This is a genomic window from Serratia sp. JSRIV004 (genome assembly GCF_019968705.1).
GTDB lineage: Bacteria > Pseudomonadota > Gammaproteobacteria > Enterobacterales > Enterobacteriaceae > Chania > Chania fonticola_B.
In genome coordinates, this window is sequence record NZ_CP074140.1 from 974,789 (window position 1) to 1,090,131 (window position 115,343).

At 55.5% G+C, this 115,343-nt stretch carries 99 protein-coding genes, 1 riboswitch and 1 other annotated feature (2 of these 101 running past the window's edge); of the genes, 66 read left to right on the plus strand and 33 right to left on the minus strand.

Annotated features, from left to right (window positions below):
- From KGP21_RS04650 to thrC, 5 genes are all read left to right on the plus strand, one after another.
- Positions 1 to 645 carry the 3' portion of a tRNA/rRNA methyltransferase gene (locus KGP21_RS04650; RefSeq protein ID WP_179249560.1) on the plus strand. It extends 42 nt beyond the left edge of the window, so only the last 645 of its 687 coding nucleotides appear in the window; the start codon falls outside the window, past its left edge; its stop codon occupies positions 643 to 645.
- 213 nt (positions 646 to 858) lie between these two features.
- Positions 859 to 927 (plus strand): thr operon leader peptide, encoded by a 69-nt coding sequence (gene thrL / locus KGP21_RS04655; protein ID WP_071998276.1) that lies wholly within the window; start codon positions 859 to 861, stop codon positions 925 to 927.
- Positions 866 to 984: a sequence feature (Thr leader region), on the plus strand. It overlaps the preceding gene by 62 nt.
- Positions 985 to 1,009: 25 nt before the next feature.
- Positions 1,010 to 3,469, plus strand: a complete 2,460-nt coding sequence (thrA, locus tag KGP21_RS04660) for a bifunctional aspartate kinase/homoserine dehydrogenase I (RefSeq protein WP_223537403.1) — start codon at positions 1,010 to 1,012, stop codon at positions 3,467 to 3,469.
- 1 nt (position 3,470) lies between these two features.
- The gene (gene thrB / locus KGP21_RS04665) at positions 3,471 to 4,400 is read left to right on the plus strand and encodes a homoserine kinase (protein ID WP_059199705.1); all 930 of its coding nucleotides are present in this window, start codon (positions 3,471 to 3,473) and stop codon (positions 4,398 to 4,400) included.
- A 3-nt stretch (positions 4,401 to 4,403) separates the two neighbouring features.
- A complete protein-coding gene (gene thrC, locus KGP21_RS04670) occupies positions 4,404 to 5,693 on the plus strand; it encodes a threonine synthase (protein WP_094982169.1) in 1,290 nt (429 codons plus the stop codon).
- Positions 5,694 to 5,736: 43 nt separating this feature from the next.
- Here thrC and yaaA read toward each other — a convergent pair whose 3' ends face one another.
- Both yaaA and KGP21_RS04680 read right to left on the minus strand, forming a co-directional pair.
- Positions 5,737 to 6,510, minus strand: coding sequence for a peroxide stress protein YaaA (gene yaaA, locus KGP21_RS04675; RefSeq protein ID WP_059199707.1), 774 nt, complete (start codon positions 6,508 to 6,510; stop codon positions 5,737 to 5,739).
- A gap of 101 nt (positions 6,511 to 6,611) precedes the next feature.
- Entirely contained in the window at positions 6,612 to 8,045 is a 1,434-nt protein-coding gene (locus KGP21_RS04680; RefSeq protein WP_223537405.1) for a sodium:alanine symporter family protein, read from the minus strand.
- Between the two features lie 377 nt (positions 8,046 to 8,422).
- Here KGP21_RS04680 and tal point away from each other — a divergent pair, with 377 nt between their 5' ends.
- The 3 genes from tal (at position 8,423) to KGP21_RS04695 (ending at position 11,522) form a co-directional block, all read left to right on the plus strand.
- A complete protein-coding gene (gene tal / locus KGP21_RS04685) occupies positions 8,423 to 9,376 on the plus strand; it encodes a transaldolase (RefSeq protein ID WP_024483582.1) in 954 nt (317 codons plus the stop codon).
- A gap of 137 nt (positions 9,377 to 9,513) precedes the next feature.
- Positions 9,514 to 10,101, plus strand: a complete 588-nt coding sequence (mog, locus tag KGP21_RS04690; RefSeq protein ID WP_223537408.1) for a molybdopterin adenylyltransferase — start codon at positions 9,514 to 9,516, stop codon at positions 10,099 to 10,101.
- A 128-nt stretch (positions 10,102 to 10,229) separates the two neighbouring features.
- The gene (locus tag KGP21_RS04695; protein ID WP_179248457.1) at positions 10,230 to 11,522 is read left to right on the plus strand and encodes an MFS transporter; all 1,293 of its coding nucleotides are present in this window, start codon (positions 10,230 to 10,232) and stop codon (positions 11,520 to 11,522) included.
- 71 nt (positions 11,523 to 11,593) lie between these two features.
- Here the strand turns inward: KGP21_RS04695 and satP are convergent, their stop codons facing one another.
- Positions 11,594 to 12,193 (minus strand): acetate uptake transporter, encoded by a 600-nt coding sequence (gene satP / locus KGP21_RS04700; RefSeq protein WP_039995478.1) that lies wholly within the window; start codon positions 12,191 to 12,193, stop codon positions 11,594 to 11,596.
- Positions 12,194 to 12,254: 61 nt separating this feature from the next.
- Between satP and KGP21_RS04705 the strand changes: the two genes are divergently transcribed.
- The 5 genes from KGP21_RS04705 to nhaR all read left to right on the plus strand — a co-directional run bounded on the left by KGP21_RS04705 (position 12,255) and on the right by nhaR (position 18,194).
- A complete protein-coding gene (locus KGP21_RS04705) occupies positions 12,255 to 12,425 on the plus strand; it encodes a hypothetical protein (protein WP_155621700.1) in 171 nt (56 codons plus the stop codon).
- A gap of 91 nt (positions 12,426 to 12,516) precedes the next feature.
- A complete protein-coding gene (gene dnaK / locus KGP21_RS04710; protein ID WP_021179252.1) occupies positions 12,517 to 14,433 on the plus strand; it encodes a molecular chaperone DnaK in 1,917 nt (638 codons plus the stop codon).
- 105 nt (positions 14,434 to 14,538) lie between these two features.
- Complete coding sequence (gene dnaJ / locus KGP21_RS04715; protein ID WP_021179253.1) at positions 14,539 to 15,669, plus strand: molecular chaperone DnaJ; 1,131 nt, start codon at positions 14,539 to 14,541, stop codon at positions 15,667 to 15,669.
- A gap of 279 nt (positions 15,670 to 15,948) precedes the next feature.
- On the plus strand, positions 15,949 to 17,115 hold the full coding sequence (nhaA, locus tag KGP21_RS04720; protein ID WP_059199710.1) for a Na+/H+ antiporter NhaA: 1,167 nt from the start codon (positions 15,949 to 15,951) through the stop codon (positions 17,113 to 17,115).
- A gap of 179 nt (positions 17,116 to 17,294) precedes the next feature.
- A complete protein-coding gene (gene nhaR, locus KGP21_RS04725; RefSeq protein WP_021179255.1) occupies positions 17,295 to 18,194 on the plus strand; it encodes a transcriptional activator NhaR in 900 nt (299 codons plus the stop codon).
- 66 nt (positions 18,195 to 18,260) lie between these two features.
- On the opposite strand, the gene rpsT is transcribed toward nhaR, so the two are convergent.
- Entirely contained in the window at positions 18,261 to 18,524 is a 264-nt protein-coding gene (rpsT, locus tag KGP21_RS04730) for a 30S ribosomal protein S20 (protein WP_024527210.1), read from the minus strand.
- Positions 18,525 to 18,959: 435 nt separating this feature from the next.
- Between rpsT and ribF the strand changes: the two genes are divergently transcribed.
- The 12 genes from ribF to kefC all read left to right on the plus strand — a co-directional run bounded on the left by ribF (position 18,960) and on the right by kefC (position 35,359).
- Positions 18,960 to 19,898, plus strand: a complete 939-nt coding sequence (gene ribF, locus KGP21_RS04735; protein ID WP_024483575.1) for a bifunctional riboflavin kinase/FAD synthetase — start codon at positions 18,960 to 18,962, stop codon at positions 19,896 to 19,898.
- A 30-nt stretch (positions 19,899 to 19,928) separates the two neighbouring features.
- Positions 19,929 to 22,745, plus strand: coding sequence for an isoleucine--tRNA ligase (gene ileS / locus KGP21_RS04740; protein ID WP_094982166.1), 2,817 nt, complete (start codon positions 19,929 to 19,931; stop codon positions 22,743 to 22,745).
- A 13-nt stretch (positions 22,746 to 22,758) separates the two neighbouring features.
- Positions 22,759 to 23,265 carry a signal peptidase II gene (lspA, locus tag KGP21_RS04745; protein WP_024527207.1) on the plus strand — a complete coding sequence of 169 codons (507 nt, stop codon included), beginning with the start codon at positions 22,759 to 22,761 and terminating at the stop codon, positions 23,263 to 23,265.
- Position 23,266: 1 nt separating this feature from the next.
- Entirely contained in the window at positions 23,267 to 23,737 is a 471-nt protein-coding gene (fkpB, locus tag KGP21_RS04750; protein WP_094982165.1) for an FKBP-type peptidyl-prolyl cis-trans isomerase, read from the plus strand.
- Positions 23,718 to 24,671 carry a 4-hydroxy-3-methylbut-2-enyl diphosphate reductase gene (gene ispH, locus KGP21_RS04755; protein WP_021179261.1) on the plus strand — a complete coding sequence of 318 codons (954 nt, stop codon included), beginning with the start codon at positions 23,718 to 23,720 and terminating at the stop codon, positions 24,669 to 24,671. The genes fkpB and ispH overlap by 20 nt, the downstream gene beginning before the upstream one ends.
- A 372-nt stretch (positions 24,672 to 25,043) precedes the next feature.
- Positions 25,044 to 25,865: a 4-hydroxy-tetrahydrodipicolinate reductase gene (gene dapB, locus KGP21_RS04760; RefSeq protein WP_094982164.1), complete on the plus strand. Its 822-nt coding sequence runs from the start codon at positions 25,044 to 25,046 to the stop codon at positions 25,863 to 25,865.
- A gap of 469 nt (positions 25,866 to 26,334) precedes the next feature.
- Positions 26,335 to 27,483 (plus strand): glutamine-hydrolyzing carbamoyl-phosphate synthase small subunit, encoded by a 1,149-nt coding sequence (carA, locus tag KGP21_RS04765; protein ID WP_209523314.1) that lies wholly within the window; start codon positions 26,335 to 26,337, stop codon positions 27,481 to 27,483.
- A gap of 18 nt (positions 27,484 to 27,501) precedes the next feature.
- Positions 27,502 to 30,723: a carbamoyl-phosphate synthase large subunit gene (gene carB, locus KGP21_RS04770; RefSeq protein WP_218519893.1), complete on the plus strand. Its 3,222-nt coding sequence runs from the start codon at positions 27,502 to 27,504 to the stop codon at positions 30,721 to 30,723.
- A gap of 216 nt (positions 30,724 to 30,939) precedes the next feature.
- Positions 30,940 to 31,578, plus strand: a complete 639-nt coding sequence (locus KGP21_RS04775) for a 2OG-Fe dioxygenase family protein (RefSeq protein ID WP_071682153.1) — start codon at positions 30,940 to 30,942, stop codon at positions 31,576 to 31,578.
- Complete coding sequence (locus KGP21_RS04780) at positions 31,575 to 32,816, plus strand: cysteine desulfurase-like protein (RefSeq protein ID WP_209523318.1); 1,242 nt, start codon at positions 31,575 to 31,577, stop codon at positions 32,814 to 32,816. Before KGP21_RS04775 ends, KGP21_RS04780 begins: the two co-directional genes overlap by 4 nt.
- Positions 32,817 to 32,952: 136 nt before the next feature.
- On the plus strand, positions 32,953 to 33,513 hold the full coding sequence (kefF, locus tag KGP21_RS04785; RefSeq protein ID WP_059201950.1) for a glutathione-regulated potassium-efflux system oxidoreductase KefF: 561 nt from the start codon (positions 32,953 to 32,955) through the stop codon (positions 33,511 to 33,513).
- Complete coding sequence (kefC, locus tag KGP21_RS04790) at positions 33,506 to 35,359, plus strand: glutathione-regulated potassium-efflux system protein KefC (protein ID WP_021179268.1); 1,854 nt, start codon at positions 33,506 to 33,508, stop codon at positions 35,357 to 35,359. The genes kefF and kefC overlap by 8 nt, the downstream gene beginning before the upstream one ends.
- 33 nt (positions 35,360 to 35,392) lie before the next feature.
- On the opposite strand, the gene KGP21_RS04795 is transcribed toward kefC, so the two are convergent.
- Complete coding sequence (locus KGP21_RS04795; protein WP_059199717.1) at positions 35,393 to 36,007, minus strand: LysE family translocator; 615 nt, start codon at positions 36,005 to 36,007, stop codon at positions 35,393 to 35,395.
- A 126-nt stretch (positions 36,008 to 36,133) separates the two neighbouring features.
- Between KGP21_RS04795 and KGP21_RS04800 the strand changes: the two genes are divergently transcribed.
- The 3 genes from KGP21_RS04800 (at position 36,134) to folA (ending at position 38,019) form a co-directional block, all read left to right on the plus strand.
- Entirely contained in the window at positions 36,134 to 36,934 is an 801-nt protein-coding gene (locus tag KGP21_RS04800; protein ID WP_039995480.1) for a threonine/serine exporter ThrE family protein, read from the plus strand.
- The gene (locus KGP21_RS04805) at positions 36,931 to 37,395 is read left to right on the plus strand and encodes a threonine/serine exporter (RefSeq protein WP_021179271.1); all 465 of its coding nucleotides are present in this window, start codon (positions 36,931 to 36,933) and stop codon (positions 37,393 to 37,395) included. Before KGP21_RS04800 ends, KGP21_RS04805 begins: the two co-directional genes overlap by 4 nt.
- A 141-nt stretch (positions 37,396 to 37,536) precedes the next feature.
- The gene (gene folA / locus KGP21_RS04810; protein WP_024483559.1) at positions 37,537 to 38,019 is read left to right on the plus strand and encodes a type 3 dihydrofolate reductase; all 483 of its coding nucleotides are present in this window, start codon (positions 37,537 to 37,539) and stop codon (positions 38,017 to 38,019) included.
- 46 nt (positions 38,020 to 38,065) lie between these two features.
- Here the strand turns inward: folA and apaH are convergent, their stop codons facing one another.
- From apaH to lptD, 6 genes are all read right to left on the minus strand, one after another.
- On the minus strand, positions 38,066 to 38,917 hold the full coding sequence (apaH, locus tag KGP21_RS04815; protein WP_223537411.1) for a bis(5'-nucleosyl)-tetraphosphatase (symmetrical) ApaH: 852 nt from the start codon (positions 38,915 to 38,917) through the stop codon (positions 38,066 to 38,068).
- Between the two features lies 1 nt (position 38,918).
- Positions 38,919 to 39,296 carry a Co2+/Mg2+ efflux protein ApaG gene (apaG, locus tag KGP21_RS04820; protein ID WP_039995481.1) on the minus strand — a complete coding sequence of 126 codons (378 nt, stop codon included), beginning with the start codon at positions 39,294 to 39,296 and terminating at the stop codon, positions 38,919 to 38,921.
- Between the two features lie 13 nt (positions 39,297 to 39,309).
- Entirely contained in the window at positions 39,310 to 40,128 is an 819-nt protein-coding gene (gene rsmA / locus KGP21_RS04825; protein WP_021179275.1) for a 16S rRNA (adenine(1518)-N(6)/adenine(1519)-N(6))-dimethyltransferase RsmA, read from the minus strand.
- On the minus strand, positions 40,121 to 41,113 hold the full coding sequence (gene pdxA, locus KGP21_RS04830; protein WP_115159102.1) for a 4-hydroxythreonine-4-phosphate dehydrogenase PdxA: 993 nt from the start codon (positions 41,111 to 41,113) through the stop codon (positions 40,121 to 40,123). The genes rsmA and pdxA overlap by 8 nt, the downstream gene beginning before the upstream one ends.
- Positions 41,100 to 42,401: a peptidylprolyl isomerase SurA gene (gene surA, locus KGP21_RS04835; RefSeq protein WP_094982160.1), complete on the minus strand. Its 1,302-nt coding sequence runs from the start codon at positions 42,399 to 42,401 to the stop codon at positions 41,100 to 41,102. The genes pdxA and surA overlap by 14 nt, the downstream gene beginning before the upstream one ends.
- A 67-nt stretch (positions 42,402 to 42,468) precedes the next feature.
- On the minus strand, positions 42,469 to 44,835 hold the full coding sequence (lptD, locus tag KGP21_RS04840) for an LPS assembly protein LptD (RefSeq protein ID WP_059199721.1): 2,367 nt from the start codon (positions 44,833 to 44,835) through the stop codon (positions 42,469 to 42,471).
- 230 nt (positions 44,836 to 45,065) lie between these two features.
- Between lptD and djlA the strand changes: the two genes are divergently transcribed.
- On the plus strand, positions 45,066 to 45,899 hold the full coding sequence (gene djlA, locus KGP21_RS04845) for a co-chaperone DjlA (protein WP_021179279.1): 834 nt from the start codon (positions 45,066 to 45,068) through the stop codon (positions 45,897 to 45,899).
- Positions 45,900 to 45,937: 38 nt separating this feature from the next.
- Here the strand turns inward: djlA and rluA are convergent, their stop codons facing one another.
- The 3 genes from rluA to KGP21_RS04860 all read right to left on the minus strand — a co-directional run bounded on the left by rluA (position 45,938) and on the right by KGP21_RS04860 (position 52,272).
- Positions 45,938 to 46,588 (minus strand): bifunctional tRNA pseudouridine(32) synthase/23S rRNA pseudouridine(746) synthase RluA, encoded by a 651-nt coding sequence (gene rluA, locus KGP21_RS04850; protein WP_059199722.1) that lies wholly within the window; start codon positions 46,586 to 46,588, stop codon positions 45,938 to 45,940.
- Positions 46,589 to 46,642: 54 nt separating this feature from the next.
- Positions 46,643 to 49,549, minus strand: coding sequence for an RNA polymerase-associated protein RapA (gene rapA, locus KGP21_RS04855; RefSeq protein WP_021179281.1), 2,907 nt, complete (start codon positions 49,547 to 49,549; stop codon positions 46,643 to 46,645).
- A 356-nt stretch (positions 49,550 to 49,905) separates the two neighbouring features.
- A complete protein-coding gene (locus tag KGP21_RS04860) occupies positions 49,906 to 52,272 on the minus strand; it encodes a DNA polymerase II (RefSeq protein ID WP_209523322.1) in 2,367 nt (788 codons plus the stop codon).
- Between the two features lie 170 nt (positions 52,273 to 52,442).
- On the opposite strand from KGP21_RS04860, the gene KGP21_RS04865 reads away from it, so the two are divergent.
- Both KGP21_RS04865 and dinQ read left to right on the plus strand, forming a co-directional pair.
- Positions 52,443 to 53,210, plus strand: coding sequence for a DedA family protein (locus tag KGP21_RS04865; RefSeq protein WP_021179284.1), 768 nt, complete (start codon positions 52,443 to 52,445; stop codon positions 53,208 to 53,210).
- 394 nt (positions 53,211 to 53,604) lie between these two features.
- Positions 53,605 to 53,685 carry a damage-inducible type I toxin DinQ gene (gene dinQ / locus KGP21_RS04870; protein WP_166735140.1) on the plus strand — a complete coding sequence of 27 codons (81 nt, stop codon included), beginning with the start codon at positions 53,605 to 53,607 and terminating at the stop codon, positions 53,683 to 53,685.
- 66 nt (positions 53,686 to 53,751) lie between these two features.
- Here dinQ and ilvN (KGP21_RS04875) read toward each other — a convergent pair whose 3' ends face one another.
- The 7 genes from ilvN (KGP21_RS04875) to sgrR all read right to left on the minus strand — a co-directional run bounded on the left by ilvN (KGP21_RS04875) (position 53,752) and on the right by sgrR (position 61,193).
- Positions 53,752 to 54,045, minus strand: a complete 294-nt coding sequence (gene ilvN, locus KGP21_RS04875) for an acetolactate synthase small subunit (protein ID WP_021179286.1) — start codon at positions 54,043 to 54,045, stop codon at positions 53,752 to 53,754.
- Positions 54,046 to 54,048: 3 nt separating this feature from the next.
- Complete coding sequence (ilvB, locus tag KGP21_RS04880) at positions 54,049 to 55,743, minus strand: acetolactate synthase large subunit (RefSeq protein WP_059199725.1); 1,695 nt, start codon at positions 55,741 to 55,743, stop codon at positions 54,049 to 54,051.
- Between the two features lie 113 nt (positions 55,744 to 55,856).
- Positions 55,857 to 55,970, minus strand: a complete 114-nt coding sequence (ivbL, locus tag KGP21_RS04885; RefSeq protein ID WP_193569011.1) for an ilvB operon leader peptide IvbL — start codon at positions 55,968 to 55,970, stop codon at positions 55,857 to 55,859.
- An 88-nt stretch (positions 55,971 to 56,058) separates the two neighbouring features.
- On the minus strand, positions 56,059 to 56,763 hold the full coding sequence (gene thiQ / locus KGP21_RS04890) for a thiamine ABC transporter ATP-binding protein ThiQ (protein ID WP_059199726.1): 705 nt from the start codon (positions 56,761 to 56,763) through the stop codon (positions 56,059 to 56,061).
- Positions 56,750 to 58,357, minus strand: coding sequence for a thiamine/thiamine pyrophosphate ABC transporter permease ThiP (gene thiP, locus KGP21_RS04895; RefSeq protein ID WP_223537415.1), 1,608 nt, complete (start codon positions 58,355 to 58,357; stop codon positions 56,750 to 56,752). The genes thiQ and thiP overlap by 14 nt, the downstream gene beginning before the upstream one ends.
- On the minus strand, positions 58,333 to 59,319 hold the full coding sequence (gene thiB / locus KGP21_RS04900; RefSeq protein ID WP_218519887.1) for a thiamine ABC transporter substrate binding subunit: 987 nt from the start codon (positions 59,317 to 59,319) through the stop codon (positions 58,333 to 58,335). Before thiB ends, thiP begins: the two co-directional genes overlap by 25 nt.
- Before the next feature lie 56 nt (positions 59,320 to 59,375).
- A riboswitch (TPP riboswitch) is annotated at positions 59,376 to 59,494 on the minus strand.
- Positions 59,495 to 59,531: 37 nt separating this feature from the next.
- A complete protein-coding gene (gene sgrR / locus KGP21_RS04905; RefSeq protein WP_223537418.1) occupies positions 59,532 to 61,193 on the minus strand; it encodes an HTH-type transcriptional regulator SgrR in 1,662 nt (553 codons plus the stop codon).
- A 92-nt stretch (positions 61,194 to 61,285) separates the two neighbouring features.
- Between sgrR and sgrT the strand changes: the two genes are divergently transcribed.
- The 3 genes from sgrT (at position 61,286) to KGP21_RS04920 (ending at position 64,410) form a co-directional block, all read left to right on the plus strand.
- Positions 61,286 to 61,459, plus strand: coding sequence for a glucose uptake inhibitor SgrT (gene sgrT / locus KGP21_RS04910; RefSeq protein ID WP_071682170.1), 174 nt, complete (start codon positions 61,286 to 61,288; stop codon positions 61,457 to 61,459).
- Between the two features lie 147 nt (positions 61,460 to 61,606).
- Complete coding sequence (locus KGP21_RS04915; RefSeq protein WP_094982154.1) at positions 61,607 to 62,794, plus strand: sugar efflux transporter; 1,188 nt, start codon at positions 61,607 to 61,609, stop codon at positions 62,792 to 62,794.
- A gap of 143 nt (positions 62,795 to 62,937) precedes the next feature.
- Positions 62,938 to 64,410 (plus strand): DASS family sodium-coupled anion symporter, encoded by a 1,473-nt coding sequence (locus KGP21_RS04920; RefSeq protein WP_223537421.1) that lies wholly within the window; start codon positions 62,938 to 62,940, stop codon positions 64,408 to 64,410.
- Between the two features lie 45 nt (positions 64,411 to 64,455).
- Here KGP21_RS04920 and leuD read toward each other — a convergent pair whose 3' ends face one another.
- The 4 genes from leuD to leuA are packed head-to-tail and all read right to left on the minus strand — an operon-like array spanning position 64,456 to position 69,142.
- A complete protein-coding gene (gene leuD, locus KGP21_RS04925) occupies positions 64,456 to 65,058 on the minus strand; it encodes a 3-isopropylmalate dehydratase small subunit (RefSeq protein ID WP_024483541.1) in 603 nt (200 codons plus the stop codon).
- An 11-nt stretch (positions 65,059 to 65,069) separates the two neighbouring features.
- Positions 65,070 to 66,470, minus strand: a complete 1,401-nt coding sequence (leuC, locus tag KGP21_RS04930) for a 3-isopropylmalate dehydratase large subunit (RefSeq protein ID WP_024527182.1) — start codon at positions 66,468 to 66,470, stop codon at positions 65,070 to 65,072.
- Positions 66,471 to 66,473: 3 nt separating this feature from the next.
- The gene (leuB, locus tag KGP21_RS04935) at positions 66,474 to 67,565 is read right to left on the minus strand and encodes a 3-isopropylmalate dehydrogenase (protein ID WP_024483539.1); all 1,092 of its coding nucleotides are present in this window, start codon (positions 67,563 to 67,565) and stop codon (positions 66,474 to 66,476) included.
- Positions 67,566 to 67,567: 2 nt separating this feature from the next.
- Entirely contained in the window at positions 67,568 to 69,142 is a 1,575-nt protein-coding gene (gene leuA / locus KGP21_RS04940; protein WP_059199732.1) for a 2-isopropylmalate synthase, read from the minus strand.
- Positions 69,143 to 70,060: 918 nt separating this feature from the next.
- On the opposite strand from leuA, the gene leuO reads away from it, so the two are divergent.
- The 5 genes from leuO (at position 70,061) to cra (ending at position 77,086) form a co-directional block, all read left to right on the plus strand.
- The gene (gene leuO / locus KGP21_RS04945; RefSeq protein ID WP_059199733.1) at positions 70,061 to 71,008 is read left to right on the plus strand and encodes a transcriptional regulator LeuO; all 948 of its coding nucleotides are present in this window, start codon (positions 70,061 to 70,063) and stop codon (positions 71,006 to 71,008) included.
- A 455-nt stretch (positions 71,009 to 71,463) separates the two neighbouring features.
- A complete protein-coding gene (locus KGP21_RS04950) occupies positions 71,464 to 73,269 on the plus strand; it encodes a long-chain fatty acid--CoA ligase (protein WP_209528862.1) in 1,806 nt (601 codons plus the stop codon).
- Positions 73,270 to 73,587: 318 nt separating this feature from the next.
- A complete protein-coding gene (gene ilvI / locus KGP21_RS04955; RefSeq protein WP_039995484.1) occupies positions 73,588 to 75,306 on the plus strand; it encodes an acetolactate synthase 3 large subunit in 1,719 nt (572 codons plus the stop codon).
- On the plus strand, positions 75,306 to 75,800 hold the full coding sequence (gene ilvN / locus KGP21_RS04960; protein WP_021179312.1) for an acetolactate synthase small subunit: 495 nt from the start codon (positions 75,306 to 75,308) through the stop codon (positions 75,798 to 75,800). Before ilvI ends, ilvN (KGP21_RS04960) begins: the two co-directional genes overlap by 1 nt.
- Positions 75,801 to 76,081: 281 nt before the next feature.
- Positions 76,082 to 77,086, plus strand: coding sequence for a catabolite repressor/activator (cra, locus tag KGP21_RS04965; protein WP_021179314.1), 1,005 nt, complete (start codon positions 76,082 to 76,084; stop codon positions 77,084 to 77,086).
- Positions 77,087 to 77,111: 25 nt separating this feature from the next.
- Here the strand turns inward: cra and KGP21_RS04970 are convergent, their stop codons facing one another.
- On the minus strand, positions 77,112 to 77,552 hold the full coding sequence (locus KGP21_RS04970; protein ID WP_021179315.1) for an L-alanine exporter AlaE: 441 nt from the start codon (positions 77,550 to 77,552) through the stop codon (positions 77,112 to 77,114).
- Between the two features lie 895 nt (positions 77,553 to 78,447).
- Between KGP21_RS04970 and mraZ the strand changes: the two genes are divergently transcribed.
- From mraZ to lpxC, 16 genes are all read left to right on the plus strand, one after another.
- Entirely contained in the window at positions 78,448 to 78,906 is a 459-nt protein-coding gene (gene mraZ, locus KGP21_RS04975; RefSeq protein ID WP_025120486.1) for a division/cell wall cluster transcriptional repressor MraZ, read from the plus strand.
- A gap of 2 nt (positions 78,907 to 78,908) precedes the next feature.
- Positions 78,909 to 79,850, plus strand: a complete 942-nt coding sequence (gene rsmH, locus KGP21_RS04980; RefSeq protein ID WP_021179317.1) for a 16S rRNA (cytosine(1402)-N(4))-methyltransferase RsmH — start codon at positions 78,909 to 78,911, stop codon at positions 79,848 to 79,850.
- Positions 79,847 to 80,167, plus strand: coding sequence for a cell division protein FtsL (ftsL, locus tag KGP21_RS04985; protein ID WP_021179318.1), 321 nt, complete (start codon positions 79,847 to 79,849; stop codon positions 80,165 to 80,167). Before rsmH ends, ftsL begins: the two co-directional genes overlap by 4 nt.
- 42 nt (positions 80,168 to 80,209) lie before the next feature.
- On the plus strand, positions 80,210 to 81,976 hold the full coding sequence (locus tag KGP21_RS04990) for a peptidoglycan glycosyltransferase FtsI (protein ID WP_059199735.1): 1,767 nt from the start codon (positions 80,210 to 80,212) through the stop codon (positions 81,974 to 81,976).
- Positions 81,963 to 83,450, plus strand: coding sequence for a UDP-N-acetylmuramoyl-L-alanyl-D-glutamate--2,6-diaminopimelate ligase (gene murE, locus KGP21_RS04995; protein ID WP_021179320.1), 1,488 nt, complete (start codon positions 81,963 to 81,965; stop codon positions 83,448 to 83,450). Before KGP21_RS04990 ends, murE begins: the two co-directional genes overlap by 14 nt.
- Positions 83,447 to 84,808: a UDP-N-acetylmuramoyl-tripeptide--D-alanyl-D-alanine ligase gene (murF, locus tag KGP21_RS05000; RefSeq protein WP_223537424.1), complete on the plus strand. Its 1,362-nt coding sequence runs from the start codon at positions 83,447 to 83,449 to the stop codon at positions 84,806 to 84,808. The genes murE and murF overlap by 4 nt, the downstream gene beginning before the upstream one ends.
- Complete coding sequence (gene mraY / locus KGP21_RS05005) at positions 84,802 to 85,884, plus strand: phospho-N-acetylmuramoyl-pentapeptide-transferase (RefSeq protein WP_021179322.1); 1,083 nt, start codon at positions 84,802 to 84,804, stop codon at positions 85,882 to 85,884. Before murF ends, mraY begins: the two co-directional genes overlap by 7 nt.
- A gap of 2 nt (positions 85,885 to 85,886) precedes the next feature.
- A complete protein-coding gene (murD, locus tag KGP21_RS05010; RefSeq protein ID WP_094982151.1) occupies positions 85,887 to 87,206 on the plus strand; it encodes a UDP-N-acetylmuramoyl-L-alanine--D-glutamate ligase in 1,320 nt (439 codons plus the stop codon).
- Positions 87,203 to 88,405 carry a cell division protein FtsW gene (gene ftsW, locus KGP21_RS05015; protein WP_021179324.1) on the plus strand — a complete coding sequence of 401 codons (1,203 nt, stop codon included), beginning with the start codon at positions 87,203 to 87,205 and terminating at the stop codon, positions 88,403 to 88,405. Before murD ends, ftsW begins: the two co-directional genes overlap by 4 nt.
- A 3-nt stretch (positions 88,406 to 88,408) precedes the next feature.
- Positions 88,409 to 89,473, plus strand: coding sequence for an undecaprenyldiphospho-muramoylpentapeptide beta-N-acetylglucosaminyltransferase (murG, locus tag KGP21_RS05020; RefSeq protein WP_059199739.1), 1,065 nt, complete (start codon positions 88,409 to 88,411; stop codon positions 89,471 to 89,473).
- 54 nt (positions 89,474 to 89,527) lie between these two features.
- Positions 89,528 to 91,003 carry a UDP-N-acetylmuramate--L-alanine ligase gene (gene murC, locus KGP21_RS05025; protein WP_024527168.1) on the plus strand — a complete coding sequence of 492 codons (1,476 nt, stop codon included), beginning with the start codon at positions 89,528 to 89,530 and terminating at the stop codon, positions 91,001 to 91,003.
- Positions 90,996 to 91,916, plus strand: a complete 921-nt coding sequence (locus tag KGP21_RS05030; RefSeq protein ID WP_094982150.1) for a D-alanine--D-alanine ligase — start codon at positions 90,996 to 90,998, stop codon at positions 91,914 to 91,916. The genes murC and KGP21_RS05030 overlap by 8 nt, the downstream gene beginning before the upstream one ends.
- A 1-nt stretch (position 91,917) precedes the next feature.
- Complete coding sequence (ftsQ, locus tag KGP21_RS05035) at positions 91,918 to 92,772, plus strand: cell division protein FtsQ (protein ID WP_059199741.1); 855 nt, start codon at positions 91,918 to 91,920, stop codon at positions 92,770 to 92,772.
- The gene (gene ftsA / locus KGP21_RS05040) at positions 92,769 to 94,025 is read left to right on the plus strand and encodes a cell division protein FtsA (protein WP_004950148.1); all 1,257 of its coding nucleotides are present in this window, start codon (positions 92,769 to 92,771) and stop codon (positions 94,023 to 94,025) included. The genes ftsQ and ftsA overlap by 4 nt, the downstream gene beginning before the upstream one ends.
- 74 nt (positions 94,026 to 94,099) lie before the next feature.
- Positions 94,100 to 95,254, plus strand: a complete 1,155-nt coding sequence (ftsZ, locus tag KGP21_RS05045) for a cell division protein FtsZ (protein ID WP_094982149.1) — start codon at positions 94,100 to 94,102, stop codon at positions 95,252 to 95,254.
- A gap of 103 nt (positions 95,255 to 95,357) precedes the next feature.
- Positions 95,358 to 96,275: a UDP-3-O-acyl-N-acetylglucosamine deacetylase gene (gene lpxC / locus KGP21_RS05050; RefSeq protein WP_021179330.1), complete on the plus strand. Its 918-nt coding sequence runs from the start codon at positions 95,358 to 95,360 to the stop codon at positions 96,273 to 96,275.
- A 16-nt stretch (positions 96,276 to 96,291) separates the two neighbouring features.
- Here lpxC and KGP21_RS05055 read toward each other — a convergent pair whose 3' ends face one another.
- Positions 96,292 to 96,819, minus strand: coding sequence for a DUF721 domain-containing protein (locus tag KGP21_RS05055; RefSeq protein WP_059199742.1), 528 nt, complete (start codon positions 96,817 to 96,819; stop codon positions 96,292 to 96,294).
- A 26-nt stretch (positions 96,820 to 96,845) separates the two neighbouring features.
- On the opposite strand from KGP21_RS05055, the gene secM reads away from it, so the two are divergent.
- From secM to mutT, 3 genes are all read left to right on the plus strand, one after another.
- Positions 96,846 to 97,379, plus strand: a complete 534-nt coding sequence (gene secM, locus KGP21_RS05060; RefSeq protein WP_059199743.1) for a secA translation cis-regulator SecM — start codon at positions 96,846 to 96,848, stop codon at positions 97,377 to 97,379.
- Between the two features lie 89 nt (positions 97,380 to 97,468).
- A complete protein-coding gene (gene secA, locus KGP21_RS05065) occupies positions 97,469 to 100,180 on the plus strand; it encodes a preprotein translocase subunit SecA (protein ID WP_021179333.1) in 2,712 nt (903 codons plus the stop codon).
- Between the two features lie 79 nt (positions 100,181 to 100,259).
- Positions 100,260 to 100,661 (plus strand): 8-oxo-dGTP diphosphatase MutT, encoded by a 402-nt coding sequence (gene mutT / locus KGP21_RS05070; protein ID WP_059199744.1) that lies wholly within the window; start codon positions 100,260 to 100,262, stop codon positions 100,659 to 100,661.
- A 40-nt stretch (positions 100,662 to 100,701) separates the two neighbouring features.
- Here the strand turns inward: mutT and yacG are convergent, their stop codons facing one another.
- Genes yacG through coaE form a run of 3 tightly spaced genes read right to left on the minus strand, consistent with a single transcriptional unit; the run spans position 100,702 to position 102,308 of the window.
- Positions 100,702 to 100,905 carry a DNA gyrase inhibitor YacG gene (gene yacG / locus KGP21_RS05075; protein WP_223498881.1) on the minus strand — a complete coding sequence of 68 codons (204 nt, stop codon included), beginning with the start codon at positions 100,903 to 100,905 and terminating at the stop codon, positions 100,702 to 100,704.
- A gap of 30 nt (positions 100,906 to 100,935) precedes the next feature.
- Positions 100,936 to 101,688, minus strand: a complete 753-nt coding sequence (zapD, locus tag KGP21_RS05080) for a cell division protein ZapD (protein ID WP_059199745.1) — start codon at positions 101,686 to 101,688, stop codon at positions 100,936 to 100,938.
- The gene (gene coaE / locus KGP21_RS05085) at positions 101,685 to 102,308 is read right to left on the minus strand and encodes a dephospho-CoA kinase (RefSeq protein ID WP_094982147.1); all 624 of its coding nucleotides are present in this window, start codon (positions 102,306 to 102,308) and stop codon (positions 101,685 to 101,687) included. Before coaE ends, zapD begins: the two co-directional genes overlap by 4 nt.
- A 318-nt stretch (positions 102,309 to 102,626) precedes the next feature.
- On the opposite strand from coaE, the gene KGP21_RS05090 reads away from it, so the two are divergent.
- Positions 102,627 to 103,670 (plus strand): GMP reductase, encoded by a 1,044-nt coding sequence (locus tag KGP21_RS05090; RefSeq protein WP_021179338.1) that lies wholly within the window; start codon positions 102,627 to 102,629, stop codon positions 103,668 to 103,670.
- Between the two features lie 65 nt (positions 103,671 to 103,735).
- On the opposite strand, the gene hofC is transcribed toward KGP21_RS05090, so the two are convergent.
- From hofC to ppdD, 3 genes are read right to left on the minus strand one after another with little or no spacing between them, the layout of a single operon-like run.
- Entirely contained in the window at positions 103,736 to 104,935 is a 1,200-nt protein-coding gene (gene hofC / locus KGP21_RS05095) for a protein transport protein HofC (RefSeq protein ID WP_059199747.1), read from the minus strand.
- Positions 104,932 to 106,368 (minus strand): type II secretion system protein GspE, encoded by a 1,437-nt coding sequence (gene gspE, locus KGP21_RS05100; protein ID WP_223537427.1) that lies wholly within the window; start codon positions 106,366 to 106,368, stop codon positions 104,932 to 104,934. The genes hofC and gspE overlap by 4 nt, the downstream gene beginning before the upstream one ends.
- Before the next feature lie 15 nt (positions 106,369 to 106,383).
- Entirely contained in the window at positions 106,384 to 106,821 is a 438-nt protein-coding gene (ppdD, locus tag KGP21_RS05105; protein ID WP_059199749.1) for a prepilin peptidase-dependent pilin, read from the minus strand.
- A gap of 610 nt (positions 106,822 to 107,431) precedes the next feature.
- Between ppdD and KGP21_RS05110 the strand changes: the two genes are divergently transcribed.
- From KGP21_RS05110 to KGP21_RS05140, 7 genes are all read left to right on the plus strand, one after another.
- Positions 107,432 to 107,620, plus strand: a complete 189-nt coding sequence (locus KGP21_RS05110) for a DUF4762 family protein (protein WP_071926037.1) — start codon at positions 107,432 to 107,434, stop codon at positions 107,618 to 107,620.
- A gap of 265 nt (positions 107,621 to 107,885) precedes the next feature.
- Positions 107,886 to 108,560, plus strand: a complete 675-nt coding sequence (locus KGP21_RS05115) for a DsbA family protein (RefSeq protein WP_059199750.1) — start codon at positions 107,886 to 107,888, stop codon at positions 108,558 to 108,560.
- Entirely contained in the window at positions 108,560 to 109,507 is a 948-nt protein-coding gene (locus tag KGP21_RS05120) for an ABC transporter (RefSeq protein WP_223537431.1), read from the plus strand. The genes KGP21_RS05115 and KGP21_RS05120 overlap by 1 nt, the downstream gene beginning before the upstream one ends.
- A gap of 24 nt (positions 109,508 to 109,531) precedes the next feature.
- The gene (locus KGP21_RS05125) at positions 109,532 to 111,667 is read left to right on the plus strand and encodes a peptidase domain-containing ABC transporter (RefSeq protein WP_115159075.1); all 2,136 of its coding nucleotides are present in this window, start codon (positions 109,532 to 109,534) and stop codon (positions 111,665 to 111,667) included.
- Positions 111,667 to 112,827 carry an efflux RND transporter periplasmic adaptor subunit gene (locus tag KGP21_RS05130; RefSeq protein WP_223537433.1) on the plus strand — a complete coding sequence of 387 codons (1,161 nt, stop codon included), beginning with the start codon at positions 111,667 to 111,669 and terminating at the stop codon, positions 112,825 to 112,827. The genes KGP21_RS05125 and KGP21_RS05130 overlap by 1 nt, the downstream gene beginning before the upstream one ends.
- Positions 112,820 to 114,775: an ABC transporter permease gene (locus KGP21_RS05135; RefSeq protein ID WP_059199754.1), complete on the plus strand. Its 1,956-nt coding sequence runs from the start codon at positions 112,820 to 112,822 to the stop codon at positions 114,773 to 114,775. The genes KGP21_RS05130 and KGP21_RS05135 overlap by 8 nt, the downstream gene beginning before the upstream one ends.
- An 86-nt stretch (positions 114,776 to 114,861) precedes the next feature.
- Positions 114,862 to 115,343, plus strand: the start of a protein-coding gene (locus KGP21_RS05140) for an efflux transporter outer membrane subunit (protein WP_371822175.1). The gene runs 814 nt beyond the window's last position; only the first 482 of its 1,296 coding nucleotides appear in the window; it begins with the start codon at positions 114,862 to 114,864; the stop codon falls past the right edge of the window.

The following is a 115,343-nucleotide window of genomic DNA, read 5'->3' on the forward strand; positions in this document are numbered from 1 at the left end:
AATGTTGGCGCAGCGGCGCGGGCGATGAAAACCATGGGCTTCACCTCGTTGCGCATCGTCGACAGCGAGGCCCATCTGCAGCCCGCTGCCCGCTGGGTCGCCCACGGTGCTGGCGATATTCTGGATGCGGTGCAGACGTTTGCTACCCTGGAGCAGGCATTGGAAGATGTAGACTTTACCGTTGCGACTACCGCTCGCAGCCGCGCACGCTTCCATTACTACTGTACCCCTCAGCAACTGACGGAGCAGTTGGCGGAACGTCAGCAATGGGTGCATCAGGCTGCACTGGTGTTTGGCCGTGAAGACTCGGGCCTGACCAATGAAGAACTGGAGTTGGCCGATCTGCTGACCGGCGTCCCGATGGTGGCTGATTATCCTTCGCTGAACCTCGGCCAGGCGGTGATGGTGTATTGCTATCAACTGGCGCAGTTAATGTCAGTCAGCACGCAGCAGGAACCCCTGGCCGATGCCGGGCAACTCAACGCGTTGCGGCAACGGGCAGATCGCCTGTTACAAGCGCTGGACGTGGCGGGCGACCAAAAATTGCGCGATTGGTTACACCAGCGGCTCGGGGTCTTGCAGCAGCGCGATACCGTCATGCTGCACAGGTTGCTGCATGATGTTGAAAAAAAATTGACGAAGTGATGTAGGCGTTTTCTGTTGCTTGGCTGGTGTTATTCACTATTTAATCGGCTTTCTTGTGATTTTTTGTTCTGCAATTCTGTTTTTTTATCGGCTTCATCGCGCAGATCCCACTGTGGCCAGTAAATAGGCAAAACAAAGAAATAATTTGACTTGGCCAGACGATTGCTTTAACCAATAGAGGGGACAGAGATTCTAATGAGACAGACAGACAAAATGCGAAACATCAGCCTGAATACGACAATTATTACCACCACCGATACCACAGGTAACGGGGCGGGCTGACGCGTACAGGAAACAGAAGAAAAAAGCCCGCACCTAACCAGTGCGGGCTTTTTTTTCGGCATAAATTCAGGAGATAACAGAAATGCGAGTGCTTAAATTTGGTGGAACCTCGGTAGCGAATGCGGAACGTTTTCTGCGCGTTGCCGATATCGTGGAGAACAATGCACGCCAAGGACAGGTAGCCACGGTATTGTCCGCACCGGCCAAGATCACCAATCATCTGGTGGCGATGATTGACAAAACGGTAGCCGGCCAGGATATTCTGCCAACCATGAGCGACGCCGAGCGCATCTTTGCCGACCTGCTCAGCGGTTTGGCCAAGGCGTTGCCAGGCTTTGAGTACGATCGCCTGAAGGCACTGGTCGAGCAGGAGTTCGCGCAGCTCAAACAGGTACTGCATGGTGTGGCGTTGTTGGGGCAGTGCCCGGATAGCGTCAATGCGGCTATCATCTGTCGGGGTGAAAAGCTTTCTATTGCCATCATGGAAGGCGTCTTCAAAGCCAAAGGTTATCCGGTTACTGTGATTAACCCGGTAGAGAAGCTGCTGGCTCAGGGCCACTATCTGGAATCGACCGTCGATATTGCCGAGTCCACCCTGCGTATCGCTGCTGCGGCCATTCCTTCAGACCATATCATCCTGATGGCGGGCTTTACTGCCGGTAACGACAAAGGCGAACTGGTCGTGCTGGGGCGTAACGGCTCCGATTATTCCGCCGCCGTGCTGGCCGCTTGCCTGCGAGCAGACTGTTGCGAGATCTGGACCGATGTGGACGGGGTTTATACCTGCGACCCGCGTACCGTGCCGGATGCCCGATTATTGAAGTCGATGTCCTACCGGGAGGCGATGGAGCTCTCTTACTTTGGCGCCAAAGTTCTCCACCCGCGTACCATCACCCCGATTGCCCAGTTCCAAATCCCTTGCCTGATTAAAAACACCGCCAACCCGCAAGCTCCCGGCACCTTGATCGGTGGCGAAAGCGTGGCCGATGATACGCCGGTAAAGGGCATCACCAATCTGAACAATATGGCGATGATCAACGTGTCCGGCCCAGGTATGAAAGGCATGGTCGGCATGGCGGCCCGTGTGTTTGCCGTGATGTCACGCGCCGGGATCTCAGTGGTGTTGATCACCCAGTCCTCTTCCGAGTACAGCATCAGCTTCTGTGTGCCGCAGAGTGAGCTGCAACGAGCTCGTCGTGCCCTGGAAGACGAATTCTACCTGGAGTTGAAAGACGGCGTGCTCGAGCCGCTGGATGTGATGGAACGCCTGGCAATCATCTCGGTCGTTGGCGACGGTATGCGCACCCTGCGTGGCATCTCTGCGCGCTTCTTCTCTGCTCTGGCGCGCGCCAACATCAATATCGTGGCGATCGCTCAAGGTTCTTCCGAGCGTTCAATTTCCGTGGTGGTCGATAATGATTCCGCCACCACCGGCGTGCGCGTCAGCCATCAGATGCTGTTCAACACCGATCAGGTGATCGAAGTGTTTGTGATTGGCGTCGGCGGCGTCGGCGGGGCGCTGATCGAGCAGGTTTATCGTCAGCAGCCTTGGCTGAAGCAAAAACACATCGATCTGCGCATCTGTGGCATTGCCAACTCAAGGGCGATGTTGACCAACGTGCACGGCATCTCGCTAGAAAGCTGGCGAGATGAGCTGGCCGAAGCCAAAGAGCCTTTCAATCTGGGCCGCCTGATCCGCCTGGTGAAAGAGTGCCACCTGCTCAATCCGGTGATTGTCGACTGTACCTCCAGCCAGGTGGTGGCCGATCAGTATGCCGATTTCCTGGCCGATGGTTTCCACGTGGTAACGCCAAACAAGAAGGCCAATACCTCGTCGATGAATTATTACCAGCAACTGCGCACCGCAGCAGCCGGTTCTCGCCGCAAATTCCTGTATGACACCAACGTGGGTGCGGGCTTGCCGGTGATCGAAAACCTGCAGAACCTGCTCAATGCGGGCGATGAGCTGATGCGCTTCACCGGTATCCTGTCGGGGTCACTGTCCTTTATCTTCGGTAAGCTGGATGAGGGGATGTCGCTGTCGGAGGCCACCTTGCAGGCCAAGGCCCTCGGTTACACCGAGCCAGATCCGCGTGACGATCTTTCGGGGATGGATGTCGCTCGCAAGCTGTTGATCCTGGCGCGTGAAGCGGGCTATGCGCTTGAGCTGAGCGATATTGAAGTCGAATCGGTGTTACCACCGTCGTTTGATGCCAGCGGCGATGTGGAGAACTTTATTGCCCGCCTGCCGGAGTTGGATGCCGAATTTAACCGCCGTGTGGCCGCTGCTGCCGCGGAAGGTAAGGTGCTGCGCTATGTGGGGGCTATCGAAGAAGGCCGCTGCCTGGTACGTATTGATGCGGTAGATGGCAACGATCCGTTGTATAAAGTGAAGAACGGTGAGAACGCTCTGGCCTTCTACAGCCGCTACTATCAACCATTGCCGCTGGTGCTGCGCGGTTATGGTGCCGGTAATGATGTGACGGCGGCCGGGGTATTTGCCGATCTGTTGCGCACACTGTCATGGAAGTTGGGAGTCTAATATGGTTAAGGTGTATGCACCGGCCTCAATTGGTAACGTCAGCGTCGGGTTCGATGTGCTGGGAGCTGCAGTTTCCCCTATCGACGGCACGCTGCTGGGGGATTGCGTCAGTGTAGAAGCGGCCAGCCGCTTCAGCCTGGAAAATGGCGGGCGTTTTGTCAGCAAGCTGCCGAGCGATCCTAAAGAGAACATTGTTTACCAGTGTTGGGAGCGTTTCTGCCAGGCGATTGGTCGTGAAGTGCCGGTAGCGATGCGGCTGGAGAAGAACATGCCGATCGGTTCCGGGCTGGGCTCCAGCGCTTGCTCGGTGGTGGCCGGTCTGATGGCGATGAACGAATTTTGCGATCGCCCGCTCAACGAGACGCAACTGCTGGCCCTGATGGGCGAACTGGAAGGGCGTATTTCCGGCAGCGTGCATTACGATAACGTTGCGCCGTGCTATCTGGGCGGCTTGCAGTTGATGCTGGAAGAAGAAGGGATCATCAGCCAGGAAGTGCCTGGCTTTAAAGACTGGCTGTGGGTGATGGCCTATCCGGGCATCAAAGTGTCCACCGCCGAGGCGCGCGCCATTTTGCCCGCGCAATACCGCCGCCAGGACTGTATCAGCCATGGTCGCTATCTGGCGGGCTTTATTCACGCTTGCCACACCCAGCAACCGCGTCTGGCGGCCAAGCTGATGCAGGATGTGATTGCCGAGCCTTATCGCACCCGCCTGTTGCCAGGCTTCGCCGAAGCGCGTAAAGCCTCACAGGAGATCGGTGCCTTGGCCTGTGGCATTTCCGGCTCCGGCCCGACGCTGTTTGCGGTCTGTGATGACGGCGCAACGGCGCAACGCATGGCCGATTGGCTGACCAACCATTACCTGCAAAACGACGAAGGTTTTGTTCATATTTGCCGCCTGGATACCGCTGGCGCTCGACTATTGGGATAACGCATGAAACTGTACAATCTGAAAGATCATAACGAACAGGTCAGCTTCGCGCAGGCTATCAAACAGGGCCTGGGTAAGCAGCAAGGGCTGTTTTTCCCGCTGGAACTGCCAGAATTCGAACTGACCGAGATTGATAAACTGCTGGAGATGGACTTTGTCGCTCGCAGCAGCAAGATCCTGTCCGCTTTTATTGGCGACGAGATCGGCGAAGAAGCGCTGTACAAGCGGGTGAAGGCCGCGTTTGAGTTCCCGGCCCCGGTGGCGCAGGTGGAGAGCGATGTCGCCTGTCTGGAGCTGTTCCACGGCCCGACGCTGGCGTTCAAAGACTTCGGCGGCCGCTTTATGGCGCAGATGCTGGCGGAAGTCGCGGGCGATCAGCCTGTAACCATCTTGACTGCAACCTCCGGTGACACCGGCGCTGCCGTTGCCCATGCCTTCTACGGCCTGAAAAACGTGCGCGTGGTGATCCTCTATCCACAGGGCAAGATCAGTTCGCTGCAGGAAAAGCTGTTCTGCACGTTGGGTGGCAACATCCACACCATTGCTATCGATGGCGACTTTGACGCTTGCCAGGCGTTGGTGAAGCAGGCGTTTGACGATCAGGAACTGAAAGAGGCCGTACACCTGAACTCGGCCAACTCGATCAATATCAGCCGCCTGCTGGCGCAAATCTGCTACTACTTTGAAGCGGTGGCGCAACTGCCGCAGGAAGCCCGCAATCAGTTGGTGATTTCCGTGCCAAGCGGCAACTTTGGCGACCTGACCGCCGGGCTGTTGGCGAAATCCCTGGGGCTGCCGGTGAAACGCTTTATCGCCGCCACCAACGCTAACGACACCGTGCCACGCTTCCTGACTACTGGCCAATGGCAGCCAAACGCCACCGTGGCGACGTTATCCAACGCGATGGACGTCAGCCAGCCTAATAACTGGCCGCGTGTGGAAGAGTTGTTCCGCCGTAAAATCTGGCAGTTGAAGGAGTTGGCTCATGGCGCGGTGAGTGATGAAACCACCAAAGAAACCATGAAAGAGTTGGCTGCCTTGGGCTACCTTTCAGAGCCTCATGCGGCGATCGCCTACCGCGTTCTACGTGATCAACTGCAAGCAGGGGAGTTTGGCCTGTTCCTGGGCACGGCACATCCGGCCAAGTTCAAGGAAAGCGTCGAAGAGATCCTTGGCCAGGAGTTACCGCTGCCACAGGCCTTGGCGGTGCGTGCACAGTTGCCGCTGTTGTCGCATAACATGGCAGCGGACTTTGCCGCGCTGCGTCAATTCATGATGACGTTGCCAGTCTGACAAAACCCGTTCCCTCTCCTTGTCGGGAGAGGGAACGGATTGCTCATTGCTCAGGGCGTTTGAATACCAGCTCATTACCCGCCGAAGCCGCTTCATCGAAGGCATACCCTTCCAGATTGAAATCAACCAGCTGTTCTCTGCGCTCCAAGCGATTTTTGATGATAAAGCGGCTCATCAGCCCACGCGCTTTCTTGGCGTAGAAACTGATGACTTTGTACTTGCCGTTTTTCTCGTCCAGGAATACCGGTTTGATCAGTGAACCGTGCAGCTTGGCCGGTTTTACCGATTTGAAGTATTCATCCGAAGCCAGGTTCACCACCACATCATCGCCTTGTTGCTCCAGGGCCTGATTCAGTTTTTCGGTGATCCGATCGCCCCAGAAGCTGTACAAGTCTTTGCCCTTCGGGTTCTCCAGCTTGATCCCCATCTCCAGCCGGTAAGGCATCATCAGGTCCAGCGGACGCAGCACCCCGTACAGGCCAGAGAGCATCCGCAGATGCTGCTGTGCGAAGTCGAAATCCTCTTCGCTGAAGTCTTGCGCCTGTAAGCCGGTATAAACGTCGCCTTTAAACGCCAGCAGCGCCTGACGAGCATTGTCCGGGGTGAAGTCAGGCTGCCATTCGCCAAAGCGTGCGGCATTCAGGCCCGCGAGTTTATCGCTGATGCTCATCAGGCCGGAAATTTGCGCCGGGGTCAGCTTACGGCAGAGTTTGATCAGCTTTTGCGACTGATCCAACAATTCGGGCTGGGTAAAGCGTTCGGTGGCTAACGGGCTTGCATAATCCAGGGTTTTGGCAGGTGAAATAATAATGAGCATGGTCACATCCTGTTTATCAACATGTGGCTACTGTAGCAAAAAGCGCGCAAGACCAGGAGGTATGGCTGTGATAGGGCGCACTTTACGCACGCCCTGGAGGATTAACGCTGCCTGGTCGGCTTCCAGATCCCCGGTTCGAGTTGAGATCCCAGCTCCGGGTAGTGGTTGATGTCAAAGGTGGGCAGCTTGCCGAGTGAACGCTGGTGGTTGTAATCCTTGGCCAATGTGAAGGCCACGTCGGACAGTAACAAGATAGCGGTCAGATTGGTGATCGCCATCAGTGCCATCGAGATGTCCGCCATTTTCCACACCGTGGATAATTCTGCCATCGAACCAAACATCACCATGCCCAAGGCAAAGCAGCGGAAAATCGTCAGCTTGGTCGGATGGTGGTGCTTGAGGAAGATCAGGTTGTTCTCGGCATAGGCATAATTGGCAATGATAGAGGTAAAGGCAAACAGGAAAACGGCGATCGCGACAAAGGGCGCGCCCCAGGAACCGACGGCGCTGGCCATGGCCCGCTGGGTCAGATCGATACCGCTGATGTCGGACGGGGGATTATCCAGTGCACCAGAGGCCAAAATAATCGCCGCCGTTGCGCTGCAAATGACGATGGTATCGACAAATGCGCCAAGCATTTGCACATAGCCCTGCGAGGCAGGGTGTGGCGGATAAGGAGTCGCGGAAGCGGCCACGTTGGGGGCAGACCCCATCCCGCCTTCGTTAGAAAACAGCCCGCGTTGTATACCTTGCGTCATGGCCTGTGAGATCCCGTAGCCCAGGGTGCCGGCAGCAACTTCCTGCAGGCCAAAAGCGCTTTTGAAGATCAACGCCAGGATGGCAGGCATATGCTCAATATTCAGGCCGATGATCCACAGCGCCAGCAGCAGGTAAGCCAAGGCCATAAACGGCACGATTTTTTCTGCGACGCGGGCGATGGAACGAATACCGCCGAAGATCACCATGGCACTCAGGACCACCAACACTATGCCGGCGTACATGGGGTCGATGTTGAAGGCTACGGCACTGGCCAGGGCGATGGAGTTGGCCTGTACCGCATTGAACACCAGACCGAAAGCGATCAGCAGGAAAATGGAGAACATCACACCCATCCAGCGCATTCCCAAGCCTTTTTCCATATAGTAGGCAGGGCCGCCACGGTAGTGGCCGTTATCGTCTTTGGTTTTGTAAAGCTGCGCCAGGGTGCTCTCAATGAAAGAGGTCGCCATGCCGATAAACGCGATCACCCACATCCAGAAGATGGCACCGGGGCCGCCAGCCGTAAGCGCTATCGCCACGCCGGTTAGGTTGTTGGTGCCGACACGAGCGGCAAGTGAAGTACATAGCGCCTGGAAGGACGAAATGCCCGCACCGTCGCTTTTGGTGCTGTTCTTCAGCACGGAAAACATATGGCTGAAATGACGAATTTGAATAAAGCGGGTACGCAAGGTGAAGTAGATGCCGGCACCCAACAGCAAATAGATCAGTACTGAACCCCACAAGATGTTATTGATAAAGTTAATCAGATCCGTCACGTGTTTCTCCTTGTTAAGATTACTGCTCCTCAGGTTCTTCGACTCCGGTGCGGAAAACTTGAGTCAGTTCTTGACAAGAACTTGGCTAAAATCATCCCATTGACGGGAATTACAGCCTTCTTTTGGGTTTTTCGGTGAATAAAACAGCTGCGGGAATTTAACATAATTTCCTGGGGGGATAGCGCGTTAATGCCGTGGCATTGCTTCGGTAATGGCGAATTATCGGTGCGTAACCGGTTGCTCGCACAAGGATAAAACAACCGCCGCCAGCGCGTGATTTTCCTGCCTTGCGCCGGGCTACGTGCATGTTATTATCAGGACAAGGCATGGTTGAACGATGCCAAAAGTTCATGCACAAACGATGAGATAATGCCAACATGACCGATAAATTAACGTCCCTACGCCAGCTGACTACGGTAGTTGCGGATACGGGTGATATCGCTGCAATGAAGCTATATCAACCTCAAGATGCCACCACCAACCCTTCGCTGATCCTCAATGCAGCGCAAATTCCTGAATACCGCAAACTGATCGATGAAGCCATTGCCTGGGCACGTGAGCAGAGCAGCGATCGCGATCAGCAGGTTGCCGATGCCGCAGACAAGCTGGCCGTCAACATTGGTCTGGAGATCCTGAAACTGGTCCCGGGCCGCATTTCCACCGAAGTGGACGCGCGTCTGTCTTATGATACCGAAGCCAGCGTTGCCAAAGCCAAGCGCCTGATCAAACTGTATAACGAAGCGGGCATCAGCAACGATCGCATCCTGATCAAACTGGCCTCCACCTGGCAGGGCATCCGTGCCGCCGAGCGCCTGGAAAAAGAAGGCATCAACTGTAACCTGACGCTGCTGTTCTCCTTCGCTCAGGCGCGTGCCTGCGCCGAAGCTGGCGTGTACCTGATCTCGCCGTTCGTTGGCCGTATTCTTGACTGGTACAAAGCCAATGGCGACAAGAAAGAGTTCGCCCCGCACGAAGATCCGGGCGTGGTTTCAGTGTCTGAAATTTATCAGTATTACAAGCAGCACGGCTATGAAACCGTGGTGATGGGTGCCAGCTTCCGTAACGTCGGTGAAATCATCGAACTGGCGGGCTGCGATCGTCTGACCATCGCACCTGCACTGCTGAAAGAGCTGGCAGAGAGCGAAGGTGCACTGGAGCGTAAACTGTCTTATACCGGCGAAGTGAAAGCGCGTCCGGCACCGCTGACCGAGCCTGAGTTCTACTGGCAGCACAACCAGGATCCAATGGCGGTTGAGAAACTGACCGACGGTATCCGCAAGTTTGCCGTAGACCAGGGCAAGCTGGAAAAAATGATCGCCGATCTGCTGTAACAGCGGCAATCAATCAGCGCAGAAGGTGGCCTCGGCCACCTTTTTTTATACCTGAATATCCACCTCATTGAGCAAACACCCTATACTCCCGTGATGAATCTCCCTTGGGTAACCGGGGCATAAAACAGAGGTAAAACATGGATACATTACGCATTGGTTTGGTTTCTATTTCGGACCGCGCTTCAGGGGGCGTTTATCAGGATAAAGGGATCCCGGCGCTGGAAGAGTGGCTGGGCAGCGCTTTGGCGACGCCGTTCACCCTGGAAACCCTGCTGATCCCCGACGAGCAGACGCTGATTGAGCATACCCTGTGTGAGCTGGTTGATGAAATGGGCTGCCATCTGGTGTTGACTACCGGCGGCACCGGCCCGTCCCGGCGTGACGTGACTCCCGATGCTACCCTGGCAATTGCCGATCGGGTCATGCCGGGTTTTGGCGAGCAAATGCGCCAAATCAGCCTACACTATGTGCCAACGGCAATTCTTTCACGTCAGGTTGGGGCGATCCGTAAACAGGCGTTGATCATCAACCTGCCGGGGCAACCCAAATCGATTAAAGAAACGCTGGAAGGGGTGAAGGACGAGGCAGGCAAGGTGGTGGTGCACGGTATTTTTGCCAGCGTGCCTTATTGCATCCAACTGCTCGAAGGCCCCTATGTAGAGACCCACGAGGCCGTGGTAGCAGCATTTCGTCCCAAGAATGCGCGGCGCGAGATAAATCTCTAAATTTCAGCAATCTGCGGGATAACCTTCAGCGCATCTGGTGTGAAAGTATTTTGCCGTTATAGTAAGAAACTTTTTACAGTTAGCCATTATGCTTTCTGTGTCTTTCCTGTTTCCTCTAACGGTATCTTATGCATCACGATAATAATCGCCGGCTCAACCGGCAAGATTATAAAACTCTGACGTTGGCTGCCCTGGGCGGTGCGTTGGAGTTTTATGACTTCATCATTTTTGTTTTCTTTGCTGCGGTAATGGGCGATCTGTTCTTCCCGGCGGATATGCCTGAGTGGCTGCGCCAGGTGCAGACCTTTGGTATCTTTGCTGCGGGCTACCTGGCTCGGCCACTGGGCGGCATTATCATGGCGCACTTCGGCGATCTGGTGGGCCGTAAAAAGATGTTCAGCCTGAGCATCCTGCTGATGGCGTTACCGACGCTGGCGATGGGGATGCTGCCCACCTACGCCAGTATCGGTATTGCCGCACCGTTGCTGCTGCTGTTGATGCGGGTTCTGCAAGGCGCGGCGATCGGGGGTGAAGTCCCTGGTGCCTGGGTATTTGTGGCGGAGCATGTGCCGCGCAAACGCGTTGGTTTTGCCTGTGGCACGCTCACCGCTGGCCTGACGGCCGGTATCCTGCTCGGCTCGCTGGTGGCCACCATCATCAATACCACGCTCAGCCAACAGGCCATTCATGACGGTGGCTGGCGTATTCCGTTCTTCCTGGGCGGTATCTTTGGTCTGTTCGCCATGTATCTGCGCCGCTGGTTGCAGGAAACCCCAATCTTTATCGAGATGCAGGCGCGTAAGGCGCTGGCAGAAGAGCTGCCGCTGAAATCGGTGGTGATGAATCATCGCAAAGAGATCGCGGTCTCGATGCTGCTGACCTGGCTGTTGTCGGCAGGCATTGTGGTGGTGATCCTGATGACGCCAACCTACCTGCAAAAACAGTTTGCCATAGCCCCGGCGCTGTCATTGCAGGCCAACAGCATCGCCATCATCATGCTGTTTGCTGGCTGTATCGTCTCTGGTTCGGCGGCGGACCGCTTTGGCGCCAGCAAAACCTTTATCGTCGGCAGTGTGCTGTTGGCAGGGTGCAGTTGGCTGTTCTATCAGTCGGTGGCAACACATCCAGAAATGCTGTTCGCCACCTACGCGCTGGTTGGCTTCAGTGTGGGGATCGTCGGTGCGGTGCCTTACGTGTTGGTGCGGGCTTTTCCGGCGGAAGTGCGATTTAGCGGGATTTCGTTCTCCTACAACGTGGCATACGCGATTTTTGGGGGTTTAACCCCGGTATTTGTCACGCTGATCATGAAGTTAACCCCGTTAGCGCCCGCTTACTATATGCTGGCGTTATCGACGCTCGGCCTATTACTCGGGATCTACCTGCGTCGCGACCTGAACAGTGAAAAAACAGTCTTGAACTAAGCGATTTTCGCCCAATAAAAAACCCTGCGATTAAACACCGCAGGGTTTTTTTATATCACGTTAGTACGGATTTATGCGGTAACAGCAGCGGGTGTTGCCTGCTGAGCTTCCACCGGGCCGATTGGCAGTACGGTGCGGCCCAACTGTTCGTTGATCACCTCTGCCATTGCCAGATAGATCGCGCTGGCACCACAGATAATGCCTTCGTAACCGGCGAACGTCAGGATCGCGTGGTTACCGGTAATGTTGCCGACGGCCAGCAGTGCGAACAGCACGGTCAGGCTGGCAAACACAAACTGCAACCCACGGTTGGTACGCAGCGTGCCGAAGAACATGAACAGGGTGAAGACGCCCCACAGTGCAAGGTAGATGCCGAGGACGTTCGCGTCGGTCGGTTCTGCCAGGCCCATGCGTGGCAGCAGCAGGATGCCTACCAGGCTCAGCCAGAAGCAGCCGTAAGAGGTGAAGGCGGTCAAGCCGAAGGTGTTGCCTTTCTTGAACTCAAGAATACCGGCAAAAATCTGAGCCATGCCACCGAAGAAAATCCCCATACTGATGATGACGGAAGTCAGTGGGAAAAAGCCCGCGTTGTGCAGGTTCAGCAAGACGGTAGTCATCCCGAAGCCCATCAGACCCAGGGGGCCGGGATTTGCCAACTTGTTGGAGTGCATATGTCCTCTGCGATAACAGAATTGTAACGAAAATGGATAGGTAATTTAATAATTGGTCTGAATGGCCGAAAAACCCATAACTTCCATCAGAGCGCGCGGCATCATAATGATCCCCACGCCAGGAAACAATGATCTGGCTGCGGATAAAAACGAAATTTTTTTTGTCCTGCCCCTTGATGCTGGTGTGGATGGCCCCATCTTATTGGCAACCGCAGTTGCTGACCGCGGGTAACACTGAGATGCCGGGCAGTTGAAAAGCAAAAAAACGCCCGCATATAGTTAGCAACCTGACCGATTATGAATTTATTAGTGGAGATGTTTAGATGGGCAAAATTATTGGTATCGACCTGGGTACAACCAACTCTTGTGTAGCAATTATGGATGGTGGCAAGGCGCGCGTGCTGGAGAATGCCGAAGGCGATCGCACCACTCCTTCAATCATCGCATATACCCAGGATGGTGAAATTCTGGTTGGCCAGCCTGCTAAGCGTCAGGCTGTTACTAACCCACAGAACACCCTGTTTGCGATCAAGCGCCTGATTGGCCGTCGCTTCCAGGATGAAGAAGCACAGCGTGACAAGGCTATCATGCCTTACAGCATCGTTGCTGCCGATAACGGTGACGCCTGGCTGGAAGTGAAGGGCCAGAGAATGGCACCACCGCAGATCTCTGCGGAAGTCCTGAAGAAAATGAAGAAAACGGCGGAAGATTACCTGGGTGAGCCGGTAACTGAAGCGGTTATCACCGTTCCTGCCTACTTCAACGATGCTCAGCGTCAGGCGACCAAAGATGCTGGCCGTATCGCAGGTCTGGAAGTGAAACGTATCATCAACGAACCTACTGCTGCGGCCCTGGCTTATGGCCTGGACAAAGAAGTGGGCAACCGTACCATCGCGGTTTATGACCTGGGTGGTGGTACTTTCGATATCTCAATCATTGAGATCGACGACGTTGACGGTGAAAAAACCTTTGAAGTTCTGGCGACCAACGGTGATACCCACCTGGGTGGTGAAGACTTCGACAGCCGCCTGATCAACTATCTGGTGGAAGAGTTCAAGAAAGAGCAGGGCATGGATCTGCGCAACGATCCGTTGGCGATGCAGCGTCTGAAAGAAGCCGCTGAAAAAGCCAAGATCGAGCTGTCCTCCGCTCAGCAGACCGACGTCAACCTGCCGTACATCACTGCAGATGGCAGCGGTCCAAAACACATGAACATCAAAGTGACCCGTGCAAAACTCGAGTCGCTGGTAGAAGATCTGGTTGCTCGCTCTATCGAGCCGCTGAAAGTGGCACTGAAAGATGCAGGCCTGTCGGTTTCTGACATTCAGGACGTGATCCTGGTCGGTGGCCAGACCCGTATGCCTATGGTTCAGAAGAAAGTTGCTGATTTCTTCGGTAAAGAACCACGTAAAGACGTTAACCCGGACGAAGCGGTAGCCGTTGGTGCTGCGGTTCAGGGCGGTGTGTTGGCCGGTGATGTGAAAGACGTATTGCTGCTGGACGTTACCCCACTGTCACTGGGTATCGAAACCATGGGCAGCGTGATGACGCCGCTGATCACCAAAAATACCACTATCCCGACCAAGCACAGCCAGGTGTTCTCTACTGCCGAAGACAACCAGGCAGCGGTGACCATCCATGTGCTGCAGGGTGAGCGTAAACGTGCCAATGACAACAAGTCACTGGGCCAGTTCAACCTGGACGGCATCCAGCCGGCACCACGCGGTATGGCACAGATCGAAGTCACCTTCGATATCGATGCCGACGGTATTCTGCACGTGTCTGCGAAAGACAAGAACACCGGCCGTGAGCAGAAGATCACCATCAAGGCGTCTTCTGGTCTGAACGAAGAAGAAATCCAGAAAATGGTACGCGATGCCGAAGTGAACGCTGAAGCTGACCGTAAGTTCGAAGAACTGGTGCAAACTCGTAACCAGGCAGATCACCTGATCCACGGTACCCGTAAGCAGTTGGAAGAAGCGGGTGAGCAATTGCCAGCTGAAGACAAAACCGCTATCGAGAGCGCGCTGAAAGATCTGGAAGCGGCGGTGAAAGGCGAAGATAAAGCCGAAATCGAAGCGAAAACCCAGGCTCTGGTGCAGGTTTCCGGCAAGCTGATGGAAATGGCCCAGGCGCAAGCGCAGCAGGCACAGGGTGCTGATGCCGGTGCAGACAACGCGGCGCAGAAAGACGACGACGTGGTTGACGCCGAGTTTGAAGAAGTTAAAGACAAAAAATAATCGCCCTTAAGCGGGCACGGTGCGGCCACAGGCCGTAACCGGAAACCAGCACGGGCGTCGAGGCAACTCTACGCCCGTGCACGCATGTTAAGGGTAAGAGAAATAATGGCGAAGAGAGATTATTACGAGGTGCTCGGCGTAGCCAAGACGGCAGACGAGCGCGAAATCAAAAAGGCGTATAAGCGCCTGGCGATGAAGTATCACCCTGATCGTAATCAGGAAAAAGACGCCGAAAGCCAGTTTAAAGAGGTCAAGGAAGCCTACGAGGTCCTGACCGACGATCAAAAACGTGCTGCCTACGATCAATACGGCCATGCGGCCTTTGAGCAAGGTGGTATGGGCGGTGGTGGTGGCTTTGGTGGCGGCGGTGCCGACTTCAGCGATATCTTTGGCGACGTGTTTGGCGATATCTTTGGCGGCGGACGCCGTCAACGTGCCAGCCGTGGATCCGATTTGCGTTACAACATGGATCTGACGCTCGAAGAAGCCGTGCGTGGCGTGACCAAAGAGATCCGTATTCCAACGCTGGAAGAGTGTGATGTCTGCCATGGCAACGGTGCCAAGCCGGGCAGTTCGCCGGCAACCTGTCCGACCTGTCATGGTCAGGGTCAGGTGCAGATGCGCCAAGGGTTCTTCACCGTGCAGCAGGCTTGTCCGCACTGCCACGGGCGTGGTCAGATCATCAAGGATCCGTGCAACAAATGTCACGGCCATGGTCGCGTAGAGAAATCCAAAACCCTGTCGGTGAAAATCCCGGCGGGCGTAGATACTGGCGACCGCATCCGCCTGGCGGGTGAAGGTGAAGCTGGCGAACACGGCGCGCCAGCAGGCGATCTGTACGTTCAGGTTCAGGTGAGTGCTCACCCGATCTTCGAACGTGAAGGCAATAATCTCTACTGCGAAGTGCCGATCAACTTTGCTATGGCTGCCTTGGGTGGCGAGATTGAAGTGCCAACGCTGGATGGCCGCGTCAAGCTGAAAGTCCCGGCGGAAACTCAGACCGGCAAACTGTTCCGCATGCGTGGCAAAGGGGTGAAATCGGTACGGGGTGGCAGCCAGGGTGACCTGCTGTGCCGCGTGGTGGTAGAAACGCCGGTGAGTCTGAACGAGAAGCAGAAGCAACTGCTCAAAGAGCTGGAAGAGAGCCTGGGTGGCCCTTCTGGGGATAAAAACAGCCCGCGTTCGAAAAGCTTCTTCGACGGCGTGAAAAAGTTTTTTGACGACCTGACTCGTTAATCAACGTTCTCCGCGCATCAATCGTCAAACCCCGGTTTAAGCAAACCGGGGTTTTTTTATCTTTGCTGTATGAAAGCCCCTATTAAAAGTGTGATATATAGCGCGAATAAGTCGGTTTTTACGAGTTGTTTTGCATTTATAAACTGATTTTTTCGAGGTGATTCCTCGACTATACTCGTTTCATTGTCTGGAAACCGGGGCGCTTTGCCCCCATTATCTATGCCCTATGGATTTCGAGTCGCAGCTTGAAAGACGACGGGCATTTTGGAGCGACTTACTGTGACTACTATTATTCGTCAATTTCTGCGTCAAGAAGCCGCTGGGGGCATTATTCTGATCGCTGCTGCCGTGGTGGCTTTGATCATGGCTAATACCCCCGTACAGGGGCTGTATCAGGCCTTCCTTAACTTACCCGTGGCGGTCAGCATCGCCTCGCTGGACATTGCCAAACCGCTGCTGCTGTGGATTAACGACGGTTTAATGGCCATCTTCTTCCTGGTGGTGGGGCTTGAAGTCAAACGTGAACTGCTGCAAGGTTCCCTGGCTGGGCGTGAGAAGGCCATCTTCCCGGCGATTGCCGCGTTAGGCGGCATGCTGGCTCCGGCGCTGATCTATCTGCTGTTCAACGGTGCCGATGAAGTAACCCGCCAGGGTTGGGCGATCCCGGCGGCAACGGATATTGCCTTTGCCTTGGGCGTGATGGCCTTACTGGGCAACCGGGTGCCGACCAGCCTGAAAGTATTCTTGCTGGCCTTGGCGATTATCGATGACCTTGGGGTCATCATCATTATCGCGTTGTTCTACACCCATCAGGTCTCGATGGTGGCGCTGGGCGTTGCGGCTGCGGCGATCGTGGTATTGGCGCTAATGAACTGGCGGGGAGTGGGTAAAACCTCGCTGTATATGATGGTCGGATTGGTGCTGTGGGTTGCGATCCTCAAGTCGGGTGTTCACGCTACGCTGGCAGGGGTGATTGTCGGCTTTATGATCCCGCTGAACGCCAAGAGTGAGCCTTCGCCCTCCGAAACCCTGGAGCATGAGCTGCACCCATGGGTCGCCTTCCTGATCCTGCCGCTGTTTGCCTTTGCCAACGCGGGTGTCTCGTTGCAAGGGGTGTCCTTGAGCGGGTTGACTTCACTGTTGCCGCTGGGGATTGCTGCCGGGCTGTTTATCGGCAAGCCGCTGGGGATTTTCGTCTTCTGCTGGCTGGCGGTGAAACTGGGGATTGCCCGTTTGCCGCAGGATATCGGCTTTAAACAAGTGTTTGCCGTGGCCGTGCTCTGTGGTATTGGTTTCACCATGTCGATTTTTATTGCCTCATTGGCCTTCGCCGAGGCGGATGTGGCTCTCAGTACCTATGCCAAATTAGGCATACTATTGGGATCGACCAGCGCTGCGGTAGTGGGTTACGGCCTGCTGCGTTTGAGTTTGCCCCGCAGCCGATGACCTTTGTGTTTACCCCTCGTTGCTGAAGGGCTATTACAATAGTAGCGGCAGCGTGGCTTCGTCAGCCACGCTGCACTTGGGATTAAAGATAACTTTGCGTTGTCCGAAATTAACGATAGGGAGTTTGTCGCTCATCACGGCAGACCGTTTGCCGATGAGAAACCTAAGGAGAGAACGTTTTGAGAATGTCTCACATCAACTTTAACCATCTGTATTACTTCTGGCAGGTCTGCAAGGAGGGGTCGGTCGTGGGAGCGGCGGAAGCCCTGTTCCTCACGCCCCAGACCATCACCGGCCAAATCAAGGCACTGGAAGAACGGCTCAACGGTAAGCTGTTCAAACGCCAGGGGCGTGGGCTGGTCCCCTCCGAGCTAGGCCAACTGGTGTTCCGCTATGCCGACAAGATGTTTATGCTCAGCCAGGAAATGCTGGATATCGTCAACTACCGCAAGGAGTCCAACCTGCTGTTTGACGTGGGCGTAGCGGATGCGCTATCCAAACGTCTGGTCAGCCAGGTGTTGGAAACTGCGGTGGTAGTGGACAATGAGCAAATCCACCTGCGCTGTTTTGAATCAACCCATGAGATGCTGCTTGAGCAACTGAGCCAGCATAAACTGGATATGATCCTGTCGGATTGCCCGGTCGACTCCAGCCAGCAGGAAGGCTTGTTTTCGCTTAAGCTGGGGGAGTGTGGGGTCAGCTTCTTCTGTCGTCAGCCGATACCCGATTTACCGTTTCCGGCCTGTCTGGAACAGCGCCGCTTGTTGATCCCGGGAAGGCGTTCAATGCTGGGGCGCAAGCTGCTTAACTGGTTCAACACGCAAGGTATCAAGGTTGAGATACTGGGGGAGTTTGACGATGCAGCCCTGATGAAGGCTTTCGGCCTGTACCACAATGCGATCTTCGTGGCGCCAACGCTGTATGCGCTGGATACCTATAGCGATGATGACGTGGTGGAGATCGGCCGTGTCGATAGCGTGCAGGAAGAGTATTACATCATTTTTGCCGAGCGAATGATCCAGCATCCGGCGGTACAGCGGGTATGCAACAAGGACTTCTCGGCGCTGTTCGCGCTGTAGGCTTGAACGCCAGGCGTAAAAAAACCGGCCGAAGCCGGTTTTTTTAACAAGCACACAACGTAATGCTTATTGCATTGCGTTGATACGCGCCGTCAGGTTTGACTTATGACGCGCTGCTTTGTTTTTGTGGATCAGGCCTTTAGCTGCCTGGCGATCCACAAGTGGTTGCATTACGAGGAATGCTTTTTGTGCTGCGTCTTTGTCGCCAGCTGCGATAGCTGCGTCAACCTTCTTAATGAAGGTACGCACCATTGAGCGACGGCTAGCGTTATGCTTGCGACGTTTCTCAGACTGTATGGCGCGTTTCTTAGCTGATTTGATATTAGCCAAGGTCCAACTCCCAAATATATATATTGAGGACAATTCAAAGGCCGAGGAATATGCCCTTTTAGCCTTCGTTTGTCAATGGATTTGTGCAAATAAGCGCCGTTTGTACGGGCGGCACTTGCTACGTTGTGATGGCGCAGGATTTTACCAGCTTCAGCCATGGGAATACAGTGTTTCACGAGAAAAATCGCCATGTGATTTGCATCACAGTCTGCAAGCTGTTGGTCCTGGTGGGTTATCCCCCGTCTTTCAAGCGTCGGCCAGAAGCCAAGCTCGCTATCAGCGCGCTAATATAGCACGCATTGGGCCAGATAAACGGTGGTTAAGGCGATTATCCTCCGGTATGGTATGACTATTACATCAAAGGAACCAATCGCGGGTTAACCTTGACCGCTGTACAAGGTATAATCCGCCGATTTCCACTGTGTTGGGCCAGCTATGCAGCTAATTCGCGGCATCCATAATATCCGGGCACGCCACCGTGGCTGTGTGCTCACCATCGGCAATTTTGACGGCGTCCATCGCGGTCATAAGGCGCTATTGGGGCAGTTGAAGCAGGAAGGACGGCGACTGGGGTTACCGGTCATCGTCATGATCTTTGAGCCGCAGCCGCTGGAACTGTTTGCCGCGGATAAGGCTCCGGCCCGCCTCACGCGCTTGCGTGACAAAGCCAAATACCTGGCGCAGGCCGGGGTTGATTACCTGTTGTGCGTCAAGTTTGATCCCCGCTTTGCCGCCCATACCGCTCAGGCATTCGTTGCTGAGCTGCTGGTCGAAAAGCTGGGGGTAAAATTCCTGATGGTGGGGGATGATTTCCGCTTTGGTGCTGGTCGCCAGGGGGATTTCCCGCTGTTAGAGCTTGCCGGGCAAGAATTCGGCTTTGAGGTGGTCAGCACGCCAAGCTTCCGTGAAGGCGATCTGCGTATCAGCAGCACCGCCATCCGCAATGCGTTGCGTGATGATGATTTGCCGCTGGCAGAAACCCTGCTGGGGCATCCTTACAGTATTTCCGGGCGCGTAGTGCATGGCGATGAACTGGGGCGAACCATTGGTTTCCCAACCGCCAACCTGCCGCTCAAACGCCTGGTTGCCCCGGTGAAAGGGGTATATGCCGTCGATGTTTATGGCCTTGGCCCCGAGCCTTTGCCGGGCGTGGCCAATATTGGCACTCGCCCAACGGTGGCAGGCGTACGTCAGCAGTTGGAAGTGCATCTGCTGGATGTAACCATGGATCTTTACGGGCGCCACCTTGATGTGGTGCTGCGCGCAAAATTGCGCAATGAACAGCGTTTTGCTTCGCTCGATGCGCTAAAGCAGCAAATCGCCAATGATGTGGTGACGGCCCGGACGTTCTTCGGGCTACAGACACCGGCTTAATCTACGAACCGAAACGAGATCGAGAATCTAATGAGTGACTACAAGAATACCCTGAACTTGCCGGAAACAGGGTTCCCGATGCGTGGCGATCTCGCCAAGCGTGAACCTGGCATGCTCGCACGTTGGTATGAACAGGATCTGTACGGGATCATTCGTGCCGCCAAAAAGGGCAAGAAATCCTTCATTCTGCATGACGGCCCTCCGTATGCGAATGGCAGTATTCACATTGGTCACTCGGTAAACAAGATCCTCAAAGACATTATTATCAAGTCAAAAGGGATGGCTGGCTTTGATTCGCCTTATGTTCCAGGCTGGGACTGCCACGGTCTGCCTATCGAACTGAAGGTTGAGCAACTGTATGGCAAACCGGGTGAGAAACTGACACCGGCAGAGTTCCGCCAGAAATGCCGTGAATATGCTGCCGAGCAGGTAGAAGGCCAGAAGAAAGACTTTATCCGTCTGGGGGTGCTGGGTGACTGGGATCATCCGTACCTGACCATGAATTTTAAAACCGAAGCCAACATCATCCGTGCATTGGGCAAGATCATCAGCAATGGTCATCTGCTCAAAGGCGCCAAGCCGGTGCACTGGTGTACGGACTGCGGTTCTTCCCTGGCGGAAGCGGAAGTTGAATATTACGACAAAACCTCGCCATCCATCGACGTCGCGTTCCATGCGGTTGATGCGGCGGCGGTGGCCAGCAAGTTTGGTGTAACCAACGTGAATGGCCCGGTGTCACTGGTGATCTGGACGACCACACCGTGGACGCTGCCTGCCAACCGTGCGATCTCGCTGAATGCAGAGTTCAGCTACCATCTGGTACAGGTTGAAGGTCAATGCCTGATCCTGGCAGCGGACCTGGTAGAAAGCGTGATGAAGCGTGCAGGCATCACCCATTGGGAAGTGCTGGGCAGCTGCAAGGGCAGCGATCTGGAACTGATGCGCTTTACCCATCCGTTTATGGGCTTTGACGTGCCGGCGATCCTGGGCGATCACGTTACGCTGGATGCCGGTACCGGTGCCGTACATACCGCTCCAGGTCACGGCCCGGATGACTTCATCATCGGCCAGAAATACGGCCTGGAAGTCGCCAACCCGGTTGGCCCGAACGGCTGCTACCTGACCGGCACCTATCCAACGCTGGACGGTAAATTCGTGTTCAAGGCCAACGATCTGATCGTTGAGCTGCTGCGTGAGAAAGGCGCTCTGCTGCACGTGGAAAAACTGCAACACAGCTACCCGTGCTGCTGGCGCCACAAAACGCCGATCATTTTCCGTGCCACGCCGCAATGGTTTATCAGCATGGATCAAAAGGGGCTGCGCAAGCAGTCACTGGAAGAGATCAAGGGCGTGCAGTGGATCCCGGATTGGGGCCAGGCGCGTATCGAAACCATGGTGGCTAACCGTCCAGACTGGTGTATCTCACGTCAGCGTACCTGGGGCGTTCCAATGTCCCTGTTCGTGCATAAAGACACCGAGCAGCTTCACCCACGCAGCGTAGAGCTGATGGAAGAAGTGGCCAAGCGTGTTGAGCAGGACGGGATCCAGGCCTGGTGGGATCTGGACGCTGCCGATATCCTCGGTGCCGAAGCGGCCGATTATGTGAAAGTGCCAGATACGCTGGACGTTTGGTTTGACTCAGGTTCAACCCATTCTTCCGTGGTTGACGTGCGTCCAGAATTCAACGGCCACTCTGCCGACATGTATCTGGAAGGTTCCGACCAACATCGTGGCTGGTTCATGTCATCGCTGATGATTTCGACCGCGATGAAGGGTAAGGCGCCTTACAAAGAAGTGCTGACCCATGGCTTTACCGTCGATGGTCAGGGCCGCAAAATGTCCAAGTCAATCGGCAACACCGTCAGCCCGCAGGACGTGATGAACAAGCTGGGTGGGGACATTCTGCGCCTGTGGGTCGCTTCTACCGACTACACCGGCGAGATTGCGGTTTCCGACGAAATCCTCAAGCGTGCTGCCGATTCTTATCGCCGCATCCGTAATACCGCGCGTTTCCTGTTGGCCAACCTGAACGGGTTTGATCCAAGCACTGACTGCGTGGCACCGGAAGAGATGGTGGTACTGGATCGCTGGGCTGTAGGCCGTGCAATGGCCGCACAGCAGGATATCGAGCAGGCCTATGCCAACTACGATTTCCACGAAGTGGTGCAGCGCCTGATGCAGTTCTGCTCGGTAGAAATGGGGTCCTTCTATCTGGATATCATTAAAGACCGCCAGTACACCGCGAAAAGCGACAGCGTTGCCCGCCGCAGCTGCCAGACCGCTCTGTTCCACATTGCAGAAGCGCTGGTACGTTGGATGGCGCCGATCATGTCGTTTACCGCCGATGAAATCTGGGCCTTCCTGCCAGGCAAACGCGCGCAGTACGTGTTTACCGAAGAGTGGTATGACGGTCTGTTCGGGCTGGCGGCAGGCGAAGGCATGAACGATGCGTTCTGGGCCGATCTGCTGAAAGTGCGTGGCGAAGTGAACAAGGTGCTGGAACAGGCACGTGCGGACAAGCACATTGGCGGTTCGTTGGAGGCGGCGGTTACGCTGTATGCCGATAGCGATCTGGCAGCACGCCTGAACAGCCTGCAGGACGAACTGCGTTTTGTGTTGCTGACCTCATCGGCCAGCGTAGCACCGTTTGCCGATGCTCCTGCCGATGCGCAGCAAAGTGAACTGTTGAAAGGGCTGAAAATTGCGTTCAGCAAAGCGGATGGTGAGAAGTGCCCGCGCTGCTGGCATTACACCACCGATGTCGGCCAGGTGGCGGAGCACGCAGAACTCTGCGGCCGCTGTGTGACTAACGTAGCCGGTGACGGCGAAAAACGTAACTTTGCCTGAGATCAAGCGCCTGATGAGTAGACCGATAAGTTCGACCGGCTTGCGCTGGCTATGGCTGGTAGTGGTGGTGCTGGCGCTGGATTTTTTCAGCAAACAGTGGATCCTGAGTAACTTTGTGCTGGGCCAGACCCAGCCGTTGTTCCCGTCAATCAACCTGTACTACGCCCGTAACTACGGTGCGGCGTTCAGTTTCCTGGCGGATCACGGTGGCTGGCAGCGCTGGTTCTTTGCCGGTATTGCGGTCGCCATCGTGGTGGTGCTGCTGGTGATGATGTATCGCAGCAGTGCCCAGCAGAAGCTGAATAATATCGCCTATGCCTTTATTATCGGCGGTGCGCTCGGCAACCTGTTTGATCGTCTGTGGCATGGCTTTGTGGTCGATTTCATCGACTTTTATATCGGCAACTGGCATTACCCGACCTTCAATCTGGCGGACAGCTTTATCTGCGTCGGTGCCGCCATGATCGTGCTGGAAGGGTTCTTGCCAGCGAAGAAAAGCGTCAACAGCGAAGGTAAGTGATATGACGGCTCAGGTTAACGGCAACAGCGCAGTGCTGGTGCATTTCACGCTGAAACTGGCAGATGGAACGACCGCGGAATCCACCCAGGGCAACGGCAAACCAGCGCTGTTCCGCCTGGGCGATGGCAGCCTGTCTGCTCCGTTGGAACAGCAGTTGATCGGTTTGCGGGTAGGGGACAAATGTGCGTTTACCCTGCAACCGGAAGCCGCGTTCGGTGCGGAGAACCCGGATCTGATCCAGTTCTTCTCACGCCGCGACTTCAACGAAACCGGCGTGCCGGATGTCGGTACCATCATGCTGTTTACCGCCATCGACGGCAGCGAAATGCCTGGCGTGGTGCGCGAAGTGGCGGAAGATTCGATCACCGTTGATTTCAACCATCCGTTGGCGGGGCATCCGGTGACCTTCGATATCGAAGTGCTGGAGATTGACCCGCAGCAGGAGGAAGCGCATGCAAATATTGCTGGCTAACCCGCGTGGCTTCTGCGCCGGGGTTGATCGTGCGATCAGCATCGTAGAACGTGCGCTGGAGATTTATGGCGCGCCGATTTACGTGCGTCACGAAGTGGTGCATAACCGCTATGTGGTCGAAAGCCTGCGCGAGCGTGGAGCGGTCTTTATCGAAGAGATTGCGGAAGTGCCGGACGGCTCGATCCTGATCTTCTCCGCCCACGGTGTGTCACAGGCAGTTCGGGCCGAGGCCAAAGCCCGCGATCTGACCATGCTGTTTGATGCTACCTGTCCGTTGGTGACCAAGGTGCATATGGAAGTGGCTCGGGCCAGCCGTAAGGGCACCGAAGCAATCCTGATTGGCCACGCCGGGCATCCGGAAGTGGAAGGCACCATGGGCCAGTACAGCAACCCTGAGGGGGGCATGTACCTGGTTGAGTCGCCGGAAGATGTCTGGCAATTGCAGGTGAAGAACGAACATAACCTGTGCTTTATGACCCAGACCACGTTATCGGTGGACGATACTTCTGACGTGATCGATGCGTTGCGTAAGCGCTTCCCGGATATTATCGGGCCGCGTAAGGACGATATCTGCTATGCCACCACCAACCGTCAGGAAGCGGTGCGCAGCTTGGCAGGTGATGCCGACGTGGTGCTGGTAGTGGGGTCGAAGAACTCGTCCAACTCCAACCGCTTGGCGGAACTTGCCCAGCGTGTGGGTAAACCAGCCTATCTGATCGACTCGGCGGCGGACATTCAGGAATCCTGGTTGAAAGACGCCAGCAACATTGGCGTCACCGCCGGAGCCTCTGCGCCGGACGTGCTGGTTCAGGACGTCATCAGTCGCTTGAAAGCCTTGGGCGGCAAGGATGTGCATGAGCTTAGCGGCCGTGAAGAGAACATCGTGTTTGAAGTGCCGAAAGAACTGCGCATGGATATCAAGCAGATCGACTGATCGTTGCCAATATCATTAAGTAACGGGAAGCCTTGGCTTCCCGTTTTGCGTTTTAACTAGCTGTAATTAATGGCTCCCACCGGCATCAGGCTTCAGGTGTCGCAGTATTGAGCTCGCCCATTAGCGTGCAGAATGAGCAAAAATCGACTTTATCGCCATTCATCGCAATGCATAAATAGTGCATGATTATGTAGCAACAGAAGGTTGACGCTAATCGGGTAATTGTTAATCAATTGACAGCGTTACTGATAACATATCGGGCATATCATAATTTTCTAATCCGTAAGCAAATCCTCTGGTAGTGATAGGGTAGGGAAGTTACCCTGAACCCATAGCCGAGGAGTGGCTTTTGACCATAAAAGAGAGCGAAGTATGACTGATTCACACATCCGCATCGCGATTGCGGGTTCCGGTGGCCGCATGGGGCGCCAATTGATACAGGCCGTGCAGCAGGCACAGGGCGTGGTATTGGGTGCAGCACTGGAGCGCCCGGGTTCTAGCCTGGTTGGTACAGATGCCGGCGAACTGGCTGGTGTTGGCGCAGTAGGTGTCACCGTCAGCGATAACCTGGAAAAGGTCGTCAATGATTTCGATATCCTGATCGATTTCACCCGCCCGGAAGGCACTCTGGCCCATCTGGCGTTTTGCGTGGCCCACGGCAAAGCCATGGTGATCGGTACCACCGGCTTTGATGATGCGGGTAAAGCGGCTATTCAGGCCGCTGCGCAGCAGATTGGTATCGTGTTTGCCGCCAACTTCAGCGTGGGTGTCAACGTGGTGCTCAAGCTGTTGGAAAAAGCGGCCAAGGTGATGGGCGATTATACCGATATCGAAATTGTGGAAGCTCATCACCGCCACAAGGTAGATGCTCCTTCAGGAACGGCGTTAGCCATGGGCGAGGCGATTGCCGGTGCTTTGGGACGCGATCTGAAAGAGTGTGCGGTTTACGAGCGTGTGGGTTATACCGGCGAGCGCGATCCAAAGAGCATCGGCTTTGCCACCATTCGTGCCGGGGATATAGTGGGTGAACATACCGCCATGTTTGCCGATATTGGCGAGCGAGTAGAGATCACCCATAAAGCCTCAAGCCGGATGACGTTTGCCAATGGCGCGGTCCGTGCCGCATCCTGGATCTCAAACCAGCATAATGGGCTGTTTGATATGCGAGACGTGCTCGGTTTAGACCAGTTATAATTTATTGAACACCATCGTGATGTGGTTGTGTTGATCATAATGATATGATAATCGGACAATAATTTTATTGTCCTTTTTTTTAACATTGAAAATGAGGCTTACGATTAATTTTAATGCTGTAATCTGTTTTTGTTGGCCTTATCCAGTCTTAATCCTGTTTTTTCCGTCGTCTTTATTGCTCCCCACACCGATTTTAGCTGTTTTAAGCTATTTTTTCTGTCACTGTGTCTCGCAACCGTTTACTCGGCCTAGTTTGCTGATGTTTTTGTGCCTGTGACCCCATTAAAACCCTGAGGTCAGCAAAAATAATGGAAAAAATGGCGCTTTATCTAGACAAGCGGGACGCTCATCATTAAAATGCGCCCAATTTGCCAAAAATTGGCCTTGAGGGCGGTTTTTGCATTGATTTAGGGCGTGAAATCTGAATTAATATGCAAATATTGTGATTGATTATTCCTCGGAGGGTGTTTTGATTAAGTCAGCGCTATTGGTTCTGGAAGACGGAACCCAATTCCACGGTCGGGCCATCGGGGCAGAAGGTACGGCAGTGGGGGAAGTGGTCTTCAATACCTCGATGACCGGTTATCAAGAAATCCTCACTGATCCTTCCTACTCCCGCCAGATCGTTACTCTTACTTATCCTCATATCGGCAATGTCGGCACCAATGATTCCGACGCAGAATCCTCCGCTGTTCATGCTCAAGGCCTTGTCATCCGCGACCTGCCACTGATTGCCAGCAACTACCGCAACGAAATGGGCCTGGCCGATTACCTCAAGCGTCACAATATCGTGGCGATTGCCGATATCGATACCCGCAAGCTGACCCGCCTGCTGCGTGAGAAAGGCGCACAGAACGGCTGTATCATCGCGGGCGACCTCACCGATGCCGAACTGGCGCTGCAGAAAGCCAAAGCTTTCCCTGGCCTGAAAGGCATGGACCTGGCGAAAGAGGTCACCACCAAAGAGGCTTACGCCTGGCAACAGGGGAGCTGGACGCTGGAAGGCGATTTGCCGGAGGCCAAACCTGCGGGCGAACTGCCTTACCATGTGGTGGCCTACGATTACGGCGCCAAGCGTAACATCCTGCGTATGCTGGTGGATCGCGGCTGCCGCCTCACCGTGGTGCCAGCGCAAACCCCTGCGGAAGTGGTGCTGAAAATGGCTCCGGACGGCATCTTCCTGTCCAACGGCCCTGGTGACCCAGAGCCTTGCGATTACGCCATCAGCGCCATCAAACGCTTCCTGGAAACCGATATCCCGGTATTTGGTATCTGCCTGGGCCACCAACTGTTGGCGTTGGCCAGCGGTGCCAACACCATGAAGATGAAGCTTGGCCACCACGGCGGTAACCACCCGGTGAAGGATCTGGATAACAACACCGTGATGATCACCGCGCAGAACCATGGCTTTGCCGTTGATGAAAATAATCTGCCGAGCACGTTGCGGGTCACGCATAAATCCCTGTTCGACCACACGGTGCAGGGCATCCATCGTACCGATAAAGCCGCGTTCAGCTTCCAGGGGCACCCAGAAGCCAGCCCAGGCCCGCACGATGCCGCGCCGCTGTTCGATCACTTTATCGAACTGATTGAGACTTACCGTACCAACGCCAAATAATCAGGAGCCAGAAAAGCCATGCCAAAACGTACAGATATAAAAAGCATCCTGATCCTCGGCGCTGGCCCGATCGTTATCGGCCAGGCGTGTGAATTTGACTACTCTGGTGCCCAGGCGTGTAAGGCGCTGCGTGAAGAAGGTTACCGCGTCGTACTGGTCAACTCGAACCCGGCCACCATCATGACCGACCCCGAAATGGCCGATGCCACCTATATCGAGCCGATCCACTGGGAAGTGGTGCGTAAAATCATCGAGAAAGAGCGCCCGGATGCGGTGCTGCCAACCATGGGTGGGCAAACCGCACTGAACTGTGCGTTGGAGCTGGAACGTCAGGGCGTACTGGCCGAGTTCGGCGTTACCATGATCGGCGCTACCGCCGATGCCATCGACAAAGCCGAAGACCGCCGCCGTTTCGATATCGCCATGAAAAAAATTGGCCTGGACACGGCGCGTTCCGGCATTGCCCATAATATGGAAGAAGCGTTGGCGGTGGCAGCCGATGTGGGCTTCCCTTGCATTATCCGCCCGTCATTCACCATGGGCGGCACCGGTGGCGGTATCGCCTATAACCGTGAAGAGTTCGAAGAGATCTGCGAACGTGGTCTGGATTTGTCCCCGACCAAAGAGCTGCTGATTGACGAATCGCTGATCGGCTGGAAAGAGTACGAGATGGAGGTGGTGCGCGATAAGAATGACAACTGCATCATCGTCTGCTCGATCGAAAACATCGATGCCATGGGTATCCATACCGGTGACTCCATCACGGTGGCTCCAGCGCAAACGCTGACCGACAAAGAATACCAAATCATGCGTAACGCCTCGATGGCGGTACTGCGTGAGATCGGCGTGGAAACCGGCGGCTCCAACGTGCAGTTCTCGGTGAACCCGAAAACCGGCCGCCTGATCGTGATTGAAATGAATCCACGCGTATCCCGTTCATCGGCGCTGGCCTCGAAAGCGACCGGCTTCCCGATTGCCAAGATCGCCGCCAAGCTGGCGGTGGGCTACACCCTCGATGAGCTGATGAATGACATCACCGGTGGCCGTACGCCAGCCTCCTTTGAACCTTCCATTGACTACGTCGTCACCAAAATCCCGCGCTTCAACTTCGAGAAGTTTGCCGGAGCCAACGATCGCCTGACCACCCAGATGAAGTCGGTCGGCGAAGTGATGGCGATTGGCCGCACCCAGCAAGAGTCGTTGCAGAAAGCGCTGCGTGGGCTGGAAGTGGGTGCGACCGGGTTCGATCCGAAAGTGAGCCTGGACGATCCGGAAGCCTTGACCAAGATCCGTCGTGAGCTGAAAGATGCCGGTTCAGATCGCATTTGGTATATCGCCGATGCTTTCCGCGCCGGTCTGTCCGTCGATGGCGTGTTCAACCTGACCAACATCGACCGCTGGTTCCTGGTGCAGATTGAAGAGCTGGTGCGTCTGGAAGAGCAGGTTGCCGAAGCGGGCATCAACGGCCTGAACGCTGATTTCCTGCGTACGCTCAAGCGTAAAGGTTTTGCCGATGCGCGCCTGGCCAAGCTGGCTGGCGTAGCGGAAAGCGAAATCCGCAAGCTGCGCCACAGCTTCAACATGCATCCGGTCTACAAGCGTGTGGATACCTGTGCGGCAGAGTTTGCAACCGACACCGCCTACATGTATTCCACCTACGAAGACGAGTGTGAATCCAACCCGACCAACGATCGTCCGAAAATCATGATCCTGGGCGGTGGCCCGAACCGTATCGGCCAGGGCATCGAGTTCGACTATTGCTGCGTACACGCCTCGCTGGCGCTGCGCGAAGACGGCTACGAGACCATCATGGTCAACTGTAACCCGGAAACTGTCTCTACCGACTACGACACCTCGGATCGCCTGTACTTCGAACCGGTGACGTTGGAAGACGTGCTGGAAATCGTGCGCATCGAGAAGCCAAAAGGCGTGATCGTGCAGTACGGCGGGCAAACCCCGTTGAAACTGGCGCGTGAGCTGGAAGCGGCAGGCGTGCCGATTATCGGCACCAGCCCGGATGCGATTGACCGTGCCGAAGACCGCGAACGCTTCCAGCAGGCGGTTAACCGCTTGGGCCTGAAGCAGCCAGCCAACGCCACCGTGGCAACCATCGAGCAGGCAGTTGAGAAAGCGGCCGGTATCGGTTATCCGCTGGTGGTGCGCCCCTCCTACGTACTGGGTGGCCGTGCGATGGAAATCGTTTACGACGACATCGACCTGCGTCGCTATTTCCAGAACGCGGTTAGCGTGTCCAACGATGCGCCAGTGCTGCTGGACCGCTTCCTGGACGACGCAGTAGAAGTGGATGTGGATGCTATCTGTGACGGCGAGCGCGTGCTGATCGGTGGCATTATGGAGCATATCGAACAGGCTGGCGTCCACTCCGGTGACTCCGCTTGTTCACTGCCAGCCTACACGCTGAGCAAAGAGATTCAGGACGTGATGCGCCAGCAGGTAGAAAAACTGGCGTTTGAACTGCAGGTCCGTGGCCTGATGAACGTGCAGTTTGCGGTGAAGAACAATGAAGTCTACCTGATCGAAGTGAACCCACGTGCCGCGCGTACCGTGCCGTTCGTTTCCAAGGCGACCGGCGTAGCGCTGGCAAAAGTGGCGGCACGTGTGATGGTCGGTAAATCCCTGGCCGAACAGGGCGTGACTGAAGAGGTCATCCCGCCGTACTACTCGGTCAAGGAAGTGGTGCTGCCGTTCAACAAGTTCCCAGGCGTTGACCCGATCCTCGGGCCAGAAATGCGCTCGACCGGTGAAGTGATGGGCGTTGGCCGCACCTTCGCCGAAGCCTTCTCCAAAGCGATGTTGGGCAGTAACTCCGGCATGAAGAAAGGCCGTGCGCTGCTGTCGGTACGCAGTGGGGACAAGGCTCGCGTAGTGGATTTGGCTGCCAGCCTGCTCAAACAGGGCTTTGAACTGGATGCCACCCACGGCACCGCAGTGGTGCTGGGCGAAGCGGGGATTAACCCACGCCTGGTCAACAAGGTGCATGAGGGGCGTCCGCACATTCAGGATCGCATCAAGAACGGCGAGTATACCTACATCGTGAATACCACGGCGGGGCGTCAGGCGATTGAAGACTCCAAGCTGATCCGCCGCAGTGCGCTGCAGTATAAAGTGCACTACGACACCACGATGAACGGTGGTTTTGCCACCTCGATGGCGATGAAGGCCGATCCAACCGAGCAGGTGACTTCGGTGCAGGAACTACACGCACGTATCACCAAGTAAGTTAATAACTTGGTTGCCACTGAGGCGCTGCTTTTGCAGCGCCTTTTTTGTTGCCGCAGCCCCCCAAAGGTTGCGGTTTGCGGCTTGTGCTGATTTTGTAGGGGTGCGTCATATTTTTGGGATGACAAATTTGATATCCCATTATCTTTATCTATTTTTAATGGTGATTACTGTTATTTTCTGTTGTGAAACAGGCCTGTTCAATAAGGTGTCATCATGCTCAACAAACACGAGAATATCCTGCAGATCACCCATCTTAGCCAGGAAGGGATTGCTCAACTGGCTCCTTCATTCAACACGCTTCCCCACACCCAGCATGCGGATGGCAAGTACCGCCTGCGGCGTTATTCCGTCCTGCGTTTTCAGCAAGGCTTGGTGGTAGAGACGGGCAAACATGAGTTTGTACAGTCTGAGGATATCAACCATTTTCAGGGCAATATCGTCCGCCAATTCGAACCGCTCTTGACCACGACCTGGCAAAATGAGGGGATGCGCGAAATGTGCGAGGTCTTTGTTAATAGCAATGACCTACCGGACAACCAGGAGATAGAGATCCACCAAATCCGCATTACCACCACCTATGTTGAAACTCAGGTGGCACCGGAAGGTATCCATCGCGATGGTTTTGATCACATCGCGATAGTCGGTATCGACAGGCATAACATTGTCGGCGGGGATATCCTGCTCTATAACAGCAATCGCGAAGAGCCATTTTTCCGTAAGGTGTTGGAAAATGGCGAAGTTGCCATGATTGCAGACAGTAAGTTGTGGCATAACGCCTGCCCAATCCGTGCCGTCGAGACAGATAAAGAAGGGCATATGGATGTTTTTGTTCTGACAGCGAGGGTGGCATGAAATTTACGCCTGAACAAAGCCGGATGCAATTTAGCGCTCTGGGTCAGCTGTATCAAGGAAAAAGCGTGGTGTTCTTTGATGGCCCCGGTGGCTCACAGGTCCCGCTCACGGTGTTAGACAAGATGGTCGATTATTTGGGCCACCATAATGCCAACCTGGGGGGACACTATTTTTCCAGTAAAGCCACTGAACAAGTGATGTTACAAGCCAGAGAGTCTGTTCGGGCCTTCTTGAATGCCGGTTCGGCTGACAATATTGTCTTTGGCGCCAACATGACCTCACTGACTTTTCAACTGAGCCGCGCTATCAGCCGGGAGTGGCAAGCGGGGGATGAGGTGATCGTCACCGCTCTGGATCACTATGCGAACGTTTCGAGCTGGCAACAGGCCGCTGCCGATAAACAGGTCGTTGTTCATCAGGCCCCGGTTAATGAGCAGGATTGTACGTTAGACGTCGATAAACTTTGTGCGCTTATTAACGCCAAAACCCGATTGGTGGCTGTTACCTATGCGTCAAATACCACAGGTTCGATCGTGGATTTAAAGCGTATCGTTGAGGCGGCGCACCAGGTAGGCGCTTTGGTTTATGTAGATGCTGTGCACTATGCTCCACACCGTCTGATTGATGTTCAGGCGTTGGGTTGCGACATACTCCTGTGTTCCGCGTATAAGTTTTTTGGCCCACACGTCGGGATTGCCTATCTGGCTACGCCGTGGTTACAAACGTTACGTCCTTACAAGGTCGAGCCGGCCACCGATCTTGGCCCTGGGCGTTTCGAGACGGGAACTCAGAGTTTTGAAGGGCTTGCGGGAGTGACTGCTGCGATCGAATACCTGGCTCAGTGGGGAGAACCCGGCGCGCCGTTGCGCCAGCGCTTGCAAGACAGCTTTAGCCAACTCAGCCAGCATGAAGAAGCGCTCAGCGCTTATTTCCTGGAAAAACTACGGCAAGTGAAGGGGGCGCGCTTGTACGGTATCGATCGGCCCGATGCCAACCGCCGGACCCCGACTTTTGCCGTGACGTTTGCGCACGGGCTGCCTGAAGAGGTTGCCAAGGCGCTGGGAGAACACAATATTTGTGTCGGCAACGGGCATTTTTATGCGCTGGGGCTGGTCCGCCAACTGGGTCTGGAGCAACGTGGCGGTGTCGTGCGGATCGGATTAATGCACTACAACACCCACCAGGAAATTGACCGTTTGTTTGAGATTATCAACACGTTGAATCAGTCACTGCCGTAAGCCGGTGATGCCATATCGCCCCCATATCCTGATGATCAGGGATGGGGGCATCGTGGGCCAGCAAGTTTTCATGCCAGTAATGGCGACACTATGACTGGTATATACTCGTTGTATGAAACGCAACAACGAGAAGCGCATGATCCTGATTATTTACGCCCATCCCTATCCTCGGCATTCTCATGCCAACCAACGGTTGCTACAGGCGGTAAAAGACATTCCCGGCGTGGAAGTTCGTGCACTGTATGAACTGTATCCGGATTTTAATATCGATATCAACGCCGAACAGCGGGCGTTGGAACGGGCCGATATGGTGGTTTTACAGCATCCGATGCAGTGGTATAGCCTGCCGCCGTTGCTGAAACTGTGGATCGACAAAGTGCTGGAGCATGGCTGGGCCTATGGCCACGAGGGCAACGCCCTGGTGGGGAAAGACTGCCTATGGGCGGTCACCAGCGGCGGAGATGAGCAGCATTTCGCGTTGGGCGATTACCCCAACTTTGCCGCACTGGGCCAGCCGCTGCAGGCCACAGCGATTTACTGCGGTATGAAGTGGCAACCGTATTTTGCCGTGCACAACACCTTTACCTGTAACGAACCGGCCTTGATCGCCGCTGGAGAAGCCTATCGCCAGCGGCTGGTGCAGTATCTGATGGAACACAGTGATCCAGCAGCAGAGCAGGAGTCCGTGCATGGATAACCACTCGATGATGATTGAAGGGCTGATCTATCTGGGATCGGCCGGACTGTTGGTGCCGATTGCCGTACGCCTGGGATTGGGATCGGTACTTGGCTACCTGATTGCGGGCTGTGTCATTGGCCCCTGGGGGTTGAAACTGGTTTCCGATCCCGAGTCGATACTGACCTTTGCCGAAATCGGCGTGGTATTGATGCTGTTTATTATCGGGCTGGAGCTGGATCCCCGGCGGTTGTGGACGCTGCGGGCAGCGGTCTTTGGCGGTGGGAGCATCCAGATGGTGGGATGCGGTCTGGTGCTGAGCGCCTTCTGCTATTTCCTCGGCCTGAATTGGCAGGTCGCCTTGCTGATTGGCTTGACGCTGGCTCTCTCCTCTACGGCGATCGCCATGCAGGCGATGAGTGAGCGTAACCTGACGCCTTCACCCATTGGCCGCAGTTCGTTTGCGGTGCTGTTGTTCCAGGATATTGCCGCCATTCCCTTGGTGGCGATGATCCCACTGCTAGCCAGCAGCGGTGCGGCTACCACGCTGGGTGCCTTTGTGTTTTCTGCCGCCAAGGTGGTGGGGGCGCTGGCGGTCGTGGTGTTACTGGGGCGCTATGTGACCCGGCCCTTGCTGCACTTTGTGGCGCGTTCCGGCATGCGTGAAGTCTTTAGCGCCGTGGCGCTGTTCCTGGTGTTTGGCTTTGGCATTCTGCTGGAGATGGCTGGGCTATCGATGGCGATGGGAGCCTTTCTGGCTGGCGTGTTGCTGGCCAGTTCCGAATACCGCCATGCGCTGGAAAGCGATATTCAGCCATTTAAAGGCCTGCTGCTTGGGCTGTTCTTTATCGGCGTGGGGATGTCGATCGACTTTGGCACGCTGTTCCATCATCCGTTGCTGATCGCCTCGCTGTTGCTGGGCTTTATGTTGCTGAAGGCGGCACTGCTGTGGCTGGTTGCGCCGATGCTTGGGGTACCCAAGCGTCAGCGCGGGCTGTTCGCCATTTTGCTGGGGCAGGGCAGTGAGTTTGCCTTTGTGATCTTTGCTGCGGCACAGATGGCCGGTGTATTACCGCTCGAATGGGCTAAATCGCTGACGTTGGCCGTTGCACTTTCGATGGCCGCTACGCCATTGCTGCTGGTGGTTGCCGCTCGCCTGGCCAAGAATGCCCCACAGGACGAACGCCCGGCAGACGTGATCGACGAAGAGAATGCCAGCGTGATCATCGCCGGTTTTGGCCGTTTTGGCCAGATCGCCGGCCGTATGCTGCTGGCTAACGGCGTGCATACCGTGGTGTTGGATCACGATCCGGACCATATCGAAACGCTGCGCAAATTTGGTACCAAGGTGTTCTATGGCGATGCGACGCGAGCCGATCTGTTGGAAGCCGCGGGGGCAGAACATGCCAAAATCCTGATTAACGCCATCGACGATGTGGAAGCCAACCTGCAACTGACGGCGTTGGTCAAACGCCATTTCCCGCACCTGAAAGTGGTGGCGCGTGCCCGCGATGTGGATCACTGGTATCAACTGCGGCAGTTAGGGGTGGAGAAACCCGCACGGGAAACCTTTGAAAGCTCGTTGCTGATCGGCAGAGAAACTCTCGAGCTGCTGGGGCTGGACGCCTACGAAGCCCGTGAAAAGGCGGATACCTTCCGGCGTTATAACCTGAAGATGCTGGAGGATACGTTGGAGAACTACGAAGACACCGAGTTCCGGGTCGCCAGCCTGCAACGGGCTAAAGAAATGCTGTCTTCGGCCATCGAGCAAGATCAGAAGCGCCTATCTCACGTGCAGCAAAACGGCTGGCGCGGCAGTATTGATGGCAAAGCACCGGAGGAAGAGGTCGTAGAGGCGAAAGGGTAATAGCTTGGCGAGGGTTTTACCCTCGCCGATTTTTCAGCTCAGCGCGACTTTGATACCCAAGGCGATTAACATCCCGCCCAACAGCTTATCGACCACCTTCTGGGTCTTTTCCAGCCCACGGCGCACCGGTCCGCTTTGGATCAAAAACACCAGCACCGGCCACCAAACGGCGGAAAGGCCGAAAATAATTCCGGCGTACCACAGCTTTTCACCCAGGCCGGAGTTGATTTGCAGTACCTGGGTAAACACCGCCAGGAAGAACAGCGTGGCTTTCGGGTTGAGCAGATTACACAGGTACCCTTGTACAAAGGCGCTTTTCAGGCTGACCTGCTGTTGAGGCAGGCTGCTGACGCTCATCTTGCTGCCCCCGCGTGATAACAGGGCTTGAATGCCAACCCAGATCAGGTACACCGCACCGGCGTATTTCAGCACGTTGAATAACCACGGCGTGGTGGTGATCACCACCGCCAGGCCCGCGACACAGTAAGACATATGAGTTGCCACGCCGCAGATCACGCCGAACGCGGTCATCATTGCTGCCAGGCGCGGATAGCGCGCCGCATTTTTAATCACCAGAAAAAAGTCTGGCCCGGGGGAAAGCATGCCGAGTGTGGCAATACCGGCGACAAACAATGAGGTTTCAAGCATGAGCGAGTCTCTGAAAAAGGCCTAATTCTGCTGATAATAACGCCACTCCTCCTGACGTGCATCAACCTATTACACTAATCTCTGGTTATATGATGGGGCTTCATTAAGAGGAAGTGATTGAGCGATATGAAAAAGGAATTAACCGCAGAGCTACCCGGTGTAAACCAGCAACAGCGTGAAATCACCCGTCTGTGTATTCAGTGTGCGTTGCTGCTGCTACAGCACGGGGCGGAAAGCATGGTGGTGGAACAACTCTCGACTCGCCTGGGTCTGGCGCTTGGCATGGATAGTGTAGAAAGCTCCATCTCGGCTAACGCCGTGGTGCTGACCACCATCAGCAATGAAGCCTGCCTGACCACCACGCGGAAGAACGTCGATCGCGGGATCAACATGCAAATGGTGACCGAGGTCCAGCACATTGTGATCCTGGCGGAACACCATTTGGCCGACGTCCATGACGTGGCTCGGCGCTTTGAAAAGATCCGCCCGCTACGCTACCCGCGTTGGCTGGTGGTGCTGATGGTGGGGTTGTCCTGTGGCTGTTTCAGCATGCTTAACGGCGGTGGGCCAGATGCTTTTGCGGTCACCTTTATGGCCAGCGGCCTGGCGATGTTTGTGCGCCAGATGCTGACCGCTCGCCATATGAATCCGCTGATCAACTTTTGCCTGACGGCCTTTGTAGCTACGTCGGTCTCCGGCCTGCTGTTGCGTGTGCCGTTTTTCCACCAGACCTCCAGCGTGGCGATGGCGGCCAGCGTGCTGTTGCTGGTGCCTGGTTTCCCGCTGATCAACGCGGTAGCCGATATGTTTAAAGGCCACGTGAATACCGGTCTGGCCCGCTGGGCGATGGCCAGTTTGCTGACGTTGGCAACCTGCATCGGCGTGGTGATGGCGATGTCACTGTGGGATTTGCGGGGGTGGTCATGAGCCTGCTGTGGGCGCTGTTACAGGACATGCTGTTGGCGGCGGTACCTGCGCTCGGCTTTGCCATGGTGTTCAATGTGCCGGTACGAGCGTTGCGCTATTGTGCCTTGCTCGGGGCGTTGGGGCACGGATCGCGGATGCTGCTGATGCATTTCGGCATGAATATCGAGTGGGGCTCGTTCCTGGCAGCCATTCTGATCGGCATCATCGGCATTTACTGGTCACGCTGGCTGCTGGCGCATCCCAAGGTATTTACCGTTGCGGCGGTGATCCCGATGTTCCCCGGTATTTCAGCCTATACTGCGATGATCAGCGTGGTGGAGATTTCGCATTTGGGCTACAGCGAAGCCCTGATGTCGGTGATGATCTCCAACTTCCTCAAAGCCTGTTTTATCGTGGGAGCCTTGTCGATCGGCCTGTCGGTACCGGGTCTGTGGCTGTATCGTAAACGTCCCGGCGTTTAGGGATTTTTCTAAGGATCTGGGATTATTAGAGTTTATCTTCAGAGCCGTCCGATATATGAGTATCGCTCGATTCGTCTATCGACGGTGGCCGGGGCTTTACGTATAGTGTGAGCAATTTTGCTGCCTATACAGGGTTAAACAATGATTATCAGCCTGATTGCTGCTTTGGCGGCGGATCGCGTTATTGGTATGGAAAATGCCATGCCGTGGCACCTGCCGGAGGATTTGGCGTGGTTTAAACGTAACACGCTAAACAAACCGGTGATTATGGGCCGTAAGACCTTTGAGTCGATTGGCCGTCCCTTGCCGGGCCGTCATAATATCGTATTAAGCAGCCAGCCGGGTAAAGAACCTGGCGTGACCTGGGTAACTTCGCTGGAGGAGGCTTTGGCTGCGGCTGGCGAGGTGGAGGAAGTGATGGTGATGGGCGGTGGCAGCATTTATAGCCAGTTCCTGCCACGGGCTTCCCGAATGTATCTGACGCATATCGATGCTGAAGTAGGCGGAGATACCTACTTCCCGGATTACGAGCCAGACGAATGGGAAACCTCATTCAGCGCCTTCCACGATGCGGACGCACTGAACTCGCACGGTTACTGTTTTGAGATTTTGGAACGCCGCTAAGGCGGGTTAGCTATCAAATGGGCACCCTTGGGTGCCCATTGTCGTTTTAAGAAGCCGCCAGCGTATCCGCGCCGTCTATCGCATCACGGCGGTTGCTTGGCTGGGTAAAGTAGCGCTTGTCTTCCCAACGTAGCAGGGTCAAATCCCCACCCCAACAGCAGCCGGTATCCAGACCGATGATGCCTTCCGGCGTGCCTCTGCCTTCCAGTGAAGCCCAGTGACCGAAGATGATACTGTACTCGGGGTCGACCAGACGCGGCAGATCAAACCAGGGTTTCAGCGGAGCGGGAGCGCTGCCCGGCGCATCTTTGCAGATCATGTCCAACTGGCCGTTAGGGAAGCAATAGCGCATGCGGGTCAAGGCATTGGTGCTAAAGCGTAGGCGTGCAAGCCCACTCAGCTCTGGGCTCCAGTTGTTGGGCATATCGCCGTACATCGCATCCAGAAATAACGGATAACTGTCGCTGCTGAGTACCGCTTCCACTTCACGGGCACACATCTGTGCGGTCTCGATATCCCACTGTGGGGTAATGCCGGCGTGGCCCATGATCAGTTTGCGTTCATCATCCACCTGTAGCACTGGTTGGCGACGCAGCCAGTTGATCAACTCGTCAGCATCAGGTGCTTCGAGCAAGGGGGTAATGCGGTCTTTGGGTTTGTTACGGCTGATACCGGCGAACACCGCCAGCAGGTGCAGGTCATGGTTACCCAGAACCATGCGCAATGCCGGGCCGAGAGAGCGGAGGTAGCGCAGCACTTCGAGCGAGCCAGGGCCACGGGCGACCAGGTCGCCAGTCAGCCACAGTTGGTCTTGCAGGGGATCGAAATCAACCTGAGCTAATAGCGACTGCAGTTCATCGAAACAGCCATGAACGTCGCCGATAAGATATGTCGACATATTAGTGGATCAGCGTAGGGATGGCTAAACGGAACACCGGAATGGCGGTACGGAATGGCTGACCCTGCTGATCAACCATTTCATAGTGGCCTTCCATGGTGCCCAGCGGGGTTTCGAGTATCGCACCGCTGGTATATTGGAACTCGCTGCCGGGCCGGATAATGGGCTGTTCACCGATCACCCCCTCGCCCTGAACCTCGGTTTGGCGGCCGTTGCTGTTGGTGATCAGCCAGTAACGGCCCAGCAGTTGCACGTCAAAGCGCCCCAGATTACGGATGGTAACGGTATACGCGAAGACGTAACGTTCTTCCTCAGGAATCGATTGTGATTCCACATACACACTCTGTACCTGCACACATACACGGGGCGAATCAATCATGACAACTGCTCCTTTATTGCTGCTGCGCCTGCTGTTGTGAAAGCCAGTTAGCCAGCTTACAGTACTGCGCTACAGAAATATTCTCTGCTCTGAGCGTCGGATCGACGCCGAGTTCCGTCAACTGTTCCGGGGTGAAAAGATCGCCCAGGCTGTTGCGGATGGTTTTTCTGCGTTGGTTAAATGCCTGGGTGGTCACACGGCTGAGCATGCGCACATCGCCGACAATATTGGGCATCACCAGATGTGGTACCAGACGAACCACGGCAGAATCGACTTTAGGCGGCGGTGCGAACGCTGTCGGCGGCACTTCCAACACCGGAATAACGTTACAATAATACTGCGCCATCACGGTCAAACGCCCGTATGCCTTGCTGTTTGGGCCGGCAACCAGACGGTTGACCACCTCCTTTTGCAGCATAAAATGCATGTCGCGGATAGCGGAAGTATAGCTGAAAAGGTGGAACATCAGCGGCGTCGAAATGTTATACGGCAGGTTGCCGAACACGCGCAACGATTGGCCTTCTACGGCTGCCAGCTCGGCGAAGTTCACCGTCATGGCATCTTGCTGATGAATGGTCAGCTTGTCTTTTAGCTGTGGGTGATTGGCCAGGCGAGCCGCCAGATCGCGGTCAAGTTCAATGACCGTCATGCGGTCCATCCGTGCGCCAACCGGCTCGGTCAAGGCTCCCAGGCCTGGGCCGATTTCGACTACCGCTTCGCCCGGCTGTGGGTGAATGGCTGAGACAATGCTATCGATGACAAACTGATCGGTTAAAAAGTTCTGTCCAAAACGTTTGCGGGCAAAGTGCCCTTGGTGGACTCTATTATTCATTGCTGTTAATTATCATTTTAATGGCGAGAGCCAAGGCCGTTTTGAAGCTGCCTGCATCGGCAGTGCCGCTGCCAGCCAGTTCCAACGCGGTACCATGGTCGACCGAGGTACGGATAAAAGGCAAACCGAGGGTGATATTCACCGCTCGACCAAACCCCTGGTATTTTAGTACAGGCAAGCCCTGATCGTGATACATCGCCAGCACCGCATCTGCATGTTGCAGATATTTGGGCTGGAACAGCGTATCCGCCGGGAGCGGGCCAATCAGCTGGATACCGCGGCTGCGCAGCTCGTCCAAAGCCGGAATAATCACATCCAGCTCTTCACGGCCCATATGGCCGCCTTCCCCCGCGTGTGGGTTTAGCCCACAGACGTAAATCAGCGGGTGTGGGATGCCAAACTGGTTTTTCAGATCCCGATCGAGAATGGTGATCACTTCGAACAGGCTCTGTTGGGTAATGGCGCCCGGGACTGCAAGTAACGGCAGATGGGTCGTTGCCAGAGCGACGCGCAGTTCCTCGGTAGCCAGCATCATCACCACCCGTTCACAATGACTGCGATCGGCAAAGAACTCAGTATGGCCGGTAAAGGCGACGCCAGCGTCGTTGATGATGCTTTTGTTGACCGGGCCAGTAACCAGCGCGGCGAACTCACCGTTCAGGCAACCGTCACAGGCGCGTGCCAGAGTCTCGACCACATAGGCGCTGTTGGCGACGTTAAGTTCACCAGCGACCACGGCCTCCGGGGCTGCAACGGGCAATACCGTTAATGTCCCGGCACGCTGGGGCTGTGCAGCCTGGCCTGGCTGGTAGTCGCGCAGCGTGAGCGGTAACGCCAGCTGGCGGGCGCGCTCAAGCAACAAGGCCGGATCGGCGCACACCACCAGCTCAACAGGCCAATCCTGTTGTGCCAGTACGGTGACCAAATCCGGCCCAACCCCGGCAGGCTCGCCGGGGGTGATGACGATACGGTTATTGTGGTGCATTGCTTCCATCGAGGATCTTCACGTAAGCAGCGGCACGTTGTTCCTGCATCCAGGTTTGCGCTTCTTCGGCGAACTTGCGGTTAAACAGCATGCGGTAGGCACGATCTTTCTGCGCCGCATCGGTTTTATCCACCTGGCGGGTATCCATCAACTGGATCAGATGCCAGCCAAAGGAAGAGTGTACCGGCTCGCTGACCTGGCCTTTTTGCAGCTTCAGCAGCGCATCGCGGAAGGCAGGATCGTACATGTCTGGCGAAGCCCAACCCAGATCGCCGCCCTGTAGGGCAGAGCCTGGATCTTGTGACAGCTGTTTGGCTTCGTCTTCAAACTTCGCTTTGCCGCTCTTGATGGCCGCTGCCACTTCTTGCAGCTTGGCGCGTGCCTGATCGTCGGTCATCACCACTGAAGGTTTCAGCAGGATATGACGGGCATGCACTTCGGTCACGGAAATCGACTGGGTACCGCCACGGATATCGTTGACCTTCAGGATATGGAAGCCGACGCCGGAGCGGATTGGGCCAACCACGTCGCCTTTTTTGGCACTGGACAGACGTTCAGCAAAAAGCGTTGGCATTTCCTGCAGTTTACCCCAACCCATCTGGCCGCCTTTCAGCGCCTGTGAGTCGGCAGAGTAGGTGATCGCCAGTTTGCCGAAATCGGCACCGCCGGTCGCTTCACCCGCCAGGCGTTTTGCCAGCGCTTCGGCTTCATCAACCTGCTTCTGCGATGGGTTTTCTGGCAGCGGGATCAGGATGTGGCTGATGTTGATGTCGGTTTCACCGCCGTTCTGTGCGCCGACCTGTTTGGCCAACGCGTCAACTTCCTGCGGCAGGATGGTGACACGGCGACGCACTTCGTTGTTACGCACTTCCGAGGTCAGCATTTCCTTGCGGATCTGCGCACGGTAAGTGTTGTAGTTCAGACCTTCATACGCCAAGCGGCTACGCAGTTGATCCAGACTCATCTTGTTCTGGGCGGCGATGTTGCCGATCGCCTTGTCCAGATCGGCATCGCTGACGGTGATCCCCATTTTTTGCGCCATCTGCAGCAGGATGTTATCCATAATCAGACGTTCAAGGATCTGGTGACGCAACGTATTGTCGTCTGGCAATTGCTGGCCAGCCTGCTGTGCGTTGAGTTTCACCGATTGCATCAGGCCGTTCACGTCGCTCTCGAGGACTACGCCGTTATCGACGACGGCGGCGACTTTATCCATTTGTTGCGGTGCTGCGAACGCGGTATTGGCACAAACCACCAATCCGAGAAGAAGCGTTCTCCAGTTCTTCATACATTTCCCGTTATCTGTTTCCGCAAATGCGGGTGAAAGTTGTTTTTTTTCAATTCGTTAATCAATATCAGAATGCGCGCTGGTAAGGCAGAATACCCGAGCGTAGCATTTCATTGGTGCCAAGGCTGTGATCGCTGCTCAAGCCGCGCAGCTCGACGTTGAATGAAACTTTGTTATCGTACTTGCTGACCTGATTGCCGTTGTCCCAATCGGTGATCTTGCGCTCATAACCCACGTTAACCGCCCAGCAGCAGGTGTTATAACGCAGGCCGACCAATTGGTTGGCGGTTTGTTTCGCACGGGTATCGTAGTAATACGCCCCGACCACCGCCCAACGATCGGCAATCGGCCAACTGGCCACCATACCGACCTGTGAAATACCGTCCTGATAGCCCGGGTTGCTGATATCCGGCAGGGTTGCCGAAATATATTCCGGGCTGGCATAACGATAGTTCAACTGCACCATGCGATTCTGATCCTGACGATATTCCACAACCGCGTCGCCTAACGCGACGCTATCGAGACGGGTGTCGTATTGCACACCACCGCGCAGGCCCCAGCGATCGTCAATCTTCCAATAGGTGTCACCAGCCCAGACGACGCTGCCGGTATCATCGCTATTATCAAAGTTGCTACTTTGATCCCCGGTCCGCGAGCGACTGAGGTAGTAGATTTGACCTACGGATACGTTAAAACGTTCAACCAGTGCGTCATCATAAATACGCGAGGTGACACCGGCTGCTACGCGGTTCTGCGAGGCGACACGATCAAGGCCGCTGTAGGAACGGTCGCGGAACAGGCCTGAGTAGTCGGTTTGCAGCAGGGTTGAGTCATAGGTATAGATGTTGCTTTGGTCGCGATAAGGCACGTACAGGTACTGCATACGCGGCTCAATGGTTTGGGTAAAACCTTCTGACCAATCCATTGGGCGTTCGAACACCACTTTGCCGTCGGTCTTGAACTGCGGCAGTACGCGGTTGACCGAATCTTCCAGATCGGGAACCGGGCTCCCCGGGTTACGGCTGGCATAGTCGGCGGCAAAACCGTTCGGGATGGTCTGCTGGAAATGCGTCGCCATCAGTTTGGCTTCGGTATTCAGGCTACCCCAACTGTTGGCCAACGGCAGATTGATCGCCGGTGCTACATGCCAACGAGTGGCTTTCGGGTTATTTGGGTTGACGCTGGTAAAGTTGGCAACCTGGGCGTAGGTGTGGAAATCAAACGGGCCAATATCCGATTTATAGTAGTTGAGATCCAACTGCGGCTGTGCACGGTAGGCGTTTTGGTTGCCCACCCCGCTGAAGATCTGGAACTGCTTGGAAGCCAACGTAGCATCCCAGTTCTCATCGGCATAACCGACGCTGAATTTCTGCGTGGCGTAGCCATCGGTGGTGGAGCCGTATTTGGAGTCCAGATCGGTGAAGTAATAAGGGTCGCTGACCTTGGTGTAGTCGACGTTGAAACGCCACACCTGATTCATTACGCCGTTATGGCCCCAGTAGAACAGCCAACGCTTACTGTCGTCGACATCCCCATGGTCTTTTTCGAACTGCCTATCGCTTGGCAGCCAGTCGAAGGCCATGGTGCCCAGACCCGGTTGCAGCAGATAACGGAATTCGTTCTGCCACTGCAGGCCACGATTCGTCATGTAATGCGGGGTGATGGTGGCATCAAAGTTTGGCGCAATGTTCCAGTAATACGGCAGCATGAACTCGAAGCCGTTATTACTGCCATATTTGGCATTGGGGATCAGGAAGCCGGAGCGGCGTTTATTGCCCACTGGCAGCTGCAAATAGGGGCTGTAGAACACCGGCACCTTGCCAATCTTGAAGCGGGCGTTCCACACTTCGGCCACTTCTTCTTCGCGATCGAGGATCACTTCGGAGCCCACTACGCTCCAACTGTTATCGCCAGGCAGGCAAGAGGTGAAGGTACCGTTTTCCAGGATGGTGTAGCGGTTTTGGCCGCGCATCTTCATCTTGTCGGCGTCACCACGCCCTTGGCGACCTACCATCTGATAGTCGCCCTGATAGACGTCGGTATCTTTGGTGTTCAGGTTTGACCAGGCTTTAGGGCCTTTCAGTTTGATCTGATTATCTGCGTAGTTCACGTCACCGGTGGCGGTAACGGTACGGATCGGATCCGGTAGCCCATCTTTTTGCGTCTGCTTCAGCTCAACCTGCTTCGCCGTCAGGGTGCTGTTGCCCTGTTCGACGTTGACGTTGCCAGTGAACAGTGCGTTGTTCGGATAGTTGGCTTCTGAATCATCGGAAATGATGGTGACCGGCAGGCTGTTGGGGTCGCCGCTGATCAACGGTTTATCGTAAACAGGCACGCCGAGCATACATTGCTCGGCCAGATCTGCCAGCGCGTGCTGACTATAAATTGCCGTCCAAATCAACGTGGCCAGCAGTGTTGGGAAACTTTTTTTCATACGCGGTATTGGTGTTCCGTCATCAGAGGCGTCATGTCCGGCAAACGGTCAGAGACTATATCACTCATCAGCGTTGCGCTAGTGTTAAATCCTGCCGTTCGATTGCGTCGTCGTTAGGCGCAGAGATAAATGACAGGTATGATAATCGAATTCTTGGAAAAAATCGCCTTAACCCTTGCTCGTACCGATAGGGATACACGGCTTATTACGGTTTGATAGTTGGGGAGTATATGCAGTATTGGGGAAAACTGCTCGGAGTGATTGTCGCCATTTGGGCTGGCGGCGGATTCTGGGGTGTCGTGCTGGGGTTGATCGTTGGCCATATGATCGACACCGCACGTAATAACAAGCGCAGCCGGGGCTTTTTTACCGACCAGCAAACGCGGCAGACGTTATTTTTTCGCACTACCTTTCAGGTTATGGGGCATCTGACCAAATCGAAAGGGCGGGTGACCGAAGCCGATATCCAGATAGCCAGCCTGTTTATGGACCGCCTGCAGCTGCATGGCGAAGCCCGTACCGCGGCGCAGCAAGCGTTCCGCGAAGGCAAGCACAGCCAGTTCCCGCTGCGTGAAACCTTGCAGCAGTTGCGCAGCATCTGTTTTGGTCGCTTTGATCTGATTCGGATGTTTCTGGAAATTCAAATCCAGGCCGCGTTTGCCGACGGTTCATTGCATCCGAATGAACGCCAGGTGCTGTATGTGATCGCCGAAGAGCTGGGCATTTCCCGCGCTCAGTTCGATCAGTTCCTCAGTATGATCGAAGGAGGGCGTCAGTTTGGCGGCGGCAGTTGGCAGGGGCAGCAAGGGGGATACTCCCAGGGCGGCTACCAGCAGGCGCAACGTGGCCCGACGCTGGAAGATGCCTGCAAAGTGCTGGGCGTGAACAGCAGCGACGATGCCACCACCATCAAGCGTGCCTATCGTAAGCTGATGGGCGAGCATCACCCGGATAAGTTGGTCGCCAAGGGGTTGCCGCCGGAAATGATGGAGATGGCGAAACAGAAAGCGCAGGAGATCCAGGCCGCCTACGACCTGATCAAACGCGAGAAGGGCTTTAAGTAGTTGTCGTTAAGGGCGCCGTGTGCGGCGCCCTTAAAAACTTAGAAATCCGGCTCTACGCGAAAATGCATCGGTGTCTGGAACGCGGGATGGGTGATACGCAACTCTTGTGCGTGCAGTTGCAGGCGCGGTGCCATCGCCTTGGCCTCTGGCGGGGCGTAGAAGCCATCGCCGAGAATGGGGTGACCCAATGCCAGCATATGAACGCGCAATTGGTGTGAGCGCCCGGTGATGGGCAGCAGCTTGACCCGCGTGCTGCCATCCGGGTCCCGGGAAAGCACCACATATTCGGTCTGCGCAGCCTTGCCGGTTTCGAAACACACTTTCTGCAAGGGCCGGTTCGGCCAGTCGCAAATCAGCGGTAAATCCACCAACCCTTCATCCTGTGCCATATGCCCCCACACGCGGGCGATATAGCATTTTTTCGGCTCGCGCTCGCGGAACTGGCGTTTTAGCTCACGCTCGGCGGCCTTGTTCAATGCCACCACGATCACCCCGCTGGTCGCCATATCCAGGCGATGCACGGATTCTGCCGCCGGAAAGTCTGCCTGGATACGCGTCATCAGGCTGTCCTTGTTCTCCGGAGCACGGCCAGGCACGGAAAGCAGTCCGCTAGGTTTGTTGACCACGATGATGTGCTCATCCTGATACAGCACGTGCATCGGATCTTGCGGGGGATTGTAAGGTTCCATGTTAGCTCCGCTGAGAAGGGCAAACCGGGGAGCCTTGGCTCCCCGTTGTGTGGATCACTGGTGCGTCACTACTACCAGGCGAATAGCATCCAGCCGCCATCCCGCTTCGTTGAGGTTAATCAGCACCTGCTTGCGGTTGAACTCCAGCGCTTCGACTTCGTCATCACGGATATTCGGGTTAACCGCTTTCAGGGCTTCCAGACGTGCCAGCTCGGTACTCAGCTTGTCATCGGCCTCTTGCTTAGCCTGTTCGATCAGGGCGCGGGCCTGTTCTTCCACCAGGCTTTCTGCCTGTTGCAGCATCACGTGCACTTCTTGCTGCACCGCATTGACCAGCTTGCTGGAGGTGTGGCGATTGACCGCGTTCAGTTGGCGGTTAAAGCTTTCGAACTCGACCTGTGCCGCCAGGTTGGTTCCCTTGCGATCCATCAACATGCGGATCGGCGTTGGCGGTAGGAAGCGGGTCAACTGCAGGTGTTTAGGGGCCTGGGCCTCAACCACATACACCAGTTCGACCAGCAGGGTGCCCACCGGCAGTGCCTTGTTTTTCAACAGAGAAACCGCACAGCTCCCGGTGTCGCCGGAGAGGATCAGATCCAGCCCGTTGCGGATAATCGGGTGTTCCCAACTGACAAACTGGGCATCTTCACGCGACAGTGCCTGCTCGCGATCAAACGTCACGGTGCAGCCATCTTGCGGTAGCCCAGGGAAGTCCGGTACCAGCATATGGTCGGACGGGGTCAGGACGATCAGGTTGTCGCTGCGGTCTTCCTGATTGATACCGACGATATCGAACAGGTTGAGTGCAAAGCTCACCAGGTTAACGTCGTTGTCCTGTGCCGCAATGGCTTCCGCCAGCGCCTGTGCTTTGTCACCGCCGTTGGAGTGCATTTCCAGCAGACGGTCACGGCCCTGTTCCAGCTGCGTTTTCAACTGTTTGTGCTGCTGGTTACAGGTATGGATAAACTCGTCCAGACCTTCCTGCTCGGTAGGGGCGGCCAGGTAGCCAATCAGTTGCTCATAGCAGCTGTCATAAATCGGCCGGCCGGTAGGGCAGGTGTGCTCGAAGGCATCCAGCCCTTCATGGAACCAGCGGCCCAGCACGGCCTGAGCGGTGTTTTCCAGGTACGGCACCATGATCTGGATATCGTGCATCTGGCCAATACGATCCAGACGGCCAATACGCTGTTCCAGCAGATCCGGGTTGAACGGCAGATCGAACATCACCATCTGGCTGGCAAACTGGAAGTTACGCCCTTCCGAACCGATTTCGGAGCACAGTAGTACCTGCGCGCCTTCTTCCTGTGAAGCGAAGTAGGCGGCGGCGCGATCGCGTTCGATAATGCTCAGCCCTTCGTGGAACACGGCGGCGCGGATCGCTTCGCGCTCGCGCAGCACCTGCTCCAGTTGCAGAGCGGTCGCGGCCTGGGCGCAAATCACCAGCACTTTCTCATGACGGTTGGCGACCAGATAATCCAGCAGCCACTCAACGCGCGGATCGAAGTTCCACCAGGTCGCATTCTCCCCTTCGAACTCCTGATAAATCTGTTCTGGGTAGAGCATGTCGCGGGCGCGGGCTTCGACGGTTTTCTTGGCGCTCATGATGCCGGACACCTTGATCGCCGTCTGATATTGCGTTGGCAACGGCAGTTTGATCTGGTGCAGGTGACGGCGTGGGAAGCCTTTTACGCCGTTACGGGTGTTACGGAACAGCACGCGGCTGGTGCCGTGGCGATCCATCAGCATGGTGACCAGTTCCTGGCGCGCCTGTTCGCTGTTGTCGGTATCGCTGTTGGCCGCTTTCAGCAGTGGCTCAATGTCCTGCTCGTCGATCAGCTCACCCAGCAGGTTCAACTTGTCATCTGCCAGACGCTCGCCGCTCAGCAGCAGCGTCACCGCATCGGCTACCGGACGGTATTTCTGCTGGTCGGTGACAAACTCCTGATAGTCATGGAAACGGCTGGGATCCAGCAGGCGCAAGCGGGCAAAGTGGCTTTGCTGGCCAAGCTGCTCCGGAGTTGCCGTCAGCAACAGTACGCCCGGGATGTGCTCCGCCAACTGTTCAATCACCTGATATTCACGGCTCGGCGCGTCTTCGCTCCAGGCCAGATGATGAGCTTCGTCTACCACCAGCAGATCCCAGTGGGCATCGGCCAACTGCTCAAGGCGCTGTTTGTTGCGACGCACGAAATCCAGCGAGCAGATCACTAACTGTTCGGTTTCGAACGGGTTGCTGCTGTCGAGCATCGCTTCGGAATAGCGGCTATCGTCAAACAGTGAGAAATAGAGGTTGAAGCGACGCATCATTTCAACCAGCCACTGATGTTGCAGGGTTTCCGGTACCACGATCAGCACGCGTTCGGCGCGGCCAGCCAGCAGTTGCTGATGAATAATCATCCCGGCTTCGATGGTTTTACCCAGGCCCACTTCATCGGCCAACAGAACGCGCGGTGCATGGCGCTGGCCGACCTCGTAGGCGATATGCAATTGGTGCGGGATCAGGCTGGCGCGCATACCACGCAGGCCAGCGAACGGCAGGCGATACTGCTCGCTCTGGTATTTGCGGGCGCGGAAACGTAGCGCAAAGCGATCCATGCGGTCAATCTGACCGGCAAACAGGCGGTCTTGCGGTTTACTGAAGGTCAGCTTGCTGTCCAGCAGCACTTCACGCATAGCGACGCCGCTTTCCTGGGTGTCCAGACGCGTGCCGATATAGGTCAACAGGCCGTTATCCTCTTTGACTTCCTCCACCTGCAACTGCCAGCCTTCGTGGTTGCTGATGGTGTCGCCCGGGTTAAACATCACGCGGGTGATTGGCGAGTCGTTTCTGGCATAGAGGCGGTTTTCACCGGTTGCGGGGAAAAGCAGGGTGACCATGCGCACGTCAAGTGCTACCACGGTTCCCAGTCCCAATTCGCTTTCCGTATCGCTGATCCAGCGTTGACCAAGTGTAAAAGGCATAGTTTGTCGGCTCGATTCTTATTAAGTAAGTCTTGCTACCCGGCAGATAAGCCCTGGGTAACCTGTTTCAACTGCTTGCTATTCCCGGCATCTTGCCTGCCACCGCGTTGTTACCGGTTGGCGAGCTTTATTTTCATTTAGCGGGTAATAGCCTGTTACGCCAGACGTCTGGTGACGGCATGGCGACAACGATGTTGTGAATAGTGGTTCAGAATTTGGGAAGGGCGCTATGGTAATGGAAGGCGGCGCATTCGTCACCTGTAAAACCCGATGATTTTATCTTCCCAAATGCCGACTAACACCAGTAAAAAGAAAGGGTTTCCCCATGGGGGGGGATTACCCCCAGCTTTGACCGCTCAGAACAGGCCTATCTGCCTGGTTACCAACGCCGAAAAATCGTCGTACAGGAAAGGAAGTATAGCGTCTGCCACCGGTTGCAGCTGGCGTTCGAGATAATGATCGTAATCGATCGCGGATTGCCGGGTTTCCAACGGCTCTGGCCCGGCTAGCGTCATTACATAACTGATCCAGCCACCGTTCTGATATTGCAGCGGCCGCCCCTGTTGACGATTATAGTCATCGGCCAGGCGGGCTGCTCGGGCGTGTGGTGGGACATTGCGTTGATAGTCGTCCAGCTTGCGCCGCAGGCGTTTGCGGTACACCAGCCGGTCGTCAAATTCGCCGTTCAGCGTTTTGGCCACGTAATCGCGCACAAAGTCTTGATAGGGCTGGCGCTTGAAGATGCGTTGATAGAGCTGCTGCTGAAACTGCTGCGCCAGCGGGGTCCAGTCTGTGCGTACCGTTTCCAACCCTTTATACACCATCTCTTCACTGCCGTCCGGTTTGCTGATCAACCCGGCGTAGCGTTTTTTGCTGCCCTGCTCGGCACCGCGGATGGTGGGCATTAAAAAGCGGGAATAGTGGGTTTCAAACTCCAGCTCCAGCGCATTTTCCAGCCCATATTGCTGTTGTAGATGCTGATGCCACCATTGATTGACGTGATCGAGCAGCTCGCGGCCAATCTCGGCGGCCTGCTGTTCACTGTGGGCCTTTTTCAGCCAGACAAAGGTCGAGTCCGTATCGCCGTAGATCACCTGGTAACCTTTAGCTTCGATCAACTCTCGCGTCTGGCGCATGATCTCATGGCCGCGCAGGGTGATCGAAGAAGCCAGCCGGGGATCGAAGAAGCGACAGCCGCTCGATCCCAGCACGCCGTAGAAGGCATTCATGATGATCTTGAGCGCCTGCGACAGCGGCTTGTTGTTGTGGCGTTTGGCCGCTTCGCGCCCCTGCCAGATCTGGCGTACAATCTCGGGAAGGCAGTGTTTGGTGCGGGAGAAACGAGCCTGGCGAAAACCCGGCACCGAGTTTTCATCATCCGGGTGCTGCATGCCTTCTACCAGCCCGACGGGATCGATCAGGAAGGTGCGGATGATCGACGGATACAGGCTTTTGTAATCCAGTACCAGCACCGAATCATATAGGCCGGGCTGTGAATCCATCACAAAGCCGCCGGGGCTGTGCTCTTCCGGCAACTCCCCAAGGTTGGGGGCCACATAGCCCTGACGATGCATGCGCGGGATATAAAGGTGGTTGAAGGCCGCCACCGAACCGCCGCTGCGATCGGCCGCCAGGCCGGTCACGGTGGCGCGCTCAAGCAGGAAGGTCAACAGTTCGGTTTTGGCGAAAATGCGCGTCACCAGCTCGCAGTCTTTCAGGTTATAGCGGGCAAGAGCGGGTTTATCTTCGGCAAAACGGCGGTCTATTTCCGCCATCCGCTGGTAAGGATTGTCGATCGATTTTCCTTCCCCAAGCAGCGTTTGCGCCACATATTCCAGGCTGAAGGACGGGAAGTTCCAGGTGGCCGACTTCAGCGCCTCGATACCGTCGATAATCAATCGCCCGGAGGCCGAGGCGAAGAAGTGGTTTTGCTTAAAGCCATGCTCGCGCCACTCCAACAGGTTACCGCCACGGCCAAAGCGCAGGGGGATCTGATACCGCTCGGCGTGTTTTTGCAGTACCCGCAGATCGAACTGCACCAGGTTCCAGCCGATAATGGCGTCTGGATCGTGCTGCTCCAGCCATTGATTCAGGCGTTCCAGCAGCTGTGGGCGGCTGTTGCAGTATTCCAGCTCGAAATCCAGCGCCTCAGTGCCGCCGTTGGCAGGGCCGAGCATATACACTTGGCGCTGGCCACAGCCTTCCAGCGCGATGGAGTAAAGCTCGCCATGGGCGGTGGTTTCGATATCCAGTGATACCAGCTTTAGAGTGGGGCGGTAGTCTGGGGCTGGCTTCATCTGGCCGTTGAGCCACAGGCCATGACCGTCGGGTTGGCCGTTGAACCACACCGGGGCGGTGATAAAGCGCTCCATCAGATAGCGTTCCGGCGGGCGGATATCGGCCTCAAACACGTTGACGCCTCCCTCCTTGAGCAGCTTTTCCAGCTTGATCAACTGACGGTGCTGGCGGCAATAAAGGCCCATCACCGGACGGGAATGGAAATCCTGCAGCGGCAGGGGTTTCAGCTCGACATGACGCTCTTCACGCAGCAGCAACTCGGCCCGCTGACGCTGTTCGGCGGGAATGAATGCCACGGAGGTCTGTGGGGCCAGCCGTAGCCGTTGTGGCCCGCTATCGGTTGCCAGCCAGAACTCAACTTCGGTACCGGCGGGCGTATCACGCCAATGGCGAGTGAGTAAGAAACCCTGCTGTAGAGATGTCACTAGTTCCTGATCATCGATGTTCTATAGGTGTTTATAGTATGGGTTTTTATACAGTAATTGTCTATCACTGGCCGGATTGGCTAAATCTACATACAATTCAACGATTGACTCCCCCTGGCCCGCGCCGGACAATCCTTCGCCCATACGTTTAGCTTACCAACAGAGGTTTAATGGAAGCCTATTTACAGCAGTTGATCACCCAGTCATTGGCTTTCACCCTGGTGGTGGTCATGTTGGTGGCGTTCCTGGAGTCGCTGGCGTTGGTCGGTTTGTTATTGCCGGGCACGGTGATGATGGCCAGCATTGGCGCACTGATCGGCAGCGGGCAGGTGGACTTTTATATGGCCTGGGGGGCGGGTATTGTCGGTTGTCTGCTAGGGGATTGGATCTCCTACTTTATCGGCCGGGCTTTCAAGGGGCCGCTGCACCGCTGGTCGTTCCTGAAAAAGAACAAGGCGATGCTGGATAAAACCGAGCATGCGCTGCATCAGCACAGTATCGTTACCATTTTGATCGGTCGCTTTGTTGGCCCGACGCGCCCGCTGGTGCCGATGGTGGCCGGCATGCTTGATCTTCCTCCCTACAAATTTGCCCTGCCAAATATCATCGGTTGCCTGACCTGGCCACCGGTCTATTTCTTCCCTGGTATTCTGGCGGGAGTCGCGATCGATATTCCTGCTAGCGCAAACAGCGCGTTGTTCAAATGGCTGTTGTTTGGCGTGGTGGTGCTGGTCTGGCTGGCGGCCTGGCTGAGTTGGCGCTGGTGGCGTGAAGGAAAGCGCAGTGCCGATAAGCTGACGCGCTGGCTAACGCCGAAGCGGCTGCGGTTGGCCTGTATTGCTAGCTGGGGAGGGGCGCTGGTGTGTTTCTATTACATGCATCAGCAGGCGTTGATGCCGGTATATCGACACCTGTTGTGGAAAGTGCTGGCGGGCTGATGTCAGGCGTAAAAAAACCGACTGGTGAGGTCGGTTTTTTTATTTCCCGGGCTGGAGTTGGTCACTCTGACCGGATGAGACAGCACCCATCTAACGTAGTTGATTTTATCGTCGATCGTCCTCAATGTCAAAAACGCAGAAATCGGAAATCTGTTATGTCGCGCCCTGAATTGGTTAAGATATAATCAGCAGGTTAGCTCTGCTGCTGTCTTTACTTCGGTATGCGCATGTACACATTCAAGTCCTGGTCGGGTGTACGGATGGTGCCGTTATCCGGCGCTCTGGCCGGAGTGAGACTGCACCCATCTAACAACTGAGTGCTGCGCTGTGACAGGCAATGTAAGGGTAAGCGGCGGCGGCTCACTCCATGTTATGGAGAAAACGGGTGATTGATATCGATAAGGCAATCATCGTTCTTGGGGCGCTGATCGCGTTACTGGAACTGATCCGTTATGTGCTTCAGTTACTGAACTGATAACGGAAACGTAGCTAAGGCCGGGGGCTAACCACTGCCCGGCCTTTAACATTCAGCCGCCAAAGCTTATTGGAAGAACGCCTCCAACTGCTCAAACACCCGCATATCTTCGTTATGGCGTTTCACCTGTAATACATCCTCCAGCTTTTCAACCTGGCTGATCATCTGCACCAGGCGCTGATCGTCGGCCACCAATAGCCAAATGCGGCTCTGGGTCCCATCTTTCAGCGGCATACACAAAATACCTTCCACGTTAAAGGCACGGCGGGCAAACAGGCCGCAAACGTGGGTCATTACGCCCGGATGGTTCCGTACCGCCAACTCCAGGATCACCTGTGGATTCTTTTGTAGTGATTGCATGGCTTATTCTCCAATCATTTCGATGTTGGCGGCACCTGGTGGCACCATTGGGTAGACTTTTTCGTTGATATCGATCAGCGCGTGGATCAGGCAAGGGCCAGGGCGTTGGATCGCTGCCAGCAGCGCAGCCTGTGGATCTGGCTCGGCATTCAAATCGCAGGTGTCCAGGCCAAAACCGGCGGCAATTTTCAGGAAATCGGTACGCTTTGGATAGGTGGCGGCAAAGATATGCTGTTGATAGAACAGCGTCTGCTGCTGGTGTACCAACCCCAAGGCCTGGTTGTTCATCAGGATGATTTTCACGTCCAGATTATGCTCAACGGCGGTCGCCATCTCCTGAATATTCATCATCAGGCTGCCGTCACCGGAGAAACACAGCACCTTGCGCTGAGGCTCTGCCAGGGCTGCACCAATCGCAGCAGGCAAACCAAAGCCCATGGTGCCCAAACCGCCGGAGGTCAGCCACTGGCGCGGGCGGCTCAGTGGATAAGCCTGGGCTACCCACATCTGATGCTGGCCTACATCGGTGGTGATAATGGCGCTTTCGTCCACGCAGCGTGCCGCGGCCTTAACCAGCCCGTAATGGCTCAATGGGTCTGCCACATTTGGCATGTTGATCGGGAATTCACGCTTCAGATCGTTAACGGTGTTCATCCATTCGGTACGCGGCTGTGCTTCAATCATCGGTAACAGTTGTTGCAGCACCTGGCCGACGTCGGCATGGATGGCAATATTGGCCTGTTTTACCTTGCCCAGTTCGGCACGGTCGATGTCCACGTGGATAATCTTGGCGTTCGGGCAGAATTGCTCGGTTTTACCGATTGCCCGGTCGTCGAAACGGGCGCCCAACACGATCAGCAGATCGGCTTCCTGCAGGATAAAGTTGGTGCTGCGCGCAGCATGCATCCCCAACATACCTAATGACAGAGGGTGTTCTACCGGCATTGCGCCCAATGCCATCAGCGTCATGGTGGTTGGCAGGTTGGAGCGCTCGGCCATTTCCAGCGCCGGTTTATGGGCTTCTGCGCAGATAATGCCGCCACCCAGATACAGAATAGGCCGCTTGGCCTGATTGATCATGGCCGCAGCCTGTTCAACCAGCTTACTGTCAAAGGCCGGTGGGGCGTCGGGTACGGCCATTGGCGGTAATGAATCCCACTCAATTTCGGCGGTTTGCACGTCTTTCGGGATGTCGATCCACACCGGGCCTGGACGGCCGGATTCGGCAATGCGGAACGCGTCGCAGATCACCTGTGGCAGATCGCTGATATCGCGGACCAGATGGTTGTATTTGGTGATGGGGATAGAGATACCGTAGGTATCGACTTCCTGGAAAGCATCGGTGCCGATCATTGAGGATGATACCTGGCCTGTGATACACACCAGCGGGATTGAATCGAGCTTGGCGTCGGCAATAGCGGTCACCAGATTGGTGGCTCCCGGGCCACTGGAAGCGATACAGACCGCCGCCTTGCCGTTGGTACGTGCCATGCCCTGCGCCATAAAACCGGCCCCTTGCTCGTGGCGGGCCAGCACGTGCTGGATGACGGTGCTTTGGCTCAGAGCATCGTACAGCGGCAGCGCTGCGCCACCGGGAATGCCTGCAATAGTGGTGATACCCTGACGCTCCAGCAGATGCACGATCAGCTGTGCGCCGGTAATACGTTGGCCTTGGTGTGGCGTGCCCGAAGTTGCCATGTGCCTATCCTTTTCTCTGGGCCGGTTAGCTTTTCTGGGCAGGGGGACTAAAACAAGAAACCCCGCCCGGTTTGCGCCGGCGGGGTTTGGGAATCGATGCGTTGATTCGGACCCTACGGCGCGTTGCCGACGACCACCACCACACGCACGACGACCACCGCGGCTGGTAGCGCGGTTGTTAGTAGGGTCGAGGTCAGCGAGGATGCGATCACAGGGAGCCTTATCATCAATAGTAAAAAACAGAATTTTATAAAACCACAGGTGCAAAATTCGCACAACAGGTTTATTGGTTCAGCATAAAAAACGCGTGGTAGATCACGGTTTAACCAGAATACCCAGCACCTGGGCCTCCGGTGCGCTGCCGCTGACCAGCGCCTGGGTCGGGCCGTCGTAATAAATCCGCCCATCCACGACCAGCAAGGTACGCGGCGCGATGCGGGCAGCATCCTCAAGATTGTGTGACACCATCAGCAGCGTGAGTTGGCGCTGGTCGCAGACGTTTTGCAGCAGTTGCAGCATCTCACTGCGTAGTGCCGGATCGAGTGCAGAGAAAGGCTCATCGAGCAGCAGGATCGGCTGCTGGCGGATCAGGCAACGCGCCAAGGCTGCCCGTTGCCGCTGCCCGCCGGAAAGCTGCGACGGCAGGCGTTGCAGATGTTCTTCCAGCCCGACCTGCTGGGCAATCTGTGCCAGTTGTTCCTGCTGGGCGGCGGTTAGGTGCAGGCCAGGATCCAGCCCCAGGCCGATGTTTTGCCTGACCGTCAGGTGGGCAAACAGGTTGTTTTCCTGAAACAGCATCGACACAGGGCGTTTGGCCGGTGGCGAAGCGGTATGATCGCTTCCGTTGAGCCACAGTTTGCCGCTGGCGGCTGGCAGGAAACCCGCGATCAGGCTTAGCAAGGTGCTTTTTCCTGCGCCGCTAGGGCCTAGTACCGCGACATGTTCTCCCGGCTGAATGCGCAGGTCAAAACGCATCGGCAGGTGTTCGTACAGATAGGTCAGTTTTTCAAGCGTCAGCATGGCGGCCCGGTAAACGTTCAATCAGGGTAAACAGCAGGAAACAGAGCAACAGCAGCAGCAGGGCGGTCACGGCCCCATCGTTGCTACGGTATGCGCCAATCTGCTGATAGAGATAAAAAGGCAGAGTACGGAACTGCTCGTTGCCGAACAGCGCTACCACGCCGAAATCGCCAATCGACAGCACACAGGCAAAAGCCAGAGCCTGCGCCAGCGGGCGTTGCAACGCTTTCAGCTCGATCCAGCGCAGCCGCTGCCAGCCGTGGATATCCAGCGATAAGCAGAGCGGATTATAACGCTCGGCCAGATCGCGCATCGGATTTTCCAGCACTTTCAGCGCGTAGGGCACCGCCATCAACGCATTGGTGAGGATCACCAGCGCATACGGCGACTGCGGCAGCCCAGTGGTATCGCTTAGCAACAGGAAGAAACCGGTAGCCAGCACAATACCCGGCATCGCCAGGATCACCATGCCGCTCAGTTCCAGCGTTTGGCCCCAGGCGACCCGTTGCCGCAGCTTCAGTTCACGGCTGCTCCACAGCAGCATCATGGTCAATACGACACATAAAATACCCGCCCCAAGTGCGATGCGCAGTGAGGTGAACAGGGCCTGCCAGAGAATGGGCTGTTGCAGCACGGTGACCAGCGTTTGGTTGGCACCGTCGATGATCACCGCCAGCAACGGAGGCAACAGCAACAATAGCGCTGCGGCAATCAATAGCGTATCGCTAATGCGCCGCCCCAGGCTGTCCTGCGGATCGCGCCAGCGCTGGGCGTGGGTATGGCCAACCGGTAGAGCCTGGCTCAAACGCTGGCTGAGCACCACCAGCCCCAGGCAGCAGGCCAGTTGGATCAGCGCCAGCAGCGCAGCGCGGCTGAGATCGTAGTCGTAACTCAAGGCCTGATAGATCGCCAGTTCTATGGTGGTAGCCTGCGGCCCGCCGCCCAACGACAGCACGGTTGCAAAGCTGGCAAAACACAGCATAAATACCAGTGCGCCGCTGGGTAAGATCTGGCGGCGTAACGCAGGCCATTCCACAAAGCGGAACTGCTGCCAGCCGTTCATCCCCAGCTGCGCGGCCAGTTGTCGCTGCTCGGTGGGAATGTTCTCCAGCGCCTGTAGCAGCAGGCGAGTGGCCAGCGGCATATTGAAGAACAGATGCGCCAGCAGGATACCTTGCAGACCATAAGGCGAAAAACTGTAGTTCACGCCCAGCCAACCACACAGCGTTGCCAGCCAGCCTTGCCTGCCGTAGACGCTCAGCATGCCAAACACCGCCACCAGCACCGGCAGCACCAGCGTCATGGCGCACAGGCGCAGCAGCAGGTTGCGGCCAGGGAAACGTCTGCGGTACAGCGCCCGGGCCAGCCAGATGGCAGGCACCACCGAGATTACGGCGGAGAGTAGCGCCTGCCAAAAGGTAAAGCGCACCACGTGCCACAGGTAGCTGTCCTGCCACAGGCTACGCCAATCGCTTTCGGGCGCATGACGCCACAGCGAGCCCATGGCCGCCAACGCGATCAGCAGGATCAGACCGGCGGCCATCAGCCCCGGCCATAACCAGCGGGGGATCAGTGGCTGACGGCGGTTTGCCATGCCCGGATCCAGTTACCACGCTGTTGTGCCACTTCCTCGGCGCTGAATTGTAATGCCGTTTGCGGCACGGTCATCTGTTCAAAACCGGCAGGCAGTTCCGTCTTGATCACCGGGTACATCCAGTTTCCGCTAGGAATGGTGTTCTGGAAGGCCGGGGAGACCATAAACTGCATGAAGCGCTCGGCCAGTTCTGGCTGTTTGCTGGCCTTTAGCTTGCCAGCGACTTCGATTTGCAGGTAGTGCCCCTCACTGAAGCTGGCCGCCGCATAAAGGTCTTTTTTCTCTTCGATCAGATGGTAGGCGGGGGAGGTAGTGTAGCTCAGTACCATGTCGCCTTCCCCTTTCAGGAACAGGCCGTAGGCTTCACTCCAGCCTTTGGTCACGGTGACGGTTTTCTTCGCCAACTGTTGCCAGGCGAGCGGTGCTTCGTCGCCATACACTTTCTGCATCCAGAGCAGCAGGCCAAGGCCAGGTGTGCTGGTGCGCGGATCCTGATAGATGATCTTCAGGGGGCGGTCGCTGCTCACCAACTCTTTCAGGCTGGTCGGCGGGTTCTTCAGCTTGTCTTTGTTGTAGACGAAAGCAAAGTAGCCATAGTCGTAGGGAACGAAGGTCTGGTTGTGCCAGCCACCGGGAACGGTGAGCTTGCTAGTATCGACTTGGCTGGCGGTGAACAGATCGGTTTGCTGCGCGGCTTGCAGCAGGTTGTTGTCCAGGCCCAAAACCACGTCGGCGGCGCTGTTCTTGCCTTCCATTCTCAGGCGGTTGAGTAACGACACGCCGTCTTCCAGCGCCACGAATTTCAATTCGCAGTCACATTCGGCCTCAAAGGCTTTTTTTACCGCTGGGCCCGGTCCCCAGTCGGCAGCGAAAGAGTCGTAGGTGTAGACCGTCAGCGTTGGCTTGGCCAGGACCGGCATCGCCGCTAGCAATAATAAACAGGGCAGGTATTTTTTGACCACTTTGCACTCCTAATAGTAAAGGGGCAAAGGTATCTGAGGGCTGGGTTAACGAAGGCTAACGCGCCATGCTCAAATCCCTCCGCCGGTATTGACCGGATCAGGTTCGACGGGTGTGCTCTCAGCGGAAAACCGTTGGCCAAAAATTGGCTTGTTCTCCGCACCCCGTTGAGTCGGCGCTATTGTAGAGGCTTAGGGGCGTGGGTGAAAGGCGATTATGCTTCCGGTGGCGCAAACCACGCAGATTTAAAATCGAACCAACCGAGGGTATTCATCCGTACCCCGCGCATGCTGCGTTGACCATGCAGTTGCAGCCAGTGATGGAATAACGGATGCAACTGATGGCTGCTGACCAGGCGCTGGCAAAACTCGGCCATGGACAGGCGATTTTCCCGCCACTGAGCGGCATCCTGCGCGATATCCTCCGTCAGACAATGTTGTATCAGCGGTAATTCGTACAGCGTGGCAAACAGAGAAAACTCCAGCGGCAGGGTGAAGTTGGCGCTGCCTAACCACAGATCGCTTTGCGCCTTGCCCTTATGCCAGACTTCATAATCCACGGCCTGCACATTGAGTTTGATACCCTGTTCGGCTAGTAGAGAGGCGATAGCCTGCTTGATTGCGTGGAACTCGGAGTGTTCGTTATAGAAGGTCAGGGTCAATTCGGTTAAGCCCGCAGGCTTGGGCTGCTGCCCCAGCACGCGGTTATGCAACCAGCGCGGGAGAATGCCATAGGCTGGAGCCCAGTAACGCTGGTAGAGCGGCCCGGCGTGGCTCAGCAGCGCTATCGGGTTGATCAGTTCGCTCAGCCAACTGCGGATTTCCGGATCGGCCGCCAGTGCCGAACGCTGGTCGAACAGCAGAAAATAACAGCCTTCTTCGAGGCGGCTTTCCAGCTCGTTCCTGCCGGTATCATCCCCTTGTAACTGTACGCCGGAGTGCGCCAGCTCTTCGGTGATTTCCGGCAATACCCAAATGTTGACCTCATCGATCAGGGCACGATAGCCAAAGTAGTCGTCAAAGGCATGAATTTTCATCTGGCTTTGGTTGTTGTGTATCACCCGATAGGGGCCGGTGCCAATCGGATGGCGGGCAAAATCCGGCAGGTTCTGCCATTCGCGCGGCAGGATCATGGCATGTACGCTGCTCAGCAGCCAGGGCAGCCAATAGTCCGGCGTGTGCAGATATACATCGATGACATAGGGCGTAGGTGAGACGATCCTGTCGATATGTGAAAATAGCGGTTGTGGGATCAGGCGGTTGAGTGAATGGATAACATCTTCCATTTCCAGCTCACGGCCATGATGAAAATGGATCGCCGGGCGAAGATAAAAGCGCCAATGTAAAGGGGTGAGCGTTTGCCAATGATGTGAAAGATCGGGCTCAAGTTCCCCGTTTTCCTCATTTACCCGTGTCAGGCCGTTGAAAATCTGTCTTGCCAGGTGGGTTTCTGAACGACGCAGTGCCGAACCGGGTAACAGGTTGTAAAGCTGACGATAGTAGAGCACGCGCAGGATATGTTTCCCCTGGCGGAAGCTGCGCCCCAGCTGGGAAAGCAGCATTTGGCGTACTACGTCTTTATCGCCCACCAGTTGGACCAGTTGGTCGATGCGATCCTGTTCCAGCAGTTCCTCGGCGCGCTGTTGTTGCAGTGCCAATCCGGTGTAGTGAAAGCTGAGCTGTGAACGTTTACCCCGGCCGGACTCGGCCTGCCAGGTCAACCAACCCTCGTGCTGCATGGCTCCCAGCAGCGAACGAACATGGCGGCGGGAACAACTGAGTACCTCTGCCAACTCTTGCAGCGTGGTTTCGGTGGTTTGGCCATGGCAGCGTTGCCACAGGCGGATGAACTGTTGTTGCAGGCGTGAGGTGGACATAAAAGAGGAACTCTCTGGCATCAAGTCGTCAATTTATCTTTCCCTATATTACGCCGATAATGAGGGCAGTTGAATCAGCGGAGGGATAACAAATGACGGTTCTGTTAACTAAACAGTTTTATCAGCGTTATTTCACCGCGATCCGCCGCCAGCAGGCCGATTGGCTGCAGGTGGTCCCTGAACAGGCGCGGCTGGAGATGCTGGCCCACTTGACCCAGTGGGACATCGCCACGCTGAGCGACAAGCAATACCGTGAGCGTATCTGACGTTCACCGCAAAAGTGTTTCTGAGTAATGGTGCTTTTCACCAGCCAGTGGGGTTACCCACTGGCATTTTTATCTGCCGTCTTTACTTCCTTCGGCAATTTTCCTTCTGTAGCATAGCCTTCTTTATTTCTGGATAGGGATATCGCTATGAATTTCAGACGCTGGTTACCGCGCCGTTTTAATCCCGTTTTTGCCGCCTTCCTGCTAATAGCCTTCCTGACCGGCATTGCTGGAGCGCTGCAAGCCCCCACGCTAAGCCTGTTTCTGACCACCGAGGTAAAGGTGCGGCCGCTATGGGTAGGCATGTTCTATACCGTGAATGCCATCGCCGGGATCATCGTCAGCTTCCTGTTGGCCAAGCGTTCGGATACCCGTGGCGATCGGCGCAAGCTGATCCTGGTGTGCTGTGCCATGGCGCTGGCCAATAGCCTGTTGTTTGCATTCAACCGTGATTATCTGACGTTGATCACCGTAGGCGTGCTGCTGGCCGCGATTGCCAATACCGCCATGCCGCAGATTTTTGCCTTGGCGCGTGAGTATGCGGACAGCTCGGCACGTGAAGTGGTGATGTTCAGTTCGGTGATGCGTGCTCAGCTTTCACTGGCCTGGGTGATCGGCCCGCCGCTGTCATTTATGTTGGCACTGAACTACGGCTTTACCGTGATGTTTATGATTGCGGCGCTGATTTTTGCCGTCAGCGTGCTGCTGGTGTGGCTGATATTGCCTTCGGTGCCCCGTGCCGACGTTGAGATCAGCGTAGATTCTCCGCCTATTGCGCCAATCAGCGCCTGGCGCGATCCCGATGTGCGCCTGCTGTTTGTGGCTTCGATGCTGATGTGGACCTGCAACACCATGTATATCATCGATATGCCGCTGTACATCACCGCCGATTTGGGCTTGCCTGAACGGCTGGCAGGTTGGCTGATGGGCACCGCCGCCGGGCTGGAAATCCCGGCTATGCTGCTGGCGGGTTATTACGTCAAACGCTTTGGCAAACGCAATATGATGCTGTTTGCGGTGGCGGCAGGCGTGCTGTTTTATGCCGGGCTGGTGTTGTTCAAGTTCCAGTCGGCCCTGATGATATTGCAGCTGTTCAACGCGGTGTTTATCGGCATTATTGCCGGGATCGGCATGTTGTATTTTCAGGATTTGATGCCGGGGCGGCCCGGTGCCGCGACCACCATGTTTACCAACAGCATTTCGACCGGGGTGATCCTGGCCGGTGTACTGCAAGGCGCGCTGGTAGAAAACTTTGGGCACTATGCGGTTTACTACCTGATTACTCTGCTTGCCATCCTGGCGCTGTGGATGAGTGCCAAAGTTCGCGAAGTGTGAGCTGTAACACCCGGTTAGTTGATACATATCATTGAGGAAACCGCTCCATTCTCACTAAGATAAACGGACTCAGAGCGTGAGCTTCACGCTCTTATCCATCTTGCTATTAAGATGCCGATCCCGTTGATAAAAGTGGGTATGTTATGGATAAACTAACGCCGCTCAAACCCGTTCCCTCCCTCTGTGCCGTTATCGCCGCTTTGCTGATCTGGTTTGTGATCCCTGTTCCAGAAGGGGTGGCACCGAATGCTTGGCATTTGCTGGCCCTGTTTATCGGGACCATCATTGCCATTATCGGCAAGGCGATGCCGATCGGCGCCGTATCCATCATTGCCATTGCGCTGGTGGCTGTGACCGGAGTGACCAACCCTGGCAAGCCGGGGGCCGCGCTGGACGATGCACTGAGTGGGTTCTCCAACCAACTCATCTGGCTGATCGGTTTCTCAATCATGATCTCTCTGAGCCTGAATAAAACAGGCCTGGGATCGCGCATTGGCTACTACTTTATCTCGCTGTTTGGCAAAAAAACGCTGGGGATCGCTTATGCGTTAACCCTGGCGGAAACCGTGCTGGCCCCGGTTACGCCGAGCAATACCGCCCGTGGCGGCGGGATTATCCACCCGATAATGAAATCGATAGCGGACAGTTTTGGCTCCAAGCCCGAGCTGAATACCTCCGGCAAGATTGGCCGCTATCTCTCGCTGGTGAACTACAACATCAACCCGATCACCTCGGCGATGTTTATCACCGCAACTGCGCCTAACCCGCTGATTGTCAATCTGATCGCCAAAGGGGCCGGTTCCGAGTTTGAACTGACCTGGGGCATGTGGGCGGTAGCGGCGCTGGTACCGGCGATCTGTTCGCTGATCGTCATGCCGCTGGTGGTTTATTGGCTGTATCCGCCGGAAATCAAAAGCACCCCGGATGCGCCATTGTTTGCACAGGATAAGCTGCAAACTCTGGGGCGGATAACCCTGCCAGAGAAAATCACGCTGGGCGTGTTTGCCCTGTTGCTGGTGCTGTGGGCCGGAGTTCCGGCGATGATTTTTGGCCCCGTACTGGCGGTTAACCCAACGACGGCTGCGGTGATTGGTTTGGCGATCCTGCTGGCAACCGGCGTACTGAGCTGGGACGACGTGCTGAAGCACAAAGGGGCCTGGGATACCGTGGTCTGGTTTGCCGCCTTGGTGATGATGGCGACCTATCTCGGCAAACTGGGTCTGATTGGCTGGCTGTCACAAACGGTAGGCTCGGGTATCGATCATATGGGGATGAGCTGGGTCGGGGGGACCATTTTGTTAACGCTCGTCTATCTCTATTCGCATTACTTCTTTGCCAGTACCACCGCGCACGTGACCGCCATGTTCGCCGCGTTCTTTGCCGCAGGTATTGCCCTTGGTGCACCACCGGCTCTGCTTGGCCTGATCCTGGCCTTCTCGTCCTCACTGATGATGTCGTTAACCCATTATGCCACCGGTACCGCGCCGATCATCTTTGGGTCGGGCTATGCCACCCTGGGGGAATGGTGGAAAACCGGCTTTATCATGAGCGTGGTCAACCTGCTGATCTGGGCACTGATCGGGGGAGTATGGTGGAAGTGGCTGGGTTATTGGTGATGTTGATGAAAGCCTCACCCGCCGGGCGGCAGGTGAGGCTGAGGTTTAGTTCAGAAACGCCGGTTGCTGCGCCTCGTAGCGGGAAATCTCCGCTTCATGCTGCAACGTCAGGCCAATGCTGTCCAAACCGTTAATCATGCAGTGGCGGCGGAAGCTGTCGATCTCAAACGGGTAGCTTTTGCCCCCGGCATTCACCGTCTGGTTTTCCAGATCGACCACAAACTCCGTGCCTTCGTGCTCTGCCACTAACTTAAACAGCGTATCCACATCCTGCTCGCTCAGCGTGACCGGCAGCAGCTGGTTGTTGAACGAGTTGCCGTAGAAGATATCCGCAAAGCTTGGTGCAATCACCACCTTGAAGCCGTAATCGGTCAGTGCCCATGGTGCGTGCTCACGGGATGAGCCACAGCCAAAGTTTTCCCGGGCTAACAAGATGCTGGCCCCTTTATAGCGCGGAAGGTTCAGCACAAACTCAGGATTTGGCTGCTGACCCGCATCGTCCAGGAAGCGCCAGTCGTTGAACAGGTGCTGGCCAAAACCGGTGCGGGTGACTTTCTGCAGAAACTGCTTCGGGATAATGGCGTCGGTATCGACGTTGGCCGCGTCCAGAGGCACCACTAAGCCGGTATGTTGAGTAAATTTAGCCACGCTGGTGCTCCTTAATGCAATTCACGGATGTCGGCAAAATGGCCGGTAACGGCAGCAGCGGCAGCCATTGCCGGGCTGACCAGATGGGTACGCCCACCGCGGCCCTGACGCCCTTCGAAGTTACGGTTGCTGGTTGAGGCACAGCGTTCGCCTGGGTTCAGACGGTCGTTGTTCATTGCCAGGCACATGGAGCAGCCTGGCAGACGCCATTCGAAACCAGCCTCTATAAAGATCTTGTCCAGACCTTCCTCTTCCGCCTGCGCTTTGACCGGGCCGGAGCCAGGCACCACAATTGCCTGCACGCCTGCGGCCACTTTACGGCCTTTGGCAATGGCAGCTGCGGCACGCAGATCTTCGATGCGTGAATTGGTGCAAGAGCCGATAAACACTTTGTCGATTGCGACGTCAGTCAGTTTGATGCCGGGTTTCAGATCCATATAGGCCAACGCTTTTTCAGCTGAGGCACGTTCCACCGGATCGCTAAAGGAATCAGGGGTTGGGATCGCCTGATCGACCGCGATAACCTGCCCAGGGTTGGTGCCCCAGGTTACCTGTGGTGCGATATCTTCTGCGCGCAGGGTGATGGTGGTATCGAATTTGGCTTCGGCGTCGGACTTCATGGTGCGCCAGTAGGCCACAGCCTGCTCCCAGTTTTCCCCGGTAGGAGCGAACTGGCGGCCTTTCAGGTAATTGAAGGTGGTGTCGTCTGGCGCAACCAGGCCCGCTTTGGCGCCCATCTCAATTGCCATGTTGCACAGCGTCATGCGACCTTCCATGCTCAACGCTTCGATAGCTTTGCCACAGAATTCAACGACGTGACCAGTACCGCCAGCGCTGCCGGTTTTGCCGATCACGGCCAGCACGATATCTTTGGCGGTGATACCTTCTGCGGCATCGCCGGTGACTTCAATCTTCATCGTCTTGGCGCGGCCCTGCTTCAGGGTTTGGGTTGCCAGCACGTGTTCCACTTCCGAAGTACCGATACCGAACGCCAGCGAGCCAAAGGCACCGTGCGTGGCGGTATGGGAGTCGCCACAGACGATGGTCATGCCCGGCAGCGTCATGCCTTGCTCAGGGCCGATAACGTGGACAATGCCCTGGAAGGGATGGTTCAGGTCATACAGTGAGACGCCGAACTCTGCGCAGTTCTTGATCAGCTCTTGCATCTGAATGCGGGCCATCTCGCCACTGGCGTTGATGTCTTTGGTCTGGGTCGACACGTTGTGATCCATGGTGGCAAAGGTCTTGCCCGGCTGACGCACTTTGCGCCCCATGGCACGCAGACCGTCGAAGGCCTGCGGTGAGGTCACTTCATGCACCAGATGTCGATCGATATACAGCAGCGGCGTCTCGTTTGGCGCTTCATGCACCACGTGGGCATCGTATAATTTCTGATATAAGGTCTTGGCCATGATTTACGCCCCCTCAGCCACGAAGCGGGCAATGATATCGCCCATTTCATTGGTGCCGATGGCTTTGCCAGCACCGGCCAGATCGGCGGTACGGTAGCCCTGTTCCAACGCCTGATTAATGGCGCGCTCGATCGCATCTGCAGCTTCATCGGCACCCAGGCTGTAACGCAGCAGCAGGGTGGCAGACAGAATTTGCGCGATCGGATTGGCAATGTTTTTGCCCGCGATGTCAGGTGCAGAACCACCGGCTGGTTCGTACAGGCCAAAGCCCTGTTCGTTCAAGCTGGCGGAAGGCAGCATGCCCATCGAGCCGGTGATCATGGCGCATTCGTCCGACAGGATGTCGCCGAACAGGTTGGAGCACAGCAGCACGTCGAACTGGGACGGATCTTTGATTAACTGCATGGTGGCGTTGTCGATATACATGTGCGACAGCGACACATCTGGGTAATCCTTGGCGACCTGAGTCACGACTTCACGCCACAGGATGGAGCTTTGCAACACGTTGGCTTTATCAATCGAGGTGACGATGTTGCGGCGCTTGCGGGCGGACTCGAAGGCGATACGGGCGATGCGTTCGATCTCAAAGCGGTGGTAGACCTCGGTATCAAAGGCGCGCTCATGCATGCCCTGGCCTTCACGGCCTTTGGGTTGGCCGAAGTAGATGCCGCCGGTTAACTCACGTACGCACAGAATGTCGAAGCCACGCGCGGCAATATCGGCACGCAGTGGGCAGAAATCTTCCAGACCTTGGTACAGGCGGGCAGGGCGCAGGTTGCTGAACAGTTTGAAGTGCTTACGCAGCGGCAGCAGCGCACCGCGCTCCGGCTGCTCTGCCGGTGGCAGGTGTTCCCATTTAGGGCCGCCCACCGAACCGAACAGGATGGCATCGGCCTGCTCGCAGCCGGCAACGGTCGCTGCGGGTAATGGGGTACTGTGGCGATCGATGGCAATGCCACCGACGTCATATTCACTGGTAGTGATGCGGATACCAAAGCGTTGGCGCACTGCATCCAACACTTTGTGGGCCTGGGCCATTACTTCCGGGCCGATCCCGTCTCCGGGCAAGACGGCAATGTGGTAAGTCTTAGTCATGTTCACACCGTTTCCTGATTATTTTGATGTTTGGTTTGCTGCAAGCGCTGCTTTTCTTTTTCTACTTGCTGAGAGCGCCAGATATTATTCAATACGTGGAGCATCGCCTTGGCAGAAGATTCCACAATATCGGTTGCCAGGCCCACGCCATGGAAGCGGCGGCCATTGTAAGACACCACGATATCGACCTGGCCCAGCGCGTCGCGCCCCTGGCCTTTGGCGGTCAGTTGGTATTTCACCAGCTCAATCGGGTAGTCGGTAATGCGGTTGATGGCTTGGTAAACCGCATCGACCGGGCCGTTGCCCGTAGCGGCTTCGGACTTCTCTTCGTCGCCACATTTCAGTTTGACCGAGGCGGTAGCCATAATGCTGCTGCCGGACTGTACGCTGAAGTATTCCAGGCTGAAATGCTCTGGCTCTTCCTGCTGCTTGTTGATAAATGCCAGGGCTTCCAGATCGTAGTCGAACACCTGGCCTTTCTTGTCGGCCAGTTTCAGGAAAGCTGCGTACAGCACGTCCAGATTGTAATCCTGCTCCTTGTAGCCCATCTCTTCCATGCGGTGTTTTACCGCCGCGCGGCCGGAACGAGAGGTCAGGTTCAACTGGACATCTTTCAGACCGATGGTCTGCGGGGTCATGATTTCGTAGTTCTCGCGGTTTTTCAGCACGCCGTCCTGATGGATACCGGAGGAGTGGGCGAAGGCGTTGGAACCGACGATGGCCTTGTTGGCTGGAATGGGCATATTGCACAGTTGGCTGACCAACTGGCTGGTACGGTAGATTTCCTGATGATTGATATTGGTATGCACCTGCATAAAGTCCTGGCGCACCTTGATGGCCATGATCACTTCTTCCAGTGAACAGTTACCGGCACGTTCGCCGATGCCGTTCAAGGTGCCTTCTACCTGGCGGGCACCGGCCTGGACGGCAGCGATAGAGTTACCCACGGCCATGCCCAAATCGTCGTGGCAGTGGACGGAGATAATCGCCTTATCAATATTTGGCACGCGGTCGTACAGCGTAGTGATGATGCCGCCGAACTGGTTTGGCGTGGTATAGCCAACGGTATCAGGGATATTAATGGTAGTGGCACCGGCGTTGATGGCGGCTTCTACCACGCGGCACAGGTTATCAATCGGGGTTCGGCCAGCGTCTTCACAGGAGAACTCTACGTCATCGGTATAGTTACGGGCGCGTTTCACGGAGCGCACCGCCATTTCCAGCACCTGGTCGAAAGAGCGCTTCAGTTTGGATTCGATATGCAGGGTGGAGGTGGCCAGGAAGACGTGAATACGGAAGGCCTCGGCCACGCGTAATGCTTCGGCAGCGACGTCAATGTCGTTATCAACACAGCGTGCCAGACCACAAACGCGGCTGTTTTTGATCTGGCGGGCAATGGTTTGTACCGACTCGAAGTCCCCAGGGGAGGAGACTGGGAAGCCGACTTCCATTACATCGACACCCATTCTTTCCAGCGCCATGGCGATCTGGATTTTTTCTTTAACGCTCAGGCTCGCCTGCAGCGCCTGTTCACCATCACGCAATGTGGTATCGAAAATAATGACTTGTTGGCTCATCGTGTTGTTCCTTGTCGTGTTTGTTTCACGCTAAGCGGGTAAAAAAAAACCCGCGCAGTAGCGCGGGTTTTGCAGATGATGGGCTGAATCAGCTTTGAACCCCGTCCACCAGCATACCGCGCACATAAGATGCGTTTAGTAGTAGGCCTAGTAGACGGTGGGTACGGATCATGGCGGTCAGCTTCTCTAAAATTGTTTCGTTGCCTAATTTGATACTTTATTGGCCGGGGCATGTCAACACCTGATTAAATCAGGGGTATTGAAAAGCGTGGCACCCGCGGGGATGGTGCTAGTTGGAAACTCGGTAAAACCCTCCTGGGCCAGCGCTAAATCCGCAGGTGATCGGGAGTTTATTAGCATAAATGGTTTGAAAGTGGCACTGTCGCATTGATTAACAACACTACTAGGTTAAAATTTTTCGTTGGCGCAAAAAACCAGCAAACGTGGTTTGATGGGATGCTGATGTTGCGGGCTTGATATTCATGGTGTCAATTTTTCGTTGTTGATCTATTCGTAATTCGTATTCTTAACGCTGAACTGAGCGGCTACAATCAATTAAGTGATGCTAAAGAGACCTATTTTGCTACGGCATGATTGTCCATTAACGCATTTTATGGTCTGATCCAGAGGTTGAGGGTACCAAACAGGTATCCATAACTCAGGTGTTTTGCCTGCCAATTTTGTTTGTATGCCATCGGCGAGTTGCGAACCGATGTGCCAAGGCTACCTAACGACGAACAATGCCTAATATGCACCGCTGTGACATATTTTTATAGGATGATGCCCGATTGCTATCTGACAAGTGTAGTCAAAAGGGATAACTAATTTCGCTGTGTGGGAATAACGTAGCGTGCCTTTTCCCGTTATTCCCCTGCGCGCTAGCGAGATTATCTACATGGGACTTAGTGGAGTTTGGATATGTCCGAATATAATTCAGGAACTGTCTTGAGGAAAGAAAACGGTGATATTCATTTGCGCAGTGTGGATCTTAATTTACTCACTGTTTTTGATGCAGTTATGCAGATGCAGAATATTACCAAGGCGGCAAATTCCTTAGGGATGTCGCAGCCGGCGGTCAGCAATGCCGTGTCGCGTTTGAAGATCATGTTCAACGACGAGCTGTTTGTCCGCTTCGGCCGTGGCATTCAGCCTACCATGCGCGCCCGCCAACTTTTTGGCCCGGTACGCCAGGCACTGCAGCTGGTACAAAATGAACTGCCAGGCGCTGGCTTTGATGCCCTGAGCAGCGAACGCCTCTTTGTGCTTTCTATCTGCAGCCCGCTAGATATTCGTCTGACAGCCAAAATAATCAACAACGTCAAGAGCATGGCTCCCAACGTGCAGATACAGACCAAGTCTTACATGAGCACTAACATTGAGCATCAGTTACGCTATCAGGAGACCGAGTTTGTTATTGGCTATAGCCGCCTTGAACATCCCGAGTTCCAGGATATTGCCTTATTCGATGATGAATTGACCCTGGTTGCCGCACAGTCTCACCCGCGCCTGGTGGGTACCATTAGCCAGAAACAGATGCTGGCGGAGCAGCATGCCGTCATCGCATTAGAGCGTTTTTGTTCCTTTAGCAAACCCTACTATCTTGACGAAACCCTACAACGCAATGTCACCCAGCAATGTACCGACCTGTTCAGCGTATTGAATCTGGTCGCCATGACCGAGATGGTGGCAATCGCTCCTCGTTGGTTTGCCCAGCAGCACGCACAAGCCTTGCAGCTAAAATTAATTCCGCTGCCTTGGGAGAGAAAAACCGCCACCTGTTATCTTTCCTGGCATGAGTCCGCCGAGCGTGATGAAGGCCATCAGTGGATGAAGTCCGTTCTTAGCCAAGCGGGTGTATTGCGCTAATTAGTGATTTATTGGCCCAGCGCGCTTTCGAGTGCGTCGGGTTGATAATGGATAGCGCAAAACAATAATTAAGAATAGGCTCAAGAGAAACTAAGATTATTCCGTGTAATGACTCCGTAGGAAATATCATTTACCCGAGGGTTAATTAATTTGAGTGACTGAAACGCTATTCTGCCCCAAGCGATACTGCCACTATTTTAACCTGTCACTTCTCCCTTCTTGTCGTCGATCCCACTTTGTCTGTTGGGTGTAAACCTTTCGCACTCCCTTTTGTCCAAGATCAAGAGAAATGAGTACAAGCGCGTTTTGGCTCACACTTCTACGCTGAAATCTCTTTTCCCACAGCCGGAGACTAGGTAGACTGCGCAAAAAAAGTAAACACGTGTAAGCTGAGATGTGAGAGCTTCCGCTCCGGTCGCGGTTAACTGGTTGATAAATTTCAGGCATAGAGCGCTATGACCAATACCTTGCAGCATTACCATCAGGTTGAACGTATACAGCATCAAATTGCTAACCGTGCAGAACATACGGCTTTCCGTCAGTGGTCCCCTCAGGGAGAAACACGGTTGACCTGGGCGCAGGTTGGGGCGCATATGCAACATATTGGCTGCGCCTTGCTGGCACTGGGCGTTGAGGTACAGGAACGTATCGCGATTTTTGCCAACAACAGCATGGCCTGGTCGTTGGCCGATTTGGCGATCCTCGAACTGCGGGCGGTCAGCGTGCCGCTTTATGCCACCAACACCCCGGCTCAGGCGGCATTTATCATTAACGATGCCGATATCCGCATTCTGTTTGTCGGCGAGCAAGCACAGCTGGATGCCGCGATTGCGCTGCGTGGCGTATGCCCGCAACTGACCCACATTATTGTCTTTGATGCTTCAGCCGATTTGCGCGGCTGTGAGATTGCCCAACACCTTCATCATTTCGAACGTCTTGCGGATATCGAGCGTTTCGATGCCCTGCGTCAGCAAAGAATTGCCGAGCGCGATTTGAAGGATTTGTTCACCCTTATCTACACCTCAGGCACCACCGGGGAGCCGAAAGGCGTGATGCTTGACTACCGCAATATGGCCGCACAGCTGCAGCTGCATGACGATCGCCTGACGGTGACGGCGGATGACGTTTCCCTCAGCTTCCTGCCACTGTCACACGTGTTTGAACGTGCCTGGAGCTTCTTTATCATGCATTCGGGCGCGCAGAACGTTTATCTGCCCAATACCGACTGGGTGCGGGAAGCGATGGCCGATGTCAAACCGACCCTGATGTGCGCAGTGCCACGCTTTTATGAAAAAATCTTCAGTGCGGTGCATGAAAAGGTTGCTCGTGCGCCCTGGTTGCGGCGTGCCTTATTCCACTGGGCCATCGTCTGTGGTGAACGCAAGTTCCTTCAGGAAAGGGCAGGGAAACCGTTAGGCAAGCTGTTCGACCTCTCTCACCGCTGGGCTGACAAGCTGGTGTTAAGCAAGCTACGGGGGATCCTGGGGGGGCGGGTGCGCTTCTTGCCAGCGGCCGGTGCCAAGCTTGATGACAACGTCATTCTGTTCTTCCAGGCGATGGGCATTAACATCAAATACGGCTATGGCATGACGGAAACCTGTGCCACGGTCTCCTGCTGGGAAGAAAACAACTTCCGCTTTGGTTCGATCGGCAAGCCACTGCCCGGCGTGGAAGTGCGCATTGGCGATGAAAATGAAATTCAGGTGCGTGGGCCAATAGTGATGCGCGGCTATTTCAATAAACCGCTGGAGACGGCCGATAGCTTTACCGCTGACGGCTGGCTGAAAACCGGCGATGCCGGCATGATCGACGATGGCGGCAACCTGTTTATTACCGAGCGGCTGAAGGATCTGATGAAGACCTCCGGCGGCAAATACATTGCGCCACAGATGCTGGAAGGTACCCTGGCGCAGGACCGCTTTATTGAACAGGTCGCGATCGTTGCCGATGCACGCAAATTTGTCTCGGCGTTGATCGTTCCGAGCTTCGAGTCGTTGGAAGAGTATGCCAAATCGGTCAATCTGAAATATCAGGATCGGCTCGAGCTGCTGCGCAACAGCCATATCATCGAAATGTTCGAAAAGCGTCTGCGGGAGATGCAAAAAGAGTTGGCCCTGTTTGAACAGGTGAAGAAATTTACCCTACTGCCGGCGGCCTTCTCGATGGAGTTGGGGGAGCTGACCCCGACGCTGAAGCTGCGTCGCAAGGTGATCCTACAGCGTTACCAGCATGAAATTGAGTCCATGTATCAGGAAAAATGATGATAGGGAGCGCAGGTGGACGAAAAATCCGCAGTCTCCCTTGCCTGATATAGTTCTGTAATTACCTCAACCCTCAAAACAATGCCTAGCTGAATAACCACTCAGCTAGTGCATAGTTTTGCCAAGCCGCGCATCTCCAGCCTGATGGCAATACCCTTGCCCACGATAAGCCATTTTGCTGTTTGCCTGCCCCATATTCTGACGCTATGTTAAGAGTCCAAAACGTCCATAAGATTTTTGGGGCCATGCCCCAGACAGGACAGGCGCTACGTTCCGGCGTCAGACAAGAACAAGCTATGTAAGCCTGGAGGCAAACCCATGGAAATATTGTCAGGAGCCGAGATGGTCGTCCGATCGCTGATCGATCAGGGCGTTAAGCATGTATTCGGCTATCCGGGCGGGGCGGTACTCGATATCTATGATGCCCTGCACACGGTGGGGGGCATCGATCATATTCTGGTGCGCCACGAGCAAGGGGCGGTGCATATGGCCGATGGCTATGCACGAGCGACTGGTGAAGTGGGCGTAGTGCTGGTCACTTCCGGCCCTGGGGCCACCAACGCCATTACCGGCATCGCCACCGCCTATATGGATTCCATCCCGATGGTGGTGCTATCTGGCCAGGTGCCGAGCTCGCTGATTGGCTACGATGCCTTCCAGGAGTGCGACATGGTGGGCATCTCCCGCCCGGTGGTAAAACACAGCTTCCTGGTCAAGCGTACCGAAGACATACCTTCCGTGCTGAAAAAGGCGTTTTACCTGGCTTCTACCGGCCGCCCTGGCCCTGTGGTGGTCGATCTGCCGAAGGATATCGTTGGCCCGGCGGTAAGAATGCCTTACGCGTATCCGCAGGACGTCAGCATGCGTTCCTACAACCCGACGGTGCAAGGCCACCGCGGGCAAATCAAACGCGCCCTACAGACCATTCTGGCGGCAAAAAAGCCGATCATGTACGTGGGCGGCGGTGCCATCAATTCGGAGTGCCATGAAGAGTTGCTGCAACTGGCGGAAAAGCTGAACCTGCCGGTCACCTGTACGCTGATGGGGTTGGGGGCGTTCCCAGGGACTCACCGCCAAAGCGTCGGTATGCTGGGCATGCACGGCACCTATGAAGCCAACAAGACCATGCATCATTCCGACGTGATTTTTGCCGTTGGGGTGCGCTTTGACGATCGCACTACCAACAACCTGGCCAAATACTGCCCGGATGCCACGGTGCTGCATATCGATATCGACCCGACCTCCATTTCCAAAACGGTGGATGCCGATATTCCTATCGTTGGCGATGCCAAACAGGTGCTGACGCAGATGCTGGAACTGCTGGCGCATGAAGACAAAGCGCAGGATTTCGATGCGCTGCGTGACTGGTGGCAGTCCATTGAGCAGTGGCGCGCGCGCGATTGCCTGGGCTACAACAAAGACAGTGGCACCATCAAACCTCAGGCGGTGATCGAAACGCTGCACCGCCTGACCAAGGGCGATGCCTATGTCACCTCCGACGTTGGCCAGCACCAGATGTTTGCCGCACTCTATTATCCGTTCGATAAACCGCGCCGTTGGATCAACTCTGGTGGCCTGGGCACTATGGGCTTTGGCTTACCAGCCGCCCTTGGGGTGAAACTGGCACTGCCAGACGAAACGGTAGTGTGCGTCACCGGTGACGGCAGCATTCAGATGAATATCCAGGAGCTGTCCACGGCTCTGCAGTACAATCTGCCGGTGGTGGTGGTCAACCTCAATAACCGCTACCTGGGTATGGTGAAGCAGTGGCAGGACATGATCTATTCTGGCCGCCATTCGCAGTCCTATATGGATTCCTTGCCGGACTTCGTCAAGCTGGCAGAAGCCTATGGCCATGTCGGCATCGCCATTCGTACCCCGGATGAGCTGGAAAGCAAGCTGGCGCAGGCGCTGGCTGAAAAAGAACGTCTGGTGTTTGTCGATGTGACCGTCGACGAGACTGAACATGTTTATCCAATGCAGATCCGCGGTGGAAGCATGGACGAAATGTGGCTAAGCAAAACGGAGAGAACCTGATGAAGCGCCGTATCTTATCGGTATTACTGGAAAACGAATCCGGTGCGTTGTCGCGCGTCGTCGGGCTGTTCTCTCAGCGTGGCTACAACATCGAAAGCCTGACGGTTGCTCCTACCGATGATCCAACCTTGTCGCGCATGACGATCCAGACGGTGGGTGATGAAAAGGTACTGGAGCAGATAGAGAAGCAGTTGCATAAGTTGGTTGACGTTTTACGCGTCAGTGAGCTGGTGCAAGGGGCTCACGTTGAGCGTGAAATCATGCTGGTGAAGCTGCAGGCTAGCGGCTACGGTCGTGAAGAGGTGAAACGCAGCACGGATATCTTCCGTGGCCAGATTGTGGATGTCACCTCGTCGCTTTACACCGTGCAGTTGGCGGGGACCAGCGACAAGCTGGACGCCTTCCTCAACGCCGTACGTGAAGTGGCGGAAATCGTCGAAGTGGCCCGCTCGGGGATTGTTGGCGTGTCGCGCGGCGACAAGATTATGCGCTGATAGCGGGTTTTCTGCACTGTATCCGGGGCGTGGCAGGTTTGCTGCGCCCTTTCTTTTTAATTTTTTGCCCATTTGCTGGCACCTTTGGGCGAAAGCGGTTGCTCGGCCGTGTTTTCTGCTGTTAGATCGCCATTACGGGTTGAATAACCATAGTGACTATCATGGTTACTCATTACCCTTCCGCTTTCGGTTCGCTGCATGCTTAGCCGTACATTGAAAGCGTGGGGTAAACAACGCCACAGGATCCATTGTCATTTTGAGAGTCATTTAAAGGGGTTAACGTGAAACTGGATGAAATCGCGCGTCTCGCAGGCGTTTCGCGCACTACGGCCAGTTATGTCATCAACGGCAAGGCGAAGCAGTATCGTGTCAGCGATAAAACCGTCGAAAAAGTGATGGCCGTGGTCAGGGAGCACAATTATCACCCGAATGCCGTAGCGGCAGGGCTGCGTGCAGGCCGCACTCGTTCTATCGGCCTGGTGATCCCGGATCTGGAAAATACCAGCTATACCCGCATCGCCAACTACCTGGAACGCCAGGCGCGTCAGCGCGGTTATCAACTGTTGATCGCCTGCTCGGAAGATCAGCCGGATAATGAAATGCGCTGCATTGAGCACCTGCTGCAACGCCAGGTCGATGCGATCATCGTCTCCACGGCGTTACCGCCGGAGCATCCTTTCTATCAACGCTGGGCTAACGATCCTTTCCCGATTATTGCATTGGATCGCGCTCTGGATCGTGAACACTTTATCAGCGTGGTGGGGGCCGATCAGGAAGACGCCTTTGCCCTGGCGCAGGAGTTACGCACTTTCCCCGCCAAGTCGGTGTTGTATCTGGGGGCTTTGCCTGAGCTTTCGGTCAGCTTCTTGCGTGAGCAGGGGTTCCGTCAGGCCTGGCAGGATGATGAGCGGCAGGTGGATTATCTGTATGCCAACAGCTATGAACGTGAAGCAGCTGGCGTACTGTTCGCTGAATGGTTGAAAACCCATCCGATGCCACAGGCGTTGTTTACCACCTCATTCTCGCTGTTGCAGGGCGTGATGGACGTAACGCTGAAACAGCGTGGGCGTTTACCGGCGGATCTGGCAATTGCCACCTTTGGTGACCATGAGCTATTGGATTTCCTGGAGTGCCCGGTGCTTGCCGTGGCCCAGCGGCACCGTGATGTTGCCGAGCGGGTGCTGGAACTGGTGCTTGCCAGCCTGGATGAACCGCGTAAACCCAAACCGGGTATGACGCGCATTCGCCGTAACCTGTTCCGCCGCGGTAGCCTGAGCCGCAAGTAATCTTCAAGGGGCCGTCATTCGGCCCCTAAACGTAACCCACCACGCGAAACAGCCTGCGGCAATATTCCAGAAAATAGCCGTACACCACGCCCATCGCCATTGAGATCACCGCATTACTGGTCACAGCGGCCAGGATCTGCTGGCCGTCTGCACCCACGCTCCACAGAATGGCAGCGTAAACCGGCGATTGAAAACTGACGTAAGCCAACAGATCGGCCAGGTTCCGCAACAAAAATTGCCCGCGGGGGCTGCGGCGTGCGGTGGCGATAAAGAAATCGCGGTAGCGGCCATAGGGCCAGGCGATCAGGATATTGACGGGGATCGACACCACCCGGGAGGAGAGCGATTGGCTAAAGCTCATGCCCGAAATCAATATTTCAATCGCCATCCCGACGATAAAACAGTACACCACCAGCGCAAAAGTATCGGCGGCAGCGCTGCGCCATGGTGAAACGGCTCTAGACATGACACGATCCCTGAATTTATCGGTTAATATGTTGGTTGTTAATGTTAATTAGGTGTTATTAACTGACCTTTCTGCTATTTAGTAGTCTACTTGACTGTATTAATTGTTATAAGTGGCTTAAAATTTTTATTTTTAACATTTGGGTGATTTTTATCCTGACAACAGGGGGGAAAGTGCGTAAAGCAGGAATTTAAAATTGCAGTTGTAGAAATTATCATTATTAACAGTGCGTTATGATTATGTGGCGACGGTGAGATGACGGCTTTGCGGCTGATTTAGCGATAGGCTTACTAAATTTACGTATATTCCTAAAGTCGCAAAAAAATCCAGGTGAATTGTAAATAGGTGTTTTGAGAATAATCTTACCATTTTGATTTGAATCATAATTAGCGGCTTGGGTCAGTGCTTCGCCATTTATTTTATCTTTGGGTTGTTCTTTGACGGAATAATTGAAGTAAAATAGCGCGCCGTTGGCAGCGAAATACTCACTGAGTGTTATTAAGTCAAGGGTTTATGGCATTTCCCTGCTGGCAGGCGGCTTGAGGCCAAGCCTTGACCGATGCGGGGTGCGGTGGGGGGGGCCCCGCCGAGAGCGATGTTGAAAAGTGAGACCTGGATTGCAGAAGGACATAATGAGTTATTTAATCGTCAATTTGTGTTTATTTTAATCACACTCTTTCCGCTTAGAAAATTCTCCTCTTTAATCATGATGTTAATTTATATTCATGCAATAAATAGCGTTCCTTTCGTGAGCCAGCCTCCAAAATATGCCTATAAATATTGCCAAACCGCTCTTGCTCTGGCTTGACAAGGTTTTCATACCCTCCGTAAACTCCCTTATGTGGGAATTTGTGGTGTAAAGTGGTGAAAAGGGTCACGAGGGGGTAGCTCAGGTATGTTTCGTGGGGCAACGCTGGTCAACCTCGACAGTAAAGGACGGCTCGCCGTACCAACCCGTTATCGGGATTTACTGAATGAGGAATCGCAAGGCCAAATGGTTTGCACCATTGACCTCCATCAGCCCTGCCTGCTGCTTTATCCATTACCTCAATGGGAAATCATCGAGCAAAAGTTGTCCCGTCTGTCGAGCATGAATCCTGCCGAGCGCCGCGTCCAGCGCTTGCTGTTGGGCCATGCCAGCGAGTGTCAGATGGATAATGCCGGCCGGTTGCTGTTAGCCAATACGCTACGCCAACATGCCGGGCTTACTAAAGAAGTGATGCTGGTCGGGCAGTTCAACAAGTTTGAACTGTGGGATGAACAGACCTGGTATCAACAAGTCAAGGATGATATTGACGCGGAACAATCCACTCAGGAACCGTTGTCTGAGCGGCTACAGGACTTGTCACTATAAGCATGCTGGAAAATTATAAACATACGACCGTATTGCTGGATGAGGCCGTGAAGGGTCTCAATATTCGCAGTAACGGCATCTACATCGACGGTACTTTTGGTCGCGGTGGTCATTCTCGTCTGATCTTGTCCCAACTGGGGCCGGAAGGGCGCTTGTTGGCTATCGATCGCGATCCGCAGGCAATTGCCGCAGCTCAATCTATTGCAGACCCACGTTTTACTATCATCCACGGCCCGTTTTCCGATTTGGCTGACTATGTGCAGCAACGGGAACTGGTGGGCAAGATCGACGGCGTATTGCTCGACTTGGGCGTTTCTTCCCCTCAGTTGGATGACGCAGAACGCGGATTTTCCTTTATGCGTGACGGCCCGCTGGATATGCGTATGGACCCTTCAAGCGGCCAATCCGCCGCCGAATGGTTGATGAAAGCGGAAGCCGACGATATTGCCTGGGTGCTGAAAACCTTCGGTGAAGAGCGCTTCGCCAAACGCATCGCCCGCGCCATCGTAGAAAGAAACCGCGTAGAGCCGATGACCCGTACCAAGGAACTGGCCGAGCTGATCGCTCATGCCAGCCCGTTCCGTGATAAGCATAAACACCCGGCAACCCGCAGTTTCCAGGCGATCCGTATCTACATCAACAGCGAGCTGGAAGAGATCGAGCGTGCGCTGGACGGTGCATTAGCCGTGTTGGCACCAGAAGGCCGCCTGTCGATCATCAGCTTCCATTCGTTGGAAGACCGTATCGTCAAAAGCTTTATGCGCCACCACAGCCGTGGTGCCCAGGTTCCGGCAGGAATTCCGCTAACCGAAGCGCAGTTGCGTGAAATGGGCGGCCGTACGCTGAAAGCCTTGGGCAAAATGAAGCCAGGTGATGTTGAAGTGGCGGAAAACCCACGGGCGCGCAGTTCCGTACTGCGTATTGCCGAGAGGATGCCTGCGTGATTGGTAATGAGCGCCACGGTTTAGTTGGCGTCATCGGGGGCGATCTGCTGCGTAACGCCAAGATCCCGCTGATTTTGATGATTGCCGCGCTGGTTTCCGCCGTGTTTGTGGTGACCACCGCGCACCGTACCCGCCTGCTGACCGCCGAGCGCGAACAGTTGGTGCTGGAGAGAGATGCGCTGGATATCGAATGGCGCAACCTGATCCTGGAAGAGAATGCCCTTGGCGATCACAGTCGCGTAGAGCGTATCGCCACTGAAAAACTGCAGATGCAACACGTTGATCCATCGCAGGAAATTATCATTGTCAAGCCATGAGTGGTTTAGCCGAAGTCACGATACGGAGCAAATAGCTAACGCATGAAAGCAGTACGTCCCGGTAAGAAGTTGAAACGCCAGGAAGATCAGGCCAGCTTTGTCAGCTGGCGTTTTGCGTTGCTGTGCGGCTGTATTCTGTTGGCGCTGGTTGGGCTGATGCTGCGTGTGGCTTATTTGCAGGTGATCAATCCGGATCGGTTGGTGAAAGAAGGCGACATGCGTTCGTTACGCGTGCAGTCGGTTCCCACCGCTCGCGGCATGATTAGCGACCGCTATGGCCGACCGCTGGCGGTGAGCGTGCCGGTGAATGCCGTGTGGGCCGATCCGAAAGAGTTGAACGAACGCGGGGGTATTACGCTGGATTCGCGCTGGAAAGCGCTGTCCGACGCGTTGCAAATTCCGCTCGATCAGCTCTCCAATCGTATCAATGCCAATCCGAAGGGGCGTTTTGTCTATCTGGCCCGGCAGGTTAACCCGGCGATTGGTGATTACATCCACAAGCTGAAATTGCCTGGCATCTACCTGCGCCAGGAATCGCGCCGCTACTACCCGTCTGGCCAGGTTACTTCTCATATCATCGGCGTGACCAACATTGACGGCGAAGGGATCGAAGGAGTCGAAAAGAGCTTTGATCGCTGGCTGACCGGCCAACCGGGAGAAAGAACAGTACGTAAAGACCGCTATGGCCGAGTGATCGAGGACATCTCCTCGGTAGACAGCCAGGCGGCGCACAATCTGGCGTTGAGCATCGATGAACGCCTGCAGGCGCTGGTTTACCGTGAATTGAATAACGCCGTCGCCTTCAACAAGGCGGAGTCTGGTACCGCAGTGCTGGTGGACGTGAACACCGGCGAAGTATTGGCGATGGCCAACAGCCCATCGTACAACCCGAACAATATGGCCGATACGCCGAAAGACACCATGCGTAACCGTGCCATTACCGATATTTTTGAACCTGGTTCTACCGTGAAACCGATGGTGGTAATGACGGCGTTGCAGCGCGGCGTAGTGAAAGAAAATAGCGTGCTCAATACCATTCCTTACCGCATTAACGGCCATGAAATCAAAGATGTGGCGCGTTATTCGGAACTGACCATGACCGGGATCTTGCAGAAGTCGAGTAACGTCGGTGTTTCAAAGCTGGCGTTAGCGATGCCGTCCTCAGCGTTAGTAGATACTTACTCACGTTTTGGGCTGGGAAAAGCGACCAATTTGGGGCTGGTCGGAGAAAGCAGTGGCTTATACCCAAAAAAACAACGGTGGTCTGACATAGAGAGGGCCACCTTCTCTTTCGGCTACGGGCTAATGGTAACCCCGTTACAGTTAGCGCGAGTCTATGCCACGATCGGCAGCCTGGGCGTTTATCGCCCATTGTCGATCACCAAGGTTGATCCTCCGGTTGCCGGTGAACGCGTCTTCCCTGAGGCTACCGTGCGTACGGTAGTGCACATGATGGAAAGCGTCGCCTTGCCGGGCGGTGGTGGGGTGAAAGCCGCCATCAAGGGTTATCGTATTGCCATTAAAACCGGTACCGCCAAAAAGGTCGGGCCGGATGGGAAATACGTCAACCGATATATCGCTTATACCGCGGGGGTGGCGCCAGCTAGCCAGCCTCGTTTTGCTCTGGTGGTGGTCATCAACGACCCACAGGGTGGGAAATACTACGGTGGTGCGATTTCCGCGCCGGTGTTTGGTGCCATCATGGGGGGCGCGCTGCGGATCATGAACGTTCAGCCAGATGCGTTGCCCACCGGTGACAAAAGCGAATTAGTGATTAATAACAAAGAGGGTTCAGGTGGCCGATCGTAATTTGCGCGATTTACTCGCTCCGTGGGTGCCAACGGCACCCGAGCGCGCGCTGCGGGAAATGATATTAGACAGCCGTATTGCGGCTGCCGGGGATCTGTTTGTCGCCGTAGTTGGCCATCAAACGGATGGACGCCGCTATATTCCGCAAGCCATCGCCCAAGGGGTTGCCGCCGTTATCGCCGAAGCGGAAGGCGAAGCTGAAGACGGTAAAATTTGCGAAATGCACGGCGTGCCGGTGATTTACCTGAGCCAACTTGGCCAGCGCCTGTCGGCGTTAGCCGGGCGTTTCTATCATCAGCCTGCCGAACGTCTGCGCTTGATTGGCGTGACGGGGACCAACGGTAAAACTACCACCACCCAACTGTTAGCCCAGTGGAGCCAACTGTTGGGCGAAACTGCCGCCGTGATGGGCACCGTGGGCAACGGTTTGTTAGGTCAGGTTTGCCCAACGGAAAATACCACCGGTTCTGCGGTCGATGTGCAGCACGTGCTTAACGATCTGGCGCAGCAAGGGGCCACCTTGGCCGCGATGGAAGTCTCCTCTCATGGCCTGGTGCAACACCGCGTGGCGGCTTTACCCTTTGCCGCAGCCGTATTCACCAACCTGAGCCGCGATCACCTAGATTATCACGGCGATATGGCCAGCTACGAAGCGGCTAAATGGTCACTGTTTGCGGGCCACGACGTTGGTCAGGCGATCATTAATGCCGACGATGAAGTCGGGCAGCGTTGGCTGGCGAAATTGCCAGACGCGGTGGCCGTCACCATGCAGGACAATTTGCAGCCTGGCTGTCATGGCCGCTGGCTGAAAACCACCGCGGTGGACTATCACGATAACGGTGCCACCATCCACTTCAGCTCAAGCTGGGGCAACGGCGAGATCGAAAGCCGCCTGATGGGGGCCTTCAACGTCAGTAACCTGATCCTGGCATTGGCAACGCTGCTGTCACTCGGTTACCCGTTTGAGAAACTGGTTAACACGGCCAATCAGCTGCAGCCGGTCTGTGGCCGGATGGAAGTCTTCAATGCGCCAGGCAAGCCGACGGTGGTGGTGGATTATGCCCACACTCCGGATGCGCTGGAAAAAGCGCTGGAAGCCGCTCGCCTGCATTGCCAAGGGCAACTGTGGTGCGTGTTTGGCTGCGGTGGCGACCGTGATAGAGGTAAGCGCCCACTTATGGGGGGCATTGCCGAACAGTTTGCCGACCGGGTGGTGATAACGGATGACAATCCGCGCACCGAAGAACCGCAGGCCATCATCAAGGATATTCTGGCCGGGCTGCTGGATGCCGGGCATGTACAGGTGATCCACGGGCGCGCTGAAGCCGTGACCAGCGCCATCATGCAAGCCAAAGAGCAGGATGTGGTACTGGTGGCGGGTAAAGGTCACGAGGATTACCAACTGGTGGGTAACCGTCGTCTGGATTACTCCGATCGTACCACCGTCGCACGTTTGCTGGGGGTGCTGGCATGATCCCGGTCTCGCTTCAGACGCTGGCGGCGGTATTGGATGCCGAGCTGATCGGCACCGACTGCATCATTACCGAAGTGACGAGGGATACTCGTCAGGTCACTGCAGGTTGCCTGTTTGTGGCCCTGAAAGGCGAGCGTTTCGATGCTCACGACTTTGCCGCCGATGCTGTCGCCGCTGGCGCAGGCGCTTTGCTGGTAAGTAAGCGCTTATTGGTGGAGGCTCCGCAACTGGTGGTGAAAGATACCAGTCTGGCACTGGGGCAGTTTGCCGCCTGGGTACGTCAGCAGGTGCCAGCCAAAGTGGTGGCGCTGACCGGTTCATCGGGCAAGACCTCGGTGAAAGAGATGACCGCGGCCATTTTACGTGAATGTGGCGAAGTGCTGCATACCGCCGGGAATTACAATAACGAGATCGGCGTGCCGCTAACGTTGCTGCGTTTAGAGCCGCAGCATGATTTTGCGGTGGTCGAGCTGGGTGCCAACCATATCGGTGAGATTGCCTATACCACCGCCTTGGCGCAACCGCAGAGCGCGCTGGTGAATAATCTGGCCGCTGCCCATCTGGAAGGTTTTGGTTCACTGGCAGGCGTTGCGCAGGCCAAGGGCGAAATCTTTGCCGGTTTGCCGGCGGATGGCGTGGCGATCCTCAACGTCGATAGCAACGACTGGCCGCATTGGCAGGCGCAGTTACAGGGCAAGACAGTCTGGCGTTTCTCTCCCCAGGCTGCGGAATCTGTGGATTTCTTTGCCAGCGATATCCAGGTGAAAGGGAGCGTGACTCACTTCACCCTGCACAGCCCGTTCGGCACGGTGGCGATTGAGTTGCCATTGCCGGGCCGCCATAACGTGGCGAATGCGTTGGCGGCAGCAGCACTGGCGATGTCGGTTGGCGCTACGCTGGCCGCCGTGAGTGCAGGCTTGCAACAGCTTCAGGCGGTGCCTGGGCGCTTGTTCCCGATCGCCTTGGCGCAAGGCAAGCTGTTGCTCGATGACAGCTACAACGCCAACGTCGGCTCCATGACGGCAGCGGCGCAGGTACTGGCAGAAATGCCGGGTTATCGCGTGATGGTCGTTGGCGATATGGCCGAGTTGGGCGCAGAGGCCGAAGAGTGTCATCGCCAGGTGGGGGAAGCTGCCCGTCTGGCCGGTATTGATAAAGTCATCAGCGTGGGTGGGCTGAGCCAGGTATTGAGCTCTGCCGCCGGTAACGGTGAACATTATCAGGATAAAACAGCAGTGACCGCGCGCGTAGCGGAACTACTCTCAGCACATGCGGTAATTACCGTGTTAATCAAAGGTTCACGTAGTGCCGCAATGGAGCAGGTAGTACGCGCGTTACAGGAGAAAGCACCATGTTAGTTTGGCTGGCCGAACATTTGGTCAAATATTACTCAGGCTTCAACGTCTTTTCCTATCTGACGTTCCGGGCCATTGTCAGCCTGCTGACCGCGCTGTTCCTTTCCCTGTGGATGGGGCCGAAGGTGATCAAACGCCTGCAGGAAATGTCCTTTGGTCAGGTAGTGCGTAACGACGGGCCAGAATCGCACTTTAGCAAGCGCGGCACGCCGACCATGGGCGGCATCATGATCCTGACCTCCATCACTATTTCTGTGCTGATGTGGGCCTATCCGTCCAACCCTTACGTGTGGTGCGTGCTGTTCGTGCTGGTGGGTTATGGCATCGTCGGCTTTGTTGATGACTATCGCAAAGTGGTGCGCAAAGATACTCGGGGGTTGATTGCCCGCTGGAAATATTTCTGGCAGTCGGTGATTGCCCTGGTCGTGGCCTTTGCCATGTATGCCGTAGGAAAAGACACGCCAGCCACCGAGCTGGTTGTGCCGTTCTTTAAGGACATCATGCCGCAGTTGGGCTTGCTGTACGTGGCGTTGGCCTACTTCGTGATTGTCGGCACCAGCAACGCGGTCAACCTGACCGATGGGCTGGATGGCCTGGCGATCATGCCAACCGTGTTTGTAGCGGCGGGCTTTGCGCTGGTGGCCTGGGCGACCGGTAACATGAACTTCGCCAACTACCTGCATATTCCGTATCTGCGTCATGCCGGTGAGTTGGTCATCGTCTGCACCGCGATCGTCGGGGCAGGTTTAGGTTTCTTGTGGTTTAACACCTACCCGGCTCAGGTGTTTATGGGTGACGTGGGTTCACTGGCACTGGGCGGCGCGTTGGGTACCATCGCCGTGCTGCTGCGCCAGGAGTTTTTGTTGCTGATCATGGGCGGCGTGTTCGTGGTTGAAACGCTGTCGGTGATCCTGCAGGTGGGATCGTTCAAGCTGCGCGGGCAACGTATTTTCCGCATGGCGCCGATCCACCATCACTATGAATTGAAAGGCTGGCCAGAACCACGGGTGATCGTGCGCTTCTGGATTATTTCGCTGATGCTGGTGCTGATTGGCCTGGCGACGCTGAAGGTGCGCTGATTATGGTGGATTATCAGGGTAAAAAAGTGGTCATCATCGGGTTGGGCCTTACCGGCCTTTCCTGCGTTGATTTCTTTATGATCCGTGGCGTGACGCCGCGGGTTATGGATACCCGTATTTCGCCACCGGGCCTGGATCAACTGCCCGAGAGCGTTGAACGTCATCTGGGTTCTCTGAACCAGGAATGGTTGTTGTCTGCGGATTTGATTGTGGCTAGCCCAGGCATGGCATTAGCGACTCCGGCTTTGAGCGCTGCCGCCGATGCCGGGGTTGAGATCGTCGGTGACGTTGAGCTGTTCTGCCGTGAAGCCCAGGCGCCAATTGTGGCGATCACCGGTTCCAACGGCAAGAGCACCGTCACCACGCTGGTGGGCGAAATGGCCAAGGCCGCCGGTTGGGCCGTGGGCGTTGGGGGCAATATCGGCCTGCCAGCGCTGAGCCTGCTGCGTCAGGAGTGCCAACTGTACGTGCTGGAGCTGTCGAGCTTCCAATTGGAAACCACTCACAGCCTGCATGCCGCAGCGGCAACCATTTTGAACGTGACCGAAGATCATATGGATCGCTATCCATTTGGCCTGCAGCAATACCGTGCCGCCAAATTGCGCGTCTATGAAAATGCCCAAGTCTGTGTAGTGAATGCGGACGACGCGCTGACCATGCCGGTGCGCGGTGCTGATGAGCGCTGTGTCAGCTTTGGTGCCGACGTAGGGGACTACCACCTCAACCGCCAGCAGGGCGAAATCTGGCTGCGGGTGAATGGTGAGAAAGTCCTCAATACCAGCGAGATGAAGCTCACCGGTCGCCATAACTTTACCAATGCGTTGGCGGCCCTGGCCCTGGCCGATGCCGTCAAGCTGCCGCGTGCGTCCAGCCTGAAAGCGCTGACGACCTTTACCGGCCTGGAGCACCGTTTCCAACTGGTGTGGGAACACAATGGCGTGCGCTGGATTAACGATTCCAAAGCCACCAACGTCGGCAGCACCGAGGCGGCGCTGAACGGCCTGCAGGTTAAGGGCACGCTGCATCTGCTGTTGGGCGGTGATGGCAAGTCTGCGGACTTCTCGCCGCTGGCGCGCTATCTGCAAGGTGACAACGTGCGCTTGTACTGCTTTGGCCGCGATGGCGCACAGCTGGCACAGTTGCGTCCGGAAGTCGCCACGCAGACAGAAACGATGGAGCAGGCGATGCAAGCCATTGCCCGCCAGGTGACATCAGGCGATATGGTGCTGTTGTCACCGGCCTGTGCCAGCCTGGATCAGTTCCGTAATTTTGAAGTGCGTGGCAACGAGTTTGCCCGTCTGGCACAGGAGCTGGGCGGATGAGACTACGGGTGCCGACGTTCGGCCTGACCAACAAGCTGAAAGACTGGGTGATGGGATCGCGTGAAAGCGATACGAGCAGCATGGTGCTGTATGACCGTACCCTGCTGTGGCTGACCTTTGGCCTGGCGATTGTTGGTTTTGTGATGGTGACGTCGGCCTCGATGCCTATCGGCCAGCGCCTGGCAGAGGATCCGTTCCTGTTTGCCAAGCGTGATGCACTTTACCTTGGCCTGGCGTTCGGCCTGTCGTTGGTAACACTGCGTATCCCGATGGCCGTTTGGCAGCGTTATAGCAACGTCATGCTGCTGTTATCGATAGTCTTGTTGCTGGTGGTGCTGGTGGTTGGTAGCTCGGTAAACGGGGCTTCACGCTGGATTTCACTGGGTCCGTTGCGTATCCAGCCCGCTGAATTATCCAAGTTGTCGCTGTTTTGCTACCTGGCGAGCTATCTGGTGCGCAAGGTAGAGGAAGTCCGCAGCAACTTTTGGGGCTTCTGTAAGCCAATGGGTGTGATGGTGGTGCTGGCGGTGCTGCTGCTGGCCCAGCCGGATTTGGGGACGGTGGTGGTGCTGTTTATCACCACGCTGGCGATGCTGTTCCTGGCCGGGGCGAAGATGTGGCAGTTCCTGGCGATCATCGGATCGGGCGTGTTTGCCGTGGGGCTGCTGATTATCGCGGAACCTTACCGTATGCGCCGTGTGACTTCGTTCTGGAACCCATGGGCCGATCCGTTTGGCAGTGGTTACCAGCTAACCCAGTCGCTGATGGCGTTTGGCCGCGGCGAGTTCTGGGGGCAAGGGCTGGGCAACTCGGTACAGAAGCTCGAGTATTTACCCGAGGCGCACACTGACTTTATCTTCTCCATTTTGGGCGAAGAACTGGGCTATATCGGTGTGGTTTTGGCCCTGTTAATGGTATTCTTCGTCGCTTTTCGCGCCATGTCGATCGGCCGCAGGGCGTTGGAGATAGACCAGCGATTTTCCGGTTTTCTGGCATGTTCGATCGGTGTCTGGTTCAGTTTCCAGGCATTGGTGAACGTCGGTGCGGCAGCGGGGATGTTGCCAACCAAAGGCTTGACCTTGCCACTGATAAGTTACGGCGGCTCGAGCCTGATCATTATGTCGACGGCGATCGTGCTGTTGCTGCGAATTGATTATGAAACGCGCCTGACCAAAGCGCAGGCGTTTGTGAAGAGGTAGCGGATGAGCGGTAAAGCTAAGCGTTTAATGGTGATGGCAGGCGGTACCGGCGGGCACGTGTTTCCGGGGCTGGCGGTCGCGCATCATCTGATGGCGCAGGGCTGGCAGGTTCGCTGGCTCGGCACCGCAGACCGAATGGAAGCCGATCTGGTGCCAAAGCACGGGATCGAGATTGATTTTATCCGCATCTCCGGGCTGCGTGGCAAAGGCCTAAAGGCTCAGTTGACCGCACCGGTGCGTATCTGGCAGGCGGTGCGCCAGGCGAAAGCGATCATGCGTAGTTATCAGCCGGACGTGGTGCTGGGGATGGGCGGTTACGTTTCCGGCCCTGGCGGTTTGGCTGCCTGGCAGTGTGGTATCCCGGTAGTGCTGCATGAGCAGAACGGCATTGCGGGCCTGACTAACCGCTGGCTCTCAAGGATTGCCAAGAAAGTGTTACAGGCGTTCCCAGGGGCGTTTCCGAATGCGGACGTCGTGGGTAACCCGGTACGTACCGATGTGTTGGCGCTGCCGTTACCTGCCGAGCGTCTGAACGGGCGTGAAGGGCCAATCCGTGTGCTGATTATCGGCGGTAGCCAAGGTGCGCGCGTGCTGAATCAGACAGTTCCTGAAGTCGCCGCGCTGCTGGGCGATAGAATAGTCCTCTGGCATCAGGTAGGTAAGGGCGCATTGCCAACGGTACTGCAGGACTACGAGAGGGTAGGGCAGACCGGGCACAAGGTGACCGAGTTTATTGATGATATGGCAGAGGCCTACGCCTGGGCGGATGTGGTGGTGTGCCGTTCTGGCGCGCTGACCGTCAGCGAAGTGGCGGCGGCGGGATTACCGGCCATTTTTGTGCCGTTCCAGCACAAAGATCGTCAGCAATACTGGAACGCGCGCCCTCTGGAAGAGGCCGGTGCGGCCAAAATTATCGAACAACCGCAGTTTACTGCCGATGTCGTGGCGGAACTGCTGGCAAGCTGGGATCGCCCAACGCTGTTGAAGATGGCCGAAAAGGCCCGCGCGGTAGCGATCCCGGATGCAACAGAACGCGTGGCGGCAGAAATTATTCGTGCAGCCCTGTAAGGCCGTCGGGGTTACCCCTGTTGAGCTAAATCGAACCTGATAGATAGAGAAGTGATGAATACACAACAATTGGCGAAACTACGTACTTTCGTGCCCGAGATGCGACGCGTCCGGCACATTCACTTTGTTGGCATCGGTGGTGCCGGCATGGGTGGTATCGCCGAGGTGTTGGCCAACGAGGGTTATCAGATCAGCGGTTCCGACCTGGCGCCGAACCCGGTCACCCAGCAGTTGAGTGAGCTTGGGGCAACGATTTACTTCCATCACCGCCCAGAAAACGTGCTGGATGCCAGCGTGGTAGTGGTTTCGACCGCTATCCCGGCAGACAACCCGGAGATCGTCGCAGCCCGCGAGGCGCGCATTCCGGTGATCCAGCGGGCAGAAATGCTGGCCGAGCTGATGCGCTATCGCCATGGCATTGCCATCGCCGGTACGCACGGTAAAACCACTACCACGGCGATGGTGTCCAGTATTTACGCCGAAGCCGGTCTTGACCCAACGTTTGTTAACGGTGGGCTGGTGAAAGCGGCGGGTACCCACGCGCGTTTGGGCTCTAGCCGTTACCTGATTGCGGAAGCGGATGAGAGCGACGCGTCGTTCCTGCATTTGCAACCGATGGTGGCGATTGTCACCAACATCGAAGCCGACCATATGGATACTTACCATGGCGACTTCGAGAATTTGAAGCAGACGTTTATCACCTTCCTGCATAACCTGCCGTTCTATGGTCGTGCGGTAATGTGCATTGACGATCCGGTCGTGCGTGAGTTGTTGCCGCGCGTGGGTCGCCATATCACCACTTACGGCTTTAGCGAGGATGCGGATGTGCGTATCGAGAGCTATAGCCAGATCGGGCCGCAGGGGCACTTTACCCTGAGCCGTCAGGATAAGCCGTTGATGACGGTCACCCTGAATGCACCGGGCCGCCATAACGCCTTGAACGCGGCGGCGGCGGTTGCCGTGGCGACGGAAGAAGGCATTGCCGACGAAGCCATTCTGCGTGCGCTGGCCGGTTTCCAGGGGACGGGGCGTCGCTTCGATTTCCTGGGGGAGTTCCCATTGGCGGCGGTGAACGAAAAACAGGGTAGTGCCATGTTGGTGGACGATTATGGCCACCACCCAACGGAAGTGGATGCGACCATCAAGGCCGCGCGTGCCGGTTGGCCAACCAAGCGGGTGGTGATGATCTTCCAGCCGCACCGCTATACCCGTACTCGCGATCTGTATGACGATTTCGCCAACGTATTGTCGCAGGTTGACGTGTTGCTGATGCTGGATGTCTATCCGGCGGGTGAAGCTCCGATCCCTGGCGCTGATAGCCGTAGCCTGTGCCGTACCATTCGCAATCGCGGCAAACTGGATCCGATCCTGGTGTCCGATGCGGATACCGTGCCAACGCTGTTGGCGCAGCTGTTGCAAGGCGACGACCTGGTGCTGGTGCAAGGGGCTGGCAATGTCGGTAAAATCGCGCGCCGGCTGGCTGAACTAAAACTGCAACCACAGATCAAAGAGGAGGATCATCATGGCTGATAAAGTCGCCGTATTACTGGGTGGTACCTCCGCAGAACGTGAAGTTTCACTGCAATCTGGCGCGGCCGTGCTGGCCGGGTTGCGAGAAGCGGGCATTGATGCTCATGGCATCGATACCCGTGACTTCCCTGTCACCGAGCTGAAAGCGCAGGGGTTCACCAAAGTGTTCATTGCGCTGCACGGGCGTGGCGGTGAAGATGGTACATTGCAAGGTCTGCTGGAGTTTTTGCAGTTGCCTTATACCGGCAGCGGCGTGATGGCCTCGGCGCTGACCATGGATAAATGGCGCAGCAAAATGGTATGGCAGTCGATGGGGCTGCCGGTGGCACCTTACGTGGCGCTGAGCCGCCGTCAGTATCTGGGCGACGATCGGCAAAGCCAGCTGGCCGCCATTGAAGCTTTGGGATTGCCACTGATTGTGAAGCCAAGCCGCGAAGGCTCCAGCGTTGGCATGAGCAAAGTGACCGAACGCGCAGCCCTGGAAGGGGCGCTGGAAGAGGCTTTCCGTCATGATGAGGATGTGCTGGTAGAGAAATGGCTCAGCGGCCCGGAATACACCGTGGCGATCCTGGGCGATCAGGTGCTGCCTTCCATCCGTATTCAGCCCGCTGGCGTGTTTTACGATTACCAGGCCAAATATATTTCCGACGACACGCAGTATTTTTGCCCGAGCGGCCTGGATGCACAGCAGGAAGCCGCTATGGCTGCGCTGGCACTGCGGGCTTACCGTGGGCTGGATTGCAGCGGCTGGGGGCGTGTTGATGTCATGCAAGACAGTGATGGCAGCTTCTACCTGCTGGAGGCGAATACCTCGCCGGGCATGACCAGCCACAGTCTGGTCCCGATGGCGGCCCGGCAGTCCGGATTAACTTTCTCGCAGTTGGTTGCGGGCATTCTGGCGTTGGCTGACTGAGATGTCGCAAGCGGCTCTGAATGCACGCGAGCGCGAGGCGGATAACGGCCCACGCCGCAGCAATGGCACCCAACTGGCAGGGATGATTTTCCTGCTGATGGTGCTAGGCACCATCCTGTGGTGCGGCTGGGTAGTGGTGGGTTGGATGCAAGATGCCAGCCGTCTGCCGCTCTCAAGGCTGGTATTGACCGGTGAACGCCATTTCACCACTAACGACGATGTTCGCCAGGCGATCTTGGCTTTGGGAGCACCGGGCACCTTTATGACGCAGGATGTGGACATCATCCAGCAGCAGATCGAGCGTCTGCCGTGGGTCAAGCAGGCCAGCGTACGTAAACAGTGGCCGGATGAGCTGAAAATCCACCTGGTGGAGTATGTCCCGGTGGCGCATTGGAATGATTTGCACATGGTTGATGCCGAGGGCAAGTCGTTCAGCATTCCGGCACAGCGTTTGGGCAATCAGAAATTACCGTTGCTCTATGGTCCGGAAGGCAGCGAACAGGATGTTCTGGAAGGTTACCGCGCGATGAACGGCGTGCTGGCAGCCAGCAAGTACCAGCTTAAGATGGCGTCCATGACGGCCCGCCATTCGTGGCAGTTGGCTTTGGATAACGATGTTCGGCTGGAACTGGGACGTGACGATCGCATGGGTCGCTTGCAACGCTTCATCGGGCTTTATCCGGTGCTGTTGCAGCAGGCGCAGGCGGAAAACAAGCGCGTCAGCTATGTCGATTTACGCTATGACTCCGGTGCCTCAGTCGGCTGGGCTCCGGCGTTTATCGACCCGCAGGCAGCCATGGGCGATCGACCAAACAGTAATCAGCAACAGAATCAGGCACAGGCAAAACAACAATGATCAAGTCGACGGACAGAAAACTGGTAGTTGGACTGGAGATCGGTACCGCAAAAGTCTCCGCATTGGTAGGGGAAGTTTTGCCCGATGGCATGGTCAACATTATCGGGGTGGGCAGTTGCCCGTCTCGCGGTATGGATAAGGGTGGCGTTAACGATCTGGAATCGGTAGTCAAGTGCGTACAGCGCGCTATTGACCAGGCCGAACTGATGGCGGATTGTCAGATTTCTTCGGTTTACCTGGCCTTGTCGGGTAAGCATATCAGCTGTCAGAACGAGATCGGGATGGTGCCGATCTCCGAAGAGGAAGTGACGCAGGAAGACGTGGAGAACGTAGTGCATACCGCCAAGTCGGTGCGTGTGCGCGACGAACACCGCATCCTGCACGTTATCCCTCAGGAATACGCCATCGACTATCAGGAAGGCATCAAAAACCCGGTTGGGTTATCCGGCGTGCGTATGCAGGCCAAGGTGCACCTGATCACCTGCCATAACGATATGGCCAAGAACATTGTCAAAGCAGTGGAACGTTGTGGTCTGAAAGTGGACCAACTGATTTTCGCCGGTCTGGCCGCCAGCTATGCGGTGCTGACCGAAGATGAGCGCGAACTCGGCGTCTGTGTGGTAGATATCGGCGGGGGCACCATGGATATGGCGGTGTATACCGGCGGTGCTCTGCGCCACACCAAAGTGATCCCTTACGCCGGGAACGTGGTCACCAGCGATATCGCTTACGCCTTCGGTACGCCGCCGACCGACGCGGAAGCGATTAAAGTTCGACACGGTTGTGCACTTGGGTCGATTGTTAGCAAGGATGAAAGTGTTGAGGTTCCTAGCGTGGGGGGAAGGCCTCCTCGGAGTCTGCAAAGACAGACATTGGCTGAAGTGATTGAGCCGCGCTACACCGAACTGTTGAATCTGGTTAACGATGAAATATTGCAATTGCAGGAGCAACTGCGTCAGCAAGGGGTGAAGCATCATCTGGCAGCGGGTATTGTGCTGACCGGCGGTGCCGCCCAGATTGATGGCCTGGCAGCCTGTGCGCAACGGGTATTCCATACCCAGGTACGCATCGGCCAACCCTTGAACATCACGGGTCTGACGGATTACGCGCAAGAGCCTTACTATTCTACAGCGGTCGGGCTACTGCACTATGGAAAAGAGTCTCACCTGAGCGGTGAGGCAGAAGTAGAAAAACGCGCCTCGGTGGGCAATTGGTTTAAACGCATCAATAGCTGGCTGAGAAAAGAGTTTTAATGTTTAGACAAAGAGATCATGCTGAGTAATCTTTTTATGATCTCGCAGCGACAGGCACAAAACGGAGAGAAACTATGTTTGAACCAATGGAACTAACCAATGACGCGGTGATTAAAGTCATCGGCGTCGGCGGTGGCGGTGGCAATGCCGTTGAACACATGGTGCGCGAGCGCATCGAAGGTGTTGAATTCTTCGCCGTTAATACAGACGCTCAGGCGCTACGTAAAACGGCAGTTGGCCAAACCATCCAGATTGGTAGCGGTATTACCAAAGGTCTGGGTGCAGGCGCGAACCCGGAAGTGGGTCGTAATTCAGCGGAAGAAGACCGTGAAGCCCTGCGCGCCGCCCTGGAAGGTGCAGACATGGTCTTCATCGCGGCCGGCATGGGTGGCGGTACCGGTACCGGTGCTGCGCCAGTGGTGGCAGAAGTCGCAAAAGATCTGGGTATTCTGACCGTGGCCGTGGTGACCAAGCCTTTCAACTTTGAAGGCAAGAAGCGCATGGCATTCGCGGAGCAGGGTATCGCCGAGCTGTCCAAGCACGTGGACTCGCTGATCACCATCCCGAACGACAAGTTGCTGAAAGTTCTGGGCCGTGGCATCTCTCTGCTGGACGCGTTCGGCGCGGCCAACGACGTGCTGAAAGGCGCGGTGCAGGGTATTGCCGAACTGATCACCCGTCCGGGCCTGATGAACGTCGACTTTGCTGACGTGCGCACCGTGATGTCCGAAATGGGCTACGCGATGATGGGCTCTGGCGTTGCCTGTGGCGAAGACCGTGCCGAAGAAGCGGCGGAAATGGCGATCTCCAGCCCACTGCTGGAAGATATCGACCTGTCCGGCGCCCGTGGCGTGCTGGTCAACATCACCGCTGGCTTCGACCTGCGTCTGGATGAGTTCGAAACCGTGGGTAACACCATCCGTGCTTTCGCTTCCGACAATGCGACCGTGGTAATCGGTACCTCGCTGGATCCGGAAATGAACGACGAACTGCGCGTGACCGTAGTTGCGACCGGTATCGGTATGGACAAACGTCCTGAAATCACCCTGGTAACCAATAAACAGGCCAGCCAGCCAGTGATGGATCACCGTTACCAGCAGCATGGTATGTCACCGCTGCAGCAGGAAGTGAAACCTGTCGCCAAGGTGGTGAACGATCAGAGCGCGCAACCAAACAAAGAGCCTGATTATCTGGATATTCCGGCCTTCCTGCGCAAGCAGGCAGATTAGGAATAAGCTGATAATTTGGAATCTCCGCTCTTTGTGCTAAACTGTCCCGCCGGCCTTGCTGTATGCTGGGCTGGTTGGATTGATAACATTGCGAGATAAAACGATGATCAAACAAAGGACATTAAAACGTATTGTTCAGGCGACGGGTGTCGGTTTACATACCGGCAAGAAAGTCACGCTGACAATGCGCCCAGCGTCGGCTAATACCGGGGTCATCTATCGTCGCACTGACTTGAATCCACCGGTTGATTTCCCGGCTGATGCAAAATCCGTGCGTGATACCATGCTCTGTACTTGCCTGGTGAATGAGTCAGACGTGCGTATTTCCACCGTTGAGCATCTTAATGCTGCGTTGGCGGGCTTGGGTATCGACAACATCATTATTGAAGTTGACGCTGCCGAAATCCCGATCATGGACGGTAGTGCCAGCCCGTTTGTCTATCTGTTGCTGGATGCCGGCATCGAAGAGCTGAACTCGGCGAAGAAATTCCTGCGTCTGAAAGACACCGTACGTGTTGAAGATGGCGACAAGTGGGCAGAGCTGTCCCCGCATAACGGGTTCCGTCTGGACTTCACCATCGACTTCAACCACCCGGCGATTGATGCCAGTACCCAACGCTATCGTCTGGATTTCTCAGCCGATTCGTTCGTACGCCAAATCAGCCGTGCGCGTACCTTCGGTTTCATGCGTGATATCGAGTATCTGCAGTCCCGTGGCTTGGCCCTGGGCGGCAGCTTCGATTGCGCGATTGTGGTGGATGACTATCGTGTCCTCAACGAAGATGGCCTGCGCTTCGAAGACGAATTCGTACGCCACAAAATGCTGGATGCCATCGGCGATCTGTTCATGTGCGGCCATAACATCATTGGCGCGTTCACCGCGTACAAATCAGGCCATGCGCTGAACAACAAGCTGCTGCAAGCTGTGCTGGCGAAACAGGAAGCTTGGGAATTCGTGACATTCCAGGATGAAGCCGAAATGCCGTTGGCATTCAAGGCTCCGTCAACCGTACTGGCCTAAGCGGCCAAGACGTCAATTACTTATTACGACCGGTCTCGTTGGCTCTCTCTCCTGCCAACGCGGCCAGTCGTTCTAATATCTTGCGCAATTTTTCCGGGCTCTGCGCCGCCAATCCCCGTAATGCATCCGCACTTTCCAGGCTCAAATGACGCATAGGCACCTCTGCTTGCTGGCCATTTTCCGTGCTTTTGCCGTGGTTTTGTACCTGGCTGCTGCCTTTTGCCATCAACGAGGGATTAATCCTGATGTCGATTGAAGACAAAGATGGTAGAATTTGCGCTCGTAGTGCGGATAGCAGGCTGGGTTGTTCATAGCGTAAGCGCATCATCCAACTGGCATTGGCGGTTTCCAGCACTAAAATACCCTGTCTGAAGTTGGCGACACGGCACCAAGGGTGCAACTGAGCGGGCAATAACCCCTTCACGGCACGATTGAGTTTCAGTAGCGCGGTAGCGCGTTGCTGAACGTTATGCAGCGGTCCTTTCTCTGTTGCAGACGCGTCGTCAAACAGGATATCTAATAATTGTGGACGGCTATCGCGCATAATGGGCTCCGGCGGATAATAAACACGTGATCGGTATTCTAAATCGTTGGCGACAATTTGGCAGACGTTATTTCTGGCCTCATCTCCTGTTGGGGATGGTAGCGGCTACGCTTGGCGTACCGCAAAATCTGTCCGGCACCGTCGATCAAAGCGCATTACCGAGCACCTCGTCCAGCCTTAACCGGCAAAATTCCGTCAGTCACGCCTTTAACAGCCTGGCGTTACTGCAAGAAGTGCATCGTCGCCCAACGTTTAACGTTGATTACTGGCACCAGCATGCGCTTCGAACCGTCATTCGTCACCTCTCTTTTGCTCTGGCACCTCAGGCCGTCTATGCCCGAGTGCAGGAAGCGGAGGCCGTTGCGGTTGAACCGCCATTACAGGTGGCTCAGCTTGCCCTGCTCTCCACGCTCAATGCGCTACTGACGCACGAGCCAAAACCACCGACTATCATTCGTGATACCCATCACCCCATCGTTCCTTCTTTGGCGCAGCATCAGGCCGGGCTGTGGCTCGCTCAGGTGCAAGGTATTCGCGCCGGGCCTGCAGCCCTCGGCTAATCTTTGCCCTCAGGGCAGCAAAAAAACAAACAACACAACAGCTTGTTGACGGCCATTATGGTGTCGTCGCGTAAGAGATATAAAGAATCATGTTAATCAAACTATTGACCAAAGTTTTTGGTAGCAGTAACGATCGTACCCTGCGCCGCATGCGCAAAGCGGTTGAGATGATCAACCGTATGGAACCAGACATGGAAAAACTGTCTGATAGCGAACTGCAGGCCAAGACCGATGAATTCCGCGCGCGTCTGAAAAAGGGTGAAGTGCTGGAAAGCCTGATCCCGGAAGCCTTCGCCGTAGTGCGTGAGGCCAGTAAGCGAGTCTTCGGTATGCGTCACTTCGACGTACAGCTGCTGGGCGGGATGGTGCTCAACGACCGCTGTATCGCCGAGATGCGTACCGGTGAAGGTAAAACCCTGACCGCAACCCTGCCTGCCTATCTGAACGCCCTGAGCGGCCGTGGCGTGCACGTGGTTACCGTCAACGACTACCTGGCCCAGCGTGACGCCGAAAACAACCGTCCGCTGTTCGAGTTCCTGGGGTTGAGCGTGGGTATCAACCTGCCTGGTATGCCTGCTCCGGCCAAGCGTGAAGCCTATGCCGCAGATATCACTTACGGTACCAACAACGAATACGGCTTTGACTACCTGCGTGACAACATGGCGTTCAGCCCGGAAGAGCGCGTACAGCGTAAGCTGCACTATGCGCTGGTGGATGAGGTTGACTCCATCCTGATCGACGAAGCGCGTACGCCGCTGATCATCTCCGGCCCGGCCGAAGACAGCTCAGAAATGTATAAGCGTGTTAATAAGCTTATCCCACAGCTGATCCGCCAGGAAAAAGAAGACTCCGACACCTTCCAGGGTGAAGGGCACTTCTCAGTCGATGAAAAAGCGCGTCAGGTTCACCTGACCGAACGCGGCCTGATCATGATCGAAGAGATGCTGATGGAAGCGGGCATCATGGATGAAGGCGAATCGCTGTATTCACCAACCAACATCATGCTGATGCACCACGTCACCGCCGCGCTGCGTGCCCACGTGCTGTTCACCCGCGACGTTGACTATATCGTTAAAGACGGTGAAGTCATTATCGTTGACGAACACACTGGCCGTACCATGCAGGGCCGCCGCTGGTCCGATGGTCTGCACCAGGCGGTAGAAGCCAAAGAAGGCGTAGAAATCCAGAACGAAAACCAGACGCTGGCTTCGATCACCTTCCAGAACTACTTCCGTCTCTATGAGAAACTGGCCGGTATGACCGGTACAGCGGACACTGAAGCCTTCGAATTCAGCTCCATCTACAAGCTCGATACCATCGTGGTGCCGACCAACCGCCCAATGATCCGTAAAGATATGCCGGATCTGGTCTACATGACCGAAAAAGAGAAGATCGCGGCGATCATTGAAGATATCCGTGAGCGTACTGCCAACGGCCAGCCGGTGCTGGTGGGGACTATCTCGATCGAGAAATCCGAAGTGGTTTCCCGTGAGCTGACCAAAGCTGGGATCGAACACAAGGTTCTGAACGCCAAATTCCACGCCATGGAAGCGGATATTGTGGCCAATGCGGGTCAGACTGCTGCGGTAACTATCGCCACCAACATGGCCGGCCGTGGTACCGATATCGTGTTGGGCGGCAGCTGGCAGAGCGAACTCTCCCATCTGGAAGATCCGACAGAAGAGCAGATTGCCGAAATCAAAGCGGCTTGGAAAATTCGCCACGACGCCGTATTGGCCGCTGGTGGCTTGCACATTATCGGTACCGAACGTCACGAATCACGCCGTATCGACAACCAGCTGCGTGGCCGTTCCGGCCGTCAGGGTGATGCCGGTTCTTCCCGCTTCTACCTGTCAATGGAAGATGCGCTGATGCGTATTTTCGCCTCGGATCGTGTTTCTGGCATGATGCGTAAACTGGGTATGAAGGATGGCGAAGCCATCGAGCACCCGTGGGTCACCAAAGCCATTGCCAATGCGCAACGCAAGGTTGAAAGCCGTAACTTCGATATTCGTAAGCAACTGCTGGAATATGATGACGTGGCCAACGACCAGCGCCGTGCGATCTACAGCCAGCGTAACGAATTGCTCGACGTGTCTGACGTGAGCGAAACCATCAACAGTATCCGTGAAGACGTGTTCAAAACCACCATCGACAGCTACATTCCGCCGCAGTCGCTGGAAGAGATGTGGGACGTGAAAGGGTTGGAAGAACGCCTGAAAAACGACTTCGATCTGGATATGCCAATCGCCGAGTGGTTGGATAAAGAGCCTGAGCTGCACGAAGAAACGCTGCGTGAACGTATCATGGCGAAGGCGAAGGAAGATTACCTGCGCAAAGAAGAGGTTGTTGGCGCCGAAATGATGCGCAACTTCGAAAAAGGCGTGATGCTGCAGACGCTGGATTCCCTGTGGAAAGAGCACCTGGCGGCAATGGATTACCTGCGTCAGGGTATCCACCTGCGTGGCTATGCGCAAAAAGATCCGAAGCAGGAATATAAGCGTGAGTCCTTCAACATGTTTGCCACCATGCTGGAATCGCTGAAATATGAAGTGATCAGCGTGTTGAGCAAGGTTCAGGTACGCATGCCGGAAGAGGTTGAAGCTCTGGAGCTGCAACGCCGCGAAGAAGCAGAGCGTCTGGCACGCCAGCAACAGCTGAGCCACCAGGAAGAAAATGCCCTGGCGGTCACCGATCCGAACGCTCCTGCTGTTGCTGAACGTAAAGTAGGGCGTAACGATCCTTGCCCATGCGGTTCCGGTAAGAAATACAAGCAGTGCCACGGCCGCCTGCAAAAGTAAGCCGGGTGCAGTGAACGGTTAACGGTAAGGGCTCAGCATGCTGAGCCCTTTTTTTAAGTAGTAACTTCTGGAGGATGCGATGAAGCACCTGAACATCGCCGTAGGGATTATCCGTAACCCACAGCAGGAAATCTTCATCACACGCCGCGCTGCGGATTCGCACATGGCTGGCTTTTGGGAATTCCCTGGCGGCAAGATTGAGCAGGGCGAAACGCCGGAGCAGGCATTAGGCCGCGAATTGCTGGAAGAAACCGGGATCCGCGCCAATCAGGCACGGTTACTGGAGGTGCTGGAACACCGCTTCACCGATCGGATCGTAACGCTGAATTTCTATCTGGTGGAGGATTGGAAGGGCGAGCCCTATGGCCGTGAAGGCCAGCCGATGCGTTGGGTAAAGCAGGCCGACCTGCGTGAGGAAGAGTTTCCCGAAGCCAACGTCAGTATCATCAAGCTGTTGGTGGCGCAGGCCAGTGCCGTGTAGTTAATTTTCGGCCTGGCAAGGCCAGGCCAATAATACCGTTTTAATGGTTGTTGCTGTCTCTGTCTTCACTCCAATCTTCACTTTCGTTCAGATCTTCGTTGCTCGGAATGCGCTTCTCTTCATCGGCCCATTCACCCAGATCGATCAGCTGGCAGCGCTTGCAGCAGAATGGACGATATGGGCTCACTTCACCCCATACCACGCCTTTGCCACAGGTTGGACATTTTACTACGGTCATATTCATTCCTTTCTCCCTCTTAAACCCAAGGGGTGATTAACAGCAGGCCAGCTCAAAGGTAAGACGCTCTGGCACTGTGCCGTTTTCGCTGTCTAGCGGCAGGAAACGGATGGCATAGCGCGTCTTGTGGCCGGAAATCTGCGGGTAAAGCTGGTAAGCCAGATTAATACGCAAGCGTAACAGATCGGCCCCTTCGGCGTTATCCTGGAAGAAGCCGTTGAGGCTGATCTGATTGCGGAACGGCCCGGCCTGGCGCACCAGATCCAACACGATGGTCAGCGCCTGATTCAAGGGTTCGAGGGTTTGCAACCACTCTGCCACGTCGGCATCACGCTCATTTTGCGCCACATGCATCCACATATGCAGTGTAGGCAAATCAAAGCTGCAACAGCCACCGGGGATGCTCAGACGTTGGCGAACCAGGCTAATCAGCCGGTCTTCACGCAGCGCCTGGCCCATACGCGGAGCAGACATCAGTGCAGATGCACAGCCTTTCAACTGGCTGCGTAGCTGATTGACCACCGAGATATCGACACCGGGCAATTCTGCCCACTGCAGTAATTTTTGCTGCTGGCGTTCCAGCTCTTTGAGCAGTTCGGTGCGCACTTCGCCACGTTCCAATACGTCCAGCAGGTCCGCAACGGTACGGAAAAAGGTCAGGGCGATAGCGGTTTCGCTCAGTGCTCTTTGGCCATGTAGTTGTTGTAATAAAAACTCGATCCGCAGCCAGGTGCGCATTTTTTCATTTAACGGGTGTTCAAAGAGAACGGTCGGGGAAGCGTCACTCATTCGGTGTGATCCTGTCGGGTCGCTGAGGTTGCCAGCTCAATATAGTGTTGATGCAATGCGGCGACATGGGATTCAATTCCTTGTGCGCTACCGCTATTGTCAATTACGTCATCCGCTACGGCCAGACGTTGTTCGCGCGTGGCCTGTGCAGACAGAATATTCAGCGCCTGCTGACGGCTGATGCCGTCGCGGGCCATGGTTCTGGCTAATTGTGTTTCGCTGTCGACATCCACCACTAAAACGCGGTCGGCACGATCCTGCAGGCCGTTTTCTACCAGCAAGGGGACAACCCATAGTACGTAACAACTCTGGGCGTTGGCTAGTTGGCGTTGCGTTTCCCGCTGTATCTGCGGGTGCAGCAACTGGTTTAGCCAGCGCTTTTCGTCGGGATCGCTGAAGATCCTCTGACGCAAAGCCGCACGGTTGAGGGATCCGTCCTTCAGCAACATTTCATTACCAAAATGTGCCGCAATGGCATCCAATGCCGGGGTTCCAGGCTCAACAACCTGGCGAGCAATGATATCCGCATCCACAATGGCCACGCCAAAACGTGCAAAGGCGTTGGCAACGGTGGACTTACCGCTGCCGATACCGCCGGTTAATGCAACAATGTAGGACATGGCCGAAGGGATCCTGATATTCACCAAAAATTATAAACGAATCATAAAGCGATCGCGCAGAAGTGCAAGCGGGTGCGTGTGACTTGCCCTGTGCCTGGTGTTTTGATAGGGGTAATTTGAGCCGCGGCATTGGGAAAATGAGGTGGCAATCACATTGGGATGTCGCAGGTAAATTTGTGGGATTGTACCGTAAATAAAGGCGAAATCGCAGTCTTGCCGAGCGATTATTAGTGCGTATGATAGCATCACTGGAACTGGCAATAACTAGGTTCGAAATCCCCTTGCGATCCGTCGCCAAAAACCAGGAAATCATAAGTCATGCGTATTGAAGAAGATTTGAAGTTAGGCTTTAAAGATGTGTTGATCCGCCCAAAGCGTTCCACGCTGAAAAGCCGCTCGGAAGTTGAACTGGAGCGCCAGTTTACCTTCAAACATTCAGGTTACAACTGGTCCGGTGTGCCGATTATTGCCGCCAATATGGATACGGTTGGCACTTTCCGCATGGCCGAGGCCCTGGCAACCTTCGACGTTCTCACCGCCGTTCATAAACACTACACCGTTGAGCAATGGGCCGAGTTTGTTCAGCGCTCTTCCGACTCCGTGTTGCGTCATGTGATGGTGTCTACCGGCACTTCTGAAGCCGACTTCGTCAAGATGAAGCAGATCCTGGCCCTTTCCCCAGCCTTGAAATTTATCTGCATCGACGTGGCCAACGGCTATTCCGAACACTTTGTTGCCTTCCTGAAAAAAGCCCGTGAAGCTTGCCCTAGCCATGTGATTTGCGCGGGTAACGTGGTTACCGGTGAAATGGTGGAAGAGCTGGTGCTGTCCGGTGCCGATATCGTCAAGGTCGGGATTGGTCCTGGTTCGGTCTGTACCACCCGTGTGAAAACCGGCGTGGGCTATCCGCAGCTTTCCGCGGTGATCGAATGTGCTGATGCTGCACACGGTCTGGGTGGGCAGATTGTCAGCGATGGCGGTTGTTCCGTACCGGGTGACGTGGCGAAAGCCTTCGGCGGCGGCGCAGACTTTGTCATGCTGGGCGGGATGTTGGCCGGGCACGACGAATGTGAAGGCACCGTGGTGGAAGAAAACGGTGAGAAGTTCATGCTGTTCTACGGTATGAGCTCAGAGTCTGCCATGAAACGCCATGTGGGCGGTGTAGCTGGCTACCGTGCTGCGGAAGGTAAAACCGTCAAGCTGCCGCTGCGTGGTGAAGTCGAGTTTACCGTGCGTGATATCCTCGGTGGCCTGCGTTCTGCCTGTACTTATGTGGGCGCAGAACGTCTGAAAGAGCTGACCAAACGCACCACCTTTATCCGCGTAGCGGAGCAGGAAAACCGCGTTTTCGGCAGCAAATAATTGCCTGACCTGGTAGGGGCGCAGCAATGCTGCGCCCGTATCAAACAGGGGAAAAATTGAAAGCATTACCCCAGTACATTCCCCAGTTGGAATATCGGCAAATACATCGCGATCACCAACGTACCTACAATCCCGCCAACCACTATCATCAACAAAGGTTCCAGCGTTTGCGCCAGCGTATCGGCGAGTTCATAGGTCTGTTGTTCGTGCCAAAGCGCCAGCTTGTCCAACAGGACATCGAGCGTGCCGGATTCTTCCCCCACCCGCACTAATTGCTGGCATAGCGAAGGAAACAGCGGCTGTTGAGCTAGTGCGCTATGGAAAGGATACCCTTGAGAGAGCTGCTGTTCAATCGCCGTCAGCGCTTGGCAATAAAACACAATATTCACCGAAAGTTTCGCGGCGCTTAGCCCTGCCACCAGCGTCAATCCGGCCTGCTGCGTCATGGCCAGAATACGGAACACCTGGCTCAGGCAATTGCCCTTGACCAACGAGGCAATCAACGGAATGCGTAGCAACATTGCCTGCTCACGTTGTTGCCAATCGGCTAACGGATGCAACCTACGCCAATAAAATCCTGCCAGCCCAGCCACCGTGAGCAACAGATAAGGCCCGGTAGCAATCAATGCGCCGGACAGTGCCAGCAGCCTTTGAGTAAACCAGGGCAACGGGGCGTCAAATGACTGATAAATCTTGGCAAACTCTGGCAGCACCATCACCAACATCAGTATGGTGACTGAAATGGCCACCAGGCAGATAAACAGCGGGTAGCGCAGCGCCTTCAGCACTTTTTTCTGTAGCCTTTGCTGAGCTTCTTGTTGCTGTGCCAACTGTAGGCAGCAGCGATCCAGATTACCCGTCAATTCGCCGATGGCGATCAGTTGGCGGTAGATTAGCGGGAATACGCGATGTTGGTCTGCGATCACCTCGGAAAAGGGTTGCCCCATCGCCACGCTATTGCTGATTTCCAGCAACAGACAGCGCCAGGCCGCCGACTGATGCTCCTGAGCCAGCAACTGTAGGCTATTGACCAACGGTAACCCGGCTTGCAGCAGAGTTGCCAACTGACGGGTGAATTGGATCATCGGCTCGCCACGCCATTGACGTGCGGAGACCCGTTTCCCCGCCCCCAACTGGTAAGGCTGCAATCCTTGCTCCAGCAAATGCTGATAGACCTGATTTTTCTCCTCCGCCAGCAGTTCGCCACTGCGAATTCCACCTTGGCTATCGATGGCTTGCCAAACAAACAGACGGCGAGTTTTCATGCTGTACTCTCACCTTGAGTGTTCACCCCGACTACGCGGTACAGTTCCTCCAGCGAGGTTATTCCCTTGGCGACCAGCTCCAGGCCCGCTTGTAGCAGCGTTGTTTGGCCCTGCTGCTGTGCTATATCGGCCAACTGGATCACCGAGGCATTTTGCATCAGGGCATTTTGGATTTCGGGTGTGATCTTCAGCAGTTCGTAAACGCCGATCCGGCCGTAATAACCGCCAAAGCAATGCTCACAGCCAGCTGCACGCCACGGGATCAGGGGTTCCGGCCAAAGGGTAGCCGGGAAGTGCAGGATCTCAACTTGTGGATAGCGGCAATGGGGGCACAAACGTCGCACCAGGCGCTGGGCGATCACCAGTTTCAGGCAGGCCGCCAGCAGGTAACCGGGAATGCCCATTTGGGTCAGGCGGGTCAACGTTTCGCAGGTGGAGTTGGTGTGCAGGGTCGATAGCACCAAATGCCCGGTTTGTGCCGCCTTGACGGCAATTTCTGCCGTTTCTTTATCGCGGATCTCGCCGATCATGATGACATCCGGATCCTGGCGCAGCAGGGCCCGTAACACGCGAGCGAAGTCCAGATCGGTTTTGCTGTTGATCTGCGTCTGGTTAATACCGAACACCGGGATCTCGATGGGATCTTCAACGCTGCACAGGTTGCTCTGCGCATCGTTCAGCTGGCGTAACCCGCTGTACAGCGTCACGGTTTTACCGCTGCCAGTCGGGCCGGTTACCAGGATCATGCCTTGCGGGTTGCAGAGGGCATTGGCATACCACCCAAGTGCTTCCAGACTCATACCAAGCTGCTCGAGCGGCAGCTCCTGGCGATCGGTTTGCAGGATCCTCAGTACCACCTTTTCGCCATACAGCGTGGGTAAGGTGGAGATCCGCATTGAGAAACTGGCATTATCCAGCTGCACGCTGAGTTGGCCGTCCTGTGGCAGGCGGCGCTCGGCGATATCCAGTTGCCCCATGATCTTCAGCCTGGCAGTGATCCTGGCCGCCAGAGAAAAGGGCGGAGAGGCGATCGCCTGTAGCACACCGTCGATCCTGAGTCTGACGCGGAATCGCTGCTGATAAGATTCAAAATGCACGTCAGAGGCACGCCGTTGAATGGCGCTACGCAGCGTTTGGTTAATAAATTGCACCACCGGCGTGTCGCTGTCGTCGTTTAGCGAAGGGGGCCGCTCCTCGGTATTTTCCGGCGGTGGAACCAGGGCGAGGGATTGCCGCTGATTCTGTGCCTGTTCCAGCCGCGCAACGGGCCATTGCTCAATCCCCACGCTTTTGCCGGTGGCGAAACGCAAAGCGCTCACCAGTGCCGCAGGGATTTCACCATGCAGGGCGATAGTCAGCCGCTGCTCGTCTTCGCTGAGTGCCAGTGCCTGATAGCGTTGGCACAGCGTGTGGATTTCATCGCTGATTTCCATGCCGTCCCTCCTTTACTACTGCGCTGCATCATCAAAACGGAAAACTTCCTGGCAGGTTTCCTGCAGGCTGGAGTTACTACTGCTGCATTGGCGCGTCCAGCGCATCGGGCCGGTGGAGTCCATTGTGGGAGCCAGGGTCACCGTCAGGCCTTGCAGGCTCTGTGTGCCGACCAGGCTGATGGTTCCCCCGGTGACTTTGATACTGCTGACGTAACGTGTTGTCGCTCCTGCAGGGATCCCTTTGCTGCCAGCATCGCAGCCAGACGGGCCACCGCCTTCCAATGCGCACAATTCAACCGCCATTTTGTACGGCACCATGGCCTGCAACATATCGGTCATGGCGGCCTTCTGGATATAGCGCTGATAGGCGGGGATGCCAATGGCGCTGAGGATGGCGACGATGGCAATCACCACCATCAATTCGATTAGGCTAAAACCGCGTTGTGTTTCCATCTGTTATTTCCTCCGTGTCATCAGGAGGCAACGTTAAAATGGCCAACGGCAGGTAGCGAGGGAGGAATGCGGATTATGCGTGGCTGTTCCACCACAATACGTCCGTGTTACGCGGCGTTGAAAAATAATGCGTAGTGCATCACAACCGGGAGGAAATGATGCCTGTTTGCGTATTACCTCATCCGCCAGAGCCGTTGACTAAGCTGGAAAGCGTCCGTTTTTTATCTAAAATTTTCCACTCACAAGGTATGATTATTCTTATGAGGTAAGAATGATCCTGTATTTGGCTTTTTTTAATTAATGCGATAATGATAGGGTTTAACCCTGTTTTTTAGAGTGTGGTACCTGTTTTTTCTAAGAATACTCCTTTATCAATAATTCCGTAATATAATTCTTATATAATATTTATCAATAAAAATACCATTGATCTGCTTTGGAGATCACGGTATCTTTGCCCTCGCCGTAACAGAGAAGTTAATAAATATCATCTATTCTGCGCTTTAATAAAGGCATGGGTTATCGTGCCTTTATATTGAGCGTAGATTTGTTCTATCGTTGATGATAGACATAACTAGGGCTATTTATTTCACTTTTATATAAGGATGATGTTGTGAAAAAATTAAACGTTTCTGAAGCTAGCACAATCGTTGGCGGCACTTGCAAAACCTGTAGCGTTGAGTATGTAAACATTACCCCAACTACTTGTAATGCGGTTACCACTTGTGTAGACAAAGATGGCAAGGTTGTTAGCGTTGACAGCAAGCCAGTTCCACTGAGCAGCTGCCCTGCCCAGCCATAATGTAAACATTGGTTCCCTGTCTGACAGGGACTGATGCCAGTGCTGGTGCGGTGAGGTTTATCGCATCAGCCTGTTTGATTCTCGTGCATTTTTAATGGACAGGGATGTGACTGCTGCAAGGATTATTGCAGCCTGCCTGACTAAAACAATCAATATCCCTCCGTTATTAAGTGCTAATCGATTTACCCTTATACATTAAGGTTTGTGATTATTCACACGCAACCTTGAAAGATATTGGGTATATGTAATTTAGGACGTAGCGCTCATGTTCAAGAAGCCCTTTTATCTTTTCGCCTATACCCTTTTGGTTATTATTATATCTTCGCTGATCACTACGGCTTATTTCCACTATTTTGTGCTGAATCAGAATGCCGGTCCTGAACAACAGGCTCTGACCATGGTCAGCGAGAGCGACGTTAAAACCAGCCCGATAAACACGGATAATACGATTATCGAGATCTTCTCTTACGGCTGCCACTATTGCGCCTTGAACGAAGAGAATGTTGCCAAGATGGAAGCGCGGATGCCCGCCGGGACTCAACTGGTCCGTGTGCATATCGCCAACCAAAACAATGATGGCCTGGCGAGCTTTGCCCCGTTGTTTGCCACGCTGACGGTGATGGGCATTGAACCACAGCACCGTGAGAGCGCTTATAACGCCATTATCAAAGGTAAAATTGATTTAAGTAACCCGGTCAATCGCGATAAATGGTTAACGAAAAACGGTATCGATCTTGATGCCTATAACAAAGCAAGCCAGACACCGCAGGTAGCAGAGCTACTGGACTATATGACCAAAGTATCCGGGCATTACAAAATCAGGGCGACCCCAACGTTTATCGTCAACAAAAAGTGGATGGCCGTGCAGGATCGCGATTTCCCTGAGTTTGCCGATCATCTGCTGTCATTGTTGCAGAATGATAAACCGCTGGAGAAATAATGCGTTTATTTGCCGTATGGATATATCTGACGTGGAGAGAGGCGCTCACAGGCATTGCTCGCGGTTTGTTGCCCTTGCGCAGGGCATACGGCAAGACGGTTTGTTGGCTGCTGCGCCATGGCAGCTACCGTTGGTTCCTTGGGCTGGCGGCACTGGGCCGCTGGCTGCGATTAGGTAACCGGGGCGATCGTCGGCGCGCCTTTGTGGCCGAGGCGAACAAGCAATCCCTGCTCGGGGCTGACTACCAAGGGAATTTTGCCCGCACCAGTCAGCGCCGCCGTTTACTGGAGCTGGCCGCAACCTACGGTCAGAGCCCTCAGGTCGCAGCTCAACTGGCTCGCTGCCAGGCAGAACTTAATGCGGTCGTCGAGCCTTTGCATCAGGCTGGGCACCCAGTGGTGCTGGCACCGCTGCATATGCTCTCTGACGTGCTGGCCGGTATGGTCGGTGCGGGGGTATTTCCGGGAAAGGCGACGGCCATTGTCTCCGTGAGCGTGGAGGTGTATCACGCCAAGGCGCGGGAATTAGGGGGCGTTAATCTGTCCTACTGCTCGATCCATGATGATAACCGTGAAATTGCCGGCAATCTGATGGGGGCGATTATGGAAGCGGCCGATCATCAACGCAATATCATGATTTTTCCGGATATCTCGCCGGATTACACCGTCAATACCAATACGGCGCAAACGGCAAAGCTCAGTTGTCGTCTGTTTGATCGCCCGGCCAATTTGCACAGCGGCGTGATCCGCATTGCCCGAGCGCTGTCGGCGCAGGTGGTGTTTTATTACCTGTATTACGACAAAGAGATAAAAATCCACATTGACCCGCCGATGCCGGCGCGCAGTGTGAAGGCCAGGCTGCCGGAAATTGTTGAGAGTTCGATCGTCCGCCACCCCGAGGACTGGCTGTTATGGCACGCACATTCGTTATTTTTTATCAATGAATAAACCGGAAATTGAAGAAGTCAGATCATGGAAAAGATAATCCCGACGCTGGTCTTTCAAGGCGAAACTAACGAATGTGGGCTGGCCTGCATCGCCATGATGGCGGAAACCCAGGGGATTGATGTCTCGCTGGAAAGCCTGCGTGAACGCTATCCGGCCTCGCAGCATGGCACCTCGCTGGCCAGGCTGTGCGATATCATGGGCGAATTGGCGATGCCCGCTTATCCCGTGGCTTTTGAGCATGACGAACTGGCAGAACTGCCGCTGCCCGCCATTTTGCATTATGGCGCCAGCCATTACGTGGTGCTGGCCTACCGTAAAGGCAACCATGTCTGCGTCATGAATCCGGGCATCGGCCAACAACTGCTGCCTATCGATGCGTTAAAGCTGGACATCAGCGGTTTTGCGCTGGTGCTGGACAATGAAACCCAGCCCGATCCGCAGGCGCTGGCCAACGTGCAGCGCAGTAAACGCTTTCGCATGTTCGACACCATGAGTCTGAAAGAAACGGCACGTATCCCCGGCATTTACCGGTTGATGATACTGGCGTTTCTAATCTCGTTAACCCTGTTTATCATGCCGACGATGGTCAGTAGCGCCATCAACCAGGTCTTTTCCTCTGCGGGAAAAACAGATTTCCCCTATTTTTACTTCCTGCTGGCGTTTGTCGTTTCGACCACGTTGGCCTTCGGCGTGCGCTGGATCACCGAGCGATTTATTAAACGCTTTGTGGTGGTCAACAGCGTGGCGGGCTTCTCGCGCTTGCTGAGTAACTCGCTGAACTTCTTTGATAAACGTGCACCAGGTGACGTGTTTAGCCGCTTTGCCAGTTGGCAGATGGCCTCGGGCATTAAAATCGAGCTGGATAACGGCCTGCGTACCGACTGGATCATCGGTGCCATCGCGCTAGCGGTGATGTGCTACATGAGTCCACTGCTGGCCATGGTGTCTGGTATCAGTGTCACCCTGATGGGGCTGGTTAGCATCTGGGCCATCTATCGTGACCGCTATTTTACCCAGCAAATGCAGGTCAAAACGGCCGATCAGAGCGACTTTATCCTGGAGAGCATTCAAGGGTTCGCCACCATCAAGTCTGCTGGGCTCGATAGTCAACGCAAGGGCCTGTTTGCCAAATATGCCCTGGCGCTGTTTACCTGCCGCCAGCAACAGAGAATGTACGAGCAGGTCAAAAGCAGCCTGTATCAGCTGATCGGCAGCCTGGAGATGGTGCTGTTTATGTTCCTGGCGCTGCCGTTGTTGAAAAACGAAACTATCACGCTCGGGGAGTTCTTTGCCTATAGCTTTGTGCGTGAAATTTTCACCTCTTACATCACCAAAATTTTCTATTCCATCCTGCAAAAGAATCAGCTGAACGTGATTGATACCCGCGCGCGGGATCTGTTTCCGTCACGTTCTGCACCGGAGTCAGGCAATGATGCGGTCCCTGCGCCCATCCCGTCGTTCACCTCGCTGCTGCGTTATCACCATATCGCCTTTGCCTATGACGCCCAGCAACCGGTGCTGCACGATCTTTCGCTGTCGCTCACGCCGGGCCAAAGCATTGCCATTGTCGGTGAATCTGGCGCGGGTAAAAGCACCTTGCTGAAGGTGATGACCGGCCTGATGCCACCACAGCAAGGGGACGTCATGGTGGATGGTCAGCCGCTCGATTATCAGCAGGTGCATGCGCTGTTCTTCCTGCAAAGCCAGGAGGACATCTTGTTCAATGCCACGGTGTTGGAAAACATCACGCTGTTTGATGAGAACTTTAATGAGCAAAAGCATCGGCAGATTGAGCGCTCGCTGGAGGGGCTGAATCTTGCCCCGGTGATCGAGAAATTGCCGGGCGGCCTGAATGCCCTGATCCGTGAAAGCCATGCTGGGCTGTCTCAGGGGCAACGCCAACGTCTACTGTTGGCTCGGGCCATGTACAGCGATCGCCCGGTGCTGGTGCTTGATGAACCTACGGCCAATCTGGATGAAGAAACGGCGCATCAGGTGATGGCCACTTTGCTGGCGCATTGTCGCGAACGGCATAAAACGTTGATCACCGTGACGCACAGCGAGAGCGTATTACCGATGTTTGATCGGGTGTTCCGCGTGAGCAATGGCCATGTGGCCAGCGTCGAAACATCACCGACACTGACTACGGCGGTGTGCTGATGAAGCTGAAGATGTTTGGCAAGGCTCGCCGTCTGGTAATGCTCGCCTTGCTGTGCCTGGTGGCCTTGATCGGCGCGATCGTCTGGTACGCCAGTGTACCCACGCAGGAAAATGCCTATGACACCGAAGAGATCACCCGTGGCGATATTGAAAAAACCGTGCTTGCCACCGGCATTCTTAAACCTGCACTGCAGGTCAGCGTGGGTGCCCAGGTTAACGGACAATTGCAAAAGCTGTATGTGAAGCAGGGCGATCGTGTCACCCGCGGGCAACTGCTGGCGGAAATCGACCCGACCTTGCAACAAAACGCACTGCGTAAATCTGAGGCAGCCCTGCAAAGTGCCGAAGCACAAAAACAAGTCACCCAGGCAACGCTTAAACAGTATCAACAGGAGCTGAAGCGTCAGCAAAAGCTGGATCGTGATGGTTCTGGGGTGAAAAGCGAATTGGAAAAGGCGCAGGCGCAGTTCCAAACCCAGGTTGCCCAGTTGAAGGTCAACGATGCGCAGATCGTCCAGGCGCAGATGGAGCTGGAAACCGCCAAGGCCAATCTGGGCTTTACCCGTATCGTTGCGCCGATCGACGGTGAAGTGCTGGGGATCGTCACCAAGGAAGGGCAGACCATCGTGTCGTCACAGACCGTCCCGACCATTCTGGTGCTGGCGGATGTGGATACCATGACGGTACACACCCGTATTTCAGAGACCGATATCCTGAAGGTACGCGTGGGGCAACCGCTGTGGTTCTACGTGGTGGCCGATCCCAAGCAGCGTTACGAAAGCGTGATGGGCTCGATCCAGGAAGCGCCAAGCGACGCTTTGCGGGAAGATAACCCGTCCAGTTCCTCTAATCAGCAAGCCTCGGCGGTGTATTACAGTGGGGTATTTGCCATTGCCAACAGCAAACGTCTGCTGCGTACCTCTATGACCGCTCAGGTATTTATCATTACCGAGCAGGCGAAGAACGCCCTGCGTGTCCCGGTGGCTGCCTTTGGTGAACAACAGGGTAAAGATCGTTATCAGGTGCAGGTGATGAACGGCAAACAGCTTGAATCACGATGGGTTCGCATCGGCTTGAACGACCGCCAGTTTGCCGAAGTGAAAGAAGGACTGAAAGAGGGCGACCGCGTGGTGTTGATGGGGAGCGCTAGCAATGGTTAAGCCAACCCCTGCGCTGATTTCACTGAGCGGGATCTCACGTCATTTTGTCTCCGGATTGCAGACGGTAGCGGTGCTGAAAAATGTCTCCCTATCCATCCAGCCTGGCGAGATGGTGGCGATCGTGGGGGCGTCCGGCTCGGGGAAATCCACGCTGATGAATATCATCGGCTGCCTGGATAAGCCAACCGAGGGGGAGATGCAGATCAAGGGGATCTCCACCCAACTCGCCAGCAGTGAGCAGTTGGCCCAGTTACGCAGCCAGTACATCGGGTTTATTTTCCAACGCTATCACCTGATGCCGTACCTGAGCGCCAGCGAAAACGTCGCCATTCCTGCCCTGTATACCGCCATGCCAGCGGCGGAGCGTCAGACGAGGGCTGAATACCTGCTTACCCGGCTTGGGTTGCAACAGCGGATGAACTACAAACCGGCGCAGCTCTCCGGCGGGCAACAGCAGCGCGTCAGTATTGCCCGAGCGTTGATGAACGGGGCCGAAATCATTCTGGCCGATGAACCGACGGGGGCGCTCGATCGCGCCAGTGGGCAGGAGTTAATGGAGATTCTGCACTCTCTGCATCGCTCGGGGCACACCATCATTATCGTCACTCACGATCGGGATGTCGCCAATCAGGCGCAGCGTATTATCGAAATCAGCGACGGTGAAATTATTGCCGATAGGCGCAATGAAGCGGTTGCACCACTGGAAACCCGTCCCGTATTGCCGGTGGTTGCTGCTACTGGGCGTAACCCGTTCTGGCAGAGCGTGCAAGAGGCGATCAAGATGGCCTGGCGTGCGCTGATGGGGCACCGTGCCAGAGCCTTCCTGTCGATGCTGGGCATCATTATCGGCGTCTCCTCCGTGGTGTCGTCGATGGCGGTGGGTGAGGGTGCAAGGCAAAATATTCTCAGGGAGATCGGCCAACTGGGCAACAGTACGTTGGAAATCCGCCCTGGTGAAGGGAGAGGGAAAGTGCGCCCTGACTTTGCGCGCGCATTGAAGGTTTCCGATGTAGAACTGTTGGCTCGCCAGCCTTATGTCGACAGTGTATCGCCAGTGGTCAGCACAGCGGTTACCGCGGTGCGCGGTGGCAAAGAGGTTACGGTGGCGATTTCCGGCATCAGCAATGCCTATTTCCGCGTGCAGGGCCTGCATTTTATCTCTGGTAACGGTTTTACCCAGCGCGATCTGGACGAGCGGGAACCGGTGGTGATTATTGATCCGGAATTACGCGATACGCTGTTTGAAACGGATGAAACACCAGAAGGGGAAATCATCCAGCTTGGCGGTACGCCTTACCGGGTGATCGGCGTTGCCGAACGTAAAGGCGGCAAATTCAGCGGCATGATGCTGGGCGCCTGGATGCCCTATACCGCGCTGCTGGAGCGTATGTCCGGTGATATGCCGATCGAGTCCATGACCTTGCGTGTACGTGACGGGCTTTCACCGAATGAGGTTCAGGGACGCGTGGAAAAACTAGTAGAACAGGCTCATGGCCAGCGTGACTTTTACACCCAGACCAACGATCAGATGACGCAGGCCATCCGCAAGGCGTCGGATTCGATGAATCTGTTGATCACCGCTATTGCCGGGATTTCACTGCTGGTGGGAGGCGTTGGTGTGATGAACATCATGCTGGTGTCGGTCACCGAGCGTACCCACGAGATTGGCATTCGTCTTTCGGTCGGTGCGCGGCCAGCGGACATTATGCGCCAGTTCCTGATTGAGGCAATGGTGATCTGCTCGCTTGGCGGGCTGATCGGCATTATTGGCTCCGGGTTGGCCGGGATGATCTTCTCGTGGGTAACCAAAGAGTTCACCATGATCTTTACCTGGCCACCGTTGGTACTTGCCTGCGGGTTCTCTGCACTGATCGGCCTGGGTTTTGGCTTCTTCCCGGCGCGCAATGCGGCACGTCTTCATCCCACGGAGGCGCTGGCACGCGAATGACGAACAACAAACTTTCTCTGGTGATGCTGTTGCCCCTGCTGCTGAGCGGTTGTGGCTCGTTGACGAAAAGCGACTATCAGCGGCCAATGTTGTCGGTGCCCGCTGAGTGGCGAGTGCAGGATACCGGTTCTGGCTATCTGCAACACACTGACCACTGGTGGGATAACTTCGCGGATCCACAGCTCTCGATGCTGATCGGACGCGCGCTGACCAGCAACAACGATCTGGCCATCGCGGGCATACAGCTCCAGCAGGCCCGATTGGCGGCCGGGTTAACCGATACCAACTTAACGCCTGATGTTTCAGTTAAGGGTAACGCCAACAACAGTAAAAACCTGCGTAGCAATACCACCCCGACGGAGTCTTACAGCACGACGTTGTCGCTGAGCTATGAGCTGGATCTGTGGGGGAAATTGGCACGTGCCAGAGAACAGGCGCAGTGGCAGGCTGAAGCCACGGAGCAGGATCGGCAAAACACCGCGCTAACGCTGATCGGCAATACGGCGCAGTATTATTGGCAGATCGCCAACCTTAACCAGAAGATAAAACAGCAGCAAGCGGGCCTGGA

Bases quoted from the DNA above. Each gene is read 5' to 3' on its own strand.
- thrA (WP_223537403.1), top strand. From the start codon at position 1,010: ATGCGAGTGCTTAAATTTGGTGGAACCTCGGTAGCGAATGCGGAACGT.
- thrB (WP_059199705.1), top strand. From the start codon at position 3,471: ATGGTTAAGGTGTATGCACCGGCCTCAATTGGTAACGTCAGCGTCGGG.
- thrC (WP_094982169.1), top strand. From the start codon at position 4,404: ATGAAACTGTACAATCTGAAAGATCATAACGAACAGGTCAGCTTCGCG.
- yaaA (WP_059199707.1), bottom strand. From the start codon at position 6,510: ATGCTCATTATTATTTCACCTGCCAAAACCCTGGATTATGCAAGCCCG.
- tal (WP_024483582.1), top strand. From the start codon at position 8,423: ATGACCGATAAATTAACGTCCCTACGCCAGCTGACTACGGTAGTTGCG.
- mog (WP_223537408.1), top strand. From the start codon at position 9,514: ATGGATACATTACGCATTGGTTTGGTTTCTATTTCGGACCGCGCTTCA.
- KGP21_RS04695 (WP_179248457.1), top strand. From the start codon at position 10,230: ATGCATCACGATAATAATCGCCGGCTCAACCGGCAAGATTATAAAACT.
- satP (WP_039995478.1), bottom strand. From the start codon at position 12,193: ATGCACTCCAACAAGTTGGCAAATCCCGGCCCCCTGGGTCTGATGGGC.
- KGP21_RS04705 (WP_155621700.1), top strand. From the start codon at position 12,255: ATGGCCGAAAAACCCATAACTTCCATCAGAGCGCGCGGCATCATAATG.
- dnaK (WP_021179252.1), top strand. From the start codon at position 12,517: ATGGGCAAAATTATTGGTATCGACCTGGGTACAACCAACTCTTGTGTA.
- dnaJ (WP_021179253.1), top strand. From the start codon at position 14,539: ATGGCGAAGAGAGATTATTACGAGGTGCTCGGCGTAGCCAAGACGGCA.
- ribF (WP_024483575.1), top strand. From the start codon at position 18,960: ATGCAGCTAATTCGCGGCATCCATAATATCCGGGCACGCCACCGTGGC.
- ileS (WP_094982166.1), top strand. From the start codon at position 19,929: ATGAGTGACTACAAGAATACCCTGAACTTGCCGGAAACAGGGTTCCCG.
- lspA (WP_024527207.1), top strand. From the start codon at position 22,759: ATGAGTAGACCGATAAGTTCGACCGGCTTGCGCTGGCTATGGCTGGTA.
- fkpB (WP_094982165.1), top strand. From the start codon at position 23,267: ATGACGGCTCAGGTTAACGGCAACAGCGCAGTGCTGGTGCATTTCACG.
- ispH (WP_021179261.1), top strand. From the start codon at position 23,718: ATGCAAATATTGCTGGCTAACCCGCGTGGCTTCTGCGCCGGGGTTGAT.
- dapB (WP_094982164.1), top strand. From the start codon at position 25,044: ATGACTGATTCACACATCCGCATCGCGATTGCGGGTTCCGGTGGCCGC.
- carB (WP_218519893.1), top strand. From the start codon at position 27,502: ATGCCAAAACGTACAGATATAAAAAGCATCCTGATCCTCGGCGCTGGC.
- KGP21_RS04775 (WP_071682153.1), top strand. From the start codon at position 30,940: ATGCTCAACAAACACGAGAATATCCTGCAGATCACCCATCTTAGCCAG.
- KGP21_RS04780 (WP_209523318.1), top strand. From the start codon at position 31,575: ATGAAATTTACGCCTGAACAAAGCCGGATGCAATTTAGCGCTCTGGGT.
- kefF (WP_059201950.1), top strand. From the start codon at position 32,953: ATGATCCTGATTATTTACGCCCATCCCTATCCTCGGCATTCTCATGCC.
- kefC (WP_021179268.1), top strand. From the start codon at position 33,506: ATGGATAACCACTCGATGATGATTGAAGGGCTGATCTATCTGGGATCG.
- KGP21_RS04795 (WP_059199717.1), bottom strand. From the start codon at position 36,007: ATGCTTGAAACCTCATTGTTTGTCGCCGGTATTGCCACACTCGGCATG.
- KGP21_RS04800 (WP_039995480.1), top strand. From the start codon at position 36,134: ATGAAAAAGGAATTAACCGCAGAGCTACCCGGTGTAAACCAGCAACAG.
- KGP21_RS04805 (WP_021179271.1), top strand. From the start codon at position 36,931: ATGAGCCTGCTGTGGGCGCTGTTACAGGACATGCTGTTGGCGGCGGTA.
- folA (WP_024483559.1), top strand. From the start codon at position 37,537: ATGATTATCAGCCTGATTGCTGCTTTGGCGGCGGATCGCGTTATTGGT.
- apaH (WP_223537411.1), bottom strand. From the start codon at position 38,917: ATGTCGACATATCTTATCGGCGACGTTCATGGCTGTTTCGATGAACTG.
- apaG (WP_039995481.1), bottom strand. From the start codon at position 39,296: ATGATTGATTCGCCCCGTGTATGTGTGCAGGTACAGAGTGTGTATGTG.
- rsmA (WP_021179275.1), bottom strand. From the start codon at position 40,128: ATGAATAATAGAGTCCACCAAGGGCACTTTGCCCGCAAACGTTTTGGA.
- pdxA (WP_115159102.1), bottom strand. From the start codon at position 41,113: ATGCACCACAATAACCGTATCGTCATCACCCCCGGCGAGCCTGCCGGG.
- surA (WP_094982160.1), bottom strand. From the start codon at position 42,401: ATGAAGAACTGGAGAACGCTTCTTCTCGGATTGGTGGTTTGTGCCAAT.
- lptD (WP_059199721.1), bottom strand. From the start codon at position 44,835: ATGAAAAAAAGTTTCCCAACACTGCTGGCCACGTTGATTTGGACGGCA.
- djlA (WP_021179279.1), top strand. From the start codon at position 45,066: ATGCAGTATTGGGGAAAACTGCTCGGAGTGATTGTCGCCATTTGGGCT.
- rluA (WP_059199722.1), bottom strand. From the start codon at position 46,588: ATGGAACCTTACAATCCCCCGCAAGATCCGATGCACGTGCTGTATCAG.
- rapA (WP_021179281.1), bottom strand. From the start codon at position 49,549: ATGCCTTTTACACTTGGTCAACGCTGGATCAGCGATACGGAAAGCGAA.
- KGP21_RS04865 (WP_021179284.1), top strand. From the start codon at position 52,443: ATGGAAGCCTATTTACAGCAGTTGATCACCCAGTCATTGGCTTTCACC.
- ilvN (WP_021179286.1), bottom strand. From the start codon at position 54,045: ATGCAATCACTACAAAAGAATCCACAGGTGATCCTGGAGTTGGCGGTA.
- ilvB (WP_059199725.1), bottom strand. From the start codon at position 55,743: ATGGCAACTTCGGGCACGCCACACCAAGGCCAACGTATTACCGGCGCA.
- ivbL (WP_193569011.1), bottom strand. From the start codon at position 55,970: ATGATAAGGCTCCCTGTGATCGCATCCTCGCTGACCTCGACCCTACTA.
- thiQ (WP_059199726.1), bottom strand. From the start codon at position 56,763: ATGCTGACGCTTGAAAAACTGACCTATCTGTACGAACACCTGCCGATG.
- thiP (WP_223537415.1), bottom strand. From the start codon at position 58,357: ATGGCAAACCGCCGTCAGCCACTGATCCCCCGCTGGTTATGGCCGGGG.
- sgrR (WP_223537418.1), bottom strand. From the start codon at position 61,193: ATGTCCACCTCACGCCTGCAACAACAGTTCATCCGCCTGTGGCAACGC.
- sgrT (WP_071682170.1), top strand. From the start codon at position 61,286: ATGACGGTTCTGTTAACTAAACAGTTTTATCAGCGTTATTTCACCGCG.
- KGP21_RS04915 (WP_094982154.1), top strand. From the start codon at position 61,607: ATGAATTTCAGACGCTGGTTACCGCGCCGTTTTAATCCCGTTTTTGCC.
- KGP21_RS04920 (WP_223537421.1), top strand. From the start codon at position 62,938: ATGGATAAACTAACGCCGCTCAAACCCGTTCCCTCCCTCTGTGCCGTT.
- leuC (WP_024527182.1), bottom strand. From the start codon at position 66,470: ATGGCCAAGACCTTATATCAGAAATTATACGATGCCCACGTGGTGCAT.
- leuB (WP_024483539.1), bottom strand. From the start codon at position 67,565: ATGACTAAGACTTACCACATTGCCGTCTTGCCCGGAGACGGGATCGGC.
- leuA (WP_059199732.1), bottom strand. From the start codon at position 69,142: ATGAGCCAACAAGTCATTATTTTCGATACCACATTGCGTGATGGTGAA.
- leuO (WP_059199733.1), top strand. From the start codon at position 70,061: ATGTCCGAATATAATTCAGGAACTGTCTTGAGGAAAGAAAACGGTGAT.
- KGP21_RS04950 (WP_209528862.1), top strand. From the start codon at position 71,464: ATGACCAATACCTTGCAGCATTACCATCAGGTTGAACGTATACAGCAT.
- ilvI (WP_039995484.1), top strand. From the start codon at position 73,588: ATGGAAATATTGTCAGGAGCCGAGATGGTCGTCCGATCGCTGATCGAT.
- ilvN (WP_021179312.1), top strand. From the start codon at position 75,306: ATGAAGCGCCGTATCTTATCGGTATTACTGGAAAACGAATCCGGTGCG.
- KGP21_RS04970 (WP_021179315.1), bottom strand. From the start codon at position 77,552: ATGTCTAGAGCCGTTTCACCATGGCGCAGCGCTGCCGCCGATACTTTT.
- mraZ (WP_025120486.1), top strand. From the start codon at position 78,448: ATGTTTCGTGGGGCAACGCTGGTCAACCTCGACAGTAAAGGACGGCTC.
- rsmH (WP_021179317.1), top strand. From the start codon at position 78,909: ATGCTGGAAAATTATAAACATACGACCGTATTGCTGGATGAGGCCGTG.
- KGP21_RS04990 (WP_059199735.1), top strand. From the start codon at position 80,210: ATGAAAGCAGTACGTCCCGGTAAGAAGTTGAAACGCCAGGAAGATCAG.
- murF (WP_223537424.1), top strand. From the start codon at position 83,447: ATGATCCCGGTCTCGCTTCAGACGCTGGCGGCGGTATTGGATGCCGAG.
- mraY (WP_021179322.1), top strand. From the start codon at position 84,802: ATGTTAGTTTGGCTGGCCGAACATTTGGTCAAATATTACTCAGGCTTC.
- murD (WP_094982151.1), top strand. From the start codon at position 85,887: ATGGTGGATTATCAGGGTAAAAAAGTGGTCATCATCGGGTTGGGCCTT.
- ftsW (WP_021179324.1), top strand. From the start codon at position 87,203: ATGAGACTACGGGTGCCGACGTTCGGCCTGACCAACAAGCTGAAAGAC.
- murG (WP_059199739.1), top strand. From the start codon at position 88,409: ATGAGCGGTAAAGCTAAGCGTTTAATGGTGATGGCAGGCGGTACCGGC.
- murC (WP_024527168.1), top strand. From the start codon at position 89,528: ATGAATACACAACAATTGGCGAAACTACGTACTTTCGTGCCCGAGATG.
- KGP21_RS05030 (WP_094982150.1), top strand. From the start codon at position 90,996: ATGGCTGATAAAGTCGCCGTATTACTGGGTGGTACCTCCGCAGAACGT.
- ftsQ (WP_059199741.1), top strand. From the start codon at position 91,918: ATGTCGCAAGCGGCTCTGAATGCACGCGAGCGCGAGGCGGATAACGGC.
- ftsA (WP_004950148.1), top strand. From the start codon at position 92,769: ATGATCAAGTCGACGGACAGAAAACTGGTAGTTGGACTGGAGATCGGT.
- ftsZ (WP_094982149.1), top strand. From the start codon at position 94,100: ATGTTTGAACCAATGGAACTAACCAATGACGCGGTGATTAAAGTCATC.
- lpxC (WP_021179330.1), top strand. From the start codon at position 95,358: ATGATCAAACAAAGGACATTAAAACGTATTGTTCAGGCGACGGGTGTC.
- KGP21_RS05055 (WP_059199742.1), bottom strand. From the start codon at position 96,819: ATGCGCGATAGCCGTCCACAATTATTAGATATCCTGTTTGACGACGCG.
- secA (WP_021179333.1), top strand. From the start codon at position 97,469: ATGTTAATCAAACTATTGACCAAAGTTTTTGGTAGCAGTAACGATCGT.
- mutT (WP_059199744.1), top strand. From the start codon at position 100,260: ATGAAGCACCTGAACATCGCCGTAGGGATTATCCGTAACCCACAGCAG.
- yacG (WP_223498881.1), bottom strand. From the start codon at position 100,905: ATGAATATGACCGTAGTAAAATGTCCAACCTGTGGCAAAGGCGTGGTA.
- zapD (WP_059199745.1), bottom strand. From the start codon at position 101,688: ATGAGTGACGCTTCCCCGACCGTTCTCTTTGAACACCCGTTAAATGAA.
- coaE (WP_094982147.1), bottom strand. From the start codon at position 102,308: ATGTCCTACATTGTTGCATTAACCGGCGGTATCGGCAGCGGTAAGTCC.
- KGP21_RS05090 (WP_021179338.1), top strand. From the start codon at position 102,627: ATGCGTATTGAAGAAGATTTGAAGTTAGGCTTTAAAGATGTGTTGATC.
- hofC (WP_059199747.1), bottom strand. From the start codon at position 104,935: ATGAAAACTCGCCGTCTGTTTGTTTGGCAAGCCATCGATAGCCAAGGT.
- gspE (WP_223537427.1), bottom strand. From the start codon at position 106,368: ATGGAAATCAGCGATGAAATCCACACGCTGTGCCAACGCTATCAGGCA.
- ppdD (WP_059199749.1), bottom strand. From the start codon at position 106,821: ATGGAAACACAACGCGGTTTTAGCCTAATCGAATTGATGGTGGTGATT.
- KGP21_RS05115 (WP_059199750.1), top strand. From the start codon at position 107,886: ATGTTCAAGAAGCCCTTTTATCTTTTCGCCTATACCCTTTTGGTTATT.
- KGP21_RS05120 (WP_223537431.1), top strand. From the start codon at position 108,560: ATGCGTTTATTTGCCGTATGGATATATCTGACGTGGAGAGAGGCGCTC.
- KGP21_RS05125 (WP_115159075.1), top strand. From the start codon at position 109,532: ATGGAAAAGATAATCCCGACGCTGGTCTTTCAAGGCGAAACTAACGAA.
- KGP21_RS05130 (WP_223537433.1), top strand. From the start codon at position 111,667: ATGAAGCTGAAGATGTTTGGCAAGGCTCGCCGTCTGGTAATGCTCGCC.
- KGP21_RS05135 (WP_059199754.1), top strand. From the start codon at position 112,820: ATGGTTAAGCCAACCCCTGCGCTGATTTCACTGAGCGGGATCTCACGT.